This is a genomic window from Flagellimonas sp. 2504JD1-5 (assembly GCF_053618295.1).
The window spans coordinates 690,046-805,388 of sequence record NZ_JBSIOU010000002.1 but is presented as its reverse complement, the minus strand read 5'-3'; the positions used below and the strand labels follow the sequence as shown (position 1 = coordinate 805,388).

Here is a 115,343-nt window from a genome sequence, read left to right as displayed (position 1 = left end):
TGCAGCTGGACAGATTATCGGATGCGCGGGCATAGCACAACTCGATAATTACGAAGGCAATGTTTGCGAACTTCAAAAAATGTATGTGTCTTCCGAAGCTAGGGGAATGGGGCTTGGTACAAAACTTATTACTGTTTGTCTAAAGAAAGCAAAGGAGTTTGGTTTTGAACAATGCTATCTGGAAACCATGCCCTATATGAAAGCCGCTCAAAAACTCTACAACAAAAATGGTTTCGAATATTTGGAAGAAAGAATGGGAGATACCGGTCATTATGCCTGCCCCGTTTGGATGATTAAAAAGCTATAGGGTGCTATTACGGGAAATCAAGGACATATTTCATAAAGAACTGGACAAAATCTACTCGGTAGAAGAAGTAAACACATTTTTTTATTTGACTATAGAACATTATTTAAAGTTGGAGCGGTTTGTTTTGGCAATTCAACCTAATTTCAACCTCACCAAAGAAGAAGAACAACCTCTTTTTGAAGCATTGGCGCAGTTAAAACAAGAAAGACCCATACAATATATATTGGGGAAGACCCATTTTATGGATTTGGAATTTCTAGTAAACGAAAATGTACTTATCCCCCGGCCCGAAACCGAAGAGTTGGTACGGTGGATTTTGGACACTGAGCGTAGCCGAAGTGTCATTTCGACTCCGCTCAATGACCATTCTTTACAAATTCTTGATATTGGAACTGGCAGCGGATGCATTGCCATCGCATTGGCCAAAAACCTTCCGAATGCAAAAGTGTATGCGTTGGATGTTTCGGAAAAAGCCCTCAAGGTCGCCCGACAAAACGCAGCAGTAAATGAGGCAGAGGTTACATTTCTGAAAGGAGACATCCTAGACCCCCAACTTGAACTTGAGTTTGAGTTTGGACTTGAACTTAAGTTTGACATCATCGTATCCAATCCACCCTACGTTCGGGAGCTCGAAAAGAAGGAAATGCAAAAAAATGTTGTGGAACACGAACCCGATTTGGCCCTTTTTGTACCAGATAACGATGCGTTGCTATTTTATAAAAAAATCACCCAGTTTGCCCTAGAGAATTTAAACAATAAGGGTTTTTTGTTTTTTGAAATCAACCAATATCTCGGAAAGCAGACGAAAGCGCTTTTAGAAGCGCATAATTTTTTGGAAATTGAACTGCGAAAAGACCTATTTGGAAACGATAGGATGCTTAAAGGAATGAAACCATGACCATCCAAGAAAAAATCACCTCCCTTCGGGATGAATTAAGACTTCACAACCATAACTATTATGTGTTGGATAAACCAACCATTTCCGATTATGAGTTCGATATAAAATTAAAGGAACTTCAAAAACTGGAAGAAGAGCATCCAGAATATTATGATGCCACTTCACCGACACTAAGGGTTGGGGGAGCTGTCACCAAAAATTTTGAGACCATTCAGCATGAACACCGAATGTATTCGTTGGACAATTCCTACTCCAAAGACGATTTGGAAGATTGGGAAAAACGCATCCAGCGCATTTTGGGAGACGTTCCGGTTGAATTTACCTGTGAACTAAAATATGATGGGGCTTCCATTAGCCTAACCTACGAAGACGGAAAGCTGGTCAGGGCGGTCACTAGGGGCGATGGCTACCAGGGCGATGATGTGACCACAAATATCAAAACCATAAAATCGGTGCCTTTGCAATTGCAAGGGGATTATCCACCAAAATTTGATATTCGGGGAGAAATCATTCTGACCCTTGAAGGATTCGCTAAAATGAACCAAGAACGCATCGCCAATGGCGAAGAAGCCTACATGAACCCACGAAACACAGCTTCCGGTAGTTTAAAACTACAAGATAGCGCTTTGGTTGCCGAGCGTCCGTTGGAATGTTTATTGTACAGTATCGTAGGGAAAAATTTGAATATTAGCTCCCAGTTTGAAGTTTTGGACAAAGCCCGAGCTTGGGGATTCAAGGTGCCTACGGTGGCAAAACTTTGTAAAACTACCGATGAGGTCATGCAGTTTGTGGAGCATTGGGACGTACATCGACACGACTTGCCCTATGAAACGGATGGCGTGGTCATAAAGGTGAATAGTCTCAGATATCAAGAAGAATTGGGCTATACCGCCAAAGCTCCAAGATGGGCAATGGCCTATAAGTTTAAGGCCGAGCAGGTATCCACAGTTTTAAATGAGATTACCTATCAAGTAGGTCGAACCGGAGCCATAACCCCGGTAGCGAATTTGGAACCTGTGCTTTTAGCGGGCACAACTGTCAAAAGAGCTTCGCTCCACAATGCGGACCAAATTGAAAAGTTGGACATTAGGGAGGGAGATACCGTTTTTGTGGAAAAGGGAGGCGAAATCATTCCTAAAATAATCGCGGTCGATTTTACAAAGCGGCCCACAACATCCACCCCAACAAAATATATTGAGCAATGTCCTGAATGTGAAACAGCATTGATTCGCAAAGAAGGCGAAGCACAACATTTTTGTCCAAATGACACCGGTTGCCCTACACAGATAACTGGACGCATCCAACATTTTATTTCTCGAAAAGCCATGGATATTGAAGGGATGGGAAGTGAGACGGTGGAGCTATTGTTTAAAGAGGGTCTTATTGAAAACTATGCCGATTTATACACTTTAACCAAAGAACAGGTAATGCCCTTGGAACGCATGGCTGAAAAATCGGCCGAAAATTTGGTGAATGGGGTAGCCGCTTCCAAGTCTATTCCCTTTGAAAGAGTGCTTTTCGCATTGGGGATTCGATATGTGGGTGAAACTGTGGCCAAAAAGCTGGCCAAGGCCTATAAAAATATTGATGCCTTGAGGGCTACTTCGCAGGAAGCTTTGATAGCTGTTGATGAAATAGGGGAACGAATCGCTGAAAGTGTGGTGCAGTTTTTTGAGGACCCAACCAATGTGGAAATCGTAGAGCGGTTAAAATCATATGGGTTACAATTTTCGCTTTCCGAAGAACAGCTGCAAAATCAATCTGATACATTAAAAGGACAAACGTTCGTAGTTTCAGGAGTATTTGAATCCATCGGAAGGACCGAATTAAAGAAATTGATTGAGGACAATGGAGGAAAGGTGGCTTCGTCCATATCCTCCAAGACCAGTTTTTTGGTGGCAGGTGATAAAATGGGGCCTAGCAAAAAGACCAAAGCTGAGAATTTGGGTGTCCCCATCATATCAGAACAAGAATTTTTGTCCAAATTGGATTTATGATTACCAATACGACCAGACGTTTTTGGTATTTTCTCCTGACCAGCTTTGCTTTTTTGGTACGCTATCGCTATATAAAAAAATGGTTTTGGCTACCCTTACTTATAGTTCTTATTGGATTTTTGTTGCCCCAGTCCATGATTATTCCCGTAGAAGGCGCCAGTACAAATAGTTGGGATAAAAATTCTTTTTGGGCCTATCCCTGGGGAAGTTCTGTCACTCATAAGGGCATCGATATTTTTGCTGACAAAGGTACTCCGGTAATTGCATCAACCTATGGAATTGTGGTATATACACACGAAGGAGGCAAGGGAGGAAAATCTGTTATGGTTTTAGGGCCAAAATGGCGGTTCCACTATTATGCACATCTGGATGAGATAAAGACATTTCCCTTAAAACCGATAAAAAAGGGTTCGGTTTTGGGTACGGTGGGCAATACGGGGAATGCACAAGGGAAACCGGCCCATCTTCATTATGCCATAACCACACCTTTTCCGTATGTACATTTAAAGGATTCGGAAGCCGTTCAAGGTTGGAAAAAAATGTTCTATTTAAGTCCTGATACTTGGCTCCGTCCATAACTTTATAAAATGATTCCAAAGGATTACAGCTCTTTTCAAGAAACTATGGATTTTCCAAAACCAAATGCAGAATGGCCAGAGGCTTTGCAAGCTTTATGGTGGGATGCAAAAGGAAATTGGAACGCTTCACACAACATAGCTCAGGACTTGCACACGGAAATGGGGAGTTGGATTCACGCGTACCTTCATCGGAAGGAAGGTGATAAATGGAATGCGGGGTATTGGTATCGACAGGCTGGCAGATCATTCCCCGCGTGTTCATTGGAGAAGGAATTGGAGCAAATGGTTGAGTATGTATTAAACCAATAAAAAAATGCCGGGCAATTTGCCCGGCATCTTCTTTAACAGCTAGTTTATTTGAGTTACTGCTTATAAATTTTAACTACTTCCGACGTATTGTCGTCATAGGTCAATTGTAAAATATATAGTCCAGATCTTCCCCTGAAATTGGAAAGGTCTATGGTAGCGTCTGTCCCACCTCTAATTTTTCCTGCCGGAACTGCATATTGACTTCCGGAGAAATCGGAGAGAGAAGCTTTTTTAATTGATCTACCTTCTGCCAGTGTTATATTCACGTTTGTGGTAAACGGGTTTGGATATAGTGAAACCACATTTTCAGCTCCAGCCAAAGGGTCATCTCCACCATTTCCATCGTTGCTGCGGTCTTCCATTACCTCTCTGTTTACCTTGCCATTCCAGCCTAGGTCATCAAAAAGGGCTAAGGTAAGTGCGTCAGGACCTGCAAATGAAAGTCCTCGGAACAAAAACGGAACCATTAGACCATTAGGTCCTCCGGCATAGGTTACAAAGTCGAAATGAGAATAACTGGACCCAGGTAACCAAACATCGGTTAGTCCCGGAATATCTCCAAATATCTCTGAGTCAAGAATAGTAAAAAGTTGCGCACCTTTTCCATTGGAGGCGCCCTTTATGTTTGGTCCTTTGGCAGTAAGTGGACCAGAAAGCAATACATCTCCCAATTCTGTGGTAAAGTTGCCGTACCGGTTTTCCTTAAGGATGGACTTTCCATCAGCCGAATTGGCCAAACGATCATAAATGGCCGGGTATATTGGATTTGGAATCCCGAAACCATAGTCGCCAATACCACTTGCATTGTCAACAAACATAGATCCAAAGAAACCGAGACCATGTCCAAGCTCGTGCAAAACAACCGTTTTAAAATCGAAATCGCCGGCAGGGGTATTTCCATCTGTTCCGTAATACCAATTTGGGAAAACAGTGCTGAAATTGGCTACGATATCATAAAGCCCTGGGCCTAAATCTTCTCCGCTTAACTTATCTGCCAATGCATTTCCGTACCAAGTATTTCGTTCCAATCCTGGTGAGTTGGCATAGATGCGCGTAGGACCGGCTGAACCCAAAACACCTGGATCCAATTGTCGAAATACAGCGGCCACAAAAATAGGCTCATCAGAAGATAAACTTGCTGCCCAAGCATCCACTGCGGACTGAAAAGCTGTTGCTGCTATGATAAAATCTGCTTGAGGAAAAGTAGGGTCAAAGTTGTAATAGTCAACAAAAATTGTAGCACCGCTCGGTGCTTTTTTTGATGTAGAAGCAACTTTTTGTGCCCCATTCATCTTCAGTCCCGCTTTGGAACTTCCCATTTGATGGTGGCCAACGGCCACTGCATCATGTGAATGGATATTACATGCAATATCTCCATTTTCGTTCACCGTTAGCTGACTAACGGGCCCAGGCAAGGCATATTCGCTTTGCGCTTGGGAAAATGAAACCAAAAACAGGGTTAGGAAGATGGAGAGTAATATTGGTAATTGTTGGGTTTGTGGGGTAGTAGTCTTTTCTTTCATATAGTTATGTTTATGTTAAGGTTCGCACGTAAAATACAAAAATTGTTAAAAAATTAACAAGTAAATGAAGCAGTTTTTTTCAATCCAAGTGATTTTACCGATGAAATGCACGTAAAAGCGGATTATTGGTTTTTAATAGGTTGGTCAGAACAGCAAAATATTCCTCAGAATATTAACCTTGGTGCCGATGATATGATTTATTGCGATGATGGAGTCGCGGCAAGAGATTCCTTGATCAATGACCATGGTTGGACTATAACGGGAGACTCCGAATGTAATTAATGGATTTTAGAACTTGATGAAGGCGCCAAAAAGGATAGTTTTTGGCGTTTTTTTGTTGGCAGAGAAAGGTTTAAAATGATGCTGAATCTACACCGCAATACTCACCCCATTGGCCGAAGCATTTTTATCCGAGTCAAAATAAAAATCAATCCGACCTAGATTAATTCCATAGGCCCCAACCTGGTTTACCAATACCGAATTTCCTTGTTGATTGGTGCGCACATCGGGTTTGTCCAAAAAGGTATGGGTATGACCACCAATGATTAAATCCGTGAAATGGGTACGTTGGGCCAGTTGCGTGTCAGATGCCCTTTCAGGATTTTGATAATCGTACCCCAGATGGGAAAGACAGATGATAAGGTCGCATTTTTCCTCTTCTTTCAATAAACGTTCGGTGTCCAAAGCAATTTCAAAAGGGTTCAGGTATTCCGTTTCCTTGTAAAGACGTTGGGTAACCAAACCATCTAGTTTGATCCCGATGCCGTACACTCCAATTTTGATTCCATCCAAAAGATAGGTTTTGTAGGGTTTTACAAAACCATTCATTACCGTGTTTTTAAAATCGTAATTGGCGGAAAGCAGCTCAAAGGTAGCATTGGGCACCTGGGCCAGTAAACCATCAATTCCGTTATCAAAATCATGGTTTCCGATGGTGGCCGCATCATATTTGAGCTTGCTCATCAACTTAAATTCCAATTCACCGCCATAAAAGTTGAAGTAGGGGGTGCCTTGAAAAATATCGCCAGCATCAAATAACAGTGTATTCGGGTTTTCATTTCGAATTTGTTCTACCAAGCTGGCCCTTCGGGCCACACCACCCAGGTTTGCGTATTGTGAGTGTGTCGTTGGGAAGGGGTCTATATGACTATGCACATCATTGGTGTGCAAGATGGTAATCTGCTTTGAACCCAATCCTTTGCAGGAATTCAAGCTCAATCCACCCAAACCAACAAAAGTTGAAGTGGCTGCCGTATTTCGTAAAAAATCCCGTCTTTTCATTTACTTGAGTTCAATAAATCTATCATCAACAGTTGCCTTAACCGTATCTATTTTCTTAAAATGGTCAATAATGGCATTGCGCAACAAATAGCCCGTATCGGTCACACTTACCATATCATTAAAAAATCCGATACTCGGGCCTCCCTGAACCAAATAGTCGGAAGTGGCCACATAATAATTTCTGGTTTCGTCAAACGGACTTCCTTGGATATCCACGGATTCCAAATCCCCTTTTTTATCCAAGATAATCTGGGTTCCGGCAATGGGGTGGGCCTTGGTGGCATTTATCAGGTAGTTGATAAGTTTTCTGACTGCGACTCCGTCTAATTCCACCACTGCAATGTAATTTTCAAAAGGCATGATTTCAAAAGCATTTCTTGCGGACACATTTCCTTTGGAAATAATGGTACGGATGCCACCTCTATTTAAAACCACAAAATCCAAATCTTTACCTGTTTGCTTTTTAAAAAGTGGAACGGTCTCGGCAAGAACAATATCGGCCATTAAATTCCCCATGGAAGTATTGTGCTTCGCATCGTCAAGAGGAATCGTCTCGGGAGCATAGGCCAGGGTACTGTCCAATACCTCATTAATTCGATTCTTGAACGGCGCTATATAATCCGAAATAGAATCAACAGCGGTTAAACTCGAATCTATTTTTAGCTGTTTCCCTTGAATTTTTGAAAGCTGTCCTTTCTCTTGCTGACAGGAGAGGAACAAACAAAAAGTTACGAATGCAACAAATTGTTTTAATTTTAAAATATACACGTGCTTATCTTTGTCTTGTAATCTTATGGAATAATTACCTTTGTAAAAATGCATAAAAAATATGTTTTTAAAAGGGTTCCAGGATAAATTTAAGGTTAAATCAGGTCTTAAATATTTAAGGGAGGCATTGGAAAATCCTCCCCAAACGGTCGCTAGGGACCACGGGATTACCAGTATTGGCTGTATTGTTGATGTGGATAACTTCCATAATGCTGAGGTGTTCTACGAGCTTATCGACGACTTTTCGCTAAGACCCAATGCCATAAAAATCATTGGTTACAAGCGTGAATACGATAAGAATTCACCCTACGCCATCCAAATTTTTTCGGATAAGGATTTGGGATGGAAAGGTGTCATAGAAAATGGATATGTGCTGGAGTTTTTGGGAAGAGAATATGATATGTTGATCAATTATTACGAAGAAGATAATTTAATGATGAAATTGTTGTCGGTGAAAACCCCGGCAAGATTGAAAGTCGGATTTGGGGCTTTGGACCCGAAAATAAATGATCTGATCCTAAATACTGACCTAGCCAATTTTAAGATGTTCAAGAGTGAACTAAAAAAGTATTTAAAGGTTTTAAAAGAATTGTAATGGAACAATTTGTTGGTACAGGTGTAGCCTTGGTAACACCTTTCAATAGGGATTTTTCAGTAGATGTTGAGGCCTTGGAGCGCATTGTGGAACATTGTGTGCAAGGTGGAATTGACTATTTGGTGGCACTGGGTACCACCGCCGAATCTGCAACCCTATCAAAAGCAGATAAACAATTGGTCATAGATGTTATTGTACGGGCAAATGCAGGCCGATTACCATTGGTTTTGGGTATAGGAGGAAATAATACTGCAGCTGTAGTGGATGAGGTTTCACAAACCGATTTATCAGATTTTGAGGGCATTCTTTCAGTATCGCCATATTACAATAGACCTACACAAGAAGGAATTTACCAACATTTTAAGGCTGTTGCACTAGCATCTCCAAAACCAATAATTATGTACAACGTACCGGCAAGGACCGGGAGCAATATGTTGCCTGAAACAACTTTGCGTCTTGCCAAGGATTTTGACAATATTGTAGCCATTAAGGAAGCCTGCGGAGACATGATTCAAATTGATAAAATCCTAAAGGATAAACCCGAGGATTTTATGGTGATTTCCGGAGATGATTTTACCGCATTACCAACTGTTCTGGCAGGCGGTTCGGGTGTTATTTCCGTGTTGGGACAGGGTTTGCCAACATCTTTTTCCAAAATGATTCGATTGGGTATTAATAACGACTCCGACGAAGCTTATCAATTGCATCATGCACTGCAACCGCTAATGCAATTGATTTTTGAAGAAGGAAATCCTGCAGGAATCAAATCGATATTTGAAACCTTGGGACTTGGCAACGGAGTGGTCCGATTACCATTAATGGAGGCAACACCCGCATTAAAGAGTAGAATTGCCAATTTTCTGGAGTCGTTCGACAAGGTTTATGCCTGAAGCATGTTAAATGTTCGCTAAATCCTTAGCGGATGCACAACCAAGCCCTTATTTTCGGTGATTATTCCATTTTTTATATCCGGTGATTATCACTAATTTTGCAAAATATTTTTGAGAATGAGGTCCGTATTCCTATTACTTCTAGTTGCTATTGTCTTTTCATCCTGTAATGAGTACCAGAAAGTACTTAAAAATGATGATGTAAAAGCCAAATATGATTTGGCCCAAAAATATTATAATGAAGGGGATTTTAAGAGAGCAAAAAGACTTTACGAACAGATTGCACCACGATATGTTGGCAAACCGCAAGGGGAAAGGGTAATGTTCTTTTTTGCGGACACCTATTTCAAGACCAGGGACTACTATTTGGCTGGATATCAATTTGAACGTTTCATAAAATCCTATCCACGAAGTGATAAGATTCAAGAAGCCACCTTTTTGGGAGCTAAAAGCTATTACGAGCTTTCACCGGCGTATTCTTTGGACCAAACTGATACGGACAAAGCATTGGTAAAGCTACAATCGTTCATTAATACATATCCGGAGTCGGAGTTTTTTGACGAAGCCAACGCAATGGCTAAAGAGCTAACCGCCAAAAAAGAGAAAAAGCAGTTGGAGATTGCGAAGCAATTCAACAAATTAGGTCAGTTTAACTACCCAATTTTGGTTTCCGCTATCACTGCATTGGACAATTTTATCTCTGATAACCCTGGTTCCATTTATAGGGAAGAAGCACTATATTATAAGATAGAGGCAACGACCAATTTGGCAATGAACAGTGTAGAGAGCAAAAGGAAAGAACGTTTGGAAGATGCCCAAACCGCCTACAACAATCTTTTTCGCTATTATCCAGATACAAAATTTAAAAAGAAAGCTGACAACCTGTCAAGCAAAATCCAAAAGGAGTTAGTAACATATGCCAATTCCAAATAAATAGTTTAAACACGCAGTCCATGCAAGATTTGAAAAATACCAAAGCACCTGTTTCCACTGTTACCCATAACAGGAATGAGTTCGATGAAAAAACCGATAATATTTACGAAGCGATATCCATAGCTTCAAAACGAGCTATCCAAATCAATTCGGAAATCAAAAAAGAATTGTTGGAGAAGTTGGAAGAATTCGCCACTTATAGTGATAGTTTGGAAGAGGTTTTTGAAAACAAAGAGCAGATAGAAGTTTCAAAATTCTATGAAAAACTTCCAAAACCACATGCATTGGCCGTGTTGGAGTGGTTGGAAGACAAAATCTATTATAGAAACACAGAGAAAGACGCCTAAGAAATGCTTAGCGGTAAAAACATCCTTTTGGGCATTACCGGAGGAATCGCCGCATATAAGACCACATTTCTAGTTAGGCTTTTGATAAAAGCTGGTGCCCAGGTCAAAGTTGTAATGACCCAGAGTGCCAGCTCTTTTGTTTCCCCACTTACCCTGTCCACGCTTTCGAAAAATCCAGTTGTAATGGATTTTATCAATGAAGAAGATGGAAGCTTGTCTTGGAATAATCATGTGGAACTTGGCTTATGGGCAGATTTAATGATCATTGCTCCGGCCACGGCCAACACGCTTTCCAAAATGGCGCATGGAACATGCGATAATCTGTTAATGGCAACCTATTTGTCCGCAAAATGTCCGGTGTATTTTGCCCCAGCTATGGATTTGGATATGTACAAACATCCATCTACCAAAGCGTCTTTTGATACATTGGAATCTTTTGGCAATATTATGATTCCGGCTGAAACCGGTGAATTGGCCAGTGGGCTCCATGGGGAAGGTCGAATGGCCGAACCCGAAGCGATAATGCAATTTCTTATCAAGGATTTGACCAAGGATCTGCCTTTAAGCGGAAAGCAAGTATTGATTACGGCTGGACCGACTCATGAGGCGATTGATCCTGTTCGATTTTTGGGTAATCGCTCTTCCGGAACCATGGGTTTTGAGTTGGCAAAACAAGCTGCAAGTTTGGGAGCTCATGTGATTTTGGTTTCAGGACCGACCAATTTAATTGTGTCGGAAAACAGCAATATTGATTTGGTCAGGGTAACTTCTGCGCAAGAAATGTTCGATGCGTGCCATCAGTACTATGAAAATGTTGACGTTGCCATCTGTGCTGCGGCGGTGGCCGACTACCGTCCAAAAAATGTAGCTACAGAGAAAATTAAAAAGAAAGATGGGGATTTACAGATTGAACTGGAACGAAATCCGGACATCCTATTTTCTTTGGGCGAGAAAAAAACAAAGCAGTTTTTGGTAGGGTTTGCTCTGGAAACCGAAAATGAACTCGAAAATGCCAAAGGAAAACTAAAACGGAAAAACTTGGATGCCATTATTCTCAATTCCTTAAAGGACGAAGGAGCAGGCTTTGGAGGAAGTACCAATAAAATCACCTTTATTGATAAGAATTTGGATATAAAAACGTTTGGTTTGAAGACGAAGCCCGAGGTGGCTTCCGATATTTGGGAAGAAATCATCACCAGAGTCCATGCGTAACCTTTTGATTGTTGCTTTTTTGTTGTCCTTTTCTCAGGCATTTTTAGCCCAGGAGATGAATTGCGCCATTACGGTGAATTCAGACCAGGTAAGTCAAACCAATCAGCAAATTTTTAGGACCCTTGAGCGTTCATTGAATGATTTTGTGAACAAAAACAAATGGACCAATCGAACCTATAGGGAAAATGAAAGGGTAAATGCCAGAATGTTTATTACGGTAACCCAATATGAATCGGACCGTTTTGAGGCGAATATTCAAATTCAATCCTCAAGGCCGGTTTACAACACTTCCTATGAAAGCCCCATCTTTAATTATAAAGATGATGTCTTTAATTTTCAATATCAAGAATTTCAACCTTTGGCTTACAATGAAAATGCCTTTGAGTCCAATTTGGTCAGTGTTATTTCTTACTACGTATACATAATGTTGGGGCTGGATGCAGATACTTTTTCGTTGGAAGGCGGGGACGATATGTACCGCAGGGCGCAGAACATTGTTACCCAGGCGCAGGGGTCAAATTCTTCAGGTTGGAACCAGGAAACGGGACAAAGAAGCCGTTTTGAACTGGTGGACAATCTTTTGAGCAATTCTTTTAGGGAATATCGTATTGCGATGTACAATTACCATAGAAAAGGATTGGATATATTAGGAGACAACAATAGTACGGGTAAACAAATCATAGCAGGAAGCATGCGTTTGTTCGAGACGCTTATTAAAAGAAGACCCAACGCGTTTTTGATTCAAACGTTCTTTGATGCCAAATCTGAAGAAATAAGAAATATCTTCTCCGATGGGCCCAAAATTGATGTGGTGCAGCTCAAAGAAACACTCAACAAAGTGGCTCCATTCTATTCCAGTACTTGGAACGAAATAAAATACTAGCCCATTTCTCCAAAGAGATTTATATTTACGGGGAAAATCTTCAGCATTGCTTACAAATCTTTCAATTCGGAACTATGCCCTGATTGACGACCTAAACGTTTCGTTCTCTGATGGCTTTACTACCATTACAGGTGAAACTGGAGCAGGTAAGTCCATTCTATTGGGAGGACTTTCCTTGGTTTTGGGAAAGCGTGCAGACCTTTCATCCTTAAAGAACAAGGAACAAAAATGCATTATAGAGGCTGAATTTGAGGTTTCCAAATACAAATTGAATCTTTTTTTTGATGAGCGTGACCTCGATTATGAAGATGTAACCATACTTCGAAGAGAGATTTTACCCAGTGGCAAATCGAGAGCTTTTGTGAATGATTCTCCCGTTATCCTTGATGTTTTAAAACAGCTTGGAAATCAGTTGATAGATGTGCACTCACAACATCAAACCTTGCAATTGACCGAGAACGATTTTCAGCTGAAGGTAGTGGATGCACTGGCGGGCAATAAGGAAAATCTTGAAAAATATACCGGACACTTAAGTCAATATAAAATAGCTTCGAGCCAATTACAGGAATTATTGGATTTTCAATCCAGTTCAACAAAAGAACATGATTATAATAGTTTCCTGTTACAAGAATTGGATGCTGTTACCTTAACTGAAGGAATGCAGGAGGAGTTGGAAACCGAATATGGACAGTTGAGCAATGTGGAGCATATTATGGAACTGCTTGCCCAAGGACATTCATTGCTGAATGATGAACAAATGGGATTGCTTGGTCGATTTTCGGACCTTAAACAAGTTTTTCAAAGCCTATCTGATTACGGACGGGAATATGAAGCCTTGAATCAACGGATACAATCCGTTTTTATCGAAATGGACGATATCTCCTCTGAGTTGGAACATTTAAAAGATGGGGTAGAGGCCGACCCTGAACGTTTGCATATGGTCAATGGCAAATTGCAACAGCTGTATGACCTTCAAAAAAAGCATCAGGTTTCCACAGTTTCTGAGCTCATCGATATAAGAGAAAGTCTTTCCCAAAAAGTAGATACCGTTGCCAATATCGACGCCAACATCAGGGAAAAGGAAAACGAAGTTGCCCAAATTAAGAATCAAGTTGAAAACTGGGCAGCAAAAATCAGAAGTGCACGAAATGCGGTCATCCCCAAACTGAAAAATAGGCTTCAAGAAAGTTTATATGCATTGGGAATGCCTTCAGCAACCTTCAATATTGCAGTTCAACCTTCAGATGCATTCAAATTGAATGGTGCGGATGATCTTACATTTTTGTTTTCAGCAAACAAAGGTTCCGATTATGGAGAATTGAAAAAAGTGGCATCGGGAGGGGAGCTTTCACGAATTATGTTGACCATAAAATCCATTTTGGCCGAGTATGAGCAACTCCCAACAATGATGTTCGATGAAATCGACACGGGAGTTTCAGGCGAGATTTCAAATAGAATGGGAGAAATTATGCAACAAATGGGCAACACCATGCAAGTCTTTTCCATTACCCATTTACCGCAGGTGGCCTCCAAAGGAAAACAACAGTTCAAGGTATACAAGGAAGAGAGTGCTGAAGGAACCACAACACATATGAGAAAATTGAGTTCGGATGAACGTATAAGCGAGCTTGCCGAAATGCTTGGGGGTAAAGCACTATCCGAATCTGCCTTGGCCCATGCCAAGCAATTATTGCAATAACCGACCTCATTTCAATCCATAAAATCAAAAACGAAAAACTCGATAAGAATAAATATCTTTGTCGCCAAAACCAACGATAGATAGACTATGTCATACAATCTTTTAAAAGGTAAAAAAGGAATCATATTTGGAGCTTTGGATGAAAATTCCATTGCTTGGAAAACTGCAGAGCGCGTCCATGAAGAGGGCGGAACATTTGTTTTGACCAATGCGCCCATTGCCATGCGAATGGGGCAAATAAATGAACTGGCCAAGAAAACCGGTTCTGAAATCATTCCGGCCGATGCGACCAGCGAGGAGGATTTGCAAAATTTAGTGGAAAAATCCATGGAAATCCTTGGAGGGAAATTGGATTTTGTGCTGCACTCTATCGGAATGTCTGTGAATGTTAGAAAAGGAAGAGCCTATACGGATGAAAAATATGATTTTACTGCCAAAGGTTGGGATGTCTCGGCGCTTTCGTTCCACAAAGTAATGCAGACCCTTTTTAAGGCAGATGCCATGAATGAATGGGGCAGTATTGTGGCATTGACCTATATGGCAGCGCAGCGTACGTTCCCCGATTATAATGATATGGCCGACAATAAGGCTTATTTGGAGTCGGTGGCCCGTAGCTTTGGATATTTCTTCGGAAAGGAAAAGAAAGTAAGGGTGAACACCATTTCACAATCACCAACTCCAACTACTGCCGGACAAGGAGTCAAAGGATTTGGAGGTTTTATCAATTACGCTGAGAAGATGTCCCCATTGGGCAATGCTTCTGCCGCAGATTGTGCTGATTATACCATTAGCTTGTTCTCGGATTTAACGAGGAAGGTCACCATGCAGAATTTGTTTCATGACGGTGGTTTCTCCAATACAGGTGTAAGTCAAGAAGTTATTGATGAATTCAGTGAATAACAAAAAGATATACTAACAAAAGCCATCCCTTAAGGGATGGCTTTTGTGTTTTTAAATGGAATTGAAAATATCCATAATTGTACCGGTGTATAACAGGCCCGAAGAAATTCGGGAATTGTTAGAGAGTCTCTGTTTGCAAACATTTGAAAAAGATTTTGAGATTGTGATTGTCGAGGACGGTTCCACTGAAAGTTCTGAAAGAGTTGTGGAACAGTTTCAGCAAAAACTACAGATTTCCTATTATTTTAAACCGAATTCAGGCCCTGGAGATTCCAGAAATTTTGGGATGGAAAAGGCCAAAGGCAACTATTTTATCATTTTGGATTCAGATTGCATTCTGCCCAAACAATACCTGTCCGAAGTTGAAAAAGAATTGAGCAGTGACTTTGTGCATTGCTTTGGAGGTCCTGATGCAGCCGACGAATCATTCACAACGGTACAAAAAGCCATCAACTATGCGATGACGTCCTTTTTTACCACGGGGGGAATTCGTGGCGGTGACAAATCCGTGGGTAAGTTTCAACCGCGAAGTTTTAACATGGGAATTTCCAAAGAGACTTTCGAAAAAGTAGGCGGTTTTGGAAGGATTCACCCGGGAGAAGACCCCGACCTCACATTTCGTATTTGGGAAGCTGGTTATAGTTCCAGATTATTTCCAAAAGCCTTTGTTTACCATAAAAGACGAATCGATTGGAACAAATTCTATATTCAGGTGAATAAGTTTGGCATGGTACGACCCATATTGAACAAATGGCATCCAGGAACGGCAAAAGTCACTTACTGGTTCCCAACGGCTTTCATCGTTGGTTTTTTGCTATCCCTATTGTTGTTGATGGCAGATTATAATTTTCCCATACTATTTTATTGTACATACTTTTTTATGTTGTTTGTTGATGCATTGGCCAAGACCAATAAGATGAAAGTTGCTTTGCTTGCAATTTTTGCGGCTATAATTCAGTTTACAGGATATGGGATAGGTTTTTTCAAATCGACAATGTTGCTTACTTTTAGTAAAAAGGAGCCGGAACAGCTATTTCCAAAGTTGTTTTTTAAAAAACGATAAAGTGTTTAAAAAACTTTTGACAAGGGCAAATAATAGAAAAGTAAAAGTGTTTTTGCTTTTTCTGCTATGTTCTTTTTTGGCATGGTTTTTAAGCAATCTATCCGAATCGTATGAATCTAGGGCAAATTTCAATCTCAATTACAAAAACTTGCCAGACACCCTACTTTTGGGCAACAATTCGGCCAAATCTATCGAGGCTAAAATAAGGACTAGTGGGTTTCGTCATTTTTATTTCAACCTGTTCAATAAAAGAATCAGTATAGACCTTTCTCAATCTCTGCATGAAAATGGGCGGTACAAACTGAACGAGGATTCGCTAAAAAAACAAATAGAAAGCCAGCTTTCCCAAAATATATCCTTGGTGGACCTTTATAGGGATGAATTGATTGTTGACATGTACAAGGTTGCAACAAAGGAAGTGCCCATAAAGGTAGTTTTGGATATTCAATTTGAGCAAAACTATATTATGGATGGGGCACCAGAAGTAGCACCGAAAACCGTGCTTGTAAAGGGGCCGCCCAACGAGGTTGATACTTTGAAATATATATCCACCTCCAAAATTGAAATTAGTAATGTTTCGGCTGATTTTTCCAAAGACATTGCGTTGGTATTTCCAAAAGAAATGACCAACAGTATTTTTTCGCTAAGTCGGGTCAATGTTTCAGGTAAAGTGGCCAGGTTTTCCGAAAAAGTATTTGAAGTCCCGGTGCAGGTTACCAACTTTCCAGAGGGATATAGTATTAAAACTTTTCCTGCATCAGTTTCTGTTCTTTGCAAAGCTACGATTGAACAGTTGAAGATTATTGAACAGAATGATTTTGAAGTGGTGGCTGATTATTCACAGCTCACCAATGCAAAAGACAACGTACTCTTTCTGCAGGTCGCCAAAAAACCGGAAAAATCCCACGGAGTACGGCTTTTGGAGAATAAGGTAAACTTTGTTATGGAGCAAAAATGATGATTATTGGGCTAACAGGAGGTATAGGAAGCGGTAAAAGCACGGTGGCAAATATGTTCCGTGAACTTGGGGTCCCTGTTTACGATTCAGATCTGGAAGCAAAGCAATTGATGGTTACATCCAGCAAAATTAAAAAGTCTATAATTGAGCTTCTGGGTAAGAAAGCATATTCCGACGGGGATTTAAACAGAAGTTATATAGCGAGCAAGGTATTTAAAGATCCAGATCTCTTGAATGAGCTGAATAGCATTGTCCATCCGGAAGTTCGCACCCATTTTTTGGCATGGGCGGAGTATCAAACTTCAAATTATGTGATCCAAGAAACAGCATTGATTTTTGAAAACGAAGCGCAAAAAAATTATGATTATGTGCTGTTGATCACAGCTCCAATTGAATTGCGTTTGCAACGTGTAATGGACAGGGATGGAGTTTCCAAACAAGAAGTTTTGGACCGTATGGGCAATCAAATGGAAGAGTCCAAAAAAAGGGAATTGGCGGATTTCTGTATTGAAAACATCAATTTGGACATTACTAAAAAAGAGGTGGAGAAACTACATCACCGACTAGATTGCCTCGAGCTCTAATTCAAAATTTTAACATTTTTGTTAAGGTTAGGTTAAACGGTGAAAGGCCTAAATGTTAAATTTCTAATTTTACCCCAATGAACAAGAAGCTATTCGTTCTTCTCGTCATTCTGATGAGTTTATCGCTCACAGGAATAATCTTTGTTCAGGTTTATTGGATAAGAACATCGGTTGACGATAAAGAGGAGCAATTCTCAAGAACGGTTACGGACATATTGGACAAGGTAGCGAGCAGGGTGGAGAAGAGTGAGATGAACTTGTACCTTGATCGTGTTGCTTCATTGGCGGACAGCATTGGGGAACCCAAGACTTCGCAGTTCAGAAACTTTTTTTTCGTCGATAGAGATGTGAACTCCGATGAAATTCTCTTTTATTCCCATGGGATATTGGAAGAAGATTACAATGTAACATCAACGTTCTTTGATAATTCAAGTGGTGAAGATAGCACCACGATTAAAAATTACACAAGCAAACGAACCCGTGCAGTTTTTAAGGAAGAATATGGTTTGGATGGAAAGAGTTATAGCTTAACTCCCATTCAAAGGGCGGAAAAGATTGGAGGACTGTCCAGCATTGACAAGGCTGCATTGGAAGATGTGTTTACCGAATATGCCAAGAGCCAGCCAATTCATAAAAGGATTTCGAGAAAGGAATTGGAATTGTTGTTGGACCAGGAACTTCGCAATAGAAACATCGATATCGATTTTGAATATGGAGTGTATAGCCAAGGTTATCCTACGAAAATTAAATCCAAAAGATTTAAGTTTTCCGAATCGAAGATGTATGAAGCTCCCATATTTAAGGATAGTGAAGGGAACAGCAATTTTTCATTGTTGCTGACCTTTCCCAAACAGAAGAAGTTCATTTTTGGTTCAATAATGGGAATGGCCTTCCTGTCACTGATTTTTACATTGGTCATATTGGTGGCCTATTCGAGTGCAATCTATCAATTGATAAAGCAAAAGCAGATATCGGAGATAAAAACGGATTTTATCAATAATATGACGCACGAGTTTAAAACACCCATTGCAACGATCAATTTGGCGGTTGAAGCAATTCGGAACCCAAAGTCTTTTGAGGACAAGGATAAGGTTTTACGTTATTTGGGCATGATTCGTGAGGAAAATAAACGAATGCATGCGCAAGTGGAAAACGTTTTACGGATTTCCAAATTGGAGAAAAATCAGTTGGACATTCGGAAAGATAGGGTAGACGCGCATGACATTGTTTTGGACGCTATAACCCATGTGGAACTGATCGTGAAGAACAGGGGAGGCTATATTAATGTCCATTTGGATGCCGAAAGATCAGAGGTTTTGGCCAACGATATGCACTTTACCAATGTAATAGTGAACATGTTGGACAATGCCATAAAGTACTCACCAGAGCCTCCAAAGATTGATGTTTTTACTGAAATGGTGAAAAATAATATAATCATCAAGATCCAAGATCAAGGAGCTGGAATGAGCAAAGCGGTACTTAAGAAGGTGTTCGAAAAGTTTTACAGGGAACACACTGGGGATATTCACAATGTAAAAGGTCATGGATTAGGTTTGGCCTATGTAAAAAGAATTATTGAAGATCATCAAGGCGAAGTTTACGCCGAAAGTGAAAAAGGAAAAGGAAGTACTTTTTATTTAAAACTTCCTTTAATATAGAAAAACAGAATTATGGAAACAGAAAAGAAAAAAATATTGCTGGTTGAGGATGACCCCAATTTTGGGATTGTGCTGAAGGATTATTTGTCTATGAACGACTTTGATGTGGTTCTGGCCAAAAACGGTATGGAAGGCTTTGAAAAGTTCAAAAAAGATAATTATGATGTCTGTATTTTGGATGTCATGATGCCTTACAAGGATGGGTTTACCTTGGCACGGGAAATAAGGGAAAAGAACGAAAATGTTCCGATAATCTTCCTTACCGCCAAGACCATGAAAGAAGATGTGTTGAAGGGGTACAAAGCAGGGGCCGATGATTATTTGAACAAACCTTTTGACTCTGAAGTATTATTGATGAAGCTTAAGGCAATACTTCAAAGAAAGGCATCCAGTACCTTGGCGGACAGCAAGCAGTTTGAATTTCAAGTTGGAAATTTCCACTTAAATTCAAAACTTCGTTTCCTAAAATATATGGATGAAGAGCCCATAAAACTTTCTCCAAAGGAGAATGAATTATTAAGGCTTCTCGCCCTACACGAAAATGATTTAATGCCTCGAGAATTGGCATTGACCAAAATATGGAGAGATGATAATTATTTCACCTCCCGAAGTATGGATGTTTACATTGCCAAACTGAGAAAATATTTGAAGAGGGATGATGTCGTGGAAATCTTGAACATTCATGGAGAAGGATTCAGATTGGTCGTTAAGGCTGAGAACCAATAATAAGTTTTTCTATCAATATAATTTGAAACCACCTTTTATAAGGTGGTTTTTTTATACAAAAACGTATAGAATGGAGACCGTAGCCATTCCGGTTATGGCCAAAATTGTGGTCATCATGGTCCATGACTTAAAAGTTTGCTTTTCGGTTATACCCAAATATTGACCAACCAGCCAAAATCCGCTGTCGTTTACATGGGAAAAGATGCTAGCTCCAGAAGCTATGGCAATAACCATGCAGGCCAATTCAATAGGACTGAGTTCAGCATTCATCAGCAACGGGGATACCAATCCTGCAGCAGTGATCATGGCCACTGTGGACGAGCCTTGTACAATACGCACTATGGCTGCACTAATAAATGCAAAGGCCAAGATTGGAAACCCTGCATTACTCAATGATGTAGCCAACAACTCCCCAGCTCCTGTGTTGGTTAAAACTTGTTTAAAAACACCTCCAGCCCCTGTCAATAAAATTATGGTACCGGCAGGTGCCAGTGATTTGGTCGATATATCAAAAAGCTGTGCTTTGGTGAATCCCCTTCGAAGCCCAAAAAAGTACCATGCCAGTATATTGGCAATGATCAATGCAGAAAAAGGATGTCCGACCAATGCAATTGTTTTCAACACAAAAGGGGAGGAAATCCCTAAAGCCCCTGTTGAAGCAATAGTATTCAATAAAATAAGAACGATGGGAAAGGCAATTATCCATAGTGTTTGACCAATCGGGGGCAATGCCTCAGGAATAGCATGTGCTACTTCATCAGGAGCGGCAACAAATATTCTTTTCGCTATGAATCGTCCAAAAAGAAGCCCAGCAATCAGGGCTGTTGGTATTCCTGCCAAAAAGCCCACTAGTATTACCCACCCAAGGTCTGCACCTATGATATCAGCAACAGCAATGGGTCCTGGAGTAGGGGGAATAAACGCATGGGTTATGGCCAATCCTGCCAAAAGGGGAATGGCGTAAAGCAGCAATGACTTTCCAGTTTTTCGTTGTAGTGCATAGATCATAGGAACCAAAATGATAAAGGCGACATCAAAAAATACGGGAATGGCGATTAAAAATCCTGATATGACCATTGCAGAGGGGGCTTTTTTCAAACCAAACTTAGAAACCATAAAATCGGCAATGGTTTTGGCACCTCCGGAGGCCTCCAAAATGGCTCCGAACATTGCGCCCAATCCTACCACGGTAGCAACAAATCCCAATGTACTACCCATTCCTTCTTGAATCGTGTCAATAATTCCCTTAGCATCCAAACCAGCAATCAAACCAACCGTAATACTCCCAATCAAGAGCGCTAAAAAGGCATGGATTCGCAGTTTTAAAATCAAAAACAGCAGTACGGCGATACCGCCCACAACGGCCATAATTAAATTCGTTTCTATCATGATATTTGGTCTAGAATAAGTTGGACAATTTGTTGAGGACTTTGAGAAATGGAGGCTGTAATGGCATCCGATGGTGGTTCTAGCGTATCAAATTGGGACTTTAGCAATGACAATGGCATAAAATGCCCCTTTCTTTGCTCTAAACGGGATTTTATCAGTTCAAATGAGCCTTCTAGATAGACAAATCGCATGGAATCTTCCATTCCATCGAGAAGTAAATTCCGATATTTCCTTTTGAGCGCTGAACACGCGATGATTGCTCCCGGTGACCTGTGTTTTTTGGCCAGGGTATTCAGAGTTTGAAGCCAACCTTTCCTATCCTCGTCGTTCAATGGTTGCCCCGAACTCATTTTTTTTACATTGGCCTCCGGATGGAAATCATCTCCATCATAAAACGGAACCTGGAGTGTTGCTGAAAGCAATTTCCCTATTGTGGACTTGCCGGTGCCAGAAACTCCCATGACCACCAAAACCTTTGTCATCCTATCCATTCGTAGTATTCAACAGATGTTTTTCCACTTTTTTCGAGATTTCTGCGGGTTTTGCATCATGGTCTACCCACAAAATGGATTCGTTTTTACGTAGCCAAGTAAGCTGTCTTTTTGCAAAGCGACGTGTGTTTTTTTTGATTTCGGAAATAGCGAAATCCAAAGTAATACCTCCATCAAAGTACTCAAAAAGCTCCCGATAACCTACGGTTTGTAATGCATTTAAATTTCTGTGCGGAAAGAGGTCCTTCGCTTCCTCCAACAAACCAGCTTCCATCATAAGGTCGACACGTTGGTTGATACGATCATAGATAGTTTCACGATCAGCATGGATTCCTACATACACCGAGTTAAAGGTTCTTTGTTTTTTTTCCTGTTTTAAGAAGGAAGAATAGGGTTGATTTGCCGAAATGCAGACTTCCAATGCCCGAATCAAACGATGCGGATTTTCAATATCTACAATTTTAAAGTATTCAGGGTCTTTTGACTTCAATTCTTCTTGAAGATATGATAATCCCTTTTCCTTGAACTCTTGGTTTAAAAAGTCCCTTGTCTTTGGATCGACTTTTGGAAATTCATCCAATCCTTTGACAACAGCATCAACATAAAGACCACTACCGCCTACCATTACCACGACATCTTTCTTTTGGAAAAGAGTGTCCAGCAACCCGATGGCCTCCTTCTCAAAATCCCCCACAGAATATGGTTCGAATATGCTTTTATGTTGGATGAAATGATGGGGAACGGCTTTTAACTCCTCCGCTGTTGGAACGGCGGTGCCTATTTTCATTTCTTTGAAAAACTGACGGGAATCTGCCGAGATAATCTCTGTTTGAAAGTGTTTCGCCAAGTCAATTCCCAGCCTTGTTTTGCCAATGGCAGTGGGACCGACAATCGCAACCAAGATTTTGGAACTCATAATAATTCGCCGCATTTATAGCAGTTGGATGCGTCATCCCTATGCCCTTCGGATGCACAACTTGGACAAGCTTGGGTATTGGTATGTACCACACTTTTGGCCTTGCTACCGTTCCTGTGCCGTGAAAATTCCACGGTTACAATACCTGTTGGGACCGCAATGATCCCATAACCCAGAATCATGATAACGGTGGCTAAAAGCTGCCCTAAATTGGTCTGAGGGGCGATATCTCCATAACCGACGGTGGTCAAAGTCACAATGGTCCAATAAATACTTTTGGGAATACTTGTAAAACCAGCTTCGTCATCTTCAATGAGATACATAATGGTGCCCATGATCACCGAAAGAATAAGAACCACGTAAATAAAAACAGCAATTTTGGCCCTGCTCGCCTTTAATGCGGCCTTTAATTGTGAAGCCTCGCCCATAAACTTCACCAATTTCAATATCCTGAAAATCCTAAGCAATCGGAACGCCCTTACCGCCAATAGCACTTGTGACCCGGCAAGAAGATAGGATAGATAAAGTGGAATGGTAGAAACGAAATCAATTATCCCATAAAAACTGAAAACATATTTCCATGGTTTTTTTATACTAATGAGCCTTGCGATATATTCTAGGGTGAAAAAAATGGTGATCACCCATTCCAGGGCAAGCAAAATTTTATGGTAATGTTGGTCTATGTCCTCAATACTTTCCAACATGACCAAAATAACACTGAGAACAATGAGGATGACAAGAATTATATCGAAGAGTTTCCCCAATGGGGTGTCTGCCTCATAAATAATTTCATGTAGCCTGTGTTTCCAACCAGAATGTACTTCTTGTCTTTTCAAAGGGTGGCTGTTATCTCCAAAATCTTGAGCTTACTATTTTTTCTCAAGTAAGATTCAACAATAAAAGTGGTGTTTTCATCACTGGACATAGGGGTAATAATCGATTCTAATATATGAATATTATTTATTTGGTGATTGAGAGCTACATATCCAAAGCCCTGTAAAGTGCCATTTTTTATTAATATTAAACTGTGCTCTCCTAATTCCCGACCTCTGTCCAGCAATGCCACGGTTTTGTTTTTAAGGCTGTATTTATGCAGGGCATTGTTGATTTTTTCATTGTATTCCCGTGTGTTTTCCAAAGCAACACAGTTATTGGGGCACCCATTTTTTGAATGTTCACAAACTGCATCAAGACCAAGAGAGGCAGGGCAAAGTTCAAACTCCTCACTTATTTTTTTTAAAAAACTTTTAGCAGAAGGAACACCGTTAAAACCGATGTTTTGCTTCTTCTGAAACCTACTTTTTACAATTTCCAGTTCAATATGTGGACTTCCGTTCTTCGAAAAATTAATGACATGGGAAAAAAGGTTCCTTTTGGCGATATGGTTGTGCTTGGGTTTTGTTCTTTTAAGCTCTTCATATTCCTTTAAGATGGCGACCAATTCACTTCCGGTACGTTCAAAAGTAACTTTTTTGGTCTCTTTTTGCAGTTTTCTTGCCAACTGCCCGACGTTGGTGAAATGTTGATTGACCCTTCTTTTGGCATCTTTGGTCTTAGCCAGAAATATAATTTCACCATCTTTGTCATGCATGTAGTATACTCCTGTTTCCGAAGGAAGCGCCGAAACAATATCCAATTGGGTGGGGGATAATTCCCCCTGCGACTCCTCCCGAAGCACTTCTTGTACGATGGTTTTTTTAGAATCCTTATCCAATAGCAACTTAAAAAGTTTTAAAGTGGCTATGGCATCTCCGTTGGCACGATGACGGTCACTCATGGGGATACCCAGGGAACGAACCAATTTTCCCAAACTATGCGATTCGGCTTCGGGCAACAATTTTTTGGCTAGATCTACCGTGCAAAGGGTTTTTCTTTGAAAATCATATCCCAAACGGCGGAACTCAGTTCTAAGGATTCGATAATCGAATTGGGCATTATGGGCCACCAATATGGTTCCATCTGTAATTTCTACAATACGCTTGGCCACTTCGTGAAATTTTGGGGCAGTCCGAAGCATTTTGTTGTTTATTCCGGTGAGTTTTGCCACAAAAGGTTGAATCTCCCGTTCAGGATTCACCAAGCTCATAAATTTGTCCACAACCTGATATCCATCAAACTTATGGATTGCAATTTCCATGATACCTTCCTCATTGTATTTTCCTCCGGTGCTTTCAATGTCGAGTATGGCGTACATGAAAATTTAAAATATTGATTACGAATAGTTTCGAGCCCCAAAGATACTACTTCCAATACGTACCATTGTGCTGCCTTCTTCAATGGCTATGGTATAATCCCCACTCATTCCCATGGACAGCACAGAAATTCCAGGAAGTTTTTGTGCTAAATCGTCGTAGATGGTTTTTAAAAAACGGAACTCTTTACGAACCTGATTTTGATTGGAAGTAAAGGTCGCCATGCCCATAAGCCCAACTATTTTGATATTTTCCATAATTTTAAACTCGTCGGAACCTAAAATCTCAGCTAATTCCACTTTGTCCAAACCAAATTTGGTCTCCTCTTCTGCAATGTGCATTTGCAACAGACATGGAATGACCCTATCATGTTTTTTAGCTTGCTTGTCAATCTCCTTCAACAATCGAAAACTATCCACTCCGTGAATGAGCGAAACAAATTCGGCCATGTATTTCACTTTGTTACGTTGAACATGCCCGATCATATGCCATTCGATGTCCTTGGGAAGCGTTTCCCATTTTTGGGTCATTTCTTGAATCTTGTTTTCTCCAAAAACACGATGGCCAGCTACGTAGGCCTCTAAAATGGCTTCATTGGGTTTGGTTTTGGAAACTGCGACCAAAGTCACATGGTCTGGGATTGATTCCTTAACCTGTCTTAAATTCTCTTGTATTGACATAGATTAGAATTCATAAATCGTCAACCCACTTCGGAGTTTGGGTTCAATATAGGTGCTTTTTGGCGGCATCACCAATCCGGCATCGGCAATGGCCTTGATTTCGTTCATATTGATGGGCACCAGGCTGAACCCAACCGCAAAATCTCCTTTATCCACACTATCTTTCATTTTAATAACATTGTGTTTGCCATAGCCGTAAGCAATGCGCTTGTCGTTTCTTAAATCGGAGATTCCTAAAATAGGCTCCAATATGGTTTTATGTAGGATTTGGGTATCCAGTTCGCTCAACGCATCAGTGAATTGATAAACTCGCTTTCTGAGATACAACGAATAGAAATCTCCATCCAAATACATGCTGAAATGGTGCTTTCTCGTAGGTTTGTAAAGGCCATCATCTTTCTTTTCGATTCGAAAATAAGTATCAAGCTGAATCAGGAATTCTTCCTTGGAATATCCGTTTAAATCCTTGACCATTCGGTTGAACTCGTAGATTTTAATATCGGATTCGGGAATCAAATAGGCCATGAAAAAATTGTATGCTTCATCTCCGGTATGTGAAGTGTTGTTTGTCTTCATGTTTTCGGCCAGTAGGCTGGATGAAGCGCTTCGGTGGTGCCCATCGGCAATATACAGGGCATTTATTTTTTCGAAACCACGCTGAAGTCTTTCAATAATTTTCAAATCCCTGACCATCCAAAGTTTGTGCCTTACCTTGTCCGGCGTGGTGAAATCGTAGTCTGGCCGTTTGGCCGATTCTTGCTCCAGAATCAAACCAATACCTTCATCATCCGAATAGGTCATCAATACGGGTTCGGCATTAAAGCCTACCGTATTCAAATAATCCGCAAAAAGTTCTTCCCGATGTTGAATGGTGTCTTCGTGCTTTTTAATGACATCATTTTGATAATCCAAAACACTGCACGCACAGAAAAAGCCTAAGGTTGTAAGGCTACCTTTTGTAATTTCGTATAAATAAAAACTTTCCAGGTCATCTTTCTGAAAGATAGTATCCTCCAAGAATTCCAAATAACGATTGTGCACCAACTTAAAGCGCTCTTTGCCCGAGATATTTTTGTGGAACTTGAAACCTGGGTTAATGATATGCAAAAAGGAAAAGGGATTGTATTTCAACACCGATTTCAGCTCATCTTTTGAATATTTCTCGTACGAACGGGAGGCCACAAAAGCAGCTTTGTCAGGTGCTGGGCGAATGGCCTTAAAAGGTTTGATCAGGGCCATTGGTGCTTAATTAAATTGCGAAGCTACCTTTTCTGCTTTTCTGGATTCGGAATAATCGTAAAAGCCTTCTCCTGATTTTACACCCAATTTTCCTGCCATCACCATGTTTACCAATAGGGGGCAAGGGGCATATTTTGGATTTTTGAACCCCTCATACATCACATTCAAAATGGAAAGGCATACATCCAATCCAATAAAATCAGCCAATTGCAAGGGTCCCATAGGATGTGCCATTCCTAATTTCATCACGGTATCAATTTCCTTGACCCCAGCAACTTGATTATACAAGGTTTCAATGGCTTCATTGATCATGGGCATCAAAATTCTGTTAGCCACAAATCCGGGATAGTCGTTTACTTCTGTTGGGGTTTTGCCCAATTGCCTGGACAGGTCCATAATGGTTTGGGTTACCTCATTCGAAGTGCTGTACCCTCTAATAATCTCCACGAGTTTCATAATGGGAACCGGGTTCATAAAGTGCATGCCAATGACCTTATCTGGGCGCTGCGTTGCCGCTGCAATTTGGGTAATGGAGATGGAAGAGGTATTGGTAGCCAAAATGGTATCTGCATCACAGATTCCATCCAAATCTTTAAAGATTTGAAGTTTGATCTCCAGATTTTCGGTGGCGGCTTCTACGACCAAATCAGTGTTTTGCACACCGTCTTTTAGACCAGTAAATGTTGTGATATTCCCAAGTGTGCTGCTTTTTACATCTGCTTCAATAACGCCTTTGGATACCATTCTATCCAAATTTTTGGAAATGGTAGCAATTCCCTTGTCTAGGGATGCTTGTGAAATATCAACCAGATTTACTTTAAATCCACTTTGCGCAAAAACATGGGCTATTCCGTTGCCCATGGTTCCTGCTCCGATTACGGCTATGTTTTTCATTTAGTTTGAGTTTCTTATGTCTTTTGTTGGCTCAAGTGCAGCGGTCTTTTTTGCTGGAAAGTCATTCTCGACTGCGCTCGAACTGACATCGAATTTATTTTTTAAACGATTCAATAATTTGTAGGGCCACTTGAAGGGCCTTGGAACCTTGTTCCAAAGTCACAACAGGTTCAGTATCATTGTTGATGGCATCCGCAAATGTTTCCAGCTCGTCCAGAATGGCATTATTGGTCTCAATCTCCGGGTTTTCGAAATAGATTTGCTTTTTCTCTCCTTCAGCATTTTGAAGGATCATATCAAAGTCACCAGGCTTTTCAGGAGCATCCTTCATTTTGACCACTTCCACCTTTTTTTCCAAAAAATCGACCGATATGTAGGCATCGCGTTGAAAGAATCTGGACTTACGCATATTTTTCAAAGAAATTCTACTCGAAGTTAAATTGGCCACGCATCCATTTTCAAATTCGATACGTGCGTTTGCAATATCCGGGGATTTGCTGATTACGGAAACTCCACTGGCATTGATTTTCTTTACTTCAGAATTTACCACGCTCAAAATAGCATCAATATCATGAATCATTAAATCCAAAACCACGGGAACGTCAGTTCCTCTTGGATTGAATTCCGCCAGCCGGTGGGTTTCAATGAACATGGGTGTTTCAATTTTGTCCTTGACGGATAAAAAGGCGGGATTAAATCGTTCTACATGCCCAACTTGACCCTTTATATTGTTTTTTTTGGATAGCTCTAGAAGTTCTTCGGCTTCTTCGGCCGTATTGGTAATGGGTTTTTCAATAAAGATATGCTTGCCTTTTTCAATGGCCTTTTTGGCACAATCAAAGTGAGAAAGGGTAGGGGTAACAATGTCGACCACATCCACGGCATCCATAAGGGCATTGATGTTTTCAAAATAGGAATAACCAAATTCGTCCGCTACCTTTTTGGCATTGATCTCATCGGGGTCGTAAAAGCCAACGAGTTCATATTTATTGGATTCATTTAAGAGCCTAAGGTGAATTTTACCCAAATGTCCTGCACCAAGGACACCTACTTTTAACATACTTCCGGTTTTTGTCAAAAATACGGATATGGGATCATTCTTCCATAAAAATAAGAGGGCATCTGACTATAAAATCCTTCGGAACTTTTTAAATTCGTGTACCAGACCAAAAACATGAAGGATACATTGAAGCATCGAGGGATGCGCAATAAATTGGTGGAGGTGTTGTCTGCCAAGGGAATACAGGACAAAGCTGTTTTGGATGCCATTAAAACGGTGCCCAGACATTTGTTCTTGGACAGTGGTTTTGAAGATCATGCCTATCAAGACAAAGCTTTTCCCATTGGTGCAGAGCAGACCATTTCACAACCGTATACGGTAGCATTTCAAACGGAACTCTTGCAAATAAAACCCAACGACAAAATATTGGAAATCGGAACTGGCAGTGGATATCAGACAGCAGTACTTTTACATTTGAAAGCTAAAGTCTACACTATTGAACGACAAAAAGAGCTTTTTAAAAAAACAAAACTCTTTTTCAATAAAATGGGATATAGACCTAAAAAAGTGATTTTTGGTGATGGATATAAAGGATTGCCCGAAGAGGCCCCTTTTGATGGAATCATTGTCACGGCCGGAGCACCCATGGTGCCAAAACCGCTTATGGCACAATTGAAAATCGGGGGAAGACTGGTAATTCCTGTTGGTGTAGATGAGCAGGTAATGACACTCTACATCAGAAAATCAGAAAAAGAATTTGAAAAGCAGGAACTGGGAGCCTTTCGTTTTGTGCCTTTATTGGAAGACAAGAACTAGCGTTTAAAATCTTTCTTGATTCGAGATAGGTTCCGTTTGTTGTCTCTATCCTTGATAGTTTCTCTTTTATCATACAGTTTTTTACCCTTAGCTAGCCCAATTTTTACTTTGGCCAACCCCCTTTCATTAATGAAAAGATTGAGCGGAATAATGGTAAGCCCTGATGTTGTGACTTCTTTACGGAGTTTTTTTAGTTCCCGTTTGTTTAAGAGTAATTTACGCTCCGCTTTCGGTTTGTGGTTGTAATATCCGCCATGGCTGTATTCGTCCACTTGCATATTGATGACATAAAGCTCACCCATTTCATTAAATTCACAAAAACTTTGGGAAATGGAAGCCTTACCCAACCGTATGGATTTGATCTCGGTGCCTCCTAGCACTATTCCGGCGGTATAGGTATCCAGAATCTCGTAGTCGAAACGCGCTCGTTTGTTCTTTATGTTGATATTTTTCTGCATTGTTGGCAAAAATAGAAACTCTTTGCAAAGAAAATTGTAATGTTACGGTGTATTTTACGATTGTAAACAAAAATCAGACCGATGAAAAGAATCTTTTTTGGCGTACTTCTACTTTTGGTTATCTCATGCAAGGAAAAGGCCAAAACAGCGCTTACAGTTCAGGAAATTGTTGACAAATCCATTGCCGTTAGCGGGGGGGACCTCTATGCTACCCATGGTAGCTCCTTTCAATTTCGAAACAGAAAATATATTTCCAAAAAAGTGGATGGAAAGAAAATATTCAAACGGATTTCAGTCCTGGATTCCATAACCATTACAGATGTTAAGACGAATACGACTTTTCAAAGGTTCATAAATGATTCATTTATCAACCTACCAGATTCCATTTCCAATCGATATTCAAATTCAGTCAATTCAGTGCACTATTTTGCCAGATTACCTTATGGGCTGAACGACAAGGCTGTGAATAAAGAATTGTTGGGCAAGGAAAGCATAAAGGGAACATTGTATTATAAAATAAAGGTGACTTTTAACCAAGAAGGCGGTGGGGATGATTTTGATGACACTTATGTCTATTGGTTCAATACAGAAACGTTCAAACCCGATTATTTAGCCTATGACTTTCACGTGAATGGGGGGGGACAGCGTTTTCGGGAAGCCTATAACGAACGCATTGTAGAGGGAATTCGTTTTGTTGATTACAACAATTACAAACCTAAATCGAAGGGAACCCCAATTTTGGAGATAGGGCAACTTTTTGAAAAAGGGGAATTGAATCTACTATCAAAAATTGAGCTCTCGGAAATCGAAGTGACCAAAAATTAGTCCATTTTAAGACGCATATCGGTAGCAACACCATCTATTATCCGAATAATGAAAAGACTGCTGTTATCCGTGTCGTCCATTTGTTCATATTTCTGAATACCGAGCATGTTATTTACAAAAGTCGGAGTTGAGTTGCTATGGCCCACGACCAGCACATTTTTTCCTTCGTTTTCCAATTTAAAGGCTTCAATATCCACATCCCTTGGGTCGTAATACTTTACATTGATATTTTTTTTGACTGAAACCGGGGCCGCCGTCATAGAGGTACGCTCATAATTTGTTGAGTAGATTACATCTATAGCTATGGGGTCGAATACTTCAGCCCATCTAACCGCACGCATCAAACCATCCTGGTTGAGTTCGGGGTCATGATTTTCAGGATTGGTGCGATCCTTTTCGGCATGTCTAATAAAATAAAATGTGGAAACTACAGGGTCGGTAATTTCATTATCTTTATTGGAATTATTGCAGCTGGTTAATCCAACAACTAAAATTGAAATGGCAATGAAAAGTTTGGTTGTTCGCATAATAATTAGACTAAAATCCCCTTTTTTTACAGTATCAGCACCTAAAAGTAACGTTTAATTTTCATTTTCTGGTATGCCCAAACCTCATGTTTCTTTTGTGTTCTTATTGGCAATATCGTTCTGCTTTGCGCAGGAAACCATTTTGCCCGCAGATTTTAGGCAACATAACCTTACCCAATTCAATTCCAGTTTACTTAACCCATCTTATGGAATGGATTGGAACAATCCGAATTCCATTGCTGTTTGGTCACGCTGGCAGTGGCAAACTATAGACGGAGACCCTACCAGTTTGTTTGTGAACTATACGCACGGGATCAATGAAAATTCTGCATTTGGGATTGGATTTTTGCAACATAACACCGGTATCTACCTGAACACCGGAGCCAATTTGAACTATGTTCATTCCATTACTTTGGATAATATAAAACTGCTTTTTGGGGTCAATGTATTTGGATTTCAGCAAGAAGTGGCAGATGATGCGCTAACACCGGACCCTGACCCTTCGGATGCCGCGACCAAGGATTTCATTATTGCTGTTTCCCCTTCGGTTCGATTGCAGGCAGGGAGTTTTGGTCTAGGCCTGGCCTTGGAGAACATTGTGGATTTTAATTTATCCAATAGCACTGAAGAAAATGAGGCCGAAACGAAGGTTTATACCGGAACCATGAGTTATGATCTCCCTCTTGGCGTTTTCAGTAATTGGGGCAATAGTTGGCTAAGACCATTGGCCTATGTTAGGGCAATTGACGAGGCGGATACGCAATTTGGCGGAACCGTATTGTTTTCCACACCAAAGTTTTGGGTTCAAGGTGGGTTCAATAATTTTTATGGTCCTTCTGGAGGAGCGGGTGTAACCTTCGCCAAAAAGCTTTCGATTGGCGGTTTGATGGAATTCGGAACAGAATGGCCACAAAGCGGTGAGGATCCCACACTAGAGATTATCGCGTCCTATCACTTAGGAAAAAGCGATAACAGAAAGAAAGTGGTAGGGTTTGATGTCGAAACAGATGAGGAATTGGCTTTGGAGCGAATGAAAATAGAGGAGGAGCAAAGACAACGTGAGGGCCAAAAATTAGCCGAAGCAAGGGCAGCGGAACAAAGAGAGCGTGAGGAACAACTAAAGTTGGCGGAAGAAAAAAGATTGGAAGCTGAACAACAGCAGCAACTTTTGGCAAAACTAGCTAGGGAAAGAGATTCCATTGCACAGGCTAGGATGGACGCAATAAAACTGCAAGAAGAACAAAGAAAAAAGGATAGCATTGCGAGGCTCCAACGGCAAACAGTTGAGGTAAAGCCAAACGAGAGATACGAGGAGGTAACCAATGCCGAAGGCTTGGAACCTGGCTTTTATCTAATTGCAAATGTATTCGGAACTAAACGTTATTTTGAGAGCTTTATGCTGACTTTGAGGCAAAAGGGTCTGGAGCCAAAATCGTTTTATCGCAGTTTGAACAAATTCAACTACGTGTATTTAGAACGTTATAACACCATGCAAGAGGCCCGTAGGGCAAGGGATAGCCAATTCTTTGGCAAATACACAGACAAGACATGGATTTTTAGGGTGCGAAGCGATTAAATTAGATTCAATCGCTTCGACTTTGTTGGCAACCACTTGAATTAGAACTACCCTACTTAGTACTTTTTCAAGATTTGGGGTATTATATTTCTTATTCAATAACCCTAATTCGCACCGCATTTGGTTGCACTAGTCCACCAGCACCAGAAGTGACCAAATTTTTAATAAAGGTACCGCTGCGGTCGTACAATTTTACTTCGGAAGTTCCTCCGCTGCCAATCAGCATATCGCCATTGGAGAAAAAATCGATACCCTCAGGTTGATTTAAACCGGAAGAGATCACATCTCCTATAAGATTGCCATCAGAATCAAATTTCACCACTTTATTACCTGTCCAATCGTTGGCTAAAAGGTTATCTTGGGCATCGAACCATATGTTTGTGGGACCTTGTAATCCAGAATTAATAAACAATCCAAGGTCATTACCATTGGTGTCAAATTTTCTAACTGATTTATCCTTAAACGAGGACACATAGAGGTTGCCCGCAGAATCCCAGTCCAATCCAATACTTTGGTCAACCGCTACATCAGTAAAATTATCCACAAAAGTTCCATCCAATTGATATCTGCGAACAAGTCCATTACCTCCCCATTGTAGCACGTACAATAAGTTGTCCGCTCCAACCTTCATGCGTGTAGGGCCGCTTATTCCCGTTGCAAAACTTCCAATTAAATTACCGGTCGAAGCATCATACCTGTTTATTTTATTTGAACTTAAATTGGAGATGAGCACTTGTCCTTCATCTTCAAGAAACAGGATATCCTGTGGCCAGGCCAGGTCATCATCGATAAAAGTTGCTGCGTTTTGGCCGTTTTCATCATACCTCAATATTTTCCATGGGCCTGTAGTAAATTCAACAGCATCGCTTACATAAACAAAAGTCCCTGATTGCGGCTCGGAATCCACAATAGTCAAAGAATAAGTTTTTGAAATACTCCCCACGCTTGCGGTAACAACAGAACTTCCCACTTGTAGTCCAGTTACAAGGCCACTGCTATTTACGCTTACATTGGTATTGTTTGCCGACCAGTTAATGCTTCCTGAAATTGCTATGGTTTTGCCAGATTGGTCTTTTCCCGTGGCAGTTAGCGTTGTAGTGTTGGTTCCAAAAAGGTCAAGTTGATTACCGTTTGAAGAACTGATGGTAATACTTGTAAGTACAGGATTTTCATTAGGAACTTCGCCTCCGGGACCATCACTTGAACTACAGGAATAAATAAGCGCAATCACCAGCAAACAGAATATCTTTTTCATATGGGAATAAATTTGAAATTTCATCTTGAGATTTGTTAAGTTATTTTCTGAGCGTTTTACAAAACCATGATTTAGCCATCCTGCAGAACCATGACTATGTAAAGCAAATCAATACATTAAAAGTATAGGGGGTATTAGTTCTTATAAAGATTTACAACAATTTGAAGTGAGAATTACCCGGTTAAGAAAGACTTTGTTTATTAAGCTGTTTCTTTCCCATCGGAATTAAGGAACAGTTTAGGAGTGGTTCCCGTAAATTTTTTGAAGGCATTGTAGAAAGAGACCCGATTATTAAAACCACAGGCGTACATCACATCCGTAACGCTGAGTTTTTCATCTTCTCGAAGCATTTTCTTGGCTTCTTCAATTCTATACGAGTTGATGAAATTAAAAAAGTTGGAATCAAAGTGTTCATTGATAACTTGTGAACAATGGTGCCGTGAAATGTTTAATGTATCCGCAAGATCATCCAATCTAAATTCGTTGTTCAAAAAAGGTTTCTCGTTGTCCATATACTTTTCCATGTCTTCTTTTAATTCCAAGGAAAAATCGGGCGTGAGTCCGGTGGTTTTGTATTTGATTACAGGAACAATCTTTTTCATGGGCAGCCCATCAAACACCTCAGGTTGAACAAAACCAAAATAAGCGAGCATGGATATAAAAAATAGCATGGACGCTCCTATAAGATAATCGCCGCTTGTGGTCAGAACTCCCAAACCATTGAACACGAAAAATGATGAAAATGAAACCACATAGCCCAGATAGGAAAAAGATATCCATTTGAGCCAAACTTTCTTATTTCGACTCACCACTCCTTTCATCAATTGCCAAAAAATCAAACCAAAATATAAGAGCATAAGTGCAATAATGACCTTGGTCTGGTGCGGGTTAAAGTAATGGATAGAAAAGACAATTCTGCCACTCCGAAACAATTCCACCTTGGTTTCAGGATTCATTAGGTACACACGGGAATAGTTCAATAATATTATTAAAAAAGGTAAAAAGTGAACGGTATCCTTCCATTTGAATCTGGTTCCGTAAACAACCCTTCTGATGTAAAAGAATAAAATTGGACCATAAAGCACCCATACCAACATGTTGGTAAAGAGAATACTTATAAAACGTTGTGTAAACAACTCGCCGGACCAATACAACGCATTGTAGAAAACGTTGTATCCGAAAAGAAGTACATAAAAACCTAACAAGCGGTTGGCCACTTTGTCACCTCTTTTCTTTAGAAATAAGAGGATGGCCAAAATAAAAGCCAGAAAGGAAAAGAGTGAAAATAAATATTCGTACGTGTTCATTTATCCCAAATAAAAGGAAATTTTATGACTTCGGTCTGGTAAGGTATGGTCAGAGCGATAAAGAAGGGAAGAATCTGGTATCTGTCTACTTTTTAATCTCCTTTTGCACCAAATGTTCCAAGTAGGCAATGGTATTGATCAAGTATTTACGATCTCTGGTCATGGTGCTCATGGACACGGCACCCTGTATCATGGTAAAAAGTTGTTTGGCGAATTGAAGGGGAGGAACAGGCAAATGAATCTCATTTTGGTTGACCCCATTTTCCAAAACCAAAGCAATTTTCCCTTCAATGGTTTTTATGGTCTCCTTTACAGCAGCAGCAAGCAATTTGTTGTTGTTCTGCGCATCAACACCTACATTAAGGATGGGGCATCCACCAAATGGAAGGGTGAAAACATCATACTGGCGGTAAAAACGTAACAGGGAATGTATTTTATCCATTGCGTTGCCCTCAATCTCCAACTTCCCATCTATTACGGCGAGCAAATGGTTCTGATTGTGTTCAAAAGCTGATAGGGCCAGTGCTTCTTTGTTTTCAAAATTCCCATAAATAGCTCCTTTGGTTAACCCAGTAGCTTCGGTTAGGTCACTCATGCTTGTGCCCACATAACCGAATTTGTTAAAAATGGGAGCTACAGTTTCAATGATGTATGCAGTGGTGCGCTCTGCTTTTTTGGTCATAGTGGCTCGGGTTGGTTTTAAGTCGGCTGGCTCTAGCTAATATATAAAAAACAGATACTGTATGGTATATTAAAAATGCAAAAGCCCTTATTTTAACATAATAAGGGCTTTCTTTTTTATATTACGTGTCAGGTTGAGCATAGGAGAGACCTATAATAGGCATTCAGTTGTTAAGACTTCTCGACTGCGCTCGAAATGACATGGCACACTATTCCACCAGCTCATTTTGGTTTCTGAAGACCAATTCATCATCAAAAGAGTCTAACAATATGATACTTTCCGCTTTAATTTTTCCAGCTAAAAGCTCTTTGGATAAATTGTTCAATACCTCTTTTTGGATCAATCGTTTAACCGGTCTTGCTCCAAATTGTGGATCATACCCCTTTTCAGCCAAGTAGGCTATGGCTTCTTCGGTGGCATCAAGGGTAATGTGTTGTCTGGAGACCATTTTTTTGAGCTGATCCAATTGCAAGCGTACAATTTCCGTGATGTTGGACTTGTCCAGTGGGGTGAACATGATGATATCATCTATCCTGTTCAAGAACTCGGGTCTTATTGTTTTGCGCAATAAACCCATCACCTCCGTCCGAGCTACCTCTGCTGCACTTTCCAGATCAGGGGCATCCTCAAACTTTTCTTGAATGATTTGGCTGCCCATATTGCTGGTCATGATGATGATGGCGTTTTTGAAATCGGCCACACGTCCTTTGTTATCAGTCAACCTACCTTCATCCAAGACCTGAAGCAGTATGTTGAAGGTGTCGGGGTGCGCCTTTTCAATCTCATCCAATAGCACTACAGAGTATGGCCTTCTGCGGACTGCTTCGGTCAATTGCCCGCCTTCATCGTACCCCACATATCCGGGAGGTGCACCGACCAACCTACTGACCGAATGACGTTCTTGATACTCACTCATATCTATGCGTGTAATGGCATTTTCATCATCAAAAAGGTATGCCGCCAAGGTTTTGGCCAACTCGGTTTTTCCCACACCTGTATTACCGAGGAACAAGAACGATCCAATCGGTTTTTTGGCATCTTGTAAACCAGCTCTACTTCTTCTAATGGCATCAGATACGGCAACAATGGCCTCCTCTTGCCCTACTACGCGTTTATGAAGTACATCTTCCAATTTAAGTAATTTTTCGCGCTCACTTTGCATCATTTTGGTCACGGGAATACCTGTCCACTTGGCAACAACTTCGGCAATATCCTCATTGGTGACTTCTTCTTTGATAAGGGTTCCAGAACTTTGTTGTTCTGCCAGTTCCTCCTGAAGTTTTTCAAGTCGTTCATGGGATTCCTTGATTTTTCCATATCGCAGCTCGGCCACTTTGCCGTAATCCCCGTTGCGCTCTGCACGCTCGGCCTCAAGTTTGAAGTTTTCAATATCCTGTTTTGTTTTTTGGATATTGTCCACCACGCTTTTTTCACTTTCCCATTGCGCAAAAATTTCATTGCGTTCTTCTTTGAGATTGGCCAACTCCAGATTTAAACCCTGCAACTTTGCCTTGTCATTTTCCCTTTTAATGGCTTCGATTTCAATTTCGAGCTGCATTATTTTTCGGTCCAGTACGTCCAACTCTTCGGGTTTGGAATTGATTTCCATACGAAGTTTCGAAGCTGCTTCATCCATAAGGTCAATCGCCTTGTCCGGTAAAAATCGGTTGGTGATGTAGCGTTGGGATAATTCCACAGCAGAAATCACAGCTTCATCCTTGATGCGTACTTTGTGATGCGCTTCATATTTTTCTTTGATTCCCCTTAAAATTGAGATGGCGCTTTCCGTATCCGGTTCGTCAATCACTACCTTTTGGAACCTACGCTCCAATGCTTTGTCCTTTTCAAAATACTTTTGATATTCATCAAGCGTTGTGGCCCCGATTGCTCTAAGTTCACCACGAGCAAGTGCAGGTTTAAGAATATTGGCGGCATCCATAGCACCTTGACCACCTCCGGCCCCGACCAAAGTGTGGATCTCATCAATAAAAAGTACAATGTTGCCGTCAGAGGAGGTAACCTCTTTGATGACAGCTTTTAAACGTTCTTCAAATTCGCCTTTATATTTAGCTCCTGCAATTAGGGCTCCCATATCTAATGAATAAATGGTCTTTTCTTTTAGATTTTCAGGGATATCGCCTTGAACTATCCGGTGTGCCAATCCTTCTGCAATGGCCGTTTTACCAACACCGGGTTCTCCCACTAACATGGGATTGTTTTTGGTTCTTCTGGAAAGGATTTGAAGCACGCGTCTGATTTCTTCATCGCGCCCGATCACAGGGTCCAGTTTACCACTATCTGCCAGTTGGTTCAGATTTTTGGCGTATTTATCTAAAGAATTATAGGTATCCTCAGCACTTTGAGAGGTAACTTTGCCTCCCTTTCTAAGTTCTTGGATTGCGGCCGTGAGGTCTTTTTCCGTGACACCTTGATCCTTAAGAATTTGGGCAATCTTACTTTTTGATTTGAATATTGCCAATAGCAAATGTTCGATAGAGACGAATTCATCACCTTGTTTTTTGGCAATGATACTAGCTTCGTTCAATGCTTTTCCGGCTTCCCTTGAAAGCATGATCTCTCCACCGGAAACTTTGGAAAAACTTTCCAGCTCTTTTTCCAAAATTTGATGTATCAAGGCAATATTGACGTTCAACTTTTTAAGAATAAAGGGCAATACGTTTTCATCTACCTCCGAGATGGCCTTGAAAATGTGCTCGTTTTCTATTTGCTGGTGTCCTAGGCCTTGTGCAAGCTGTTGTGCTTGCTGAATGGCCTCTTGTGATTTTATAGTGAAATTATTAAAGTTCATTTTCAATGTTTTATTTGCTTAATGTCAACAACCTTACCATTGGTGAAGTACCGTCAAAATGTCGGTAAAACCCTGAAAACAAAGGACATTTCGTCAGTTTGTAAGCTTTTTGTCCAAGCTCGACAGAACTAATGTAAGTTCGACATAAGAGGTGATTGTTTTTCCAATACAAATCTTGACAATTGTGGAATCTGTCACTTCGAGTGCAGTCAAGAAATTTTAAAAGCGGATTTTTTAAGTAGGTCTCGACTACGCTCGACCTGACACTATCACAAATTATGATTTGTCAATTCAATAAACATAATTTAATAGGCGAACTTATTTTAAATAATAAATTTGCAACATGGGAATATTCAATAACTTATTTGGAAATAAAGAACAGTCAACAAAGGAAGAAAAACAGGTTCCATGGATACCGTTGGTAGCTATGGATCAGTTGAATGAAATCAAGGAAAAATCCAAGGAACGGACGCAGCTTATTTTCAAGCATTCGACCACATGTGGTATCAGCCGAATGGTGTTGAATATGTTTACTTCATCGTATGCCTTGGGCGAAGATATAGACGTCTATTTTTTGGATTTACATGCCCACAGGGACGTTTCAAACGCAGTGGCATCTACTTTTCAAGTGATGCATCAATCCCCGCAATTATTGATCATTAAAAATGGAGAGGCAACCTACCATACTTCACATGGGGCCATTACGGATATTAACTTTGAGGAATATGTATAAAAAAACCCCGATTTATGTCGGGGCTTTTGTTGTGTTCAAATAATGTTTTCAAGATTCACATTTGACAATCTATTTAATCGTTGAACTGATTCCCTGCAACAAACCGGTTCTGGGTAATAATGGACTTTAATCTTAACTTCAAGTCCTCGCCCGCATCATAAACCATTTGTTCGTTGGTTGGGAACGGAACAGCCCTCACTTGCAAGAGCGAGATCAAATCGGTTTCCAATGCTCTTTTGTCACCTCTATAATTGGCATAAACGTGTTCGAAGACAAATTCACTGCTCAAGGGATAAGAATTGATTTCCTGACCACTTTGCAGATCGGTAAAGCTAACTTTAGCGCCAATTTGTGCAGCTTTGAATTGCGTAAACTGATAAAAATTGCACGTCACCTTTTTAAACTTGTCTACTTTTATATCATTACCAAGACTATCTTTGGCCACATTTCCATTATCGTCCAAAACGTATTCAAAACCGTCTTTGACCAGCTTTTCTTTAATGATCTCCTTCTCATTTACCTGCTCTGGGGAGATATTGATCTCTCTAAAATTCAGGTTGAGGGCATAATCATATTTGATATCGGCCAGGGGATTGGCATGATATTCCAGCCAAAAGTTATCCAATCCGTAACCGTTGAAATCCAACAGCTCTTCTTCCAGTCTTTCAGGAATGATCTGTTGTGTGTCATTTCCGATTTCCACCATTACATATTCAAGCCCTTTAGCATAGGCATCATTCATTTTGGCAATGGTTTCCTTATAACCTGGATTGATTTCCTGTAAATATTTCAACTCACCGTAGGCAGCCCTATAATCGGCTTTCTCTTTGGCTGTGGTCAATAGATTTGAAGCATTGCTATATAAGTATTCAGAAAGATTGTTCTTGGTAGAGACTATCCTTGAATCATAGTTTACAAAGTCGAAAGAGGCGTTCCTGTTTTCATCATAAATAGGAATCGGCATTAATGGTCTGATTCTTTCTTGGATTTGCTTCAACTGCAAATACTTGTTGTAAATGGTTTCCAGATTTGCTGGGTTACCATCATTTTTCAAAAAAGTAATCTGCTCCATTTCGCGTTGTGCATTTTTGGCGAAGGCATCCTCCAGTAACAAAACATAGTTTTGATGACCTTTTTTGGTCTTGTTATCGGTCAAATTCTTGATGGCCCTGTTCATGGCCGAAACATAGTTACCGCTGTTTAGGGCTTCCTGGGTTTTTTTAACCCCTCCGCAGGCAGCGAGAACGATCAAAAAACTAAAGAGTATAATTTTTTTCATGGCATTTTGATTTTATTGGTTTCTAGTTGGTTTCCAACAGCCGTGCCAAAAACCTACACATTAGTAACGAAAAAGGATTATCGGTAGTATAATATCGATGAAATACATAAAAATCGTTTAAATTTTAGCAATTCTGAAGTAAAGCATGGTTGTTAATTGTCATTTGATAAAATCACAATTGCTGGGTATTTTTTTAGGTCTGGTTTACCATTCTATTTGTAATTTTGGGACTTCTTAATTTAAAGGCAAATGCAAAGAGACCACCAGATTTTTGAACTCATTGAGAATGAAAGAGCAAGACAGCTAGAAGGGATAGAACTAATAGCATCGGAAAATTTTACCAGTCCGCAGGTTATGGAAGCGGCAGGATCGGTACTGACCAACAAATATGCTGAAGGATATCCGGGAAAACGCTATTATGGAGGCTGTGAAGTGGTGGATCAAGTGGAGCAACTGGCCATTGACAGGGCCAAAGCGTTGTTTGGTGCCGAATATGCCAATGTACAGCCCCACTCGGGTTCGCAGGCAAACGCAGCGGTGTATCATGCATGTCTTAAACCGGGGGATACCATTTTGGGCTTTGACCTTTCCCATGGCGGACACCTGACCCACGGATCACCCGTGAATTTCTCAGGAAAATTGTACAACCCTGTTTTTTATGGTGTTGATGAAGAAACGGGAACCATAAATTATGACAAGGTCCAGGAAATTGCGACCAAGGAGCAGCCAAAGTTGATCATTGCGGGAGCGTCAGCTTATTCTCGAGATATGGACTTTAAAAGGTTCCGGGAAATTGCCGATAGCGTAAATGCCATTTTACTGGCCGATATTTCGCATCCTGCAGGTCTTATTGCAAAAGGGATAATGAACGATCCAATTCCCCATTGCCATATTGTTACCACCACAACCCACAAAACCTTAAGAGGTCCTCGAGGGGGATTGATATTGATGGGCAAGAACTTTGAAAATCCCTTCGGGATACGTTTGAAGAACGGAAACCTTAGAAAAATGTCGGCCTTGTTGGACTTGGCAGTTTTCCCTGGAAACCAAGGCGGACCGTTGGAGCATATTATTGCAGCCAAAGCGGTTGCATTTGGGGAGGCACTTACCGATGACTTTTTACATTATATGCTGCAAGTAAAGAAAAATGCCGATGCCATGGCAAAAGCATTCATGAAACGCGATTACAAAGTAATCTCTGGAGGCACCGACAACCACATGATGTTGATTGACCTGAGAAACAAGAACATCACAGGGAAGGATGCAGAAAAAGCTTTGGAGCTTGCCGCCATCACTGCAAACAAGAACATGGTGCCTTTTGATGACCAATCTCCATTCATTACTTCAGGTATTCGATTTGGTACACCTGCCATTACCACCAGAGGATTGAAAGAGGATGACATGGAAACCATTGTAGATTTTATTGATGCTGTGATCATGGATCCAGAAAACTTGGATCATATAGCCCAAATAAAAACAAAGGTCAATGAGCTTATGCAGTCAAGACCTTTGTTCAATAACTAAAACTAACTAAGGGTGTTCTTAGGCCAATGCCTAAGGAAATCAAAATTGTTCAGTCTAGAAGAAAAAAATCTTCTTTGAACAGCTTTTTGGTTTTAAGATTGTATACCATGGCATCATGGTTTACCTCATCGTCAAAATAGAGGCCCCAATGGCCATAATAGGTAATGTCGGTATTTTCTTTTTCCATTAATGGGAGGGGAGCTTCTTCAAAAACGGGCACAAACATTTCATAGGGCATTTCGGTCAACCCTTTGGTAAGATATACAAAGTCTTCACTGATTTTGAATATGATCGCACCGAGTTGCTCTGGAATACTTTGATCGTAAATGCGGGTAACAATTACCGAGGTATCATTAAAATGCAAGGTAATTTCGGCGATATCAACGGCACCTTTGTTCACCGAGTACAACTTTTCATAGGACTCCCCAAACGGGGTAATGGGCAAATTGATACCATCATTTTGTACAAATCCACCCCAGTTTCCCTTGTTGTAGTAATGTAGACTTTCTGCAAGCGCATAGTTGCATCTAAGTTCAACAATTAGATCTGCCCTAAACTTTTCAATGTTGTACCGACACCGAACGGTAGCCTCTGCAAAAAAGTCTTTTTCCAGCGCTCTTTTAAATTCTTCAAGCCCTCTAGCAAGAATAAAACTCTTGATTCCGTCGAGGGGAAAATTATAATCTGATTTCTTTTGGAATGGCATATTTGGTAGATTGGTATAATGTTCTCTACCAAAGTTAAAACGAATCTTTTTTTCGGGATTGAAGGAAAACCTTAAAAATTCTGGGGGTTTCCTCGTGTTTTGGCCTTTTTTTAAAGAAAAAGAGATAAAAACGAAGAAATTTCTCCAATTCCGCTAATTGGCGGTTAAAATCCGATTTATATAAATCCCCTGTTTTTTGCGGCCAAAATCAAGGCTAGATCATTCTCATTTTCGGTGCCAAAAAGTGACTTTAAATGACGTTTTCTATTCTCGATGGAAGAGGGGGAAAGCCGAATAAATTTTTCCAAATCTTTGTTTTTGGTTCCAATGGACAAATGGTAAAGAATCTTTTTGTCCTTTTCATCTAAATTAATGTCGTTGGACAACTTTTTACGAATTGCTGCCAAGGCTTTGGAAGAATAATAAGGAGGATTTAGGGTAACCACCTTCACGGCTTCCTCCAAGGTTTTGGGATCTATATCGGTCTTTACCAAATAGCCATCTGGGTCAACGGATGTAAGAATACTGTTGATCCGGAAGTTATCTCCGAAAGAGGACATAAAGACAATCTTGGTTTCGGGCACCAACTGACGGGCCAAAATTCCCAACTCTTCGCCCGAATGGGGCTGGTCTTCATTGGGCGGGTACATTTGTACGTCCAAGAACAGAATGTCATATTTAAAGGAATCGACCGATTCTTCGATCATTCTTTTTCCCAGTTCAAAGGTATTTGCGGTATCTACGATTATACTATATCCGTCAAAAACAATGCGCTCCAAGATAAACTTGTACCCAAGCATTGTCATTTCATGGTCATCAATGGCTAAAATTCGCAGTGTCTTCATTTTAATTGTTTTCACGTTGTTGGTTTATACGTTCAACACCTGTCTGTATTCTTCAATTTTGGCGGGGCTGTCCAAATTCACAAATTGGGCCGGTAACGTCACCGAAACAGTGGTGCCCTGCCCTTTTTTACTATCAAAACTTAACGTTCCGTTCAATTTCTCCACTCTCGAAATCACATTTCTATGTCCAATACCTTTTTTGCCCTTGCCGGTATCAAAACCGACACCGTCATCTGCAACCACCAATTTTAGCATATTTTCATCAACACTAAAATTAACGTCCACATTATTGCAATGGGCGTGCTTAACACAATTTTGGAGGGATTCTTGAACAATCCGGTAGGCATTAATTTTAATATCGCCATCCAAACTGTCCCAAGCCACCTCTTCATCATATTCAAAAGAACATGCAATACCTGCAGATTTACTTGTGGTATTGATCAACTCCTCGATGGATACAATAAAGTTATGAATTTTTTGGTAAGATGCATTGCTCAGCTCATGCGAAATGGTTCGTATTTCCTCTTCCACTTCGCGTAGTTTTTCAATGAGTTCTGCCCGTTGTTGAATGGAAGTTTCATCTTCCTGGTCGTTTAAGGTGGTCAGGATCAAGCGAATGCCCAACATTTCGCCCAGGATGCCATCGTGAAGTTCTTCGGAGATGCGTTTTTTCTCCAATTGTTTGCCCTCTTCAAATTTACCTTGTTGCGAAAGCATGAGATTGTAGATCTCTTGGTTTGACTCTTGCTGTTTTTGTTGGAATTTTAACCTGTTGTTGCTGATACGTTGGGACACAATTATAAAAAATGCGACACCTAGCGCTACCAGGCCCAGCGCAGCACCAAACCAAATCTGTTTTTGGCGGGTTAACACTACATTTTGTTCAATGACCTCGTCGGTTTCCAAGCGGATACGGGCAAATTTATCCCGGATTATACGTTCCTCTTCTCTAATTTGTTCATTTAGATTATAGTATTCATTGGAATACGACGTTGCATTACCACTATCCAAGTTGGTAAGCAGTTTTAAAATCAATAAATGGTGGTCGTTGTTGGTGGTTTCTTTGGCCAAGGATAATGCCTCTTTAGCTACTTCAATTGCGTTGGTTGTGTCCTTCTGTGCCAATAAAATCTCAGCGTAATACTGTTTGGCACGGGCCTGGTCAATAGTTAACCCTGTACTGTCATTCAGAGCAATAGCTTTCGAAATCAAGCTTTTAGCCTCTTCATGCTGTTTTTTGCCATTTGAAATAGCATGCGCAAGACTCACTAAAGCCTTACCATAAAGTTGTGGGTTTTCTACTTTGAAATCTTTACTTTTTAATAAATCCTTGTAAAATTTCTCTGCTTTGGCATATTGGCCACTTTCTAAATATATAACAGCTATGTTATTTTGATTTTCACGTATAAAGTTTTTTTGCCTTGCCCCGTCTAGCTTTTCCAAATCATACCTAGCTTTTTCATAATACTCTAAAGCTTTGGGATAATTCTTCATATCGCTAGCAATAGTACCTAAAAGATTATCACAATAATATATCCTTAGGTAATCGTCTAAATCGTTAAAGACCCTAAGTGCTTCAATGGTGTTTATCTCTGCTCCCAAATAATCTTTAAAATGCTTCTGGATTCCACCCATGCCTAATTGCATCCTACTTTTTAGAGAAAGGGAGGTTGAATCAACAGGTAACTGATTAAAACTGTTAAGAGCTTTATTATAGTGAAAATAAGCACTGTCAACCACTCCGTGGGAATTAAAGAAATGCGCCAAATCCCAATGGGATTCACCCAAAGCCTTATATATACCATCTTCTTCGGAAAGGTGCTGAACCTTAAGGTTCATTTGTCGGAACCCCAAAGAATCTTCCAATCTTTTATAGGCCAAGGAAATTCGCGATAAATGGTCCAAACGAATGGTATCATTGGAAATTGTATGGGCTTTTGCCTCTGCATCAAGCAAATACTTTTTTCTGCCCTCCATGGACAATTGCATGCTGTCGCGGGCAATATTGATCCATTTGTTAACCAGGGCCGACTCAGGAGTGGTATCAGCATCATGGTCTTGGGGTCGCTGCCCACAGCTAGTCAAAAGAATAAAAATCAATATTAAACTCTTGTTTTTCAACGTAATAGGTTAAAAGTAAGCGGTTATTTGTTTTCTTTTACTACAAGGTAAAAAAAAAGCCCCAAATCAAACGAGATTAGGGGCTATGTTTTATGTTTACTAATGACTACAATTTCCTCTCGTCATCGTTTATTGATTCTATAGTTGAATAATGACCATAGGAAACAAAATTGATTGTCTTGTTTTGACCAATGTCTGATGCATCCACTTTTGATAATTGAGTGGTCTCAGCAACCGAAGAGCTTGACCCTATATTCTTCTCTGAACAAGCCAAAATGTAAAGACCAAATATTAATAAAACGATAATAGAGGTTATTTTCTTCATTCCTAGAGATTTTATTAAGAATTAGTTTCTTCCATCATCCTCACCACTGTTATTGCTGCCAGTAGTAGAATCTTGATCTCCAATACTTTCAAATAAATTTTCGGTTTCAGCTACATCTGTTTCTGCTTCGCAAGAAAAGAATCCCAAGGTCATAACTGCTAGTGCTAAAATGCTTAATGTCTTTTTCATAATATATGTTTTTGATTAGAAATTTTGGTTAACGCCGACAAGATATTTAGAGCACAAAAAGGGACGGGTGCGCGCACAAACATTTTAGTGTTTGTACCTATTGTATTAGAATTTTAAGAGAATCTGTAAGAATTGACCTAATTAAGGGTCTTTAAGGCATTTTTGGAGAGCATATCCTTTAAAACATCCACTTTTTCCTTGTAGGTTTTGGTAAAGGGAAGTTCCTCATTTTTGTTGTTACGCAAAGTGCAGGTTGACTTTCCGTAGTTGATGCCCGACACGTAACGACTGTTAATAATGTAACTCTGGTGCACACGGATAAAGGATCCTGGAAGCGTTGCCTCAAAAGATTTTAAGGTCTTGAAAGCACTGACCACGGTGCCATTGGTCATAAAAAAATCGGTGGCGTTGTTGTCCGATTTTAGATAAAGAATATCGTTGGTGTCCAAATACCGATAGTCGCTGTACGATTTTAGGCAGATGGTAGAGGGCATGTTTTGTTTGTTGTACAGTTTTCGCAAGCGCATAATGCTCTTGCGGATGTCAAACTCGTTGTGCGGTGTGATCCAATAATCGAAAAAACCACTTTTAATGGCGTTGTAGGCATATTTTTTAGAGCTGGAGTACCCTATGATCAACGGAAGCGTGGGCATAAACTGGTTGAGCTCCGTGACCATCTGAAAATGTTCCATGCCATTTTCGTTCAGGTTGATCAATACCAAATCGGGGGTGAACTTTAAAATGGTGTTCAGGCCCTCACGGGAATCCCTGGCATTGCCAACACAGCTAAAATCTCCATACTCTTGCATATGAAGTTGCAACTGAAGCTTTGAGGCAGCACAGGAATCGATTATGGCATAGGTATAATCCATAGCTAACGTACTGGGTGCAAGATACTAACGAGTTAAAAAAACCTATTGCAGTTTTCCCTTAAAAAAACTATGGATTTCCCTCAAAATCAGGCATTTCATGTGATTTTTCCCATAAACTTTGGAGAAAAACTAATTTTCCATAACATTTTCGTAGGCACCGATGTCGGGATTTGCTCCTCGGTCCGTTCCTAAAATATCGACCGGAAGGGGTGGGGTTATGGCAAAATTTGCAGCATCGATGGCAGCTGAATTTTCCCCAATCCAAAATTGATCTTTAAAAGGATTGGCAAAATCTGCATCTGCATTCAACAAAAGATTCTGGTATATATCGGTATCCAAAAAATTGTACAATGGGTTGTTTTCAAATTGATTGTCGGAATCATTGAACTTTAAAAGGCAATTTTCAAAGCCGAAATTAAAATCGGTATCCACATCTTTTAGAAGGGAAAGTTCGAGCCGCATATTACCATCGACGATACAATTTACAAAATTGGCTTCTTCCAAAGCAATGGAAGAATTGGAGGTGAAGTTATCCAAAGCCAATGTGGGCCAATTGCGGATGCCTTTGTTCCAATAATTGGCCAAAGTGCAATGTACAAAGCTGTATTTTCCTCCATTGTTACCATAAAATGAACTGGCACCTGCACTTCCCAACACGCTATTTTCGGCCACGATACTGGATGAAATGGCCCAAAGATTATGGCTTATACTATTATATATCTGTGAGTTTTTTAGGGTAAGTGTAGGACTCAATAATTGACCATCGCCCTCCACACGTAATCCAAGGGTGGCATTTTTAAGGGTCAAATGGGTTATTTGGCTGTCCACACTACCTTCTCTAAGCCATACGGTGCCCCATTGCCCGGGTACATCGGCATAAGTGGGTTCCAACCGGTCACCTTCAAAGATGACCTCATTCTCCAATACCTCTTGATCTTCGCTTAAGAGCCCGTTGATGTGCAATGAAGCTCCGGTATTGACCAAAAGCCCTGAATTATTATGGAAATGCACCCTGGCCCCGGCATCCACCGTTAAAGTGTTCCCTTCGGGAACGGCCGCATAGCCATAGATCACATAGGGCTTTTCATTGGTGAACTGTAATTCATCAGGTTCTAGAAAAAAACCTTCCACTCGGATTTCATTGCCGTTTTCATCAAGACCCAGCACCAAGGTCTCTTTGGTTCCATTGGAAAGCGTGGCAGGATATAAAAAAACAGCATCTTTGACCAGGGTGACCAGTTCCACCATTTGCTGATTTGTGTTATTGCCAAACAGGAGACTTTCAGTATATAAAAATTCGTTTTCAGGAATTTGTGAAGCATCAAAAGTGGTTTCGATAAAAACAAAGAGACTGTCTTTGGCCAACAAAGGAACATCATTGAATTCTTTTCCGGCCTGTCCATCTACATTCAGACGATAACTGCTGGTTTGGCCGGTTTCAAGCCCTACAAACGGAATCAAGATGTCTTCGTTACTTCTGTTATATACCTTTAAGGTATAGGTGGCGCTGCCAATGTTGGTGAAAATGGTATCGAGAAAAACGGTATCCTTGGAAAATTCCAAATTTCCGGTGCTGGGCACATAATCAAAATCCTTTCTGCACGAGCTCCATGAAATGGCGAGTACCAGCATGGCAAGCAGGGCTATGGATTTGATCAGGGGACGGTTCATGTTTTGTTAAATAATTGTTGAACGACTTCGGGAACCCGTTTGGGTCTAAACGTGATGGCGTCCAACAAGCACCACTCCGTTATACCTTTAACTAGTAGTGCATTGGTTTTATTGTTTTTGATGGCCACCACTCTTTTTGAAATGGCTCCCTTGGTTTCTTCAATATAGGTTTGCACTTGGATGGTGTCTCCTAGTTTGGCGGATAGATGGTATGCAATGTGGTGATTTTTCACCACCCATATTAGACCTTTCCGAGTAGCCTCATCAGTTACCTGGAGCCAATGTTTTTTAGAGATATCCTGTATCCATTCCACATATCGGATGTTGTTCACATGGTTCAGTTCATCCAGATCGTCTTTGGTAACCGCGAAGACTTCGGTATAGGACTGCATTAATCTTTCTTACGGATTTTAACCTCAAAAAGCTTATTCCAGTTTTTGCCGGTGACAAAAAAAGTTTTCCGCTCAGGATGGTATGCCACTCCGTTCAATACCGAATTGGTGTCGTCCCATTCCGGTCCTTTTTTCACCTTGCCCTTTAATCCTCCAAAGTTGATGACACCTTCGATGGCCCCGGAAGTAGCATCGATGATCATCATGCTTTCTTTTTGGTAGACGTTGGCATATATTTTTCCATCTACATACTCCAGCTCATTGGCCTTGTTGAAAATGGACTTGTTGGTAACCGTTTCAATATAGCCCTGCTCCTCAAGAGTGGTTGGGTCTAAAAACCATATTTTCTCAGTACCATCACTTTTGAACAGTTTGTTGCCATCGTTGCAAAGGCCCCAGCCTTCACGGCTTTCACCATAGCTAAAGTTTTTGATTTTTTCCAGATTGGATGGATCATACACATATCCAAGTCCACTCTGCCAGGTGAGGTGGTACAACTGATTGTTTAAAAGGGTAATACCTTCACCAAAAACACTGTTGTCCATGTCTATTTTTTGAAGGATTTCGCCCGTTTCAAAATTTACTTTGCGTACTGTGGAAGCTCCTTTTTTACCTGTACTTTCATATAAAATACCCTCGCTGAACTCCAGACCTTGGGTATAGGCGGTTGGATCGTGAGGGTAGGTGTTAATAATATCGTAGGTATAAATTTTCGGGGCATTGGCAGCCAGAAGTTTGATTTTTTTGTTGATTTCCACTGATTCTTCCCCAAGACTAATTTTGGCCACCAAATTTTTGCTTCCCAGGGTGGGTAGGTCAAATTTTATTTTTCCGTTGGATAAGGGTAATGGTTTCCCATCTATGGAATAACTAATATTGGAGATTTCAATGTCCTTCCTATTTTTAATGGTAACCCCAACTTCTTGGTTTTGTTGAAACTTGTTCTGCTTCCCTTCCAGTTGGATTGAAAAAAGTTTTGATGGATCCGTTTCACCTCCGCATCCCAAAAAAAAGAGCAAAAAGCCAAAAATAGAAAGTAGCTTGACCATGGTTCTAAGTTTGTGTTTCATGATTTATCGCATTGCATCGAAATTAAGAATGAAATGGGATTGCAGCAAATTTAAAAGGTCGTATATTTGTCCTTGGCAAGTCCTACACGACCAGCTCCTGCAAAATCCCCCAGGGCGGGAACGCAGCAAGGGTATGTGGTCGTAGCGGTGCGATGTAGGTAGCTTGCCTTTTTTTGTGCCCTAAATTCTGATAATCACGTATCTTTCAATCTCTTAAAGTAAGCTGCGCACATGGATAAAAAAGTTGTTTTGATCACCGGTGGATCTTCTGGCTTGGGCAAGGCCATTGGCACCCATCTTTCCTCCAAAGGTTTTAAAGTTTACGGAACTGCAAGAAAACCAGAGAATTATCCAGATTTTGACGCTTTTGATTTGGTGCAGTTGGATGTAAAGCAACCTGAGAGTGTTCAAAATGCGGTTGCCCATGTTATTTCGAAAGAGGGTAGACTGGATGTATTGATCAATAATGCCGGCGTGGGCATAACCGGTCCGGTCGAGGAGACTCCTCATGAGGAAATTTTGAATGTTTTCGATATCAACTTTAATGGACCCGTGCACATGATGAAGGCTGTATTGCCGCAGATGCGCAAACAGGGTGGAGGTTTGATCATCAACGTAACGTCGATAGCCGGTTTTATGGGATTGCCGTTTAGGGGCTATTATTCTGCATCCAAAGGAGCTTTGGGATTGATCACGGAAGCTTTGCGGATGGAAACAAAAAGCTTCGGAATTGAGATAACCAATTTGGCTCCAGGCGATTTCGCCACCAATATTGCAGCTGGCCGTTACCATTCGCTAGTGGTAAAAGGTTCGGCATATGAAGAAACATACCAAAAAAGCTTGGATCTTATGAATGAGCATGTTGATGCAGGAGGAAATCCTATGGATGTAGCAAAAAAAGTCCATGCAATAATTCGAACTAAAAATCCAAAGATACATCAGCCCGTGGGCGAATTTATGCAAAAGCTTTCACTGTTCTTAAAGCGCATTTTACCGGGTAAGCTGTATGAGAAACTTTTACGCAATCACTATAAGCTGTAGCGCGATGGCATGTTTTTTGATTCATTGGAAAACATGGAGAAAAGAAAAAGATTATTTAGGGTTTTTGTAGCAGCTTCGTTCGCGATTATTTTCTACGGCTGCGACGAGATTTACGAGTGTGTTTTTAATATCAACCCAGAGATCCATCAAAAGCAATTGCTTGTGGGCGTGGTTGGTGAAAGGTACCAAGACTTTATAACCGCTGAGGTCAGCAATGAGGTCAACGACAACGATTACGATTATTTCTTTGACGTAATTGGAGAACTACCTCCGGGAATTTTCTATGATACCAATAGAAGATCTATTGATTTTTTCGGTATACCAGAGGAAACGGGCGTCTACCGATTTCGGGTGGAACTCTTTGTGGAAGGATATGATTATCATGGATACGATCGTAGCCCAACGTGTAGGGAATCTACTGTGAGGGAATTCACAATTCAGGTTTTGGACTAAGCCCACCAGATTATTTTACTCTATTTTAGATGTATAGGCTTCTTATTGTTGTAAATTCGCAACGAATTGTATTACAACTTAAAACAGCACAAGAAGCATGAAATTTTTTATTGATACGGCCAATCTCGACCAAATTGCGGAGGCACAACAACTCGGTGTTTTGGATGGGGTGACCACCAATCCCTCGTTGATGGCCAAAGAGGGCATTACTGGAAAAGAAAACATTTTAAAGCATTATGTTGACATCTGCAATATTGTAGAAGGCGATGTTTCTGCCGAAGTGGTTGCAACCGAGTTCGATGCCATGGTAAAAGAAGGGGAGGAGTTGGCCAAACTTCATGATCAGATCGTGGTTAAGGTACCTATGATCAAAGATGGTGTAAAGGCCTTGAAATATTTCTCGGACAATGGAATCAAGACCAATTGCACTTTGGTATTCTCTGCCGGGCAAGCACTTTTGGCCGCAAAAGCTGGAGCCACTTATGTTTCTCCATTTTTAGGGAGATTGGATGATATTTCTACAGATGGGCTGAATCTTATAGCTGAAATCCGTCAGATTTATGACAACTACGCTTTTGAGACCCAAATATTGGCCGCTTCCATTAGACACACCATGCATGTGATCGATTGTGCCAAACTTGGTTCGGATGTTATGACAGGGCCGTTGTCATCTATAATGGGATTGTTAAAGCACCCATTGACCGATATTGGTCTGGAGAAATTCTTGGCAGATTATCGCAAAGGTAATTCCTAAAAAAATAAAGTTATTGAAACTGAAAAGGCCCTGAAGTTATTTCGGGGCTTTTTTTATAATGAGGTGTAGAGGTTGGCAAAGGCGTCCACCACGATAGTGTCTTTGGAAATGACACATTTGTTTAAGTTGTCTATGATCATGGCCATTTGTATTTCTTCCAAATTGCCGCCATGAAATTGATTGGACTTATCCATACCATGTTCTTGCACCATCCCATGCCATTGGTTGTAGCCGGTTTTTAAGTTGATGCCCACAAAATTATGGTCTGGATATTTCTCTTTTAACTTGGCTATACGTTTGTGTACATTTTTAAAGTGCCCTTTCTGCGAAGCCGACCAAAAGTAAAACACGGTTTTCTTGTTGCTACTGATTTCCTTTATGGAAATTTCATTGTTATCCATATCGGTCACCAACAAATCGGGTAGTGCACTGTTGGGCTGTAACCTTTGAATTCCTTTGTAAAGCTTGTCAATTTCCTCTTCATGTTTATCGTTGGTAGAGAGTGACCTATACTTGTCGATAAAAGATTCACAATCGTCACTTGGACTATGTTCTTTTAATAAATAGGCCATGGCCACATTCCTAAAGAGTATGTTTCTTAACTCATCTTGCTGTACAAGACTATCCACCAATTTTAATGTATGCCTATTAAAATGAAGGTAATCATAGGTGGGTTTATCCTTTACATTGCAGTATTTCATGCAGGTAACATAGGCAACATTTCCAAAATGATACTTCAAATAATCCAGATAAGGCCTAAAATAGACAAGATCCCCATTATTCAGGTTCACCGTTTTTCTATAATCGTAGAAGGTGTCGGGCAGGTCGGGAATACTTTCCGTGCCCTTTTTCCATTTATGTTTAAAAGGATACTTCTCTTTATGGGAGTAGTTGTTAAAGTCTATAGAGGCCAAGGCAACCGAAGTTATCTTTTCCGAAAGCGGAAGATGCTCTTCCAATTCTTTTAAATGGGTGATTTTTTCCAACCGTAGCGAATCCATTTTTTTTGAAAAGGCGTCTGGCTCCAAAGCATAGTATTCATAGATCATTGGCTCTTCATCTTCGTGGGCCAGGAACATCTCAATTAAAAAATTGTTGATTTCACTTCCACGGCCTGAAAAAACCAAAGATTCATCAAATTCCTTGGTATTCAGGCGAACAATGATGCTGTCGCCTTCCTGTAAGTACAAATATTGAAGTTCTGGATCGTGGTCAAAATGATAAAGACCTTCCTCGATTCCTTGAAGATTGAAGGCAAAACGGTTTCCCTGGTCCAACTTTACAGAATCGATATAACTATCGTTCTTGTAAAGCACGACATAATCACTCGTGGGATTGACAATCTCACCACCGAAAAAAACAGAAGGGCACTCACGCGACTTCGTGGAGCATGCCAAAACTGAAAGAAGTGAGAGGCTGAGTAAAAGTCTTGTCATATAAAGGGAACCATCATGTTCGACCAACAAAATTAAGCATACCTAAAAACCTTCCTTGTTAATACCGAGTTAAATGTTGCAAAAGCTTGTTTTCGTGTAGTTTAATAATGTGCGTTTAAATTGGAAATACGCCTTGGTTTTGACTATTTTTGCGCAAAAATTAAAAGCTGCATGTTATCAGTATCAAATTTATCGGTCCAATTTGGAAAAAGAGTCTTGTTCGATGAGGTAAATGTAACCTTTACGCAAGGCAATTGTTATGGAATAATTGGAGCGAACGGAGCAGGAAAATCAACCTTTCTAAAAATATTGTCGGGTCAGAATGAAGCTACTTCTGGAGCAGTTCATCTTGAACCTGGAAAGCGGATGTCTATCTTGGAACAGAACCATAATGCGTATGATGAATTTCCGGTTTTGGAAACTGTGGTGATGGGAAACAAGCCCTTGTTCAAAATAAAGAAGGATATAGATGCCCTATACGCTGATTATACCGACGAGAATGCAGAAAAGATTGGGGAGCTGCAAGTACAGTTCGAAGAAATGAACGGATGGAACGCGGATAGTGATGCCGCCGCCATGTTATCCAATCTTGGAATTACAGAGGAATTGCACTATACCAATATGGGAGATTTAGATTCCAAATTAAAGGTAAGGGTGCTATTGGCACAGGCACTTTTTGGTAATCCCGATGTATTGGTGATGGATGAGCCTACCAACGATTTGGATTATGAAACCATTAATTGGTTGGAGAACTTTTTGGCCAATTATGACAACACAGTAATCGTAGTTTCGCACGATAGGCACTTCTTGGATGCGGTATGTACCAGCATTGCTGATATCGATTTTGGAAAAATCAACCTTTTCTCCGGTAACTACACCTTCTGGTACCAAAGTAGCCAATTGGCTGCCCGCCAACGTGCACAACAAAATAAAAAGGCCGAGGACAAGGCCAAGGAACTTCAAGAATTCATTCAACGTTTTAGCGCTAATGTCGCAAAAAGTAAGCAGGCAACATCTAGAAAGAAGATGTTGGAGAAATTAAAGGTCGAGGACATTAAACCGTCCAGCAGAAGATATCCCGCTATCATTTTTGACCGGGAACGTGAGGCAGGAGACCAAATTTTGAATGTGGAAAAACTTTCGGCCACTTCGGAAGATGGCGATTTGCTGTTTCAAGAAGTAAATATCAACCTAGCAAAAGGTGATAAGGTGGCCATTATTTCGAAAGATTCAAGGGCTACCACGGCATTTTATGATATTATCAATGGAAAGGTCAAAGCCGATTCAGGATCATACCAATGGGGTGTAACCACAACACAATCGTATTTGCCAGCGGACAATGCTTCCTATTTTCAGGAGGATATCAATCTTGTGGATTGGCTTAGACAATGGGCCAAAACTGAAGAGGAAAGAGAAGAAGTCTACATTCGCGGATTCTTGGGTAAAATGCTGTTCAGTGGTGAAGAGGCCCTTAAAAAATGTACCGTGCTTTCCGGAGGTGAAAAAGTGCGCTGCATGTTAAGTAGAATGATGATGCTTCGCGCCAATGTTTTGCAATTGGATGAACCAACAAATCACTTGGATTTGGAAAGTATTACAGCCTTCAACAATTCACTCAAAAATTTTAAAGGCACCGTATTGTTAACTACCCATGACCATGAATTTGTGCATACCGTGGCAAACAGAATCATTGAAATTACACCCAAAGGGTGTATCGACCGTTACTTGACCTTTGACGACTATATGTCGGACAAGGCCATAAAAGAGCAGCGGGAGAAAATGTATGCTGTGCCCGTGAGTTAGTTAATACAGCGTGACTGTTTAGGCGGGTAATAGCAATATTTATGGTGCCAAAAGAACTAGTAAGATAAAAAAATGCCGCGGAGTAAAATTCGCGGCTTTTTTTCCTTTATTGAATGTATGACTCTTATTGGCAATCTTGATCAGGGCCTAAATCTTGAAAAGTCCATCCATTGGCTTCGAGTGTTTCTTTAGCATCACTTGCAGTACAGTTGTGGTGATTGTACATAGCGCCAAGTGGAACATTGGGCTGAACATTTTGAGCTGCCCAGCCTATCAAAGTATTGGAATAATTTTCGACTGATATGGACGACAGATTGAACATACTGTCCATGCTGGTGGCAGAGGTAATGTCCCAAGACGCCAAGTTCCTATTGAACTTGGATAAAACAAACATAGATCTAAAATTAGAGACATTGCCCACATTCCAACCACTAATATCTTGGTTAAATTGGGTTTTATAGTTGGAATCCCAACTTGCAAACATACCTTCCATGGTTGTAACATTGGAAGTATCCCAGTCACCTATATCTTGATTAAATAAGAACGCAAATGAAAACATATTATCCATGTTAGTGATGTTAGATGTATCCCAATCTCCAATATCCCCATTGAAATTTGTTGCGTAAAACATAGACTCCATATTGGTAACATTGCCAAGGTCTGGCTGGTCATTGGCACTATATTCTGAAAGGTCAGTGTTATAGAAGGCATATTCAAAAGTTTCCCATTCGATAGCTCCCCATTGGATAATTCCTATAAACGCTTTTTGTGATTCCAAGTCGGAAGCAGATTCCAATTCATTGATAAGATTATACATGGAAATTGCTGGAAAACTTCCATTAATGGCTACCAAGTAAGTGCCTGGTTTTGCATAGGTATGCGTTGGATTTTCATTTAAGTTCGAAAGGTTCTCTACGGTACCATCACCCCAATCTATGACAAATTGGTAACTAAGTTCGGTAAGTATACCGATAGTAAGTTCAAAATTGTGAGACGGGATTTCCCATTTGGTTATAAAAGAAGCCGGATCCTCTTGCAAGTCTACTTCTAAATTTGTGCTGTTTTTAGGAGTGTTAGTTCCTTCTCCAACATCGCAAGAGACCAAAGCAACGGCCAAAAGTGTAAGAAAACCTAAGTTTTTGAGTTTCATAAGCATGTGTTTTTGTTTAATGACTTAAAAATGAAAAACATATCCCGATTTTTTCTCTGTCGATATATCAATGCCTTGTTTGAGTTGATAAATGGTGGAGCGAAGAAGGGCATCGCCCAAAAATTATGGGAAACTACCAATAGAAAAGTAAGAATGAACCTGATTGAACAGATTAAGTCTAATATGGTGAGTCATTAAGGAGTTGCAGGAGAAAATTTATGCTGTTTCAGTCTCGTAGCACTAGGCATTAAAATACTTGCTGTTCCAAATTGCTGGATTGAAGTTTTTACCCAGGGCAAATCCGTAAAAAATCACCACGGATGCAATGCACTTGAACATAAAGAAAAACATAATCCAGAATTCTGCAGCGGAATTATTTTTTGAAAAGAGCCCGTTTGGAACTAACAGGGTGACCAAATAACTTAGCAGTAGCACAAAAAGGGCAAGATTCACAATATTTCTAAAAGGCCAAACCAGCAACTTTCGCAAGGGGTGAAGGTCATTTCCCCATTTGTGGATAAGATAAAAGTAATTGTTGCCCATGGGAACAAAGAGTAGGGGGTCGTCCTTGTCCTGTAGTTTGAAAAGTTTGGAGGGAGCCATAATTTTGAAACCGTCAAGCTTGGTCTGGTGAGTATTTTCTAACCGCTTTATTTTTGAAATAGCAGCTTTCGGAATTTCCCCTTTAAAATAATGGCTGTCCAAGAACCGGAGTCTATAATCAATGCAGATGTGCTTTATTTGGTCCAAATGAAAAATATTGCCGGTCTCGAGCAAATCAAAATCAAAATGATTGACCTGTTCCGCTTTACGCTCCCCAATTGTATCTAAAATGCGTTTTTCGTGTAGAACATCGTGTTCTAGAATTTGTCTGACTTCTTCTAGAATCCCAAACTCCCTATCCTGTTCAGACTTTAGCTTTTGAAGTTTTATTTCAATATTGGTCCTATCCCAAAACATACGGTTCAATCCAGGTTAACTGTCTCAAATTTAAGCAATTGAAAATGTATTTTTTTTGGGTTTTAAAAATGGATATGTTAACATAATGTTAAATAAATCGTCAAACCCCTATTCTGGCTGCTTTTCTGCAAAAAAAGTGTATCTTATCGAAGTTTTTGGCATTTGAACGTATAAAGCAGTAAAACCAGACCCTAACCAACAGAAAGTCCCAAAGATAAGAACACCATGAAAGCCCCATTCAAAAGTACCTTACTTGGCCTCTGCTTTGTCCTAACCCTAACGGTTTCTGCTCAAGAATTATCCGAAGTTTCTGCTGTCAAAACATCGTCTAAATCCAATGTCGATTCAGACCGTTATAAAGTTCTTTTTGCTGCAGTTAAGGCTAGTGAATTGGAGGACATTCTTGACAAATCGGGACCGTTCACCATTTTCGCGCCTACGGATGCCGCTTTTGAACGTTTTTCCAACAATAAAATGGAGGAGTTGATCAATTCCAAGGATAAAAGCGAATTGAAATCCCTGTTAGGCTATCATATTGTTGCTGGGCATTTATCGGCATCCAAAATATTGAGGGCATTGTGTCAAGGAAATGGCAAGGCCAGTTTCACCACCATTCAGGGAAAAAAATTAAGGGCCCATATGGATGGAATCGATATTGTGCTCACAGATCCCACAGGAAACACGGCCAAAATCACTGTGGCTGATGTGAACCAAGAAAATGGCATAATCCACGAAATAGATAGTGTGATTCAGCCTTCCCAGATGTAATTATCGAAGTTCTGCTCCAAGCTCTTTTTTAAATCGGGATGTTAGCTTGGTCATTATCTTATCAATCTGTTTATCGGTCAATGTTTTTTTACTATCCAGTAGGGTGAAACTAACGGCATAGGATTTTTTCCCTTTGGGAAGGTTTTTACCGGTATACACATCAAACAGATTTACTTTTTTGAGCAATTGTTTTTCCGTATTCCAGGCCAAATCGTAAACTTGTTTAAAAGTAACGCCGTCATCAATCAGAAGCGCCAGATCTCTCGTTACTTCCGGGAATTTGGCAATTTCTGTATAAACAATGTTCTGGGTACTGATACTTTCCAGAATGGCGTCCCAATCAAAATCGGCATAAAAAATATCTTGTTTGATATCATACGATTTCAATAGCGATTTGGCAACAAGGCCGAAGGAGACCAAAGTCCTTTTGTTCTTGCTTAAACTTAAGCCTTCAGAAAAAATAGTGCCCTCATACGGTTCAATAGCTGCTTCCTGCAAGCCCAACCGTTGAAGAATGTGGTTTACCATTCCTTTTAAATAGAAGAAATCGGAAGTAGCAGCATTGCTGGTCCATCCCGGATCAGTTCGATTTCCTGAAATGAAAAGGGACAAATGCTGTTTTTCAATATTTTTTGAACCCTCCTTATGATACGTTTTTCCGAATTCGAAGAGTTTTAAATCGGTTTTCTGCCGATTATGGTTATGGCTAACGGATTGTAATCCTGAAAACAACATTGATGTTCTCAACACGGACAAATCAGCACTTAAGGGATTCATCATCCCTACCATATTCTTTTCTGACTCCAAAACATTTTGGGTACCGGCGGCGACCAAACTATTGGTCATAATTTCGTAAAATCCTTGCGACACCAACAAATCTCCCACCACATTTTGGATGTTGTGATTTTCAAATCGCGAAGAGGTCGCTATTGATGCGGTCAATTTTTCTTTGTAATCAATATTGTTATAACCGAAGACTCTGAGTATTTCCTCAATAACGTCAACCTCGCGCTCCACATCCACACGATAATTTGGAATGGTAAGTCCCAAACCTGATTCGGTAACATTGTTCACTTTAATTTCCAAAGAAGCCAAAATACGTTTGATGGTGTCCCTTGGAATTTCTTGTCCAATTAGCGAGTTGATTTTATCAAAGGTGAGAAATACATGGCGCTCCTCAAACTTTTTGGGGTAGAGATCCACAACTTCGGAACTGATGTCGCCCCCGGCAATTTCCCGAATTAATGCCGCAGCTCTTTTTAGGGCATATTCGGTCATTTCGATATCAATACCTCTTTCAAAACGGAAGGAAGCATCGGTATTCAATCCATGTCTTTTGGCCGTTTTTCGGACTGTAACTGGATTGAAGTAGGCACTTTCCAGAAAAATGGAGGTTGTATTCTCCGTAACCCCAGAAAAACTTCCACCAAAAACCCCAGCAATACACATGGGTTTTTCCGAATCGCATATCATTAGGTCGTCCTCGTGCAATTCACGTTCCACATCGTCCAATGTGGTAAACTTGGTGCCCGATGGCAAGGTTTTTACCTCAATTTTGTTGCCTTTTATTTTGTTGGCATCAAAGGCGTGCAGAGGCTGCCCCAGTTCGTGCAGCACGTAATTGGTTGCATCCACAATATTATTTATTGGGGATAGACCAATGGACTTTAATCTATTTTTTAACCAATCTGGAGACTCTTGAACAATAAGGTTGCTTATGGTAACCCCACAGTATCTTGGGGCAAGTTGACTGTCTTTTACTTCAACATCTATTTTTAAAGATCTACTATCAATGGAAAAATTACTGGTCGATGGAGTGACCAAACCTTTTTGAATCTCTAGTTGTTCAAGGCCGGCCTTTAAATCCCTTGCTACACCAAAATGACTCATTGCATCCGCACGATTGGGGGTAAGGCCAATTTCAAAGATTTCGTCATTTTCAATTTCGAAGACCTCAGAACAAGATGTTCCCGGTTTTAGGGTTTCGCTTAAGACCATAATGCCGTCATGGCTTTCACCAATGCCCAATTCGTCCTCGGCGCAGATCATTCCGTGACTTTCCTCACCACGTATCTTACCTTTTTTTATTTGCCAAGATTCACCTTCAGCGGTATATAAAGTAGTTCCGATTGTGGCAACGGGTACCTTTTGACCAGCTTCAACATTTGGCGCCCCACATACAATTTGCACGGGAGATTCATCGCCAATGTCCACGGTGGTCAATTTTAATCTATCTGCATTTGGGTGCTTTTCACAAGTCAACACATGTCCTACAACCACACCTTTCAATCCTCCTTTAACTGATTCGAACTGGGAAATACCTTCAACCTCCAACCCTAAATCCGTCAACAATTCACCGGTTTTCTGGGAGTCCCAATCCATCTGCAAAAATTGCTTTAACCAGTTGTAAGAAATCTTCATACCCCAAATTTAAAGTGGACAAATATATAACAATAGGGAAAGAGATTCAATGTAAATATTCTGTACAACCACTAATAGTATAAGTTTTACGTTGTATTTTTATCAAACTTGATAAATCTCTTCAAACTATGAAAAGAATCTGGCTTTTGACATTTTCGATGTCGTTGTTTCTGATTTCCTGTAAAAAGGAAGAAAAAGCGGAGCTGGCAATAGGAGATTGGTGGGCCAAAATGGACGTATCGGCAACAGATGCATTGCCAGTGACCTTTTATTTATCCAAAGATTCGGTGGGGGATTATCAAATAGAGATGTACAATGCTGAGGAAGTTATTCTGATAGATGAGATTGAACTTAAAGGTGATTCCATCCGTTTTAATATGCCCGTTTTTGAAGGTTATGTTACCGGAACTTTTACCGAAACGGAAATCCAAGGAAGTTTTGTGAAAGAGAGTTTGGATCGCGTAGTGCCTTTTAGCGCACTATATGGCAAAAGAGATCGGTTTGAAATTGGAGCTGAACCTAAAGTAAACATATCAGGGATTTGGGAAACGCATTTTGATATCGATACGGATGAAGATTACCCGGGAATGGGAATTTTTATGCAAAATGGTAATCTGATCAAGGGTACGTTCAGAACCTTAACTGGAGATTACAGATTTTTAGAAGGAGTTGTCAATGGAGATAGCCTAAAGCTCTCGACTTTTGACGGGACCCATGTGTTTTTGTTTACGGCCAAGGTTACAGACAGTACCTTAAATGGAATCTTCTATTCGGGTAATCACTCCGTGGAAAAGTTTGTGGCCAAACGAAACGAAGCCTATCAATTGCCGGACCCAAACACCTTGACCTATTTAAAAGAGGGCTACGACCGCTTCGACTTTTCTTTTCCCGATACCAATGGCAATATGGTCAGTATGTCCGATGAGCGTTTCAAAAACAAACCGGTCTTAGTGCAGATTATGGGAACCTGGTGTCCCAATTGTTTGGATGAAACCCGTTTTTATGTTGATTATTTCAAGAAAAACCCGGATTTGGACGTAGAAATTGTTGCGTTGGCTTTTGAGTACGCCAAAACCAAGGAAAAGGCAGAACAGGGTATAGATAGACTTGTTAAAAGGGAAAAATTGACCTATCCGGTGCTTTTGGCACAGTATGAAACTTCAAACAAGCGCATGGCCAATGAAAAGTTGCCCATGCTAAATCATGTATTATCGTATCCTACCACCATTTACATTGATAGAAATGGAGAGGTGAAGAAAATCCATACAGGTTTTAATGGCCCGGCTACGGGAGATAGGTATGAGGCTTTTACAAAGGAGTTTGATACGACCATCCGTGAACTTACAGCGGCTGGGGAAGATGAGGCCGTTAAATAATGGTAGATTTACCTAGGTCGATATTCTCATCATTCATATTGAAATCATCCTCACTATCCACAATATTTTCTGCAATAAAATCACCTACTTGATTGGTGCCATACTGACTGGTGCCATCCAAATCTTGGGTAACTATCCCTTTTTTTAGTGATTTGTCCACAGCTTCGCGTACAGCCATGGCTTCCTCAAAAAGGCCAAAATGTTCCAACAACATAGCTGCGGATAATATCGAGGCTATGGGATTGGCAATATCTTTTCCCTTTGCTTGCGGATACGAACCGTGTATGGGTTCAAACATGGCGTTTTCATCACCCACTGATGCAGAGGCCAACAATCCGATTGACCCACCAATAACACTTCCTTCATCCGAAATAATGTCACCGAACATGTTTTCGGTTAGGATAACATCAAACTGACTCGGATTTAGGATTATTTGCATGGCCGCGTTGTCCACAAATAAGTATTCCAAGGTAACATCGGGGTAACTTTCACCAATTCGGGTAACAACTCTTCGCCACAATCGCGACGATTCCAGAACATTGGCTTTGTCAACCAGAGTCAATTTTTTTCTTCTGTTTTTTGCAGCCTTAAAAGCCAAATGTGCAATTCGGGAAATCTCCTTCTCCGAATATTCACAAAGATCGGAAGCGATAGTACCCTCTTGGTTTAAATGCTTTTTACCAAAATAAATTCCTCCCGTCAACTCACGATAAATGGTAAAGTCGGTGCCGGCGATGATTTCCTTTTTTAAGGGAGAGTTTTTTATCAAGGAAGGAAAAACCTTTACAGGTCTAATATTGGTATAAAGTCCAAGTTCTTTCCTAAGTTTTAACAATCCTTGTTCAGGTCTAACTTCCGCATTGGGATCGTTATCATATTTAGGGTCTCCAATAGCTCCGAAAAGAACCGCATCCGCCTCTTTGCAAAGTTTCAGGGTATTGGCTGGAAGTGGGTCACCTTTTCTATCAATTGCAATAGCTCCAACAAGTGCTTCCTTGTAATTAAAATTATGGTTGAAAGTTTCTTCTACCGCTTCCAGGCACTTTACTGCCTGTGCCAAAACCTCTGGTCCAACACCATCTCCGGGCAGTAAGGCTATGTTAAGATTCATCTATAGGAGGATTTAGTACAGTATGTCTTGATTAAGCCAAACTTTGGATTGAAATGTCACTGGTTTCAATAATTTCATGAATATCGTTGTCCACAATTTCCTTTTTACGGTCGGCATATCTCAGGAAATTCTGGTAAACCACATCCAATTGTAGTTTGGTGAGTTCATAGCCAACATTTTTGGCCCTGTATGCCAAAGCGGCACGACCGCTCCTGGCGGTCAACACGATGGAAGATTCGTTTACACCTACATCTTTTGGATCCATAATTTCATAAGTCTCCCGTTGTTTGATCACTCCGTCTTGATGGATTCCAGAACTGTGGGCAAAAGCGTTGGATCCCACAATGGCCTTATTGGGCTGTACGGGCATCCCCATTTTTTGGGAAACCATTTGACTGGTATCATAAAGCAATTTGCTGTTGATTCCGGTATCAAGATTCAGGTAAGGATGTTGCCTCATGATCATCACCACTTCTTCCAAAGAAGTATTTCCAGCGCGCTCACCAATTCCGTTTATGGTACATTCAATTTGTCTTGCTCCATTGATAACGCCAGAAATAGAGTTGGCCGTTGCAAGTCCAAGATCATTATGGCAATGGCAGGATAAAATGGCCTTATCAATTCCGGTTACATTCTCCTTTAGGTATTTCATTTTGGCCCCATATTCTTCTGGCAAACAATATCCGGTAGTGTCCGGAATATTCAGTACGGTTGCCCCGGCCTTAATGACCGCTTCGCAAACCTGTGCTAAGTAATCATTGTCCGTTCTACCCGCGTCTTCGGCATAGAACTCTACATCCTCAACAAACGTTTTGGCATAAGCCACAGCGTCAACAGCTCTTTCGATGATTTTTTCCCTTGTGGAATTAAATTTGTGCTTAATATGTGAATCCGAAGTGCCAATTCCTGTGTGTATTCGAGGTCTTTTTGCAATTTTTATAGCATCGGCTGCAACTTCTATATCTTTTTTAACAGCTCTGGTCAATCCACAGACAGTAGCGTTCTTTACCAATTTGGCTATCTCGTGGACAGATTTGAAATCACCTGGACTTGAAATGGGAAAACCTGCTTCGATGATATCCACACCAAGTACGTCCAAACGTTCGGCGATGATCAACTTTTGCTCGGTGTCCAATTTACAACCTGGGACCTGCTCTCCATCTCGCAGTGTTGTATCAAAAATTTGTACCTTATCTTTAGCCATTATTCTAGTCTGTTTTGTCTAAGCTATACGAAGATAAAGTAGGAGTTTGCACGAACCGGATGGCCCCTAAACCCATTACAACGTTAAATTGTATTTCAAGTAGTTTAAATAATTGGAATTCAAATAGTTAAATTATATTTTTTACGATGACAAATGCCCATAAGGATACTTTGTTTGTATTGATCAAATCACTTTCCAAATCTGAAAAGCGACAGTTTAAGCTATATGTGGGTCGACTTGGGGTGAATACCGATGCCAAATTTTTGGCCTTGTTCAATTTGCTCGATAAGTTGAAAAGGTATGATGAAAAACAAATTTTGGACAGTGGAATCGTAAAAAAATCCCAATTATCCAATCTTAAAGCACATCTGTACAAACAGATTTTGGTCAGCTTAAGACTAAATCCGGTCAACCAAAATATTAGGGTTCAAATTAGGGAACAGTTGGATTTTGCAACCATCCTATATCAAAAAGGATTGTACAAACAGAGTTTGAAAATTTTGGACAAAGCCAAAAACTTTGCCATAGAACATGAGGAGAAGAACGTTGCTTATGAGATTGTGGAGCTCGAAAAGATTATTGAGACGCAATATATCACCCGGAGTATTCCTGATAGGGCAGAAGAATTAACCGGTCAGGCCAAGGAGCTTTCAGAGCATAATGTAATGACCAGCAAGCTCTCCAATCTGTCATTGCAATTGTATGGAATGATGCTCAAGGTGGGGTATGTGCGCAGCGATGAGGATTTACAAGAAGTAAAAAGTTACTTTGAGACTCATCTTCCGGACTACAAGCTTGAAGATTTGGGGTTTCGCGAAAAACTCTGGTTGTACAAAGCCCATTTGTGGTATAGTTTGTTGATTCAGGACTTTTTGTCTTCGTACAAATACGCGAGTAAATGGGTGGACCTTTTCTATGATAATGAAGAGATGATCAACCTTAACCCTGTATTTTTCTTAAAGGGAAACCATTATTTGTTAGAGTCCTTATTTTTTGTGAAGTACAGCTCTCAGTTTAAAGAAACACTTGAAAAACTTGAGGCGCAGGTAAATAGTTCCAACTTTCCCCAAAACGACAACATCGCTTCTTTGGCATTTTTGTATATCAATTCAAATAAACTTAATCTTCATTTTTTGGAAGGGGCTTTTGATCGCGGATTATATCTCGTCAACATAATCGAATATGGTATTAAAAAACATAAGGATAGGATAGATGAGCACCATATTATGTTGCTCTACTATAAAATAGCGTGTTTGTATTTTGGAAATGGTGACCATAAAAACTGTATTGTTTATTTAAAAAGAATCATTTCCAACAAGAACCTTAAAATGCGCGAGGATTTGATGTGCTTTGCACGGGTGTTGAGTCTTGTGGCACATTATGAGGCAGGTATGGATTATCATTTGGAAGTCCAGCTTAAGAGCACCTACAAATTTTTATTGAAAATGAACGACCTGCATGCGGTGCAAAAAGAGATGATCAAATTCTTGCGAAGCCTTGGTGATATCTACCCAAGCGAATTGAAGAACGAATTTCAAAAGCTCTATACCGAACTTAAGAAATATGAGCACCACCCTTATGAGAAAAGAGCTTTTCTCTATTTGGACATTCTTTCATGGCTCGAGAGTCATTTGCACAATAAGCCTGTTGGGCAGATTATTCGCGAGAAAGCACTGGCTATCACACGCTAGCATACATCCCAAATCGGATCTTGGGGAGGAGGAGCGTTAAATGTTATAATTTCCTTTTTCACCGGATGTTCCAGTTCCAATCTTCGCGCATGTAAATGGATTCCACCATTTTTATTGCTCCTTGCAGCACCATATTTTAAATCTCCTTTGATATAACAACCTATTGCGGCCAGTTGAGCCCTGATCTGGTGATGGCGACCGGTTTTTAAATCAATCTCAAGTAAGAAATACGAATCCAGTTTTTTACGAACAGCATAACTCAGAATTGCCTTTTTACTATTTGGGACTTCTTTGGAATGTGCATATGATTTGTTCTGTTTTGGATTCCGAACAAGCCAATGTTCTAAAGTTCCCTTTTCATCCTTGGGTGCATTCTTGACCACGGCCCAATAGATTTTCTTGGTTTTTCCTTCGGAAAACAATTTGTTCAATCGGGGAAGGGCCTTGGACGTTTTGGCAAATAATACAATTCCAGAAGTGGGCCTATCCAATCTATGAACAACTCCTAAATAAACATTGCCCGGTTTATTGTATTTCTTTTTTAAGTATTGCTTTGCAACATCACTTAATGGGGAATCTCCTGTTTTATCCCCTTGCACAATATCCCCACAACGCTTGTTGATAGCGATTAAATGGTTGTCTTCATAAATTACTTGAAGATTAGAGTAATTGGATTTTTGGATTTTTGGATTTTTGGAAAAATCAGATTTCACTTCAAAGTAGATTTAAATTTGACGGTCATTTTAACAATGGCGCTTAAATCGGATAAAAGAGAATCCAATCTGGTTTTAGGCAAAAAACCCAAATCATAGGAAATCAATAATTGAGTTTCAATTTCATAGACAGAACCTACTGCTATTTCCAAAAACCTTGAAAAATCTTTGTTTGATTTTCTCGATGAACCTTCGACTATATTAGACGGAATTGATATGGAAGCTCTTCCTAATTGATTGGTTATGCCAAATTTTTCTGTTTCCGGAAAAGAAGAGGTAATCTTATAGATTTTAGAGCAAAACGCCCTACTCATTTTCCATATTTCCAAATTCTTAAATCGATGCATAAATTAATTTTGTAATGGTTTAAAGACTAATTTATGAGGTTGAAAATGGTCAAAATTGAAAAAGGGCAATCCGAAAATCCAAAAATCCAGTTATCCAAATATCAATAGGATTCCTCAGAGTTTGGAAAATCCCGACTCTTTACGTCGTCGACATATTGTGAAATGGCATTGCTCATATCTTCGTACAGATTCATATATCTTCGAAGAAATCGGGGATTAAACTCGTGTGTCATGCCCAGAAGGTCGTGCACTACCAAGACTTGACCATCCACTCCATTTCCTGCACCGATTCCTATAATGGGAATGGAAACACTTGAGGCTACCTCTTTTGCCAACTTTGCTGGAATTTTTTCCAAAACTATACCGAAACAGCCCAATTCTTCCAGCATTTTGGCATCTTCTTTTAACTTTATGGCCTCTTCTTCTTCCTTCGCACGGACGGTATAAGTCCCAAATTTGTAAATGGATTGGGGAGTTAGCCCCAGGTGCCCCATAACCGGAATTCCTGCTTCAAGAATACGGGTAACCGATTGTTTTATTTCGGAACCTCCTTCAACTTTTACGGCATGGGCACCACTTTCCTTCATAATCCGAATAGCGGATCGCAGTGCCTCCTTGGAATCACTTTGATAGCTCCCAAAAGGGATATCAACCACAACCAATGCCCTTTTGGCTGCCCTGACCACCGAACCGGCATGGTAGATCATTTGATCCAAAGTAATCGGAAGTGTCGTTTCATGCCCTGCAATGACATTACTGGCAGAGTCTCCTACCAAAATGACATCCACATTGGCGGCATCTACAATTTTGGCCATGGAATAATCATAGGAAGTAAGCATGGAAATCTTCTCTCCATGTTGTTTCATTTCTATCAATGATTTTACCGTGACCCGCTTATATTCTTTTTTTGCAACTGACATTATGTTCGGTTTTACCCGCTAAATGTAAGCAGATTTGTTTAAATTGAACGGCAATCAAAAAACAATAAAAATGAAAACATCCGTATCCTTTGTTCTTGCTTTATTTTCCTTGGCAATTTCTTATGCGCAAGGACCAAATCCACCAGAAATTGATGACAAACAAGCCGTCAAAGAGGTTATAAAGACTTTTTTCAATGGATTTCATAAACAGGATTCGGTTATCATGAAAAGTACATTGGCCGACCATGTTGTGCTCCAGACTACTGGAAGAAACAAGGAAGGCAAAACCATGTTCCGAACCGAAGAATTTTCAAAATTGATAACGTCCATTACCAGTATTCCGGATAGTATCAACTTTCAAGAAAAATTGACATCTTTTTCCATTCAGGTAGATCGGACTATGGCGAATGCTTGGGTGGGATATGAATTTTGGATCAATGATAATTTTAGCCATTGTGGTATCAATTCATTCCAACTGATCAATTTTGATGGTGAATGGAAAATCATCTATTTGATTGATACCAGAGGCAGGGCAGGTTGTCTTGAAGATTGATTGTATGCTTATCTGGATGAAAGCGTTTTAATATCTTCCTTCAAGCGGAGTATATCGTCATCATCCGTTCCGTTATAGACTCCACGGATTTGCTTTTTCTTATCGACCAGCACAAAGTTCGGGGTATGTATAAAATCTTGTAGCCCTCCATCGCCTTGGTCCACAGCTGCAAAATAACTTTTGCGGGCTAAATTGTAGATATGTTTTTTATCTCCTGTTGTGATATTCCATTTGGAATCTATGGCTCCATGTCTATCGGCATATTTCTTTAAAATGGGAACATTATCCATATCTGGAGTAACGGACATGGATAGGAACATAACATCATCTTTTGTTCGGAATGCCTCCTGTAACTTTTCCATATTATTTGACATAATAGGGCAGATGCTGGGGCAGCGGGTGAAAAAGAAATCAGCTACATAAATCTTATTCTCATAATCCGCTTGTGTTATAATTTCTCCATTTTGATTTATCAATTCAAAATCAGCCACTGAATGCGATTCGATGGTTTGTTGGAGACTAATGTCAACCAACTCCGGGTTGAAATCTTTTGGTCCTAAAACCGGAAGTTGGGTGCCACTTTGGGAAAGAGCATAAAAAGCGGCCAAAAGGCCAACGGTAAAAATAACCATTAGCCCTTTGGTCCGTTTGTATTTTTTCAATTCTGCCGAGGTCATTTTAGAGTACAGATGTTGTAATGGTCAAATCGGAATGTTCCCAAGCTTTGTCAAATTCAGCTTTAATGGTTTTTGCTTCATCCATTTTGCCCTGCGCTTTTAAACTGTTGTGCAAGCCCATTAATGACCACCCATTTTGCCGAAGCACATCCAAATCTTCGCGATAAACTTTTTCCGCTTCCTCGTATTTTTTGGCATCCATTAAAACTGCTCCTAAATTTTGCCGTGTTGGAATGTGCCATGCAGCAGGTTCGGTATAAGTGAGGCCATCCTCAAATTCCACTGCTTTCTTAAGGTGTTCAATCGCTTTGGAAGTGTTCCCATTAAGTGCAGCCAACTCTCCCGCAATTACTTCATAAGCAATATTTGCAGAATGAATCGACGCATTGTTTGCAGTAGCAACCAAATCTTCCAATTCTGGATCTTTTCTCAAATCTTCGATAGCATCTAATTCTTCTTGAGCTTCTTTGCTATTTCCTTTTCTAATGAATGCCATTCCCCTGGCATAATGACGTATCAGATTAAGATGCTTTATATCTTTATTAGGTGCAGGAATAGTTAAAATTTCATTCCATTTTCCAAAGCGGGTATAGGCCAACATGGGAGTGGATGCAAAATCCTGAAGAAATGGCATGGTTGTGAATTCACCCACAGGCACTTTTTCTGCAGTTTTCTTTGCTGCATCTATGGCAACATCACTATTGCCCAACAAACTAGCCGCGGACCATAGAAAATGGATGTTATGTGGATAGTATCCTAAAGGATACAGACCTTGTGAGTAGCATTGGGAAATGTAGTCTTCATCCGCTAAGATTGCCTTTTGGTTAGCCGTTACGGCATCCAAATAGCGACCCACCCGAATGTAAATATGGGAAGGCATGTGAACCAAGTGTCCTGCTGCAGGCATAAGTCCTCCCAATTTATCAGCACTGGCAACACCTAGATCAGGCTTGGGCAGTTCTACCATATGGATATAATAGTGATGTGCTCCCGGGTTATTTGGATTGAGTTCCATAGCCTTTTCCAAAGCTGCCTTGGCCTCTGGAATATTAGGGGAGGGGTCTCCATTTTCATTCCAATAATTCCACGGCACGGTATTCATTACCGAAGCGGCATAAAGCACTTGAATATCGGCATCATTTGGATATTGCTGTAATACTTTGTCCATCGCATGCATATAGTCCATGTTTAGTTCGGCAACATCTTTGGTCAGGTCTTCGCTATACCTTGCTGTTAATGCCTGAATTAAAGCTTTTTCCTTTGGGGTTGCGGTGACCGAAAGAGTTTTGGCTTTGGCCAAAGCTTCATTGGTTTTAATTTTACGCTCTTCGGGAGGAAGGGGGTCGTTAATATTTGGACCCAAAGCATAGGCTTGCCCCCAAAACGTCATTGCCGAGGTAGGGTCTAAACGGGAGGCTTCCATAAAAGAACGATGGGCTTCAGCATGGTTAAACGCATAGGTGAGGCGTAAACCTTGGTTAAAAAATGTTTGTGCGTTCTCATTTTTGGTGGTGATGGTATAATTCAAATCCCCTAAGTTTTCAAATAGCGGGGCGATTTGCTGTGTGGAATCCACTACCTCTAATAAATAGGTGGTCGGTGTACACTTGATAAAGCTGAATGAGGCTTTTTGCTGATTCTTAAATGTATTGTTCGTAGTGTCTTTTGTCAAAAAGTGAACGGCAGTCAATAATGCCAGAACCAATATGGCCAAGCTTAATTTTGTTTTCATAATGTTCAATTGTCAGTTTTCTTATTAATGTTCAATTGGACGAACCAGTGAGGGAAAGCTGTTCGTCTCTCAAGGTTATTGTACCTTCAGAGGGTGTTTTTAGGTCAAAAAATGGCCCTATATGTTTTTTATAATTTACTGTTAATCAGTGGCCAAAGTAATAAATTTAGCAGTTTTGGATTGAAATATTGTATATAGTGATTGTTTTATTGTGTTTTAGGTGACTTTTTATTTTCGGCCTGTCATTAATTCAAGGTACAGTGCTTCCACCTTAGCTCTGGCCCAGGGCGTTCTTCTTAAAAATTTAAGACTGGATTTGATTGAGGGGTCTTTTTTAAAACAATTGATGTTGACCCTTCTCGCCATTTCTTCCCAACCATAATGTTCTTCCAAGAGTTCCAATATGTCAACCAACTTTACACCATGTAATGGATTATTGGGTTGGGGTTGTTTCGGATTTCTTTGCCTGTCCATGGAAGACGTCTTGGTTTTTTGATTAACAATCACTTAAAAAGACACCCACGGCTAGACCTCCTTCTGAAGTTTCCTTGTATTTGCTGTTCATGTCCTTGGCAGTTTCCCACATGGTATTCACCACTTTGTCCAGTGGAACTTTGGCTTCTCTCGGGTCTGAGTCCATAGCCAGCTCGGCTGCGTTGATAGCTTTTATGGCTCCCATGGCATTTCTTTCTATACACGGAACCTGAACCAAGCCACCAATAGGGTCGCAGGTAAGTCCTAAATGATGTTCCATGGCAATTTCGGCAGCCATCAACACTTGTTCCGGTGTACCACCCATTAATTCTGTAAGTGCACCAGCCGCCATAGCAGAAGACACCCCTATTTCTGCCTGACACCCCCCCATGGCTGCAGAAATTGTCGCTCCTTTTTTAAAGATGCTTCCTATTTCGCCAGCCACCAGTAAGAATTTTTTAATATCCTCAAAATCCCCATCGTGATTCTCAATGACCAGATAATACATAAGAACAGCAGGAATTACCCCTGCACTTCCATTGGTAGGTGCAGTAACCACTCTTCCCAAGGCTGCATTAACTTCGTTAACGGATAATGCAAAACAACTTACCCATTTTATGATTTGACGAAATTTCACTTCAGTCTCCCGAATACTTTCTAGCCATTCTTCCGGATTGGAATAGGCCTGTACACCCTTCAATTTTTCATGCATGTCAAAAGCTCGACGCTTAACGTGCAACCCACCAGGTAACATTCCCTGGGTATGGCAGCCCGTATACATGCATTCCAGCATGGTGTTCCATATGCGTTTTAGTTCAGTGTCAATTTGCACATCCGAACGTAAAGACCGTTCATTTTGTAGAACAATATCTGAAATGGACTTCTTTTTTTTCTTACAATAAAAAAGAAGTTCCTCTCCAGTTTTAATGGGACAAGGAAAGGTCTTGAACGTTGCTTTGTTCTCCTTGGAGTGTGATAATTCTTCCTTCACCACAAAACCGCCCCCAATGGAATAATAGGTTTCAGTTTGTGAACTTCCATTTTCAAAACTGGCTGTGAATTGCATACCATTGGAATGAAAAGGAAGAAACTCTCTTTTAAAAGAAATGCTTTCATCCATATGAAAAGGAATGGCACGGATTCCGCCAAAAACCAAGGTTTTAGTGGATTTGATATTTTCTATTACGGCATCTATGTTTTCCGTAGGAACGGTTTCTGGATCTGTGCCCAATAAGCCCATTACCACGGCAATGTCCGTGGCGTGCCCTTTTCCGGTCAAGGATAGCGAGCCATATAAACTCACTTTGATTTCACAGACCTCTTCGAAAAGCCCCCGTTTTTTTAATTCCCCAATCCAGCGTTCAGCCGCTCTCCAGGGCCCTAAAGTATGGGAGCTTGAGGGGCCGACGCCTATTTTGAGCATATCAAAAACACTAATGCATTCCATTGATTAGATTTTGCATTTCAATTTGGAAAGCCAAAATAGATAAAATTGGCAATGTAGCTCATGAAAACATGACCAAACTGAAGCAATCTTTTGATTGCATTTGGCTGACACCTTGTCATATTCTTTGTCATGGCATAATCATTGACATTGGTAGAGCGACACTAATAATAGAATTTTCAACAGATATAACTTTAAATACGATGAGCAAAATTATAGGCATAGACTTGGGTACGACCAACTCCTGCGTCTCCGTTATGGAGGGTAACGAGCCCGTAGTAATCCCAAATGCAGAGGGTAAACGCACAACACCTTCGGTAATTGCATTTGTGGAAGGTGGTGAGATAAAGGTAGGGGACCCCGCCAAAAGACAGGCGGTCACCAATCCAAATAAGACCATTTACTCTATCAAAAGATTCATGGGGAACAAATTCTCTGAATCTAAAAAAGAAGCAGACCGCGTTCCCTATAAAGTAGAGAAAGGAGATAATGATACACCAAGAGTTGATATAGACGGGCGTTTATATACACCTCAAGAACTTTCAGCCATGATTCTTCAAAAAATGAAGAAAACCGCTGAGGATTACTTGGGTCAAGATGTAACTAGAGCCGTTATTACCGTTCCAGCATACTTTAATGATTCACAACGACAAGCTACAAAAGAGGCAGGAGAGATTGCCGGATTGACCGTTGAAAGAATCATTAACGAGCCAACTGCAGCTTCTTTGGCCTATGGAATGGACAAAAAAGATACAGATCAAAAAATTGTAGTTTTTGATTTTGGAGGTGGTACACATGATGTTTCCATCTTGGAATTGGGTGACGGTGTTTTTGAAGTATTGGCAACAGATGGCGATACACACTTAGGTGGTGATGATGTAGACCAAAAAATTATTGATTGGTTGGCCGAGGAGTTCAAAAGTGAAGAACAAATGGACCTAAGGGAAGATGCAATGGCGTTGCAAAGACTTCGTGAAGCTGCTGAAAAAGCAAAGATTGAATTGTCTTCTTCCGCACAAACAGAAATTAACTTACCATATGTTACTGCTACCGCTTCTGGTCCAAAACACTTGGTAAGAACATTGAGCCGTGCCAAGTTTGAGCAATTGATCGATGATTTGGTAAAAAGAACAATCGAGCCGTGTGAAACAGCTTTAAAAAGTGCGGGTCTTTCAAAAAGTGACATTGATGAAATCATTTTAGTAGGTGGTTCTACACGTATTCCGGCGGTACAGGAGGCTGTGGAGAAATTCTTCGGAAAGAAACCTTCTAAAGGAGTAAATCCAGATGAGGTAGTGGCTGTTGGAGCTGCCATTCAAGGGGGTGTATTGACAGGTGATGTAAAAGATGTATTGCTTTTGGATGTTACTCCACTTTCATTGGGTATCGAAACCATGGGAAGTGTGTTCACTAAATTGATTGAGGCGAATACCACAATTCCTACTAAAAAATCACAAGTGTTTTCTACCGCTGCAGATAATCAGCCTTCGGTTGAAATCCATGTATTGCAAGGAGAACGTCCTATGGCTGCGGATAACAAAACTATTGGTAGGTTCCATTTAGATGGTATTCCACCCGCGCCAAGAGGTACGCCTCAAATTGAAGTGACCTTTGATATTGATGCAAATGGTATCATCAAGGTATCTGCCACCGACAAGGCTACAAACAAGACACAGGATATTCGAATTGAGGCTTCATCAGGTTTGACAGAGGAGGAAATCCAAAAAATGAAAGCTGAAGCTGAAGCAAATGCCGAATCTGACAAAAAGGCCAAGGAAACGGCTGATAAGTTGAATGAGGCCGATGGAATGATCTTCCAAACAGAAAAACAGCTGAAGGAGTTTGGCGATAAGCTGTCCGATGACAAGAAAAAGCCAATCGAAGAAGCTTTGGAAGAGTTGAAGAAAGCTTACGAAACCAAAGATGTGGTTGTAATTGAGCCTGCTTTGGAGAAAATCAACGAAGCTTGGAAAGTAGCCTCGGAAGAAATGTACAAGGCTCAAGCTGAATCAGCTCAGGCCAATGGCGCAGATGCTGCTGGAGCAGAAGGTGCAGCTGGCGGAAGTGATGCTGCAGAAGGAGACAATGTTGAAGACGTAGACTTCGAAGAAGTCAAGTAGCCCGTCCTGAGCAAGGTCGAAGGATAGACTTCGAAGAGGTTAAGTAATTCAGATTTATTTGTCACCCTGAGCCTGTCGAAGGGTGGAAAAAGTAAAATAAGTATAAGTGTTCAAATAAAGAAAGCCCGCAATTTGCGGGCTTTTTTTTGTTCCATATGTGGGTTATCATCTTTTCCGTGCCATAAAGTTCTGCATAAATTTTTCGGCATTGGTTCCAGACGCTCCACGACCAATCAATTTTAGTTCGTTAAGATGGGCAGTGGCTTTGTTAAAGTCATTAAGAATGGAATAGGTTAAAACACAGTTCCAATGGATTCCAGCCGCTACTTTTTTATTGATTCTTGCCTTTTTATCCTTTAAATCCTTTTCAAGGAGCACATTTTCCCATATTTGAACGGTTTCTTTCAATCCATCCAGCGAACTTTGACTCATGCCATCACCAAAACTGATTAATGCTCTTCGCATGATTTCTATTGTCTGGTCTAGTTTGGGATATGTGTGTTTTTTGCCTTTTGCCGTATTGATTTGTATGGTTTCAGATTTTTCTTGATATCCCAAAGCATCATTTATAAAGTTCGCACCTTTGACGAGTGCTGCATTGTAAGATGTTTTTTCCAATTCTTGTATAAATGCCGATTCATTGGTTTTCCAATACGCTTTTAATTCTCCGGAGGAATCTTTCTTTGGGGTTTCTTTGTGCAAGGTTGTATTTTCAACCACTTCATTTAGATAGGCCTTCCCGTCTTTATCATATATGTTTACCGATACTGGGTTTTTGTACATCACATCATAAAAGAATACGGCATTTTCCTTGTTTTTTTCAAACTTGGATTCCATTTGAAATCCACTGAGTACTATTTCGGCCGTGAAATCAGCATTGTCCATGACCTTTTTAAATCCATCAATTTTTATGTGTTCATTGGCGACCACAGCTTCATCCAGGATCAAACTTTCATAAATGAGCCCGGGGAGCATAGGTTTTCGGGGTTTGCCCGCAATAAGTTTTTCGGCGGCAGTATAATTTTCATAAGCTTCAACCTCTGCCAAATACTCATCTTTAATTCTTTCCAGGTTTTGCAAATAGGCTTCCTGTTCTTCCAAAATAGCGCCTTTGTTTTGCTGCACAACTTTAGGGATGTAGGTCCAAGTGAGATTCATTTTAACTGTTGGGTATTGAATATAGTTGAATTCAATTTTTTCGCTTTTTGACCTCTGTCCATGGGCAAGAAGACAAAGTGTGAGTGCAAGAAATAGAGTGATTTTTTTCATAATGTATGGACTGTTGGATTTTTTTGAACGATATATTGACATCCAAAGTTTTTGAAGGCAAACATTCAACACCGAATTTAAAACAGGCATTATGGGTTTATGGGTGCTGGTTGATAGCAGGGGCCTATGGATTTGTGAAAGTGTATTTCGAATTGATAGAATTTTTTTGAAAGCGTTGGTTTTTCCTTTTATTGATGGGAAAGGAAATAAAAAAGCCCGCAATTTGCGGGCTTTTTTATTATTTAAAAATGGATAAATCTACGCAGCGTTCAACTGTCTAATTTCCAACTCTTGCAGTTTCTTTAAAGCTTCGGACTTTGAGTTCACATTGAGTTTGACATAAATATTTTGAATGTGAAAATTTATGGCACTTGGTGTTACACAAAGTCTATCAGCAATCATTTTATAGGTGAATCCTTGGGTAAAAAGTTCAATAATTTGATTCTCCTTTTTAGAGAATCTTTCAAACGTTTTTATTTGGAAGGAATGTATGATTTTCTTTGCTACATCGTGCTCCAAAGCTACTCCATGTTGATGCAATTCCTCTATGGCGCTGAAGAACCTGCTTTTGCTCAAAGGTTTGGTCAAAAAGCCATTCGCTCCCTTTTTAAATGATTCTTTAATGGTTTCAAAATTGCATTGCTGGCTTATCATCAGGACTTTGGAAGGGATATTTTGTTCTTTGAAGTATTGTATCCCGTCAATTCCTGAAATTCCGGTCAAATTAACTTCGGAAACAATAATATCAGGTCTTGTTCGCATAGCGTTTGATGCAAATTTGTTTACCGAGGTGTATATTTCCACCAATTCATACGATGGTACATCACTAAAATAGAGTTGATAAAGAGGGTGTAGTTTTTCATCATTGTCAATGATCACGATTTTTAATGGGTCAGTTTTCATAATTACTGATTTTGGATTATCTGATTTTGTCATAGTCATCTTCATCTTAGTTCGATTAAACCAAAATGCATCCTGTCCGCGATGTCCGGGTTTAACTGACAGAGGAAAACTTGGGTGTTTCAAATTATGAACCTGAAACAATGCTAAGCTTCACCAGTGTCGCAATCGGACATGCTGATAACAATCCTGAATAGGATTAAATCAATAGCGTTTAGAAAAGGTGTCGAGCGTGTTAGAGGAGCTCCCTGTTGTAGTTGGGGGGACTTGATCTAGCACTGAGAATTGTAGCTTTTTTCATGAGTATAAGATTTGGGTTTATGTTATTTCAAGAATTAAATTAAGTTTTTTTTCCCTACATGGAAATTTTTTGTAGTTTTTTTCGTTCAAATGCACTTTGCTTTTTTTGCAACGAAAAATGACCCAGCTTCAAGAGTTTACCAGATACAACAAAATAGGATGCCCTTTTGGAGCATCCTATTCGTGGTAAATCAGTCCTGATGAAATAACACAACCCGCTTCTATGATAACATTCAGTTCCCCCTGTTTAATTTATCATAGTACAATAATATTCAGTATTTGACAAAATCAGATAATCTTCAGGTAGTGGACCAATTTATGCTGTATTCTTAATCCTCAAAAGACGCACTGGTATACTTGTGGGAAGCCTCAGCAGTCAAAGCGGCATCAAGATTCCTATCGTTGTAAGCTACCACGGAACCATCCATAGGTTGTCTTCTGTATGAGATTGTTACTTGCTCAATGGTGTGGTTTAGACCTCGGTTGGATACCACATAGCTTTCGCCTTTTTCTATATCCAGTTGTATGGCATAATCATCCCTGCTACTGTTGATGTGACTTCCAAGGTTTACGGCAGGGGTAAGCTTGTTTTGCACAACTTGTGTAGCATAAAGATCTAGGCCGCCAAATCCATCGCGTCCTTCAGAAGCAAAGAACAAAAGTGTACTGTTGTATATATTCGGATATAATTCATCCTCTTTGGTGTTAACCTTTGGACCCAGGTTTTTGGAGATACCCATACTTCCGTCCGTATTGATATCGGCTACATAGATATCATATTTTCCATAGCTTCCTTTCATGTTTGACGCAAAGAAAAGTCGGGAACCATCTTCTGAAACCGTGGGATGTTTGGCCGATGCATATTTTGGGCATACGTCCAGTTTCGTAATATTGGTCCATTTGCCGTTGATTTTTTCGGCGCGATAAACCTCATGAACACGCTCTTTCTTTGAAAACAACCCATACAATGGTTTTTGCTCACTTGTTTTGCTGAAATATGCTGTTTTGCCATCTTGGGTAACCGACATTGAAGGAATGTAGCCCTCCAGAGTGGATAAATGTCCATTGGTATTGGCATCCTCTGCAACCGCTATGGTATTTTCAAATTTCATTGGATTTTGGGCCGCAATGTTAATTACGTAAAACAAGCCAATCATTATGGTCGAAATGTAGGTTAACGAACGTGTCATGATGTATAGATTTGGGGGTTAATACATCACAAATTTGAAGAAAGTTTTTTGAGAATTACCTATGAATTTCTCATAGTTTTTAAATTATAACGATTAAAATACGTATTTCATCGAATATTTTTTATTCTGTTAACATTTAAAAAGAGCAAAAATGTCGATTAACGATGTTTTTTGCATTTTGACCGTAAATCTTTAAGCTTAATCATGTGTCTTTGAGGATTTTGATACTAAGTGGTCGATTTCTTTAAGCTCAGGACTGGTCAAATGACGCCATTTACCTACAGGAACATCCAGCATGACATTCATGATTCGGACGCGCTTTAGTTTTTTTACCCTGTAATCTAGATATTCGCACATTCTTCGAATTTGACGATTCAAACCTTGGGTCAATATAATTTTAAATTGATTCGACCCAATTTGCTCCACCTCACATTTTCTGGTTACTGTGTCTAAAATTGGGACGCCGTTCCGCATTTTTTTAAGAAAATCCTGGGTGATGGGTTTATTTACAGTTACAATGTATTCCTTTTCGTGATGATTTCGAGCCCTAAGAATCTTGTTTACGATATCGCCATCGTTGGTCATAAAAATGAGTCCTTCACTGGGTTTGTCCAGACGCCCGATAGGAAAAATACGCTTTGGATAGTTGATGAAATCAATAATATTGTCCTTTTCCACTCGGGTATCCGTGGTGCAGACTATGCCAACGGGTTTATTGAATGCCAAATAAACAGGTTTGTCCTTGGGTTCGGAAATCAACTCCCCATCAACCCGAACTTCATCGTTGGCAGTAACCTTGGTTCCCATTTCCGGAACTTTACCATTAATGGTGATCCTTCCTTGGTCAATTAGTTTATCTGCGGCCCGTCGGGAACAATAGCCTACTTCGCTCAAATATTTGTTGATTCTGGTCTCCTTCATGGAAAGTCGATTACGCATAATTTCCGGTTGCGAAGGTCGTACAATTCCTATTACCTTGTCAAGCTTTGAACAAATTAATAGAAACTGTGGCGAGATCAGAATTGGGGAATTTTAAAGATTTGTCTTTGTCAGGTTTTAACCCCACCTCTTTCATCACCCTTAAAAACTCATCGATTTCCAGAATATATTGGTCTGAATATCCATGTGTTGCATCATAGGCAGTGGCAGCGGTCTTTCCTATGTTTTTTGATATTAAGGCGGGAGGTACGGTATGTAGTTCAATCAGTAACAAGCCAAATCGTTTCACATAGGGCATCCACTTCTTAAAATGTTGTTTCAAGGATTCCGAAACCAGATTGTTGTTGAGTCTTTTACCTTCAAAAGCATATGCTCCGGTTGAAGAACTTGTTCTAAGTTTGTCGGTTTGTTTGGGCGTTTCCCATATACGGTTGTGATCTAAAAAGGTCCTTACATTCAATAAGTCTTCTAAGGCGATACCATACTTTTCTTGGAGGTCGCCAGCCAATATTTGCGGGTTTCCGATATCACCCCAAATTATTTTGGCCCAAATTTCGGCTTGAATCAGATTTTCTTTGGAAGCCTTAAGTGCCGCTTCATTATAATCGGCCCCAATAAGCATTAATGGATGTTCATCTAAAATTGTTCCGCGATGGGTTCGGTTCTCGATTACAGTGTATACATGCTTTAGAAATGCCCCGTTACCGCATCCCATGTCCAATATACCTTTAGGCTGCTCGTTAATTGGTCTATTGAAAATTTCGATGAGGATATCGTCTATCACCTTAAAGTAAGATGCATGAGCACCTCCACTTCCCCAAACATTCATTTCGCGATCTACATGTTTTTCTTCTTCGTCCGGGCCACTGTTTTTCAACAACACAGGATTGCCAAATATAATTTGGTCCAGTTTTCTAAGGGTTGGAATATAAGAAACTGTCACTCCGTAAGCACTTGCCCTCTTAGCATAAAAGAGGCCATCTTCGGTAAATCGGTAAAAATCCCCTTCTTTTTCAAACCAATTAAGCTGCGTAAGTATATTGAGCAAACGCTCAAACCCTTCTGGGTCTCTATGGAATTCTTCGGCTTTGAAACGGGTTTCCATAAAGTATTTATGGAACATGCCGCTCATTCCAAGTCGAACCAGGGTAGGCCCGATCATCATACCTTCAATATGGGTAAGAATTTGATCTTGAATATGTCTTGTTGCGGTGTCTCCGGAAAGTGAAACTCCAAAACGATTTATATAACTTTCAAAGGTTTTTTCCAATTTCAAGAAAGGCTTCATTTCAAATTTCCTGGGATGGAAGTTTTCCGACATCTGCAGCAATTCTATAGGTTCTTGGTACATGTGGAAATGTTTGAACGCCTCTTCTGACAAATCATTCGTCTTGTAAGTAATGCGATTTTGATTATTGTCAATATGTTGTTCCAACCATCCCTGTGAGCACAACGATCGTAATGCCACATTCAAATATCCGCTATTGGCACCAAGGATGGAGGCCATGTCGTCCACATCGACCGAGCTGTTGGATAAAAGATAGTCAGTTGCTTTGTTCTCTTTAAGGGTAAACGCTGCAGGTCCTACTACAATCCCGTCCAAATGCCGGAATAATCTGTTTCTCAACTCGGATTGTCTTTGTTTGGAAATCATATTTTGTGCATTTCGGATACCTTCTAAATTTAACAAATTTGTTGTGATTGTTTGGTTTAATTCCAATCCACATTAAATCTTGGGCATTCATTTTAAGATTCAACCAGAATGTCATAACTTTTGTTGTTACTAAAAAGCCAAATATGTCAAAATACAATGTAGCCGTTCTTGGACCGATACCCAGGGATCACATCACAACGCATCATGGTGAGGAGATTGAAAAGTATGGCTGCGCAACGCATACCGCTATTGGTTTGGCCAAGTTGTTAGGTAAAGAAGGTACGGTTCATTTGGTTTCACATGTTAGAAAAAGGGATGAAGGGCCAATAAAAGAGTTGCTTTCGGAATACGATAATATAAACATAGCTCACATTACTTCGGATGCTGATCAAGGTGATGTAATAAGTCTAAAATTTATTGATCAGAACAATCGACTGGAAAAGCAAACGGGATTTATGAATCCTATTGTACCGAACGATCTAAAAAGTGTTTTGCATTGTGATGTGTTTGTTTGTGTACCCATCACGGATTATGAAGTTCCTTTGGAAACATTGAAGTTTATCAAAGAAAATAGCAAAGGCCTTGTCATTTTTGATGCTCACGGACCTACAAATACCATTACCATTTCTGGCGATAGAAAGATTCGATTTTGGATTGACCGTGATCAGTGGTTACCCTATATTGATATTTTAAAAATGAATCTCGAAGAATCCAAATGCAGTTGGTTCCAAAAGGAATATAAGCTTCAAGATTTGGGTCATTTTGATGAAGAAGATACTTCGCACCTCGAACCGTTTGGAATACATTGTATTCAAAATGGATTAAAATCGCTCATTGTCACCTTGGATTCCAGTGGTAGTGCAGTGTTCTATAGCAAAGCGGGAGAAGTGTGCCAAGAAATGGTAAAATCGGTGAAGGTAGAACATGTAATTGATACTACCGGCTGCGGTGATTCTTTTGCCGGAGGTCTGGGATTTGGATTATTGGGAAATCCGGACAATTACATTAGAGCAGCCAAGTATGCCAATGCCCTTGGAGCCTTACGAACCCAGGGAAGAACTTTTGAAGTTTTTAAGGGTAAAGAGGAGACTGACCAGATTCTTATAAATAATTATGGGAGTATTTAAGTTATTTAAAAAGAACACCCGCCAACATTTAATAACCAACTAAACCACATGAACATTGCATCACAACCTGCAAGAGGTTGGCGGGTGTTCCTATTATTAGATGGTTTTTTTGGCTAAAGGATGCTTTTTAGACCATGTTTTATGAAAATTTTGGGATTCTGAGCAATTTTACCCAACTAAAATTTTATCTGCTCTCCAAGACCTGCAAAAATGTAGTCTTCTTTATAGCTGCTCTTCAATGTTTTGAATGCCAAATGACCAGTGCAGTGAGCTGGGGCGACTTTATCCACACCAAGTTCGGTTTTAAGACGATTTGAAAGGTTGGTCAATGTTTTTTCATCATACGGCAGCAAATGATAGCCGCCATATACCATGGAAATATTGTTTGCCGTATAAGATTTGGTTTCGGCCACAATTTTTTCAACGGTACTGTGGGAACAACCTACCACGACCACTTCTCCATTTTCGGTTGTAAGGGAGAGGGACAGCTCTTTTAATCCCATTAACTTGGCATTGCTTGCATCATCGTTTTGCATCTCGTCCACCTCAACTTTGGGATATTTACTGAAATAACCCATGTACGGGGAAGTTGTGAAAATCAGTTTCATGCCAGATGAAATTTCCAGACTTTCTTTTACAAATTGTATATCAGCATTCCAGAATCGACCGGTTTGATTAAAGGTGTATGACTTGAAATCACCTCCAAAGTATTGCATTTTCTTCTCTAGCGAGTGAACCGCCGTCGAATCTTGTCCAGAAAGATTGAATGTTGAATTCGCACCCCAAAAGAGATCAAACGGGAAATAAATTTTCACATCTGGATTAACTTGCAGTAAATGGTCAAAACCATTGATATGATCAAAGTGTGGGTGTGATGCAATGGCTATATCAATTTGTTTTAGGTCGATACCCAGGGCCTCTGTATTTTTTTTGAAGATATCGGCATTGGACCCAGCATCAAAAAGGATGGTTTTTCCATTGTAATTGATTATACATGAGAATCCAAAATCTTTTTGCAGCTCTGGATTATCCTCTCCAAAAGCATCATAAAGATTGGTTATGGTGTTCCTCTCCAATGGCTTGAATTCAGTCTGCTTTTGGACATTTTGTGGTTCTTCTTTTGGGGTGGTGTTGCAACTAGTAAGCGCTAAAATCACTAACCCTAAATTGACAATCTTATGCATTTGGTTATATTTTGGTTGTTTTATAGTATTAATGTTGAGATTTCCCGATTAAACATCTTCCACAATAAAGATCGCATTGTTATTTAGGTCGTAAAATCCGAATTCGTTGGTTCCCCAAGGAGTGTTCAAACGCATTTTTTCTGGTGAAACTGTTCCTCTTTCAATAAACTCTTGAAAAAGGGGTGTAATGTTCTCAACAAAAATTTTAATGACCGAACCGCCAAGTAAGGGGTCATCCGGAGTATCGGCATGCCATTGTAAATGAATGCACAAGTTTTTCCTTCGCAATACCGCATACATTTGGTCTTTATGCAAAAGTCGAAGGCCTAAATGTTTTTCATACCAAGCCACATCTCTATCAATATCTTGACTTGGCATGACTGGGGATATTTCCAATAATTTAGTGTTGGAAGACATAAATGCTCATAATTAGGGTGACTTTTTGTGATGTAATTTTTTATAAAGCTTATGCTTCAGTTCTTCGACCAAGTCAGGATTGAAATTAGCCAAATTTTTGGTTTCCTTTTGTTGGGAGGTATGATCATACAGTTCAACATCTCCGTTTTCATGAAGCACCAATCGGTGTGTTTTGGTACGAATGGTCTTTGCGTCATCGGTATACGCCAAAGCAGAATTTTTGAAGTCCCCGTCGGTTTCAAGTAAATTTTTTAATGATACCCCTTGAACAAAGTTTGGAGTTTCAATTCCGGTAAGCTCGCATAAAGTAGGAAATATATCCAAGGTTTCTACAATGCTCTTGACCTTGTTTCCTTTGTTTTTTATACCCGGATGATGGATGATCAAAGGAGATAGCAATGATTCTTCAAATAAACTATGCTTTCCCCAAATGGCATGCTCTCCTAAATGCCAACCATGATCTCCCCATAAGATTACAATTGTATTTTTATCAGCACCTGTTCGCTTTAGTTCTTGCAGTATTTTTCCAATCTGTGCATCCACATAACTCACACAAGCGGCATAATGTTTACGGACTTGTTCTGCAAAAGCTTCATCTTCATTGGGATCCTTTCCCCACCGATTGTACTTCATAAACTCATTGGAGTTGTGCCAGGTGGTCTTTCCTTCCGGTTTTTTTGCATTGAGAATAGGAGGGAAGACAACCTCATTATAATTGTCCAAATATTTTTTGGGAGCTCCAAAAGGAAGATGAGGTTTGATCAAGCCAACAGCAAGAAAAAAGGGTTTTTTGTTTTCGGCAGAAAGTGAACTAAGCTGTTTCAATGCTTCCTTGGTAATACTGCCATCGGGGTAGATTTCATCGGTTCCAGGCTCACTTTGAAAAACGTCCATATCGGAAGCGGCATGCCTTATTTCACCATGGGCAAGTCCATGCATCGCACCACGGGGATGTTCCCATTTTTCGGTTGGCATTAGCTGTTTATCCCAGGCATGTGGCATTTCCAAAATCAAACTATCATTCCAATCTGTTCCGCCTCTTCCTCCGGGATGGTGAGATACCTTACCAACGGATATCGTGGTGTATCCATGACTTCTAAACCACGAAGGCATACTAGGATTAACCTGCATGGAGTCGTTTGCAATCTGTTTGGCCCTTTGAAAAAGTGCATTATTTTGCGGAGGCCCATAGAGTCCAGTAAGTAAGGTATAACGGGATGGTCCACAGCTTGGGGCATTCACATAGTGTCGTAAAAACGAGGTGCCACTAGCCGCCAACCCATCAATGTTTGGGCTTATCACATGATCTGCACCAAAACTTTTCAATTCGGGGCGTAGGTCATCTACGCAAATGAGCAGAATATTTGGCTTTGGTTCCCGACATCCTATCAAGACTAGGGAAACCCAAAAAATGCAGCCAATAAACCTGGATTTTCTTTTATTGGTTTGCATGTTGAACATATTAGCCTTGGTACTTGTGAAACCCATTTTAATTGCCGTAGTCTTCAATTTTACGCTCTATATTAATTTCACCAATATGGTAATAAGCAAAAATTTCTTCTATGAGACCATCTTTGATATAGTACCATTCGCTAACATCCAAATTAAAGTCATTTCCTTGCTTGGCACTATACCTAACACAGGCTTTGCTGGATGCGTAAATTGCGTCGTGAATTTCAAATTTGTAACCCAAAAACTTATCCCGATTTTCTTGCACTAGTTTAATGTAGGTTTCTTTTCCGTTGATTGTACCAAAAGGGCTTGTGTGTTTAAAATTGTCGGTAATGGGTAAATTTAGAAAATCACCCTTTTCCCATTGGGCAAACCATTGCTGGATCAATTTATTAATCTCCAAGGGTTTCTGAAATTTTTAGGGCATAGCAATGTTTAAGATTCTTCATCAAGGTTGTATTCTGGATGAAATTAATAATCATTGATGCTTGATTCTTTCTAAAAGTAATGAATCAAGTTATTGGTTTCAAGGAATGCAGTACGGAAAATGTATAAACTAATATCTATACGAGTGGAGAATGGATTAAATCTGTGCAGAAAACTCATTTGTTCAACAACACTTATAAAGTCAATTTTGGGATAGATATTTTTCGCGTATCATAATCGATATGGCCGTCTTTGCGCAGGTTGCTTAAAACGTTGTTCACTGTTTGCCTAGAAGTATTGGTGAGATTTGCAATGTCCTTGTGTGATAGCAGGTTTTTGGCTTCCACACGATCTTGTTTGTCTTCGCCAAACTCTTTTATGTAGCTATAGATAAAGTCTTTAATTCTGGTTTTACTGTCCTTATATAAAAGATCTTCGAGTCTTCTTTCCAATTTTTTGATCCGAAGCCCATACACTTTGAAAACTCCATTTTTCAAGGATTTATGCTTCTCCATCAAGGCTTCCATCATATCGGATTCTATGTAACAAATAACGGAATCTTCGAGGGTTACTGCTTGTTCCTCATTGGCAGTTTCTTGGTCATAGAGTGAAAGTTCGCCAAAAATATTCCCTTTTTTTACAATGTATTTTGCTGTGTTGTTTGTGGAATTAACAATTTTTACCGCCCCACTTTTAAGAAAAAAAATGCTCTTTTTATCTCGATTCCCAATAGCTATAATTTTTCCCTTGTCAACATGTTCCATTTCCAAAAGCTCACACATTTTCATCATCGTGGGCATTCCAAGTTTTTTGAAAAGGCTAAACCCTTCCAAAAACCAGTATTTGGTAAGTGTTTTCAAAGTTGACGTCAAAAATTATATCACCTAATATAGTTAATACCGTTACGTTTCTGCTGCATTTTTTCAGTGAACTTACTTAATCTGACTTTTCACTATGAATTTCGAGTTTTGATTATACCCCCTTTATCCTATTTCCAGACCGAAATTTTTAAAAGTGTCGTTTGAAGTACAAAATTTGTTTTTTGCTATTGTTTTCCCTCAGGGTTATAGATAGTTTAGATTGGAAAATGAGGTTTTTACGAATAATGATGAACAACTACCTTAACCGAGTATGAAGAAAATGGAAAGTTTAACTTATGAAAGTACCTCGAATTCCTGATAACGAGGAAGAACGTCTTGCAGATTTAATTTCACTTAATTTATCTACCTCCGACAGAAAAGAACAATTTGATGGGGTGATCATGATACTATCCAAATGTATTGACGTTCCTATAGCCTATATTTCTTCTATTGAAAGCGAAAAACAAAACATACATTCTTCTTGTGGATTGAACTTTGATACTTCTGAGAGGGCTACATCTTTTTGCGGACATACCATTTTACAAGATGATCTGCTGATTGTTGAGGACACATTAAAAGATGACAGGTTTTATGACAACCCCATGGTGGTCAATGAACCACATATTCGTTTTTATGCAGGTCATCCGTTATCCAGTGTAGCCGGGAATAATATTGGCTCACTATGCATAGCGGACAGGGTTCCAAGAAAACTTAAGAAGTCAGATGTATCAATTTTTAGAATGATGGGCAAGCTGTTGAATGAGAGAATTAGAATGAATAAACTTGTTGACCTTCAAAAGCAAATAAAGGAATCTAAAAAACATTTGGAAGAACTGAATAATGAATTAATGCAGTCCAATCAATTCTATAAGCAACTATTTGGACAGTACATGAGTGAATCACTATTGGAAAAAGTGATAAAAAACAAGCAAGAAACCCAATTGGGAGGTGAAGAAAGAGATGTAACAGTTCTAGTAAGTGATATAAGAGGATTTTCACCCATTTCGGAGAAACACAACGCCAAAACCGTAATTGAAGTGTTGAACATCTATTTTGAGGAAATGATTGATATCATCCATAAATATGAAGGGTATATCAACGAGATTCTCGGTGATGGTATTCTGGTGATTTTTGGAGCACCGAATAACATAAACAATATGGCGCTCAATGCAATTCAGTGTGCCCGGGCAATGCAGAAAGGAATGAAAAATGTTAATGCCAAACTTAGAATTCGTGGACTTCCTGCTTTGCAAATGGGGATTGGCATTAATAGTGGCAATCTTATTGTGGGCAATATTGGGTCCAAACGAAGGATGAAATATGGAGTTGTGGGTGAAAATATAAATATCGCATCCAGAATTGAAGCTTTGACAATTCCCAATCAAATTTTGATTTCGGAGGCGCTATACGAAAAAGTTTCAGGTTGTATTGAGCCTATCGGAAGTATAAGAACCAAAATTAAAGGGTTTAATAAATCCATAAAAATATATGACGTATCAGAATTGCATTAATAGCAATGTGATTGGCCAAACTATAATAACTCCAAACAAAAAACCCTGACTTTTTAGTCAGGGTTTCTCTCAGCGGAGGAAGAGGGTCTTTTTTGAATTGGTGAAATCCACTATTTTTAGGACTTCTCAAGGTGTGAAATTTTTACTGACACCGAAAGGGACACTTGTTTAACTAAACTTTAACAATTGTGCTCTTTTTGCTTGTTCTTTGATTGTAAATCAAAACAATACAGTCTAAGCCTAATTGAAGAGTTCTAAAAATCGTTGGTTTGATGGGAACAAACACTAAACCTTTACTGGAAAAGAATTAAGGTAGTATCGATCATTAACGAGGCCTTACAATTTTCCAGCTATTCTTAAAATTTCATCTATTACCCTATTTGGTTCGTTACGATGAATATAGTGACCACTTCCCGCAACGACCTGATGACTGCTATTATCTGATAAACTTGATAATTCCTCTTGAAATTCCAGCCATTTCTTTCTAAGTTCTTTGTTTTCTATTGGAGAGGATTTCCCCGCTGTTAGGACCGCTATAGGTATATTGGGAAATTCTGGTACATTTTTGAACTCATCTAAGGCAGTGGTTACTATATCATACTCATACTTTCTAGTGCCCTTGCGGGTGGACATTATCAACATGTTGTAAAGGAACTTTTGGTCAGTCCGGAAATATTCAAACTGTTGTGGATGCGAGGCATCTATAAAAACAGCACCAATTGTCTCATCTGGATACAACCGGGCGAACATGTTTACATATAGCCCTCCTGCCGAATGACCTACCAACACATAGGGGGGCTCTATATTTTGTTGTACTAAGTTATCGTGCAAACTCCGTGCTACATCGCTAACGCTCAGTGGAGGATTTTCCAAACTACTCTTACCATAACCAGGTCTATTGTAGGCATAAACCTTGGTGTGCTTGGAAAGGGAATCCAAAATTTTGTCCCAGGTCTCTATGGAAGGCCCCATTCCTGTTTCGAAAACCAAGGTTGGAGATCCATTTCCTAATAGGGTATATTCCACACCGCTGGAATCAACAGTTTTTTGAATGACACTTTTTGTAGCTGTACAACTAACAAAATAAACACACAACGGTAATGCCAAAAATCCAAACACCTTTTTCATATTAATCAATTCAAAGAGAATTTTCATATAGCTTTCCCTTAGCCCCGACGATTGCTCCATTTCTCTTAACCGATATGTTAAGAGCTAAACTGTCCGAATCATTGAAAGGCCCCTTCTTAAGTTTATCCCATAGCCGATGTTATTTTTCAAGTACGACGGTAATCATTGCTTGACTGGCGATAGAATAAATCGATTACTTAATACTTTTACTTTTAAATAGCAGTGAAAGCGGCAACAAAATCTCTAGAATTTGGGATAGAAATGGACCCATACAACCATTGGCATTTCAATAATATTAGCTTGGAGATTGGAAACAAAAGTAGTGGCCTGTCCAAATTCAAAGAATGATATTTATCATTCTTCCCTACAAACTGTCAGCCTTACATTGCAATTTTTATAAAGAAGAAGTTCTCTATATATATTATTAATAAGATTGTTAACTTTCAAATCGCAATGAGTTCACTAATACGCAGGATATCTAAGACCAAATAGACTGAAAAGGGTCATTTCCCAAAAATTTAGTTTTTTGAAATGCATCCTTTTAATTGCACTATGGGCAAAGTTCGGTTTGGATGGGTAAGATATTCCCCTTGTGAAGGGAATACTTGTCATATTGCTTTTGCTGATTTCAATTTGAAAAATTTCAATATCGTGATAGGATGGACATGATTTTCACCATAGGGATATTTACCTCCTTGTTTTTCTTTGTTTTGTTGCTCGGCAAGAAGAACAAGTCCCTACCTGATACCATTCTTGCTTTTTGGATGCTGATGGTGGGGATACATCTGGCCAGCACTTATTTGTATACCTTGGGCTATTGGGATATCTATCCACATTTAATTGGAATTACCGCTCCTTTTCCACTTTTGTACGGACCTTTGTTATATACCTATGTGGTCTATTCCATAAAAGGGGGAGATAAACTGGAAAAAAAGGATTACTGGCATTTTGTTCCCTTTGTTCTTGCCTATTTGTACATGTCCAGATTTTACTTTTTATATTCCCCTCATGAAAAAAGACTCGTAGACAGAGGTGAAGTTGACGATTTTGGCCTGTTTGGTCTTATTTTGGTAGTGGTGATTATAGCTTCAGCAATTCTATACGCTATATATGCTTACCGGTTGTTGAAAAGACATAAGAGACTTATTGATGATAACTTTTCCAATGACGAAAAAATAAATCTCAACTGGCTAAGAAGCTTCATTTTGGGGGTTGGCCTCATATTCATTACCGTGGCACTTGTCCTTATATCGAGGGACATTATGGGAGTTGAATATCCCTTTAATCCTGAGTTTATTTTTTATTCAATGATTGTCTTTTGTGTGCTATGTCTCGGTTATTTTGGAATCAAACATCAAAATATTTTTGCAGACAACAAAGTCTTGAAAGATAGGAATAGGCACAAATCGACCTACAAAAATTCTGGCCTTAACGAAAATTTAGCACTTGCAAAGCACAACGAGCTCATGCGATTGATGGTTGAGGACAAACCCTATTTAGAACCAAACCTTACGCTAAACACCATGGCTGACAGATTGGATTTGTCGCTTCACCATCTCTCCCAAATAATCAATCAATTTGAAAAACAGAACTTCAATGATTTTGTAAACAAATACCGTGTAGAAGAATTTATTGAACGGGCCTCCAAGGATACACAATTTAGTTTTTTGGCATTGGCCCTGGATTCAGGTTTCAATTCCAAATCCACGTTCAATTCAGTCTTTAAAAAACACAAAGGTGTCACACCCTCTAAGTACATGGCACACCATTCTTCCAAGGCCTAAATTGGGTAAATTGTTTTATCGTAACATTCTGACAAACAATCGGTAAAGGTCCAATCCTATAATGCTGCACCTATAAATAGTGCGACATCATAATGTCGGGCGATTCGTGCATAAAAACCTCGTCCATTTGCTTTATAAAACTAAAAGTTATGTCAAGCAAAATAAAAATCGGACGTTACCGACACGCTGGTTTATTTTACTTCCTATCCATACTTATCCCTTGGATTATTTGGTTTACCGTGGCATACATAAGCCATGCATTTCCAAATGAATATATCCTTTGGACCAGTTTGGGAGGCTTGCTGGGTCTGTTAGCGCCATTGTTTATTGCCCTAGCGTTGATTCTTCCGGACGAGAAGCTAAGAAAGGACCTGTTTGGAAGAGTTCTTAATCTCAAAAGGGTAAGGCAGAAATACCTAATTGTTGTGTTTCTCTTGATGCCGTTTAGCATTTTGACGGCACAACTGCTCTCGCTTCTATTTGGATACAGTCCGGAACAGTTTCAATTTAGGGAAGGATTTACATTCTCCTCCGGAATTTTCCCAGTTTGGTTTATGCTAATAATGGCTCCAACCATTGAAGAGCTCGCATGGCATTCTTACGGAACTGACTCGCTTATGAACAAATTCAGTTTACTTAAAACGTCTTTGTTGTTCGCTTTGTTTTGGGGCTTGTGGCATTTACCGTTATCGTTCATTAAAGATTACTATCACAGCAATTTGGTGGAAACAGGTCTTGTTTACTCCATCAATTTCTTTGTGAGCCTGTTTCCTTTTGTCCTGATAATGAACTGGCTTTACTACAAGTGCAATAGGAGCATCTTGGCAACCATAGTCTTTCATATTTCAGCGGGATTATTTAATGAAATCTTCGCTACCGAACCCATGAGCAAGGTAATACAAACGGGCCTTCTCATCGCATTCTCCATTTTCTTGGTCAAGAGCGACAGCACCTATTTTCTGCAATCAGGAAAGCAGTGGAAATACCTAAAAAATAACAGTCAATAAATATAAATATCATGAAAACAAAAGCAAGCGTATCTACAACGAATTATGTGTATCAAAAAGAAAACCAGGTTTTCCTTTTAGATAGGGAAAACACAGTAAAAAAGTTCTACTACCCGGTTGGTTTTAATTGGATTCCATTTAAGAACTACAACAAAATCAACCTTTGGTTCTCCTTGCTACTTTTTTGCGGACTTTCCCTTTTCACATCATGTGACAAGGATGACGATATCAATATAGGATCCCAAAACATAGCAACCGAAACAAGAGAGGTCGGAGCGTTTACCAAATTAAGCAGTACAGGAGTTTTTGAGGTGAACATTGCACAAGGAGATTCCCAATCTGTGGAAATCACGGCAGATGACAATATTATTGGACGTGTGCGGACCAATGTTGTAAATGGTGAATTAAGATTGGAATTGTCCGACGGAAATTATGAAAACATCACGCTAAGGGCACGGATAATCGTAGAACAACTAAACGGTATCAACAACTCCGGTATTGGGAACATTGTTGCCAGCAATGTCGATTCAAACAACTTTTTCCTTACAAATTCTGGCGATGCTGACATCACTATTTCGGGAAGCTCAAACAATCTTGACTGCTTTAATGAGGGTGTCGGAGATATCAAGGGTTTTGACTTCCTAGTCAATAATGCTGACTTGGAGATCCGGGGGTCAGGCTCCATAGAAATCAGTTGTACAGATACACTGGATGCGGAAATCAATGGAAGTGGGGATGTGTTGTACAGAGGAAATCCAGCGGTCAACTCTGCCATAAGAGGTTCTGGAGAGGTAAGAAAGGTCGGGGACTAACCCTAATGCAATTTTTAATGAATCCTAAAAACAATACAATGAAAAATCTAATACCAATCGCATTGTCTTTGATCGGTTTTGCCAACTGGTCCAGTGCGCAAACAATAACACAGACTGTAAAAGGGGTCGTTACCGATGAAAACACCCACGAAGTATTGGTTGGAGCTACCATAACCCTTGTAGAGTCCAACCCAATTTTGGGGACAATTACCGACTTGGATGGTGCTTTTGTGCTGAGCCAAGTTCCTGTCGGGAGGCAAGATTTTGAAGTAAGGATGGTTGGATATGAGAGCTTTCTGGTTTCAGAGATATTGGTTGGTTCCGGAAAGGAGGTCATCTTGGATATCGCACTTAGCGAATCCACCACCAATCTAGAAGAGGTGGTGGTAGCCTATAGGCGGAATAAGGAAAAAGCAATAAATACAATGGCAGGGGTAAGCGGTCGGCAGTTTACGGTTGAGGAGACCCAGCGCTATGCTGGTGGATTGAACGACCCTGGAAGATTGGTATCTTCCTTTGCGGGTGTGGCCGCTCCCTCGGTAAGCAGCAATGGAATTTCGGTTCGAGGGAATAGCCCATCAGGCCTACTGTGGCGGATAGAGGGAGTGGAAGTCCCAAGTCCTAACCATTTTGCCGATTTGACCATAGCCGGTGCCGGGGCACTGACAGTGTTAAGCAGCCAGGTGATGGACAACAGCGATTTTTATACTGGTGCATTTCCCTCAGAATATGGCAATGCCATGTCCGGAGTTTTTGATATCAATTTGAGAAAAGGCAATACCACAAATAGGGAGTATACCTTTCAAGCCAGTATTTTGGGTTTGGACTTTGCTACCGAAGGACCATTCAAAGAGGGTGGGAATGCAACTTATTTGTTCAATTATCGTTATTCCACCCTTGGGCTGATAGGTTCCTTTTTACCAAGCGATGCCGGAGTGTTGAAGTATCAGGATTTAGCATTCAAGATGGATATGCCGACAAAGAGATTGGGCACTTTTTCCCTATGGGGGGTGGGCGCTTATGATGCCGTTGATACCGAGGTGGAGGATATGGAGGAATGGGAATCCAGGGACGACCGTGAAAATTCCCAGACCTCATTATATATGTTTGCTTCTGGTCTGAATCATAAACAAATTATAAGCTCCAGAACAGTAATCAACTCGACCTTGTCCATTTCCGGGAACGGTACTTCATTTAAGGAACAATATGTGGATGATAACCTTGAGGCACTTCCTCAGTCGGATGCGAGAAAGAATAATTTTAAGCTGACTTTACAGTCAAATCTCACCTCCTATTTCGGTAAAGGGCACACAAACAGAACTGGGTTCTATCTTAACGGATTGGCCTACGATTTGAAAGTTGATGATTCAGAAACGGTCCAAGAGGCACCGCGGACCATCGTTGAAGAGAATGGAAGCTCTTACTTGTTTCAATTTTTCAGTCAATCCAAGTTTGATCTTTCCCCAAAATGGACGCTCAATGCAGGATTCCATTCCCAATATTTTGGTTTGACCAAGGAACTCACCTTGGAGCCACGAGCATCTCTGAACTATAAATTGGGTCTCAAAAGTAATTTGGCCCTTGGTTATGGTTTCCATAGCAGAATTGAACCATTGTCCATATACTTTGTAGAAGATGACCAGGGATTTCAACCAAATGAAAATTTGGAACTGATGAAATCCAATCATTTTGTGCTGTCATTCAATACCATAATCAATGACAAAACAAGATTGAGTGTGGAACCGTATTACCAAGCCTTGTACGATGTTCCTGTTGCGCTCAATGGATATATAACAACCCTGAACATTGAAGACAATCTTTTTTTTGGCAAAGCCTTGGTCAGTAACGGGACTGGAAGAAATATTGGGGTTGATCTGACACTTGAACGCTATCTCAATAATGGATTTTACTATCTATTTACCACTTCTATATTTGATTCCAAGTATACCGCAAACGATGGGATTGAGCGCAACACCAGATACAATAAGAACTATGTTTTAAATGCGGTGTTCGGAAAGGAATGGCAGGTGGGTAAAAATGGGAACAACACCCTTGGAGCCAATTTCCGGTTGAACTATTTGGGCGGAAACAGGATAGAGGCCATTGATTCCGAAGCTTCCATAATGAATCAGGACGTGGTTTATGGTGAAACGGGAAATCAAATCTCCTTTTCGGAAAAGTACAAGGACCTGCCCATTGGTTCCTTTACGCTGACCTACCGAAAGAACAAACCCAAGCATTCTTCAGTCTGGAGCTTGCAGGTCTTAAATGCTGGAGCGACAGAGGAATTTCAAAGGGATGTTTTCAATACCAATACCCAAAGTATTGAACGAAAGTTTACGGGAATAGTAATTCCCAACATCAGCTATAAAATAGAATTCTAAATAAGCAAAGTATATAGTATTAACACTAAAAATAAATATCATGGGAACAAGTCAATTAAGAATGTCAAAATTAATGAGCATGATAATGGCACTAATGTTGTCAGTTACTGTCAGCGCACAGAAAGGCGGTTGGAATCCACAATTGGAAAACGATGCAAAAAAAGCGTTGGATACCATTCTGGTAAAAATGCCCAAACTGGAATCTTATAAGGATGAGGCCCATGGTTATGCCGTATTCCCAAGTATTACCAAAGCGGCCGCCACAGTGGGTGTAGATTTGGGCAATGGGATTGTCTATAAGGATCATCAAGCTATTGGTATGGCACGTTTGAAGCAATTAAACGTAGGGTACCAACTTGGTGGTCAGCAATACATCGAGATCATCTTTTTTGAAAACGAAGAAGTTTTTGAAAAATTCAAAAATGGAAAGCTGAAATTAGATGCCCAAGCCTCGGTTGTTGCATTAAAGGGAGGAGCTTCATTTGATGTTGCCTACCAAGATGGGGTTGCGGTCTTTACCATGACCAAAGGTGGATTGATGTATGAAGCCTCTATTGGTGGTCAGCGGTTCAAATATGTTGCAAAATGAAGTAAGTGATGGAGACCGCACAAACCTTGCAAATCTTATTTTTGCAAGGTTTGTTGTTTGGAATTCCCTCTCAGTACGCAATATGGCCTTCCAAAAGATAACTCTTTGTTTGCGGTATGGGCAACAGCTTGGTGGATTCAAAAAAGAATTTTTACTAAAATAAAAGGTTCGGTCAATCAGCCATTTTTATTGACTAAATCGCAAAATCAAATTCCATTTTATTGATGAGTGGGTTTAATTACTTCACAGTAAATTGGTTGTCCCAAGAAACGTTGGTTTTATAGAATTCGATTCATACACTTTTAATTACTGTCAAAGCCATTCCATTAATCATTCAATCCGAGTTTGAGCTTTACCATTTTTAAACACGCTATTTATTTTTAAGGTATTGCTGATTGATACTAGAGGATTCCCATCTAATAGTACCATATCTGCTATTTTACCTTCTTCAATAGACCCAAGTCGGTCCTCAACTTCCAGCATTTTAGCGGCATTTAAGGTGCCCATTTTAATGATATCCAATGCGGGCATACCACCGAGTTCCAATAGTTGCATTTCTTCATGTAAACTGTACCCAGGTAAAATGAAATCATTCCCAGTATCCGTTCCAAGAACCATATTCACTCCATTCTTAGTTAGTTCAATAAAATCTTCAACTTGAAAACCTACCACTTGCTTCAGTGTTGGATTGTCGAAACCGTAATATTCTCGAAAGTACTTGACAAATTCCTCGGCCCTGAAAATATAATCAGGATCATTCATTTTTTCGAATTCCTCGGCAGGATACATCTCTTTTAGACCTTCCACCTCAAACCATTCAGGGTTTTTAGGATACATCATGCTTTTGTCCAACATTAGGGTGGTCACCCATGAAATACTATCACGATATATTCTTTGAATAAGCTCTTTGTCCTTCTCGAAATCCAAATCCACGCCGGTATAATGCAGCAAGTTCTTGACTCCCGCGTCAATGGCCATTTTAAGTTCAATATTATCACTTACATGGGCGAACACCCTAGTGCCATTCTTTATAGCCTCTTTGTTGACATGATCCACAAACTCTTGTGGCATACGTTCCACGTAGGGAGGGTAGGGTCCATCTTCGATCGTCAACTTAATTCCTGAGATAGGATATTCGGAGACCTGCTTCACCAATTGGGAAATTTGCGCAGTATCTTTCATAATGAAGAAAGACTCTCCCTCTATCCATTCGCTACTGCTATAAGTCTTCACTGGGTGGCTACCTTCAACTATCAAGTGCTGACTTGTGTGGAACACTCTTGGAGCCGGAATTGAATCCTGTGCACCCATATCCCGCATTTGACGAAAGTATTCATTCGTGCAGGTGCCTCCCCCAGTAATGAATACCGAAGTCACCCCATAATGCATGAATCTGGGAAAGTCGCCCTGATAATCTCCGGTATGTGCATGAGAATCGAACAGGCCGGGAATCAGGTACTTTCCCTCTCCATCGATAATTTCAGAAACCGTTTCATCGCCGAGCTGTGCGTCATCTATCTTCACAATTAGGGAGTCTTTTATGAATACGGTCACATTCTCCTGTATTGCATTTTCCGTTCCATCGATCAGATTGACGTTCGAAATGATTAGGTCGAAGACTTCTCTACTTTCGTTTTGACAAGAAATCAAGGTAGAAACAACAAGGAAAAAGTATAAAGGCTTTTTCATTTTTTAGGTGTTTTGTAGACTTTCCCATCCTTCATTACAAAGTCAACTTTTTCCAATACAGTAATGTCATTTAACGGGTTACCCTTCACGGCAATGATATCAGCCCATTTGCCTTCTTCAATGCTCCCGGTAGTCTTTTCAATACCAATGAGTTCGGCGGCCACAGTGGTAGCAGACCGTATCGCATCCACTTCGTTCATTCCCGCTTTGACCATCAGATAAAACTGTTCGGCATTTCTTCCATGCTCGAAAATGGAAGCATCAGTACCAAAGGTCATTTTGACTCCCTTTTGGTAAGCCTCATTAAAATTTATTGCATAATCGTCGTATACCTTTTGATTCCCCTTGTCGATTGCCTTTTTGCTGATATCATCTTTGTTCTCGAGAAGGCTGACATGGGCGGCGAGTAGATCCATGACCAAATACACTTCATTTTCTATCATTAAATCTATGGACTCTTGATCTAGAAATGTTCCATGTTCAATAGAGTTCACTCCGGCCCTAACGGCATTTTTTATACCGTCTGCTCCATGTGCGTGCGCGGCAATCCTGATACCGCGCTTCCTTGCCTCGTTCACGGCCGCCTTCATTTCATCAATAGTGAACGAAGCGGCACCGGGTATGGAATTTGCCGTTCCAAAACCCCCGGTTGCGTTGATTTTCAAAAGGTCGACTCTATTTTTAATCAATGTTCTGGCCAATTTTCGGACCTCGACCTCGCCGTCGACCGGATTCCCTGGATTGGGTTCAAGTTCAAGATGCGGTGCCATCCAATTTCCCCATGCCCCATGCCCTCCTGTCATGGTAATCGCCTTGCCGCTCACGTACATTCTCGGTCCCGCGACCCAATCATTATTGATGGCATCCCTGAGGGCAACATCGCTATAAAGATAGCCTCCCACATCCCTTACCGTTGTGAAACCGGCCAGAAGTGTTTGCTTGGCGTAAACGGTTCCCAATATGCCATAAGAAGCAATAGGCAATTCGTAAACATCTATGGTGCCATCAAAGTAGGGATTGGTCAAATGCGTGTGGCAATCTATCAGCCCTGGCAAAATAGTGTAATCTGACAGGTCAATGATATCTTCACCTTTGTATCGATTTTTTTGGGAAGCACTGTCAATTTTTATAATTGTTCCATTCTCAACTACTACGAATACGTCAGTGATTATACTACCTTTCGTTACATCCAACATCGAACCTGCCCAAATGATTTTGCCGTCATTCTGTCTTGGTTTGAGGGCAACATTTTGTGAATGGCCAATTGTGCCGTAAAAAAGAAAGAGAGCTAGGAAAATTCGAGTCATTCGATTGGTTTTGTCTTACAGTTGGAAATACCTCTATTGAACTTCCTAAAAATAAATGATTCAATTTATTGAAATACAAAGAAATATATGGAATGCCGCTCAAAATGTGTGGATGGCAGTTTGGTCAACTTTAACTACCGTTTTAAAGAAAGATTGGAAAGAATTTGGAACATTCCAGTAGTTGTAGGGTGGTATGAGACCGTTTTATAAATAGGCCGTTTTATAAGACGTTTTTGCCATAGGCAAGAACTTTGGATAATGGAGTACCAATTCTGGTCTTTTTTAGTATTCTCGTTAATACACCTTTTATGGGACAGTTCGATGCCCATATTCAGTTTCTTATAGCAGTTTGATTTCAATTAATGCTAAACAGATTTATATTTTATTTTTAACTATCTGATTTTCATTAATTTTTGGAGTTAGTGAAATTTGGAGTGTTTTGGTTAATTATGATTGAGGCGAAAGGCACTAAGTGTTTACATTTTTTGTCCTGCCAGCAGGACGAGGAATGTAAAGCAAGAGGGTAACACGCTAACGCGATGTTACGTTTTTTAGTTGATTGATTTTCAATCAATTATGTGAAGATAAAATTTCATCAAAAAAAGTTTTTACTGTAAAAACCTCGGTAGGCCCAATAAACACAATAATTTTTTACAGTAAAAAATATTTGTTGCCTCAGTTTGTTTCCGTTTGGCAGACTATTTTCGTTAAATCAAATTTGACATTGTTTGGGGTAGTTTGAAGGTTCCTTTTTTTGATGGGAAAAGGATATTTGAGATATGGCAGGTGCGCCCTATTTCAATTTTACTTAACGCTTATCTTTCCAAACACTATAAAATCGAAACAGGATCCCAGCGCAAAGTTTAAGGGTAAGAAATGGGACATTTCTGATTAGACTGTTATTTAGCTTTATTTCTATTGAGAATGCTCACGATCAGATTTTTAACTGTTTCCATTTCATCGGGCTTGCTTGCTGCTACAAATAGGGTAAGACTGGCTAGGGCCTCATTGCTTATGATTGGCATTCCATTATTCATTAACATACCATTCATTTCAAGAAACATAAGAAAACATGCTGCTGCGATTCTCTTATTACCGTCTGTAAAAGCATGGTTCTTGGTAATCAAATACAGTAAAGCAGCCCCCTTTTCCTCTATACTGGGATAAAAGTCCTGATTCCCGAATCCTTTTGATATTTGGGAAATTGCACTTTCAAATCCTTTATCCTTTTCTAGTCCAAAAACATCGGAATCAAATTCCTTTTTCATTTGGTCTATTAGGGATTGGTATTCCTCTTTAGTTGGATATGTTGTTTTTGCTACGGTGAGTCCTTTTGAATCTAGTCTTTCATGGTCATAGTCGTCCAGTAACGCAAGTCCCTTTGTAAACTGACCAAGCCATTCGTGACCCTGCTCTTGCGCTTTATCTTCAATAGCTCTACCAAGTATCTGAATTCCTGATCGAAGCACTTGGATTTCCTGATTCGTTTGTTGCAATCTCTTTTGATTGAGGGCATACCCTTTGATTAAGTAATCTTTTAATCTTTTGCTTGCCCATTGCCGAAATTGGGTGCCTCTAATGGATTTAATTCGGTACCCCACTGAAATAATAACATCTAAATTATAGTACTTTGTTGTTTTAGTCTGTGTCTTCCCTTGTATAGCACCATGTTGAGTGGTATGTGCAAAATTTGCACATACCACTTTTTCTTCCAATTCACCTTCCTTGAAAATATTTTTTATATGTCTGCCTACAACCGTTCTGTCTCGTTCAAAAAGTAGACCTAATTGCTCTTGGCTTAGCCAAACGGTTTCATCATCAAAAGTTACTTCGACTTTAGTTTGACCATCAGAACTTTGGTAAATCTCTATGTTGCTATTATTGCTCATGCTGTATTATTAGTACTGTTCGGTAGGTGTATATGGAATATACCTTTCAAATGTAGTTGATTAAAAGCGTTACTTACCTTGAATTATTTCTAACAATTCAAGGTTGATTAGATTTATGTATTTTATCCTTTACCCGCAATTTCTCCTTGAGCAACTGCATATCCTCGCTAACCTTCCGATTTAAGATTTTGGCATAGTGCTGCGTTGTCCGAAGTGATTTATGCCCTAACATCTTACTTACCGATTCAATGGAGACGCCATTAGAAAGGGTTACGGTGGTCGCAAAAGTATGTCTGGCCAAATGGGTTGTCAAATGTTTTTTAATGCCGCTGAGGTCAGCTATTTCTTTGAGATAGGCATTCATCTTTTGGTTGGTCAAAACAGGAAGAACCCTACCGTTCATCAGGAAGGGACTATCCTCATATTTCTCCAAAATCATCATAGCAGTTGGTAAGACTGGGATATTGCTTTTTGTCTTAGTCTTTGTACGTTTGGTGTTGATCCAAAGCTCCCCATCAATACCTGTAACAAAATCATCATGGGTCAATTTTTTCACATCGGCATAGGCCAGACCAGTAAAACAGCAAAACACAAATACATCCCTAACGTGTTCCAAACGTTCGGCCATAAAAGGTGTATTCATCAGTTGTTGCAGTTCTTCCGAGGTTAAAAATTCACGTTCAACAATTTTCAATCTTACTTTCCAATTGGAAAAAGGGTCTTTGGTTATCCATCCATTGGCATAAGCGATTCGTATAATTTTTTTAAAGTTGACGACATATTTTATAGCGGTATTGTGGCTACATTTTCTTTGGGTCTTTAAATAGTACTCAAAGCCAGAAATGAAAGCATGGTCTACCTGTTTAACTGGAATATCCTTTTTACGAAGTTCTTTTTGAAGATATTCGGCTAAATGACTTTTGGCTGTTTTATAGCGTTCGGCAGTGCCTTCTGCAAAATCCTTGCCCACCAAACTTTCTACCTGGTCATTGTGTTCCTGAAATATCTCCAGCAACATTTTATGTTTCTGATCTTTTCCCAGGTAGGCATCACGTAAAGATTCAGATGTAAGTGGTAGGTCGTTTTCTTTTATCCTTTCAGCATGCTTATAGATTTCAGTTCGCATTTTGTTCAGATAAATATTTAGTTGGCGTATATCAGGTGAAAAACCCTGTACCACACTAGTGGCAGCATTCCATTTATGTGGATATGTCTTGCGGCCAGTGCTGAGTTCGGAACGTTTACCATCTACTGTAATTCTGAGATAAATCATAGCCCTACCTTCACTATCGGCCTTGCTTTTTTTGAGGTAAAATAGAAGAGAAACCATAAAGTGACACCTATTTAAACGAATATTCCCTTCAAATTAGGAAAAAAATATTAAAGTGTCATCCTTGCAAGATATTGAATTACAGTAAATTATATGTAGATAGGTGTCAGTTGGTCCAAGAATTCTGACTGACCCCGAAACGGGCACTTTTTAACATGATTTCAAATGGTGTCATTTAAAACCATAAAAAATGAAAACCCTGTAAATCAATAATTTACAGGGTTTCTTGTTTTGAGATGGTATCTCTCAGCGGAGGAAGAGGGATTCGAACCCCCGGAGGTGTGACCCTCAACAGTTTTCAAGACTGCCGCATTCGACCACTCTGCCATTCCTCCAATGCGGGTGCAAATATACTAACCTTTTTTATTTCTATAAAGGCTAAATACTTTATTTTTTTAAGTGTCTAGATTCCAATTTTACCTGCTACTTTTGCCATTATGGATCAATGGTATCACTATGTTTTATTGGTTGTTGTGGGCTTTGTTGTTGGCTTTATTAACACTATAGCTGGAGGGGGCTCATTACTTGCATTGCCAACCCTTATTTTTTTGGGACTTCCGCCCAGCGTTGCCAATGGCACCAATAGAGTTGCCATTATTATTCAGACATCCTTGGCCACGGCAGGATTTAAAAGTAAAGGAGTTTCAACTTTTCCCTTTAATGTGTATTTGGGGATCTCAGCCTTGATTGGCGCCATCATTGGCGCTCAAATAGCAGTGGATATCAAAGGTGAAACGTTTAACCGAATTTTGGCCATAGTGATGTTGGCGGTGGTGTTGATCATTATTTTTAAACCAAAGATAAATGTGGAGGACCTTGCAGAGCGAACAACCGGAAAACATCTTTGGATAGGAATTATAGCGTTCTTTTTTATCGGAATCTACGGCGGTTTCATCAACGCGGGAATAGGTTTTGTTATTATTTTGTTTTTACATTATGTAAACCGAATGAATTTGGTCAGAGTCAATGCCACCAAGGTCTCAGTAGTACTAGCTTATACCCTGTCCGCTTTGGTTGTTTTTATTATCAACGACAAGATAGATTGGCTGGCTGGATTCACCTTGGCCATTGGTACCGGAGCAGGAGGATGGGTCTCCAGCCGGGTTTCTGTCAACAAGGGAGATGGATTTATAAAAACATTTTTAATCATCATGGTCATTGCTATGGCAATCAAATTATGGTTTGGAGAAACATTGACGAATTTTTTATGTGAAAATATGTTTGAGAGTTTGTGTAATTAAAGCAATGGCTAAAACTTCATTGATTTCATAATTTCCATTAACCATTAACCATTAACCATTAACCATTAACCATTAACCACAGAAATATGCCTGGATTTGAACTTTTTGGAAATAAAGAACGGGAACAAGTACAAGATGTACTTGACTCAGGAGTGCTGATGCGTTATGGTTTTGATGGTATGCGCAACGGACATTGGAAGGCCAAGGAACTGGAAGCTGCCCTTTGCCAAAAAATGGAAGTGGAACATACCCATTTGGTAAGTAGCGGAACGGCTGCCCTAACAGTAGCGTTGGCCAGCGCAGGAATTGGGGCTGGTGATGAGGTAATTATGCCCACTTTTACCTTTGTAGCCAGTTTTGAATCTATTTTGGCCTTGGGAGCTGTTCCTATATTGGTAGATGTAGACCATACCCTCACACTTGACCCTAAAGCGGTGGAATCTGCCATCACAAACAGAACTAAGGTGATAATGCCAGTGCATATGTGCGGTTCCATGGCCGATATGGGGTCTTTGAAATCTATTTGCGAAAAGCATAACCTTTTGCTGCTCGAAGATGCATGTCAGGCCATAGGTGGAAGTTACCAAGGAAAACCTTTGGGAAGCATTGGCGATTTAGGCTGTTTTTCTTTTGATTATGTAAAAACAATCACCTGTGGGGAAGGCGGGGCTATAATTACCAATAACGAGAGCTTTTATGAAAACGCCCATAAATATTCCGATCATGGCCATGACCACATTGGAAGTGATAGGGGAGCGGAGAAACATCCATTTTTGGGGTATAATTTCAGAATATCGGAACTTAACGCCGCGGTGGGATTGGCACAAATCGAACGATTGGATGAATTCATAGCCATTCAGAAAAGACACTATAGCATTTTACGAGATGCGTTATCCCAAATTTCAGAAGTGGTGTTTAGAGGAGTTCCAGATGGGGGAAAGGAAAATTATTCTTTTTTGAGTTTTTTCCTTCCTTCGGAAGAAATGGCTAGAAACGCTCAAAAAGCTTTGGGTAAAGAAGGAGTGGACGGCTGTTTTTACTGGTACGATAATAATTGGCATTATTACCGCAAATGGGAGCACCTCACCGAACTTAAATCACTGGGCAAGCTGCCACAGGATGTACTTGACTTACTTCCGGATTATTCCAAAATCGATTTTTCGGCTTCAGACCATTGGGTGGGTCGAAATATTTCCTGTTTGATTAAATTAGGTTGGACGGAGGAAGAAGTACATGCCCGGGCAAAAAAAATGGTAAAAGCGCTTCAAGAGGTTACTAATACTTAACCATATTTTCATTTCCGAATACTTGCCTTTGAAAGAAAGTTAATCCCTTTTTAAGTTTTTATGTCATAATTTGAGATTGTCTGTAACTAAAAGAATATAGACAAGGTAATCTTTATGAAAGAAGATTTAGAAAGTGTTTTCCTAAATGCGTTGGAAGGTTCGAAAGAAAAAATATTTCGTATCTGCGTTTCATATACAAAAGATACCGAGGAGGCCAAGGACCTTTTTCAGGAAGTATTGGTAAATATTTGGAAGTCGTTGCCAAATTTCAAAGGAAATTCGGCACTTTCTACATGGATTTATCGAATTACCATCAATGTAAGTCTTAGGCATAAAGCCAATCTGATAAAAAATAATATCCGATTTCCACATTTGGATGCCATTACAATTGAAAGGGTAGAATCCTATTCTGAGGAAAATCAAAATGAAAAACAGCTTCATTGGCTTAGGGACTGCGTCAGAAAACTCAATGAGGTGGACAAAGCCATTATTTCACTTTTTTTAGAAGAACTGCCATATAAAGAGATTTCCAAAATTACCGGATTGAAGGAGAATACTGTGGCTGTAAGGGTTAAACGAATCAAAGAAAAATTGTTGAACTGTTTAAATGAAAAGCTATGATAGAGAATGAACTGATTGCCATTTGGCAATCCTCACCCAAACATGAGCAGATAAAATTTGAAAAGTCCAAATTGATGTTGGATGTGCAGGCAAGGTTGGACAGCTTTGATAGCGGTGTAAAGCGACGTGATTTCATAGAAATCAGTGCAGCGGTTCTTATGATACCATTTTTTCTTTATCAAGCCTATAGGTTACCTAATGTGTTGGCAAAAGTTGGGGCATTTTGGATAGTTATTTACTGTGGATTTGTAATCTACAAACTTTTGAAGGTTAAAAAAGAAAAGCCTAATGAGGCTAGTTCCTATCTCGAATATTTAAGGCAGAGCAAGAATTACTTGGAAAAACAAAAGAAATTGCTTGAAAATGTATTGTATTGGTACATTCTTCCTGGTTTAATGGGTTGCGTTGTTATGATGGCCGGCATATTGGATTTGCTCAACAAACCTTTCCAAGAAATCATCAAAATAAAAAAGGTATGGATTAGCTTGTCACTATTCACTGCTATTGGTGTGTTTACCTATTGGTTGAATAAAAGAGCAGTTAAAAAAGAACTTTTTCCCAGATTGAAAAAGGTTAACGAGTTAATTGACTTAATGGAAGGCGACCAAACCAGAACCTGAAACTCAATACTCAATACTCAATACTCATATCTAGTAAGTAACATACTCCACAATCTCCAAACCATAACCAACCATTCCAACCCTTCGGGTTTGTCTAGAATTGGTCAACAATTTCATTTTAGAGATATTGAGGTCATGTAGAATCTGCGCACCAATCCCAAAATCGCGGGTATCCATGTCAATTTTGGGCGCTTTGTGAATTCCTTGGCCCTGTAACTTCTTGAGTTCGGCCAATCGACCCAAAAGGTTCATGGATTGATTTCCTTGGTTGATAAATATCATGGCACCCTTTTCCTCCGCATTAAGTACATCGAACATTCTTCGCAAGGATTCATCAGGATTGTTGGTCAAAGTGCCCAAAATGTCGTTATTGATGAGCGTGGAATTGATACGTGTCAAAACGGGCTCACCCACTTTCCATGTTCCTTTGACCAATGCAATATGAACCTGGTCGTTGGTGGTTTGTTTGTAGGCGCGCAAACGAAAATCCCCAAAACGGGTTTTGATATCGAAGGCTTCTTTGCGTTCAATCAAACTGTCATGTTCCATGCGATAGGCTATCAAATCCTCAATGGAAACAATCTTTAAATCAAACTTTTTTGCTACTTCGACCAGTTGTGGAAGCCGTGCCATGGTGCCATCCTCATTCATGATCTCCACAATGACCCCGGCAGGTTTTAAATCTGCCAATCTTGCAAAATCAATAGCTGCTTCAGTATGTCCGGTTCGTCTTAAAACTCCACCTTCTTTTGCTATCAATGGAAAAATATGACCAGGTCGTCCCAGATCATGAGGTTTGGTATTCGGCTCTGTGAGTGCGATAACCGTTTTGGCCCGGTCGGAAGCAGAAATTCCGGTTGTGACACCATTGCCTCGTAAATCCACCGAAACCGTAAAAGCCGTTTCCAAGGGGTCGGAGTTATGAGTGACCATTTTATGGAGTCCCAAATCCTCACAACGCCCTTCGGTAAGAGGTGCACATATGAGACCACGCCCATGTTTGGCCATAAAGTTGATGGTTTCTGGGGTAATCAACTCTGCCGCCGCCACAAAATCTCCTTCGTTCTCCCGATTTTCATCATCAACAACTATGATAACCTTTCCTTGACGTATGTCCTCAATGGCATCTTCAATGGCATTGAGCTTTATTTTTCCTTCTTTATTGGTGGTCATTGATCTTCTGTGTTCTTATCTTTCTTTTTAAAGAGGTTTTTAATGCCGTCAAATATATGCCCAAATCCAATCAATCCTTTATCGGCAGTTGCTCTTCGGGTCAATGAAATACCTAACGGAAGCATGATCAAAGTTGGAAGCCATGCTCCTAACATTTCATCAATATTTCCTTCTTTGGCATAATTACTGGCAAACACTCCAATAAAATAATAGGTTAAAAATAGGATTATCGCAACCACCATGGGCAGCCCCAATCCACCTTTTCTAATTATGGCACCCAAAGGTGCACCCACGAAAAATAGGATAATACATGAAAAGGCAAGGGCGTACTTTTTGTGCAATGATAGGATATGGCTTCGATAGAACTTGAATCGCTTTTGTAACTCATCTTTCTTGGCAATCACACTGTTTTTGATTCCGGAAACAGAATTTTTGGCATTTTTCACCACCTGTGTCCGTTGCCATTCGGGAAGGCTTTCAAGCAGATCGCCCACAGTTTTGATAGTATCCCTTTTTTTAAGTTTTCCTTGCAACAACCTGTTTGATGGTGGAATGTTGGAGGCGGTTTCCTTTAAACTATCTTTTTTCACCGCAACGGGAAAGGCTCCCATTCGATTGGTAATGTTTTTGGAAAAGGCCTCTACTTTTTCCAAATTGTTCTTGCCCAAGGAATCAATGTCCTTGATCAAACGAACCACATTCTTCATTTTGTCAGTGGTGATATTCCCATCTTCTTCCAGGTCTTGGTTATTGAGCTCAGAAATATCAATGTTAATGGTATAGGTCTCAAATTTGGATTTGGCAAATGGGTGTTTGCGTTTCTCTTTGGTGCTCTTTGGTTTTAGTTCCTCGTAATAATTGCCATCTTTTAGCACCAGTTGAATGATATCGGAATCCTCGCTACTGATCAATTCACCAGATTTTGCCTTGATCACGGTATTGTTTACACTCTGTTTGGTTTTTTTATGGATGATGACATTGTCCAAAAAGCGATCTTGTTCGCCATATTTTTTATCCACTTTAATGTTCATGCCTTCACCTGTGCCTTCGAAATCGCTAAATACGCCTTCGGTAATTGCAGCGGCGGGCTTTACTTTGGCAATATTTCTACGTAGGTTGAACATTTTTTGTTCAGACTTCGGAATCACATTGTTCGCAAAGAAAAAAGTGACCCCTCCCAAAAAAATGACATAAATGATCAAGCTACGCATTCCTCTTTGGAGTGATATGCCCGAAGCTTTCATAGCTGCAAACTCATAATTTTCGGCAAAGGTCCCAAAAGTGAGGATGGAAGAAAGCAAAACCGTTAGCGGCAATACCTTGTCCACCAATGTGGGAATAAAATAGAAAATGAATTTTCCAATGATGACAATACCCAGACCTTTTCCCGCCAAATCATCAATAAAGAGCCAAATGCCCTGAAAGATGAAGATAACGATCAGGATAAAAAAGGCGCTGAAGAAGTTGTACAGAAATCGGGATAATATATACCGGTCTAGTATTTTCAATGCATTAGTTTCTTATGATGTAGTACCCTTTGTCCTCGTACTTTTTCTCGTTAAAGGTAAAAAGTGTACTCGAGAGCTGCTGATTGGTTTTAAAAGAATTAACAGTTAACGTGGTTTTTGTGCCATTTTCCCCGGTTTGAATGAGTTTATAGATGTGCTTGGTCTGCATATCGATACCCAAAAGAATGGACTTGATCTCTGCATTGGAATCAATGGGGATTAATTTCACATATTGAATTTTTCTTCCTCCAACATTCTGCAGAATATCCCATTGATAATTATGTCCAGACCTATAAAAGGTCAACATTTTGGACGGAGTAACAGTATTGTCGTCTTCGGTAACGTCTTCTATGGTCACTTCTTCGTTCTCCGGAACAATAGTATATACTTTTTTACCATCGTTAAGTTGTTGGGCACCCAAATAGTCAAGCAAATATTTGTCTCCGGCCAGTGTTACATTGCCATTGGTATCTTGTTTAATATTGGCCTCAGTATTTTCCAAAGAGGATTTAAAGTCAATATAAATATTGTCATAACTTGTAGCTTTTGCATATACTTCATCCAATAATACTTTGGCTTTGGAGGAGTTTTGCGCATATGTAAAAGCGCTGATGGCAAACAGTCCGATTAAAAGGGAATATTTTTTGAGCATTATCTTATTTTATTTCGTTTTCTAATAGTTGATCCAGGGCTATCATATCTGGAACCAAAACCTGACGTGCCTTGCTTCCTTCAAAGGGGCCGACAATTCCGGCAGCTTCCAATTGATCAATAATCCGACCTGCGCGATTATAGCCCAATTTTAATTTTCTTTGAATCAAAGAAGCCGAACCCTGCTGCGCTGTCACAATGACTTCTGCAGCTTGTCGGAACATGCTATCTCTGTCCGCAATGTCATAATCAATACCCGTGCCAGATTCTTCTCCCACATATTCTGGCAGGAGGTGGGCATCGGGATAAGCCCGTTGTGAACCTATATATTCAGTTATTTTACCTACTTCGGGAGTATCCACAAAAGCACATTGCAAGCGGGTAACATCGTTTCCTTGGGTGAAGAGCATGTCACCACGACCGATAAGCTGATCTGCACCTTGCGTATCCAAAATGGTTCTGGAATCTATTTTGGAAGTTACCCTAAAAGCAATTCTAGCCGGAAAGTTGGCTTTGATAATACCTGTAATTACATTTACCGAAGGTCTTTGTGTAGCAATGATCAAATGGATTCCGATGGCCCTGGCCAGTTGTGCCAATCGGGCGATAGGGGTTTCAACCTCTTTTCCAGCTGTCATAATCAAATCAGCAAACTCATCGATAACCAATACGATATAAGGCAAGAATTTATGCCCATCATTCGGATTAAGTTTTCTTGCCTTGAATTTGACATTATATTCCTTAATGTTCCTGACCATGGCCAATTTCAACAACTCATATCTGTTGTCCATTTCAATACACAAAGAATTCAATGTGTGAATTACCTTGGTATTGTCTGTTATAATGGCGTCCTCGGAATCGGGTAGTTTAGCCAGAAAATGACGTTCAATTTTATTGTATAGTGTCAATTCCACCTTTTTGGGGTCTACCAAAATAAACTTGACCTCCGCCGGATGCTTTTTATATAGGAGGGAGGTAAGCACGGCATTCAACCCCACAGACTTTCCTTGACCGGTTGCACCCGCCATGAGCATATGGGGCATTTTGGCCAAATCCACCACAAAGGTTTCGTTGCTAATGGTCTTTCCAAAAGCAATAGGAAGTTCCATTTCAGCATTTTGAAACTTTTTGGAAGCGATTACGGAGCGCATGGAAACAATGGTGGCATTTTTGTTGGGCACCTCTATACCGATGGTTCCCTTGCCGGGAATTGGCGCTATAATACGAATACCCAACGCAGCCAAGGAAAGAGCGATATCATCTTCCAGGTTTTTAATTTTGGAGATTCGGATACCGGCTTCGGGAACAATTTCATAAAGCGTAACGGTTGGGCCAATGGTGGCTTTGATTTGTGCGATACCAATTTTGTAATTTTTGAGTGTGCTTACAATCCGGTTTTTGTTTTCTTCGAGCTCCTCTTGGTTTATGGTTATGCCGCCAGTTGCGCCATGTTGATCTAAAAGATCAAGAGGCGGGAATTTATAATTCCCCAACTCCAGTTTTGGGTCGAATTCACCAAAATCCTTGACCAATTTGGCAGCTTTTACATCTTTTTCTTCCTTTTCCTCCGTGATTTTTTCAACCTTTAGGTCAATATCTGGAACTTCTTCTTGGGGCAGGTTAACATCCAATCCGGCTTCTTGTTGTAGTGGTGGGATGTCATTTTTATGGGTATATGTATCCACCTTAACAGGAATGTTGTCTTCGGTGCTAAGTTCAATGCTTCCATCTACGGAAAGAATCTCTGGAGTGGGTTCTTTTTTAACTAAGTCAGATGTTAACTGTTTTTTTTGGGAACGGAAAAATTGGGCAATCCCTTCAGGGGTAAAATTGAAAAGCCTAACAAGAATAACCATCAAAACAAAAACAAGCAAGAGGAAAACGCCTATTTTGCCTGTATAATCCTGAAGGAAATCATTCATTTCATAGCCAATCAACCCACCTAGCAATGGTTGTTCAATAGCAAAAAAACCTAAGGTTATGGAAGTCCATATAATTCCAAGCAATCCCCATATCCACTTGCTAATAAGTCCTTTGGAGTGTAATCCCAAAAAGAGATAAAGGCCTGTTATTGCCAACAAGATGGGAAATACAAATGAGGCTAAACCAAAACCTTTGTACATGAAAAAGTGACTGATGCTGGCCCCAAACTTGTTAAGTAAGTTGCTTGCCTGAATATTTCTATTGTTGAAGTCTGACAGAATGCTCTGATCTTCCTGCCAAGTAAAATAATAAGACATAAAAGAGAAAAACAAAGCAATGCTGAGTACAATCAACAGACTACCAAAAATAATCTTGTTTTGCTTAGAGCGTTTCGGTGAAACTCTTTTTTTGGCGGGTGTAGGTTTTTTGGATTTAGTCCTTTTTTTTGCCATTCATCTGTTAATATGGGGCTAATTTACAAATTTACGATGCTTGGGACACAGGTGGATGTTACTTATGCGAATTTTGGGACATAAATGATAAGGCCAACGATACTGGCAATAATGGAAACAATCATTACAGCGCCGGCCGAAACATCTTTTATAAAACCAATTTTAGGATCGTTTTCGGGTTGCACATAATCTGCGATTTTCTCAATGGCGGTGTTGAGCCCTTCAATGCCCATGACCATACCAATGGCCAAAAGCTGGGCAATCCATTCCGATTTTGAAATTTCAAAATAGAATCCAGCTCCTGTCATCAGCAATGCAATTACAAATTGAATTTTGATGCTGGCTTCGGTGCGCAACAAGAGGAACAATCCTTTTAAAGCGTAACCGATACCACGTATTCTATTTATGAGAAAAGATTCCTTAGGCATCCATCAATGCTTCCAAAGCGGCTTTATAATTTGGCTCATCTCCAGTTTCCGAAACTTGTTCGGTATACAATACTTTGCCTGCTTCATCGATTACCACTACGGATCTTGACAGCAGGGTTTCAAAAGCGCTATCCAATAAAGTAACTCCGTAGGATTCCCCAAAAGCACCGGTTTTATAATCGGAAAGCATTTCCACATTTTCAATTCCTTCTGCTCCACAAAAACTTTTTTGGGCAAATGGTAGGTCCTTGGATATGCAGAGTACTTTGACCCCGTCCAATTCCGCGGCCTCTTGATTAAATTGCCTCACAGATTGGGCACAAACTCCTGTGCCAATGCTCGGAAAAACATTCAAGATCAACTTCTTACCTTGATAATCCGATAAGGAAGCTTGGGTAAGGTCAAGTTTTGTCAAGTTAAAATCAGGAGCATGGGTGTTTATAGCGGGGAGATTGCCAACCGTATTTGCAGGTGCTCCACCAAAAGTTATTGATGCCATTTTAGTCTAGATTAATTTAACTGTGAAGGTAAAAATATTAATGCTGAATGAAATACATTCCACCAAATATTTAACCAGAATTTAAGGGAGACCTTAAGCAGTTGACAGTGCGGTCAATTGTTTGATTTTTATTCTGAAAGCTGCAAAAAGCAAGGTCATAAATGGACTTAACCAATTGAAAATTGCATAAACGAAGTATTCCGCAACACTTACGCCCAAAACTCCGCTATGGTATGCTCCACAAGTATTCCAAGGTACCAAGACGGAAGTCACGGTTCCAGAATCCTCAAGGGTTCGACTCAAATTTTCAGGAGCAAGCCCCCGGTCTTTATATGCTTTTGAAAACATTTTACCTGGAACAACCAGGGCTAGATACTGATCGGATGCGGTAACATTCAACGCCAAACAACTTCCAACGGTACTTGCGAAAAGCCCAAAAGTGGTTTTTGCCATTTTTAATAAAGATTCAGTAATGCGTTCCAATGCTCCGATACCATCCATAATTCCGCCGAACACCATAGCACAAACAATAAGCCAGATGGTGCCGAGCATTCCTGCCATCCCACCTGAAGAGAATAAATCGTTCAAAGCTGGATCAGGTGTGGCGATGGAAGTATCTACTGTTATTGCATTTAAAATTCCTTTATAAGCTGATTCGAAAGTAAGCGAACTGCCACCACCTAAGGTGGTGACCACGTCAGGTTGAAAAATTAAGGCGAAAATCCCACCCAAAAGGGTACCTATCAGCAAAGCCAAAAGGGGAGGAGCTTTCTTTACGATCATAAAAATCACGGCCAAAGGAACTATAAAGAGCCAGCCGTTAATATTGAAAGCGCCACTAATATTTTTTAGTATGGATTCTGTATCTGCCACCCCAGAGGTGTCCAAGGTAAACCCAAGAATGATGAAAACAACAAGGGTGACCGATATAGTTGGAATGGTGGTGAACGCCATATATCGGATATGGGAAAATAATTCTCCCCCAGCCATAGCTGGCGCAAGATTTGTAGTGTCACTTAAAGGAGACATTTTATCACCAAAATAGGCTCCAGAAAGTACGGCTCCAGCTGTCATTCCCAAGGAAACCCCAAGTGCTTCCCCAATACCTATGAGCGCAATTCCTACGGTAGCGGCTGTGGTCCAGCTGCTGCCAGTGGCAATCGATATTATGGCGCAAATTATTACACAAGCGGGTAAAAAGATGGTTGGATTCAATATTTGAAGCCCATAGTATATCATGGCCGGAATGATTCCGCTGATCAACCAAGTCCCCGCCAAAGCACCTACCATTAAAAGAATAAGCAAAGCTCCGGTGGTTGACCGTACATTCTCGGCAACTTCAGCAATCATTTGTTTATAGGATACCTTATTGAAGAAGCCAACAATTGCAGCGACAGCACCTCCGAGCAATAAAATAAATTGGTTGGAACCACTTAGGGCATCATCCCCAAAAACATAGACATTATAGGCGAGCATCGCTACCAAGGCAAAAACAGGAATCAGTGCCTCCCAAATACTTAACTCTTTATTCTCTACAATATGCTCATCTTGTCTGTACTTGGGCTTTTCCTCTTTTTTTGGCATGAAATCTGGTTTTGTTTGAAGGTAATATTACAACTTTGACACTTGTTCTCCAAACCAATATTTAAGTCACTTTATACCAAAGCTGTCTTGGTTTCCAAGATTCCCAATTGTTCCATACAAGAACGCATTGCCAAATAGGTTTTGTAAATATCGTTGTCCAAACCAATGG

The 115,343-nt window shown here is 40.0% G+C and carries 109 protein-coding genes, 1 tRNA gene and 1 other RNA gene (2 of these 111 only partly in view); 47 read left to right on the top strand and 64 right to left on the bottom strand.

The annotated features are described in order from the left end of the window. The 5 genes in view from ACULLG_RS13080 to ACULLG_RS13060 are tightly spaced (at most 9 nt apart) and all read left to right on the top strand, a layout consistent with a single transcriptional unit that may run on beyond the window. Positions 1-307 carry the 3' portion of a GNAT family N-acetyltransferase gene (locus ACULLG_RS13080; RefSeq protein WP_452127244.1) on the top strand. Its footprint begins 179 nt before the window's first position, so only the last 307 of its 486 coding nucleotides appear in the window; the start codon falls outside the window, past its left edge; its stop codon occupies positions 305-307. 1 nt (position 308) lies between these two features. Further along, positions 309-1,205 carry a peptide chain release factor N(5)-glutamine methyltransferase gene (prmC, locus tag ACULLG_RS13075; protein WP_452127243.1) on the top strand — a complete coding sequence of 299 codons (897 nt, stop codon included), beginning with the start codon at positions 309-311 and terminating at the stop codon, positions 1,203-1,205. Continuing rightward, positions 1,202-3,202, top strand: a complete 2,001-nt coding sequence (ligA, locus tag ACULLG_RS13070) for an NAD-dependent DNA ligase LigA (protein ID WP_452127242.1) — start codon at positions 1,202-1,204, stop codon at positions 3,200-3,202. Before prmC ends, ligA begins: the two co-directional genes overlap by 4 nt. Beyond that, positions 3,199-3,780 carry a M23 family metallopeptidase gene (locus ACULLG_RS13065; RefSeq protein ID WP_452127241.1) on the top strand — a complete coding sequence of 194 codons (582 nt, stop codon included), beginning with the start codon at positions 3,199-3,201 and terminating at the stop codon, positions 3,778-3,780. Before ligA ends, ACULLG_RS13065 begins: the two co-directional genes overlap by 4 nt. A 9-nt stretch (positions 3,781-3,789) precedes the next feature. Next, complete coding sequence (locus ACULLG_RS13060) at positions 3,790-4,089, top strand: hypothetical protein (RefSeq protein WP_452127240.1); 300 nt, start codon at positions 3,790-3,792, stop codon at positions 4,087-4,089. A gap of 53 nt (positions 4,090-4,142) precedes the next feature. Here ACULLG_RS13060 and ACULLG_RS13055 read toward each other — a convergent pair whose 3' ends face one another. Continuing rightward, on the bottom strand, positions 4,143-5,612 hold the full coding sequence (locus tag ACULLG_RS13055; RefSeq protein ID WP_452127239.1) for a T9SS type A sorting domain-containing protein: 1,470 nt from the start codon (positions 5,610-5,612) through the stop codon (positions 4,143-4,145). Positions 5,613-5,717: 105 nt separating this feature from the next. On the opposite strand from ACULLG_RS13055, the gene ACULLG_RS13050 reads away from it, so the two are divergent. Then, entirely contained in the window at positions 5,718-5,894 is a 177-nt protein-coding gene (locus ACULLG_RS13050) for a hypothetical protein (protein ID WP_452127238.1), read from the top strand. An 87-nt stretch (positions 5,895-5,981) separates the two neighbouring features. Here the strand turns inward: ACULLG_RS13050 and ACULLG_RS13045 are convergent, their stop codons facing one another. Next, a complete protein-coding gene (locus ACULLG_RS13045) occupies positions 5,982-6,893 on the bottom strand; it encodes a metallophosphatase (RefSeq protein ID WP_452127237.1) in 912 nt (303 codons plus the stop codon). Continuing rightward, on the bottom strand, positions 6,894-7,715 hold the full coding sequence (locus ACULLG_RS13040; protein ID WP_452127236.1) for a 5'-nucleotidase C-terminal domain-containing protein: 822 nt from the start codon (positions 7,713-7,715) through the stop codon (positions 6,894-6,896). Between the two features lie 7 nt (positions 7,716-7,722). Between ACULLG_RS13040 and ACULLG_RS13035 the strand changes: the two genes are divergently transcribed. The 13 genes from ACULLG_RS13035 to ACULLG_RS12975 all read left to right on the top strand — a co-directional run bounded on the left by ACULLG_RS13035 (position 7,723) and on the right by ACULLG_RS12975 (position 20,109). After that, positions 7,723-8,256, top strand: a complete 534-nt coding sequence (locus ACULLG_RS13035; protein ID WP_452127235.1) for a DUF6913 domain-containing protein — start codon at positions 7,723-7,725, stop codon at positions 8,254-8,256. Continuing rightward, positions 8,256-9,146, top strand: a complete 891-nt coding sequence (gene dapA, locus ACULLG_RS13030) for a 4-hydroxy-tetrahydrodipicolinate synthase (RefSeq protein ID WP_452127234.1) — start codon at positions 8,256-8,258, stop codon at positions 9,144-9,146. The genes ACULLG_RS13035 and dapA overlap by 1 nt, the downstream gene beginning before the upstream one ends. Positions 9,147-9,263: 117 nt before the next feature. Beyond that, complete coding sequence (locus ACULLG_RS13025; RefSeq protein WP_452127233.1) at positions 9,264-10,079, top strand: outer membrane protein assembly factor BamD; 816 nt, start codon at positions 9,264-9,266, stop codon at positions 10,077-10,079. Between the two features lie 20 nt (positions 10,080-10,099). After that, positions 10,100-10,426, top strand: a complete 327-nt coding sequence (locus ACULLG_RS13020; protein WP_116183203.1) for a DNA-directed RNA polymerase subunit omega — start codon at positions 10,100-10,102, stop codon at positions 10,424-10,426. A 3-nt stretch (positions 10,427-10,429) separates the two neighbouring features. After that, a complete protein-coding gene (gene coaBC / locus ACULLG_RS13015; protein ID WP_452127232.1) occupies positions 10,430-11,638 on the top strand; it encodes a bifunctional phosphopantothenoylcysteine decarboxylase/phosphopantothenate--cysteine ligase CoaBC in 1,209 nt (402 codons plus the stop codon). Continuing rightward, on the top strand, positions 11,631-12,521 hold the full coding sequence (porD, locus tag ACULLG_RS13010; RefSeq protein WP_452127231.1) for a type IX secretion system protein PorD: 891 nt from the start codon (positions 11,631-11,633) through the stop codon (positions 12,519-12,521). The genes coaBC and porD overlap by 8 nt, the downstream gene beginning before the upstream one ends. A 46-nt stretch (positions 12,522-12,567) precedes the next feature. Further along, positions 12,568-14,220, top strand: a complete 1,653-nt coding sequence (gene recN / locus ACULLG_RS13005; RefSeq protein ID WP_452127230.1) for a DNA repair protein RecN — start codon at positions 12,568-12,570, stop codon at positions 14,218-14,220. Positions 14,221-14,307: 87 nt separating this feature from the next. Next, the gene (locus tag ACULLG_RS13000; RefSeq protein ID WP_452127229.1) at positions 14,308-15,120 is read left to right on the top strand and encodes an enoyl-ACP reductase FabI; all 813 of its coding nucleotides are present in this window, start codon (positions 14,308-14,310) and stop codon (positions 15,118-15,120) included. A 55-nt stretch (positions 15,121-15,175) separates the two neighbouring features. Beyond that, positions 15,176-16,183: a glycosyltransferase gene (locus ACULLG_RS12995; protein WP_452127228.1), complete on the top strand. Its 1,008-nt coding sequence runs from the start codon at positions 15,176-15,178 to the stop codon at positions 16,181-16,183. 1 nt (position 16,184) lies between these two features. Further along, a complete protein-coding gene (locus ACULLG_RS12990; protein ID WP_452127226.1) occupies positions 16,185-17,141 on the top strand; it encodes a CdaR family protein in 957 nt (318 codons plus the stop codon). After that, positions 17,138-17,725, top strand: a complete 588-nt coding sequence (coaE, locus tag ACULLG_RS12985) for a dephospho-CoA kinase (RefSeq protein ID WP_452127225.1) — start codon at positions 17,138-17,140, stop codon at positions 17,723-17,725. Before ACULLG_RS12990 ends, coaE begins: the two co-directional genes overlap by 4 nt. 77 nt (positions 17,726-17,802) lie before the next feature. After that, positions 17,803-19,383 carry a sensor histidine kinase gene (locus ACULLG_RS12980; protein WP_452127224.1) on the top strand — a complete coding sequence of 527 codons (1,581 nt, stop codon included), beginning with the start codon at positions 17,803-17,805 and terminating at the stop codon, positions 19,381-19,383. A 12-nt stretch (positions 19,384-19,395) separates the two neighbouring features. Beyond that, positions 19,396-20,109: a response regulator transcription factor gene (locus tag ACULLG_RS12975; RefSeq protein ID WP_452127223.1), complete on the top strand. Its 714-nt coding sequence runs from the start codon at positions 19,396-19,398 to the stop codon at positions 20,107-20,109. Between the two features lie 51 nt (positions 20,110-20,160). On the opposite strand, the gene ACULLG_RS12970 is transcribed toward ACULLG_RS12975, so the two are convergent. The 9 genes from ACULLG_RS12970 to ACULLG_RS12930 all read right to left on the bottom strand — a co-directional run bounded on the left by ACULLG_RS12970 (position 20,161) and on the right by ACULLG_RS12930 (position 28,970). Further along, complete coding sequence (locus ACULLG_RS12970) at positions 20,161-21,498, bottom strand: GntP family permease (RefSeq protein ID WP_452127222.1); 1,338 nt, start codon at positions 21,496-21,498, stop codon at positions 20,161-20,163. Then, complete coding sequence (locus ACULLG_RS12965; RefSeq protein ID WP_452127221.1) at positions 21,495-21,989, bottom strand: gluconokinase; 495 nt, start codon at positions 21,987-21,989, stop codon at positions 21,495-21,497. The genes ACULLG_RS12970 and ACULLG_RS12965 overlap by 4 nt, the downstream gene beginning before the upstream one ends. Further along, complete coding sequence (miaA, locus tag ACULLG_RS12960) at positions 21,982-22,905, bottom strand: tRNA (adenosine(37)-N6)-dimethylallyltransferase MiaA (protein ID WP_452127975.1); 924 nt, start codon at positions 22,903-22,905, stop codon at positions 21,982-21,984. The genes ACULLG_RS12965 and miaA overlap by 8 nt, the downstream gene beginning before the upstream one ends. Next, complete coding sequence (locus tag ACULLG_RS12955) at positions 22,902-23,741, bottom strand: ion transporter (protein WP_452127220.1); 840 nt, start codon at positions 23,739-23,741, stop codon at positions 22,902-22,904. Before ACULLG_RS12955 ends, miaA begins: the two co-directional genes overlap by 4 nt. Next, the gene (locus ACULLG_RS12950; protein WP_452127219.1) at positions 23,738-25,099 is read right to left on the bottom strand and encodes an exonuclease domain-containing protein; all 1,362 of its coding nucleotides are present in this window, start codon (positions 25,097-25,099) and stop codon (positions 23,738-23,740) included. Before ACULLG_RS12950 ends, ACULLG_RS12955 begins: the two co-directional genes overlap by 4 nt. Before the next feature lie 18 nt (positions 25,100-25,117). Further along, positions 25,118-25,777, bottom strand: a complete 660-nt coding sequence (locus ACULLG_RS12945; protein ID WP_452127218.1) for a YggS family pyridoxal phosphate-dependent enzyme — start codon at positions 25,775-25,777, stop codon at positions 25,118-25,120. Positions 25,778-25,780: 3 nt separating this feature from the next. Continuing rightward, the gene (locus ACULLG_RS12940; protein ID WP_452127217.1) at positions 25,781-27,016 is read right to left on the bottom strand and encodes a DUF1015 domain-containing protein; all 1,236 of its coding nucleotides are present in this window, start codon (positions 27,014-27,016) and stop codon (positions 25,781-25,783) included. A gap of 6 nt (positions 27,017-27,022) precedes the next feature. Beyond that, entirely contained in the window at positions 27,023-27,910 is an 888-nt protein-coding gene (locus ACULLG_RS12935; RefSeq protein WP_452127216.1) for a 3-hydroxyacyl-CoA dehydrogenase family protein, read from the bottom strand. A 94-nt stretch (positions 27,911-28,004) separates the two neighbouring features. Continuing rightward, positions 28,005-28,970, bottom strand: coding sequence for a Gfo/Idh/MocA family protein (locus tag ACULLG_RS12930; protein ID WP_452127215.1), 966 nt, complete (start codon positions 28,968-28,970; stop codon positions 28,005-28,007). 114 nt (positions 28,971-29,084) lie between these two features. On the opposite strand from ACULLG_RS12930, the gene ACULLG_RS12925 reads away from it, so the two are divergent. Then, positions 29,085-29,726 carry a protein-L-isoaspartate(D-aspartate) O-methyltransferase gene (locus ACULLG_RS12925; protein ID WP_452127214.1) on the top strand — a complete coding sequence of 214 codons (642 nt, stop codon included), beginning with the start codon at positions 29,085-29,087 and terminating at the stop codon, positions 29,724-29,726. Here ACULLG_RS12925 and smpB read toward each other — a convergent pair. Further along, positions 29,723-30,184 carry an SsrA-binding protein SmpB gene (smpB, locus tag ACULLG_RS12920; protein WP_452127213.1) on the bottom strand — a complete coding sequence of 154 codons (462 nt, stop codon included), beginning with the start codon at positions 30,182-30,184 and terminating at the stop codon, positions 29,723-29,725. The genes ACULLG_RS12925 and smpB overlap by 4 nt on opposite strands. An 81-nt stretch (positions 30,185-30,265) precedes the next feature. Here smpB and ACULLG_RS12915 point away from each other — a divergent pair, with 81 nt between their 5' ends. Beyond that, positions 30,266-31,009, top strand: coding sequence for a DUF6503 family protein (locus ACULLG_RS12915; protein ID WP_452127212.1), 744 nt, complete (start codon positions 30,266-30,268; stop codon positions 31,007-31,009). On the opposite strand, the gene ACULLG_RS12910 is transcribed toward ACULLG_RS12915, so the two are convergent. After that, positions 31,006-31,536: a histidine phosphatase family protein gene (locus ACULLG_RS12910; RefSeq protein WP_452127211.1), complete on the bottom strand. Its 531-nt coding sequence runs from the start codon at positions 31,534-31,536 to the stop codon at positions 31,006-31,008. The two genes, ACULLG_RS12915 and ACULLG_RS12910, sit on opposite strands and share 4 nt — an antisense overlap. Before the next feature lie 73 nt (positions 31,537-31,609). Here ACULLG_RS12910 and ACULLG_RS12905 point away from each other — a divergent pair, with 73 nt between their 5' ends. Next, entirely contained in the window at positions 31,610-33,112 is a 1,503-nt protein-coding gene (locus tag ACULLG_RS12905; RefSeq protein WP_452127210.1) for a PorP/SprF family type IX secretion system membrane protein, read from the top strand. Positions 33,113-33,203: 91 nt separating this feature from the next. Here ACULLG_RS12905 and ACULLG_RS12900 read toward each other — a convergent pair whose 3' ends face one another. From ACULLG_RS12900 to clpB, 4 genes are all read right to left on the bottom strand, one after another. Then, positions 33,204-34,367 carry a hypothetical protein gene (locus ACULLG_RS12900; protein WP_452127209.1) on the bottom strand — a complete coding sequence of 388 codons (1,164 nt, stop codon included), beginning with the start codon at positions 34,365-34,367 and terminating at the stop codon, positions 33,204-33,206. Positions 34,368-34,567: 200 nt separating this feature from the next. Then, entirely contained in the window at positions 34,568-35,674 is a 1,107-nt protein-coding gene (locus tag ACULLG_RS12895) for a helix-turn-helix domain-containing protein (protein WP_452127208.1), read from the bottom strand. Between the two features lie 85 nt (positions 35,675-35,759). Further along, positions 35,760-36,356, bottom strand: coding sequence for a TetR/AcrR family transcriptional regulator (locus ACULLG_RS12890; protein ID WP_452127207.1), 597 nt, complete (start codon positions 36,354-36,356; stop codon positions 35,760-35,762). Between the two features lie 208 nt (positions 36,357-36,564). After that, positions 36,565-39,165 carry an ATP-dependent chaperone ClpB gene (gene clpB, locus ACULLG_RS12885; RefSeq protein WP_452127206.1) on the bottom strand — a complete coding sequence of 867 codons (2,601 nt, stop codon included), beginning with the start codon at positions 39,163-39,165 and terminating at the stop codon, positions 36,565-36,567. A 343-nt stretch (positions 39,166-39,508) separates the two neighbouring features. Here clpB and ytxJ point away from each other — a divergent pair, with 343 nt between their 5' ends. Next, complete coding sequence (gene ytxJ / locus ACULLG_RS12880) at positions 39,509-39,898, top strand: bacillithiol system redox-active protein YtxJ (RefSeq protein ID WP_452127205.1); 390 nt, start codon at positions 39,509-39,511, stop codon at positions 39,896-39,898. Positions 39,899-39,971: 73 nt separating this feature from the next. On the opposite strand, the gene ACULLG_RS12875 is transcribed toward ytxJ, so the two are convergent. Next, positions 39,972-41,177, bottom strand: a complete 1,206-nt coding sequence (locus ACULLG_RS12875; protein WP_452127204.1) for a hypothetical protein — start codon at positions 41,175-41,177, stop codon at positions 39,972-39,974. A 249-nt stretch (positions 41,178-41,426) separates the two neighbouring features. Here ACULLG_RS12875 and glyA point away from each other — a divergent pair, with 249 nt between their 5' ends. Then, positions 41,427-42,701 carry a serine hydroxymethyltransferase gene (gene glyA / locus ACULLG_RS12870; RefSeq protein WP_452127203.1) on the top strand — a complete coding sequence of 425 codons (1,275 nt, stop codon included), beginning with the start codon at positions 41,427-41,429 and terminating at the stop codon, positions 42,699-42,701. A 49-nt stretch (positions 42,702-42,750) separates the two neighbouring features. On the opposite strand, the gene ACULLG_RS12865 is transcribed toward glyA, so the two are convergent. From ACULLG_RS12865 to ACULLG_RS12830, 8 genes are all read right to left on the bottom strand, one after another. After that, positions 42,751-43,407: a hypothetical protein gene (locus ACULLG_RS12865; RefSeq protein WP_452127202.1), complete on the bottom strand. Its 657-nt coding sequence runs from the start codon at positions 43,405-43,407 to the stop codon at positions 42,751-42,753. A 176-nt stretch (positions 43,408-43,583) separates the two neighbouring features. Continuing rightward, positions 43,584-44,252 carry a response regulator gene (locus ACULLG_RS12860; RefSeq protein WP_420322784.1) on the bottom strand — a complete coding sequence of 223 codons (669 nt, stop codon included), beginning with the start codon at positions 44,250-44,252 and terminating at the stop codon, positions 43,584-43,586. A 24-nt stretch (positions 44,253-44,276) separates the two neighbouring features. Then, positions 44,277-46,373: a tetratricopeptide repeat-containing sensor histidine kinase gene (locus ACULLG_RS12855; RefSeq protein WP_452127201.1), complete on the bottom strand. Its 2,097-nt coding sequence runs from the start codon at positions 46,371-46,373 to the stop codon at positions 44,277-44,279. A gap of 346 nt (positions 46,374-46,719) precedes the next feature. After that, complete coding sequence (locus ACULLG_RS12850) at positions 46,720-46,887, bottom strand: hypothetical protein (RefSeq protein ID WP_452127200.1); 168 nt, start codon at positions 46,885-46,887, stop codon at positions 46,720-46,722. 137 nt (positions 46,888-47,024) lie between these two features. Next, positions 47,025-47,759 carry a LytR/AlgR family response regulator transcription factor gene (locus ACULLG_RS12845; protein ID WP_452127199.1) on the bottom strand — a complete coding sequence of 245 codons (735 nt, stop codon included), beginning with the start codon at positions 47,757-47,759 and terminating at the stop codon, positions 47,025-47,027. Positions 47,760-47,888: 129 nt separating this feature from the next. Beyond that, a complete protein-coding gene (locus ACULLG_RS12840; RefSeq protein ID WP_452127198.1) occupies positions 47,889-49,430 on the bottom strand; it encodes a hypothetical protein in 1,542 nt (513 codons plus the stop codon). Continuing rightward, positions 49,427-49,822, bottom strand: coding sequence for an acyl-CoA thioesterase (locus tag ACULLG_RS12835; RefSeq protein WP_452127197.1), 396 nt, complete (start codon positions 49,820-49,822; stop codon positions 49,427-49,429). Before ACULLG_RS12835 ends, ACULLG_RS12840 begins: the two co-directional genes overlap by 4 nt. Beyond that, a complete protein-coding gene (locus tag ACULLG_RS12830) occupies positions 49,822-50,892 on the bottom strand; it encodes a glutaminyl-peptide cyclotransferase (protein ID WP_452127196.1) in 1,071 nt (356 codons plus the stop codon). Before ACULLG_RS12830 ends, ACULLG_RS12835 begins: the two co-directional genes overlap by 1 nt. Before the next feature lie 73 nt (positions 50,893-50,965). On the opposite strand from ACULLG_RS12830, the gene ffs reads away from it, so the two are divergent. From ffs to fsa, 4 genes are all read left to right on the top strand, one after another. After that, an RNA gene (gene ffs, locus ACULLG_RS12825) (signal recognition particle sRNA small type) lies at positions 50,966-51,064 on the top strand. A gap of 59 nt (positions 51,065-51,123) precedes the next feature. Next, a complete protein-coding gene (locus ACULLG_RS12820) occupies positions 51,124-51,933 on the top strand; it encodes an SDR family oxidoreductase (protein ID WP_452127195.1) in 810 nt (269 codons plus the stop codon). Positions 51,934-51,966: 33 nt separating this feature from the next. After that, on the top strand, positions 51,967-52,386 hold the full coding sequence (locus ACULLG_RS12815) for a hypothetical protein (protein ID WP_452127193.1): 420 nt from the start codon (positions 51,967-51,969) through the stop codon (positions 52,384-52,386). A gap of 97 nt (positions 52,387-52,483) precedes the next feature. Then, a complete protein-coding gene (fsa, locus tag ACULLG_RS12810) occupies positions 52,484-53,140 on the top strand; it encodes a fructose-6-phosphate aldolase (protein ID WP_452127192.1) in 657 nt (218 codons plus the stop codon). A 53-nt stretch (positions 53,141-53,193) separates the two neighbouring features. Here fsa and ACULLG_RS12805 read toward each other — a convergent pair whose 3' ends face one another. After that, positions 53,194-54,576 (bottom strand): TlpA family protein disulfide reductase, encoded by a 1,383-nt coding sequence (locus tag ACULLG_RS12805; protein ID WP_452127191.1) that lies wholly within the window; start codon positions 54,574-54,576, stop codon positions 53,194-53,196. A 171-nt stretch (positions 54,577-54,747) separates the two neighbouring features. On the opposite strand from ACULLG_RS12805, the gene ACULLG_RS12800 reads away from it, so the two are divergent. Further along, positions 54,748-56,379 (top strand): ABC-F family ATP-binding cassette domain-containing protein, encoded by a 1,632-nt coding sequence (locus ACULLG_RS12800; RefSeq protein WP_452127190.1) that lies wholly within the window; start codon positions 54,748-54,750, stop codon positions 56,377-56,379. A 124-nt stretch (positions 56,380-56,503) separates the two neighbouring features. Here ACULLG_RS12800 and ACULLG_RS12795 read toward each other — a convergent pair whose 3' ends face one another. Further along, complete coding sequence (locus ACULLG_RS12795) at positions 56,504-57,529, bottom strand: BspA family leucine-rich repeat surface protein (protein WP_452127189.1); 1,026 nt, start codon at positions 57,527-57,529, stop codon at positions 56,504-56,506. A gap of 30 nt (positions 57,530-57,559) precedes the next feature. Here ACULLG_RS12795 and ACULLG_RS12790 point away from each other — a divergent pair, with 30 nt between their 5' ends. Further along, the gene (locus ACULLG_RS12790) at positions 57,560-57,727 is read left to right on the top strand and encodes a hypothetical protein (RefSeq protein ID WP_452127188.1); all 168 of its coding nucleotides are present in this window, start codon (positions 57,560-57,562) and stop codon (positions 57,725-57,727) included. Between the two features lie 42 nt (positions 57,728-57,769). Here the strand turns inward: ACULLG_RS12790 and ACULLG_RS12785 are convergent, their stop codons facing one another. Then, positions 57,770-58,489, bottom strand: coding sequence for a hypothetical protein (locus ACULLG_RS12785; protein ID WP_452127187.1), 720 nt, complete (start codon positions 58,487-58,489; stop codon positions 57,770-57,772). Positions 58,490-58,714: 225 nt separating this feature from the next. Between ACULLG_RS12785 and ACULLG_RS12780 the strand changes: the two genes are divergently transcribed. Further along, the gene (locus tag ACULLG_RS12780; RefSeq protein ID WP_452127186.1) at positions 58,715-59,257 is read left to right on the top strand and encodes a fasciclin domain-containing protein; all 543 of its coding nucleotides are present in this window, start codon (positions 58,715-58,717) and stop codon (positions 59,255-59,257) included. On the opposite strand, the gene pheT is transcribed toward ACULLG_RS12780, so the two are convergent. Further along, on the bottom strand, positions 59,258-61,678 hold the full coding sequence (gene pheT / locus ACULLG_RS12775) for a phenylalanine--tRNA ligase subunit beta (RefSeq protein WP_452127185.1): 2,421 nt from the start codon (positions 61,676-61,678) through the stop codon (positions 59,258-59,260). 128 nt (positions 61,679-61,806) lie between these two features. Here pheT and ACULLG_RS12770 point away from each other — a divergent pair, with 128 nt between their 5' ends. After that, positions 61,807-63,054 carry a peroxiredoxin family protein gene (locus ACULLG_RS12770; protein ID WP_452127184.1) on the top strand — a complete coding sequence of 416 codons (1,248 nt, stop codon included), beginning with the start codon at positions 61,807-61,809 and terminating at the stop codon, positions 63,052-63,054. Here the strand turns inward: ACULLG_RS12770 and leuB are convergent. Both leuB and ACULLG_RS12760 read right to left on the bottom strand, forming a co-directional pair. Continuing rightward, entirely contained in the window at positions 63,047-64,165 is a 1,119-nt protein-coding gene (leuB, locus tag ACULLG_RS12765; RefSeq protein WP_452127183.1) for a 3-isopropylmalate dehydrogenase, read from the bottom strand. The two genes, ACULLG_RS12770 and leuB, sit on opposite strands and share 8 nt — an antisense overlap. A gap of 31 nt (positions 64,166-64,196) precedes the next feature. Beyond that, a complete protein-coding gene (locus ACULLG_RS12760) occupies positions 64,197-65,369 on the bottom strand; it encodes a 2-isopropylmalate synthase (protein WP_452127182.1) in 1,173 nt (390 codons plus the stop codon). A gap of 146 nt (positions 65,370-65,515) precedes the next feature. Between ACULLG_RS12760 and ACULLG_RS12755 the strand changes: the two genes are divergently transcribed. Then, positions 65,516-67,060 (top strand): hypothetical protein, encoded by a 1,545-nt coding sequence (locus ACULLG_RS12755; RefSeq protein WP_452127181.1) that lies wholly within the window; start codon positions 65,516-65,518, stop codon positions 67,058-67,060. On the opposite strand, the gene ACULLG_RS12750 is transcribed toward ACULLG_RS12755, so the two are convergent. The 3 genes from ACULLG_RS12750 to panB all read right to left on the bottom strand — a co-directional run bounded on the left by ACULLG_RS12750 (position 67,057) and on the right by panB (position 69,040). Beyond that, the gene (locus ACULLG_RS12750; RefSeq protein ID WP_452127180.1) at positions 67,057-67,773 is read right to left on the bottom strand and encodes an RluA family pseudouridine synthase; all 717 of its coding nucleotides are present in this window, start codon (positions 67,771-67,773) and stop codon (positions 67,057-67,059) included. The two genes, ACULLG_RS12755 and ACULLG_RS12750, sit on opposite strands and share 4 nt — an antisense overlap. Continuing rightward, positions 67,770-68,120 carry a four helix bundle protein gene (locus ACULLG_RS12745; RefSeq protein ID WP_452127179.1) on the bottom strand — a complete coding sequence of 117 codons (351 nt, stop codon included), beginning with the start codon at positions 68,118-68,120 and terminating at the stop codon, positions 67,770-67,772. Before ACULLG_RS12745 ends, ACULLG_RS12750 begins: the two co-directional genes overlap by 4 nt. Before the next feature lie 101 nt (positions 68,121-68,221). Then, positions 68,222-69,040, bottom strand: coding sequence for a 3-methyl-2-oxobutanoate hydroxymethyltransferase (panB, locus tag ACULLG_RS12740; RefSeq protein WP_452127178.1), 819 nt, complete (start codon positions 69,038-69,040; stop codon positions 68,222-68,224). A gap of 70 nt (positions 69,041-69,110) precedes the next feature. On the opposite strand from panB, the gene ACULLG_RS12735 reads away from it, so the two are divergent. Further along, positions 69,111-69,593 (top strand): nuclear transport factor 2 family protein, encoded by a 483-nt coding sequence (locus ACULLG_RS12735; protein WP_452127177.1) that lies wholly within the window; start codon positions 69,111-69,113, stop codon positions 69,591-69,593. Positions 69,594-69,601: 8 nt separating this feature from the next. On the opposite strand, the gene ACULLG_RS12730 is transcribed toward ACULLG_RS12735, so the two are convergent. The 4 genes from ACULLG_RS12730 to ACULLG_RS12715 all read right to left on the bottom strand — a co-directional run bounded on the left by ACULLG_RS12730 (position 69,602) and on the right by ACULLG_RS12715 (position 73,923). Further along, the gene (locus tag ACULLG_RS12730) at positions 69,602-70,270 is read right to left on the bottom strand and encodes an SCO family protein (protein ID WP_452127176.1); all 669 of its coding nucleotides are present in this window, start codon (positions 70,268-70,270) and stop codon (positions 69,602-69,604) included. 1 nt (position 70,271) lies between these two features. Continuing rightward, positions 70,272-72,002: a tetratricopeptide repeat protein gene (locus ACULLG_RS12725; RefSeq protein ID WP_452127175.1), complete on the bottom strand. Its 1,731-nt coding sequence runs from the start codon at positions 72,000-72,002 to the stop codon at positions 70,272-70,274. Positions 72,003-72,230: 228 nt separating this feature from the next. Further along, complete coding sequence (locus ACULLG_RS12720; RefSeq protein WP_452127174.1) at positions 72,231-72,476, bottom strand: VF530 family protein; 246 nt, start codon at positions 72,474-72,476, stop codon at positions 72,231-72,233. 22 nt (positions 72,477-72,498) lie between these two features. Next, positions 72,499-73,923, bottom strand: a complete 1,425-nt coding sequence (locus ACULLG_RS12715) for an L-serine ammonia-lyase (RefSeq protein ID WP_452127173.1) — start codon at positions 73,921-73,923, stop codon at positions 72,499-72,501. A gap of 200 nt (positions 73,924-74,123) precedes the next feature. Here ACULLG_RS12715 and dnaK point away from each other — a divergent pair, with 200 nt between their 5' ends. Beyond that, positions 74,124-76,040, top strand: a complete 1,917-nt coding sequence (gene dnaK / locus ACULLG_RS12710) for a molecular chaperone DnaK (RefSeq protein ID WP_452127172.1) — start codon at positions 74,124-74,126, stop codon at positions 76,038-76,040. Positions 76,041-76,205: 165 nt separating this feature from the next. Here dnaK and ACULLG_RS12705 read toward each other — a convergent pair whose 3' ends face one another. The 5 genes from ACULLG_RS12705 to ACULLG_RS12685 form a co-directional block, all read right to left on the bottom strand. Continuing rightward, complete coding sequence (locus ACULLG_RS12705; RefSeq protein ID WP_452127171.1) at positions 76,206-77,309, bottom strand: hypothetical protein; 1,104 nt, start codon at positions 77,307-77,309, stop codon at positions 76,206-76,208. A gap of 258 nt (positions 77,310-77,567) precedes the next feature. Further along, the gene (locus ACULLG_RS12700; RefSeq protein ID WP_452127170.1) at positions 77,568-78,212 is read right to left on the bottom strand and encodes a response regulator transcription factor; all 645 of its coding nucleotides are present in this window, start codon (positions 78,210-78,212) and stop codon (positions 77,568-77,570) included. A 626-nt stretch (positions 78,213-78,838) separates the two neighbouring features. Next, complete coding sequence (locus ACULLG_RS12695) at positions 78,839-79,699, bottom strand: hypothetical protein (protein ID WP_452127169.1); 861 nt, start codon at positions 79,697-79,699, stop codon at positions 78,839-78,841. A 198-nt stretch (positions 79,700-79,897) separates the two neighbouring features. Then, positions 79,898-80,620 carry a 23S rRNA pseudouridine(2604) synthase RluF gene (rluF, locus tag ACULLG_RS12690; protein WP_452127974.1) on the bottom strand — a complete coding sequence of 241 codons (723 nt, stop codon included), beginning with the start codon at positions 80,618-80,620 and terminating at the stop codon, positions 79,898-79,900. A gap of 58 nt (positions 80,621-80,678) precedes the next feature. Beyond that, a complete protein-coding gene (locus ACULLG_RS12685; RefSeq protein WP_452127168.1) occupies positions 80,679-82,292 on the bottom strand; it encodes a class I SAM-dependent methyltransferase in 1,614 nt (537 codons plus the stop codon). Between the two features lie 143 nt (positions 82,293-82,435). On the opposite strand from ACULLG_RS12685, the gene ACULLG_RS12680 reads away from it, so the two are divergent. Continuing rightward, positions 82,436-83,419 carry a carbohydrate kinase family protein gene (locus ACULLG_RS12680; RefSeq protein WP_452127167.1) on the top strand — a complete coding sequence of 328 codons (984 nt, stop codon included), beginning with the start codon at positions 82,436-82,438 and terminating at the stop codon, positions 83,417-83,419. Positions 83,420-83,595: 176 nt separating this feature from the next. Here ACULLG_RS12680 and ACULLG_RS12675 read toward each other — a convergent pair whose 3' ends face one another. The 5 genes from ACULLG_RS12675 to ACULLG_RS12655 form a co-directional block, all read right to left on the bottom strand. Next, positions 83,596-84,603, bottom strand: a complete 1,008-nt coding sequence (locus tag ACULLG_RS12675; RefSeq protein WP_452127166.1) for an MBL fold metallo-hydrolase — start codon at positions 84,601-84,603, stop codon at positions 83,596-83,598. A 48-nt stretch (positions 84,604-84,651) separates the two neighbouring features. Beyond that, a complete protein-coding gene (locus ACULLG_RS12670; protein WP_452127165.1) occupies positions 84,652-85,020 on the bottom strand; it encodes a VOC family protein in 369 nt (122 codons plus the stop codon). Between the two features lie 12 nt (positions 85,021-85,032). Next, on the bottom strand, positions 85,033-86,472 hold the full coding sequence (locus tag ACULLG_RS12665) for a sulfatase (protein ID WP_452127164.1): 1,440 nt from the start codon (positions 86,470-86,472) through the stop codon (positions 85,033-85,035). 37 nt (positions 86,473-86,509) lie between these two features. Next, a complete protein-coding gene (locus ACULLG_RS12660; protein WP_452127163.1) occupies positions 86,510-86,875 on the bottom strand; it encodes a nuclear transport factor 2 family protein in 366 nt (121 codons plus the stop codon). Between the two features lie 217 nt (positions 86,876-87,092). Next, positions 87,093-87,758 carry a Crp/Fnr family transcriptional regulator gene (locus ACULLG_RS12655; protein WP_452127162.1) on the bottom strand — a complete coding sequence of 222 codons (666 nt, stop codon included), beginning with the start codon at positions 87,756-87,758 and terminating at the stop codon, positions 87,093-87,095. A gap of 296 nt (positions 87,759-88,054) precedes the next feature. On the opposite strand from ACULLG_RS12655, the gene ACULLG_RS12650 reads away from it, so the two are divergent. Further along, positions 88,055-89,269, top strand: coding sequence for an adenylate/guanylate cyclase domain-containing protein (locus ACULLG_RS12650; RefSeq protein WP_452127161.1), 1,215 nt, complete (start codon positions 88,055-88,057; stop codon positions 89,267-89,269). 336 nt (positions 89,270-89,605) lie between these two features. On the opposite strand, the gene ACULLG_RS12645 is transcribed toward ACULLG_RS12650, so the two are convergent. Further along, complete coding sequence (locus ACULLG_RS12645) at positions 89,606-90,397, bottom strand: alpha/beta fold hydrolase (protein WP_452127160.1); 792 nt, start codon at positions 90,395-90,397, stop codon at positions 89,606-89,608. 659 nt (positions 90,398-91,056) lie between these two features. Here ACULLG_RS12645 and ACULLG_RS12640 point away from each other — a divergent pair. From ACULLG_RS12640 to ACULLG_RS12620, 5 genes are all read left to right on the top strand, one after another. After that, a complete protein-coding gene (locus ACULLG_RS12640) occupies positions 91,057-92,181 on the top strand; it encodes a helix-turn-helix domain-containing protein (RefSeq protein WP_452127159.1) in 1,125 nt (374 codons plus the stop codon). A gap of 149 nt (positions 92,182-92,330) precedes the next feature. Next, a complete protein-coding gene (locus ACULLG_RS12635) occupies positions 92,331-93,188 on the top strand; it encodes a CPBP family intramembrane glutamic endopeptidase (protein WP_452127158.1) in 858 nt (285 codons plus the stop codon). A gap of 11 nt (positions 93,189-93,199) precedes the next feature. Beyond that, a complete protein-coding gene (locus tag ACULLG_RS12630; RefSeq protein ID WP_452127157.1) occupies positions 93,200-94,000 on the top strand; it encodes a head GIN domain-containing protein in 801 nt (266 codons plus the stop codon). A 38-nt stretch (positions 94,001-94,038) separates the two neighbouring features. Next, a complete protein-coding gene (locus ACULLG_RS12625; RefSeq protein WP_452127156.1) occupies positions 94,039-96,384 on the top strand; it encodes a TonB-dependent receptor in 2,346 nt (781 codons plus the stop codon). A 40-nt stretch (positions 96,385-96,424) separates the two neighbouring features. After that, positions 96,425-96,973, top strand: coding sequence for a lipid-binding SYLF domain-containing protein (locus ACULLG_RS12620; protein ID WP_452127155.1), 549 nt, complete (start codon positions 96,425-96,427; stop codon positions 96,971-96,973). A gap of 330 nt (positions 96,974-97,303) precedes the next feature. Here ACULLG_RS12620 and ACULLG_RS12615 read toward each other — a convergent pair whose 3' ends face one another. Beyond that, positions 97,304-98,662, bottom strand: a complete 1,359-nt coding sequence (locus ACULLG_RS12615; RefSeq protein WP_452127154.1) for an amidohydrolase family protein — start codon at positions 98,660-98,662, stop codon at positions 97,304-97,306. After that, a complete protein-coding gene (locus tag ACULLG_RS12610) occupies positions 98,659-99,969 on the bottom strand; it encodes an amidohydrolase family protein (protein ID WP_452127153.1) in 1,311 nt (436 codons plus the stop codon). Before ACULLG_RS12610 ends, ACULLG_RS12615 begins: the two co-directional genes overlap by 4 nt. A gap of 87 nt (positions 99,970-100,056) precedes the next feature. Here ACULLG_RS12610 and ACULLG_RS12605 point away from each other — a divergent pair, with 87 nt between their 5' ends. After that, positions 100,057-100,179 carry a hypothetical protein gene (locus ACULLG_RS12605; protein ID WP_452127152.1) on the top strand — a complete coding sequence of 41 codons (123 nt, stop codon included), beginning with the start codon at positions 100,057-100,059 and terminating at the stop codon, positions 100,177-100,179. A gap of 689 nt (positions 100,180-100,868) precedes the next feature. On the opposite strand, the gene rhuM is transcribed toward ACULLG_RS12605, so the two are convergent. From rhuM to ACULLG_RS12590, 3 genes are all read right to left on the bottom strand, one after another. Next, positions 100,869-101,858, bottom strand: a complete 990-nt coding sequence (gene rhuM / locus ACULLG_RS12600; RefSeq protein WP_452127151.1) for a RhuM family protein — start codon at positions 101,856-101,858, stop codon at positions 100,869-100,871. Between the two features lie 97 nt (positions 101,859-101,955). Continuing rightward, positions 101,956-103,188, bottom strand: a complete 1,233-nt coding sequence (locus ACULLG_RS12595; protein ID WP_452127150.1) for a site-specific integrase — start codon at positions 103,186-103,188, stop codon at positions 101,956-101,958. A gap of 250 nt (positions 103,189-103,438) precedes the next feature. After that, a tRNA-Ser gene (locus tag ACULLG_RS12590) sits at positions 103,439-103,523 on the bottom strand. Positions 103,524-103,625: 102 nt separating this feature from the next. On the opposite strand from ACULLG_RS12590, the gene ACULLG_RS12585 reads away from it, so the two are divergent. The 4 genes from ACULLG_RS12585 to ACULLG_RS12570 all read left to right on the top strand — a co-directional run bounded on the left by ACULLG_RS12585 (position 103,626) and on the right by ACULLG_RS12570 (position 106,956). Beyond that, a complete protein-coding gene (locus tag ACULLG_RS12585; protein ID WP_452127149.1) occupies positions 103,626-104,429 on the top strand; it encodes a sulfite exporter TauE/SafE family protein in 804 nt (267 codons plus the stop codon). 86 nt (positions 104,430-104,515) lie between these two features. Beyond that, positions 104,516-105,715 (top strand): DegT/DnrJ/EryC1/StrS family aminotransferase, encoded by a 1,200-nt coding sequence (locus ACULLG_RS12580; RefSeq protein WP_452127148.1) that lies wholly within the window; start codon positions 104,516-104,518, stop codon positions 105,713-105,715. A 114-nt stretch (positions 105,716-105,829) separates the two neighbouring features. Further along, entirely contained in the window at positions 105,830-106,336 is a 507-nt protein-coding gene (locus ACULLG_RS12575; protein ID WP_452127147.1) for an RNA polymerase sigma factor, read from the top strand. Further along, the gene (locus tag ACULLG_RS12570) at positions 106,333-106,956 is read left to right on the top strand and encodes a hypothetical protein (protein ID WP_452127146.1); all 624 of its coding nucleotides are present in this window, start codon (positions 106,333-106,335) and stop codon (positions 106,954-106,956) included. Before ACULLG_RS12575 ends, ACULLG_RS12570 begins: the two co-directional genes overlap by 4 nt. 30 nt (positions 106,957-106,986) lie before the next feature. On the opposite strand, the gene ribB is transcribed toward ACULLG_RS12570, so the two are convergent. The 8 genes from ribB to ACULLG_RS12530 form a co-directional block, all read right to left on the bottom strand. Beyond that, a complete protein-coding gene (gene ribB, locus ACULLG_RS12565; RefSeq protein WP_452127145.1) occupies positions 106,987-108,129 on the bottom strand; it encodes a 3,4-dihydroxy-2-butanone-4-phosphate synthase in 1,143 nt (380 codons plus the stop codon). Then, positions 108,126-109,637 carry an LptF/LptG family permease gene (locus tag ACULLG_RS12560; RefSeq protein ID WP_452127144.1) on the bottom strand — a complete coding sequence of 504 codons (1,512 nt, stop codon included), beginning with the start codon at positions 109,635-109,637 and terminating at the stop codon, positions 108,126-108,128. The genes ribB and ACULLG_RS12560 overlap by 4 nt, the downstream gene beginning before the upstream one ends. A gap of 4 nt (positions 109,638-109,641) precedes the next feature. Continuing rightward, on the bottom strand, positions 109,642-110,289 hold the full coding sequence (locus ACULLG_RS12555; protein ID WP_452127143.1) for a LolA family protein: 648 nt from the start codon (positions 110,287-110,289) through the stop codon (positions 109,642-109,644). A gap of 4 nt (positions 110,290-110,293) precedes the next feature. Beyond that, a complete protein-coding gene (locus ACULLG_RS12550; protein WP_452127142.1) occupies positions 110,294-112,663 on the bottom strand; it encodes a DNA translocase FtsK in 2,370 nt (789 codons plus the stop codon). 62 nt (positions 112,664-112,725) lie between these two features. Further along, a complete protein-coding gene (locus tag ACULLG_RS12545) occupies positions 112,726-113,091 on the bottom strand; it encodes a diacylglycerol kinase family protein (RefSeq protein WP_452127141.1) in 366 nt (121 codons plus the stop codon). Beyond that, positions 113,084-113,590 carry a thiol peroxidase gene (tpx, locus tag ACULLG_RS12540; RefSeq protein ID WP_452127140.1) on the bottom strand — a complete coding sequence of 169 codons (507 nt, stop codon included), beginning with the start codon at positions 113,588-113,590 and terminating at the stop codon, positions 113,084-113,086. The genes ACULLG_RS12545 and tpx overlap by 8 nt, the downstream gene beginning before the upstream one ends. A gap of 93 nt (positions 113,591-113,683) precedes the next feature. Continuing rightward, positions 113,684-115,174: a Na+/H+ antiporter NhaC gene (gene nhaC / locus ACULLG_RS12535; RefSeq protein WP_452127139.1), complete on the bottom strand. Its 1,491-nt coding sequence runs from the start codon at positions 115,172-115,174 to the stop codon at positions 113,684-113,686. Between the two features lie 71 nt (positions 115,175-115,245). Beyond that, a protein-coding gene (locus ACULLG_RS12530; protein WP_452127138.1) for an aminotransferase class I/II-fold pyridoxal phosphate-dependent enzyme crosses the window boundary here: on the bottom strand, positions 115,246-115,343 show its final stretch. The gene runs 1,123 nt beyond the window's last position; the window shows 98 of its 1,221 coding nt (coding positions 1,124-1,221); its start codon lies off the right edge, out of view; its stop codon occupies positions 115,246-115,248.

Bases quoted from the DNA above. Each gene is read 5' to 3' on its own strand.
- ACULLG_RS12685 (WP_452127168.1), bottom strand. From the start codon at position 82,292: ATGATTTCCAAACAAAGACAATCCGAGTTGAGAAACAGATTATTCCGG.
- ACULLG_RS12915 (WP_452127212.1), top strand. From the start codon at position 30,266: ATGAAAAGAATCTTTTTTGGCGTACTTCTACTTTTGGTTATCTCATGC.
- ACULLG_RS12630 (WP_452127157.1), top strand. From the start codon at position 93,200: ATGAAAACAAAAGCAAGCGTATCTACAACGAATTATGTGTATCAAAAA.
- ACULLG_RS12865 (WP_452127202.1), bottom strand. From the start codon at position 43,407: ATGCCATTCCAAAAGAAATCAGATTATAATTTTCCCCTCGACGGAATC.
- ACULLG_RS12670 (WP_452127165.1), bottom strand. From the start codon at position 85,020: ATGTCTTCCAACACTAAATTATTGGAAATATCCCCAGTCATGCCAAGT.
- ACULLG_RS12695 (WP_452127169.1), bottom strand. From the start codon at position 79,699: ATGACACGTTCGTTAACCTACATTTCGACCATAATGATTGGCTTGTTT.
- dapA (WP_452127234.1), top strand. From the start codon at position 8,256: ATGGAACAATTTGTTGGTACAGGTGTAGCCTTGGTAACACCTTTCAAT.
- ACULLG_RS12625 (WP_452127156.1), top strand. From the start codon at position 94,039: ATGAAAAATCTAATACCAATCGCATTGTCTTTGATCGGTTTTGCCAAC.
- ACULLG_RS12620 (WP_452127155.1), top strand. From the start codon at position 96,425: ATGGGAACAAGTCAATTAAGAATGTCAAAATTAATGAGCATGATAATG.
- ACULLG_RS12785 (WP_452127187.1), bottom strand. From the start codon at position 58,489: ATGTTTTGGGATAGGACCAATATTGAAATAAAACTTCAAAAGCTAAAG.
- ACULLG_RS12965 (WP_452127221.1), bottom strand. From the start codon at position 21,989: ATGGATAGGATGACAAAGGTTTTGGTGGTCATGGGAGTTTCTGGCACC.
- ACULLG_RS12780 (WP_452127186.1), top strand. From the start codon at position 58,715: ATGAAAGCCCCATTCAAAAGTACCTTACTTGGCCTCTGCTTTGTCCTA.
- ACULLG_RS12700 (WP_452127170.1), bottom strand. From the start codon at position 78,212: ATGAAAACTGACCCATTAAAAATCGTGATCATTGACAATGATGAAAAA.
- ACULLG_RS13000 (WP_452127229.1), top strand. From the start codon at position 14,308: ATGTCATACAATCTTTTAAAAGGTAAAAAAGGAATCATATTTGGAGCT.
- ACULLG_RS12800 (WP_452127190.1), top strand. From the start codon at position 54,748: ATGTTATCAGTATCAAATTTATCGGTCCAATTTGGAAAAAGAGTCTTG.
- ACULLG_RS12905 (WP_452127210.1), top strand. From the start codon at position 31,610: ATGCCCAAACCTCATGTTTCTTTTGTGTTCTTATTGGCAATATCGTTC.
- ACULLG_RS12930 (WP_452127215.1), bottom strand. From the start codon at position 28,970: ATGTTAAAAGTAGGTGTCCTTGGTGCAGGACATTTGGGTAAAATTCAC.
- ACULLG_RS12830 (WP_452127196.1), bottom strand. From the start codon at position 50,892: ATGAAACACAAACTTAGAACCATGGTCAAGCTACTTTCTATTTTTGGC.
- ACULLG_RS12970 (WP_452127222.1), bottom strand. From the start codon at position 21,498: ATGATAGAAACGAATTTAATTATGGCCGTTGTGGGCGGTATCGCCGTA.
- smpB (WP_452127213.1), bottom strand. From the start codon at position 30,184: ATGCAGAAAAATATCAACATAAAGAACAAACGAGCGCGTTTCGACTAC.
- ACULLG_RS12720 (WP_452127174.1), bottom strand. From the start codon at position 72,476: ATGGACAGGCAAAGAAATCCGAAACAACCCCAACCCAATAATCCATTA.
- ACULLG_RS12550 (WP_452127142.1), bottom strand. From the start codon at position 112,663: ATGGCAAAAAAAAGGACTAAATCCAAAAAACCTACACCCGCCAAAAAA.
- ACULLG_RS12850 (WP_452127200.1), bottom strand. From the start codon at position 46,887: ATGAAAAAGACATTAAGCATTTTAGCACTAGCAGTTATGACCTTGGGA.
- ACULLG_RS13020 (WP_116183203.1), top strand. From the start codon at position 10,100: ATGCAAGATTTGAAAAATACCAAAGCACCTGTTTCCACTGTTACCCAT.
- ACULLG_RS12770 (WP_452127184.1), top strand. From the start codon at position 61,807: ATGAAAAGAATCTGGCTTTTGACATTTTCGATGTCGTTGTTTCTGATT.
- dnaK (WP_452127172.1), top strand. From the start codon at position 74,124: ATGAGCAAAATTATAGGCATAGACTTGGGTACGACCAACTCCTGCGTC.
- ACULLG_RS12790 (WP_452127188.1), top strand. From the start codon at position 57,560: ATGAAAAACATATCCCGATTTTTTCTCTGTCGATATATCAATGCCTTG.
- nhaC (WP_452127139.1), bottom strand. From the start codon at position 115,174: ATGCCAAAAAAAGAGGAAAAGCCCAAGTACAGACAAGATGAGCATATT.
- rluF (WP_452127974.1), bottom strand. From the start codon at position 80,620: ATGAAGGAGACCAGAATCAACAAATATTTGAGCGAAGTAGGCTATTGT.
- ligA (WP_452127242.1), top strand. From the start codon at position 1,202: ATGACCATCCAAGAAAAAATCACCTCCCTTCGGGATGAATTAAGACTT.
- ACULLG_RS12635 (WP_452127158.1), top strand. From the start codon at position 92,331: ATGTCAAGCAAAATAAAAATCGGACGTTACCGACACGCTGGTTTATTT.
- panB (WP_452127178.1), bottom strand. From the start codon at position 69,040: ATGTCAGTTGCAAAAAAAGAATATAAGCGGGTCACGGTAAAATCATTG.
- ACULLG_RS12935 (WP_452127216.1), bottom strand. From the start codon at position 27,910: ATGAAAAACATAGCCGTAATCGGAGCAGGAACCATGGGCAACGGAATA.
- ACULLG_RS12735 (WP_452127177.1), top strand. From the start codon at position 69,111: ATGAAAACATCCGTATCCTTTGTTCTTGCTTTATTTTCCTTGGCAATT.
- ACULLG_RS12895 (WP_452127208.1), bottom strand. From the start codon at position 35,674: ATGAACACGTACGAATATTTATTTTCACTCTTTTCCTTTCTGGCTTTT.
- ACULLG_RS12945 (WP_452127218.1), bottom strand. From the start codon at position 25,777: ATGTCAATACAAGAGAATTTAAGACAGGTTAAGGAATCAATCCCAGAC.
- ACULLG_RS12875 (WP_452127204.1), bottom strand. From the start codon at position 41,177: ATGAAAAAAATTATACTCTTTAGTTTTTTGATCGTTCTCGCTGCCTGC.
- ACULLG_RS12820 (WP_452127195.1), top strand. From the start codon at position 51,124: ATGGATAAAAAAGTTGTTTTGATCACCGGTGGATCTTCTGGCTTGGGC.
- tpx (WP_452127140.1), bottom strand. From the start codon at position 113,590: ATGGCATCAATAACTTTTGGTGGAGCACCTGCAAATACGGTTGGCAAT.
- ACULLG_RS12860 (WP_420322784.1), bottom strand. From the start codon at position 44,252: ATGAAGACACTGCGAATTTTAGCCATTGATGACCATGAAATGACAATG.
- ACULLG_RS12645 (WP_452127160.1), bottom strand. From the start codon at position 90,397: ATGAAAAAGGTGTTTGGATTTTTGGCATTACCGTTGTGTGTTTATTTT.
- ACULLG_RS12665 (WP_452127164.1), bottom strand. From the start codon at position 86,472: ATGCAAACCAATAAAAGAAAATCCAGGTTTATTGGCTGCATTTTTTGG.
- ribB (WP_452127145.1), bottom strand. From the start codon at position 108,129: ATGACCACCAATAAAGAAGGAAAAATAAAGCTCAATGCCATTGAAGAT.
- rhuM (WP_452127151.1), bottom strand. From the start codon at position 101,858: ATGAGCAATAATAGCAACATAGAGATTTACCAAAGTTCTGATGGTCAA.
- ACULLG_RS12745 (WP_452127179.1), bottom strand. From the start codon at position 68,120: ATGCATCGATTTAAGAATTTGGAAATATGGAAAATGAGTAGGGCGTTT.
- ACULLG_RS12585 (WP_452127149.1), top strand. From the start codon at position 103,626: ATGGATCAATGGTATCACTATGTTTTATTGGTTGTTGTGGGCTTTGTT.
- ACULLG_RS12730 (WP_452127176.1), bottom strand. From the start codon at position 70,270: ATGACCTCGGCAGAATTGAAAAAATACAAACGGACCAAAGGGCTAATG.
- ACULLG_RS12650 (WP_452127161.1), top strand. From the start codon at position 88,055: ATGAAAGTACCTCGAATTCCTGATAACGAGGAAGAACGTCTTGCAGAT.
- ACULLG_RS12755 (WP_452127181.1), top strand. From the start codon at position 65,516: ATGACAAATGCCCATAAGGATACTTTGTTTGTATTGATCAAATCACTT.
- ytxJ (WP_452127205.1), top strand. From the start codon at position 39,509: ATGGGAATATTCAATAACTTATTTGGAAATAAAGAACAGTCAACAAAG.
- ACULLG_RS12760 (WP_452127182.1), bottom strand. From the start codon at position 65,369: ATGGCTAAAGATAAGGTACAAATTTTTGATACAACACTGCGAGATGGA.
- ACULLG_RS13060 (WP_452127240.1), top strand. From the start codon at position 3,790: ATGATTCCAAAGGATTACAGCTCTTTTCAAGAAACTATGGATTTTCCA.
- ACULLG_RS12610 (WP_452127153.1), bottom strand. From the start codon at position 99,969: ATGACTCGAATTTTCCTAGCTCTCTTTCTTTTTTACGGCACAATTGGC.
- ACULLG_RS12925 (WP_452127214.1), top strand. From the start codon at position 29,085: ATGAAGGATACATTGAAGCATCGAGGGATGCGCAATAAATTGGTGGAG.
- ACULLG_RS12615 (WP_452127154.1), bottom strand. From the start codon at position 98,662: ATGAAAAAGCCTTTATACTTTTTCCTTGTTGTTTCTACCTTGATTTCT.
- ACULLG_RS12805 (WP_452127191.1), bottom strand. From the start codon at position 54,576: ATGACAAGACTTTTACTCAGCCTCTCACTTCTTTCAGTTTTGGCATGC.
- ACULLG_RS13065 (WP_452127241.1), top strand. From the start codon at position 3,199: ATGATTACCAATACGACCAGACGTTTTTGGTATTTTCTCCTGACCAGC.
- ACULLG_RS12840 (WP_452127198.1), bottom strand. From the start codon at position 49,430: ATGAACCGTCCCCTGATCAAATCCATAGCCCTGCTTGCCATGCTGGTA.
- miaA (WP_452127975.1), bottom strand. From the start codon at position 22,905: ATGAGTTCCAAAATCTTGGTTGCGATTGTCGGTCCCACTGCCATTGGC.
- coaE (WP_452127225.1), top strand. From the start codon at position 17,138: ATGATGATTATTGGGCTAACAGGAGGTATAGGAAGCGGTAAAAGCACG.
- ACULLG_RS12995 (WP_452127228.1), top strand. From the start codon at position 15,176: ATGGAATTGAAAATATCCATAATTGTACCGGTGTATAACAGGCCCGAA.
- ACULLG_RS13050 (WP_452127238.1), top strand. From the start codon at position 5,718: ATGCACGTAAAAGCGGATTATTGGTTTTTAATAGGTTGGTCAGAACAG.
- ACULLG_RS12795 (WP_452127189.1), bottom strand. From the start codon at position 57,529: ATGAAACTCAAAAACTTAGGTTTTCTTACACTTTTGGCCGTTGCTTTG.
- ACULLG_RS12975 (WP_452127223.1), top strand. From the start codon at position 19,396: ATGGAAACAGAAAAGAAAAAAATATTGCTGGTTGAGGATGACCCCAAT.
- ACULLG_RS12675 (WP_452127166.1), bottom strand. From the start codon at position 84,603: ATGCATAAGATTGTCAATTTAGGGTTAGTGATTTTAGCGCTTACTAGT.
- ACULLG_RS12570 (WP_452127146.1), top strand. From the start codon at position 106,333: ATGATAGAGAATGAACTGATTGCCATTTGGCAATCCTCACCCAAACAT.
- clpB (WP_452127206.1), bottom strand. From the start codon at position 39,165: ATGAACTTTAATAATTTCACTATAAAATCACAAGAGGCCATTCAGCAA.
- pheT (WP_452127185.1), bottom strand. From the start codon at position 61,678: ATGAAGATTTCTTACAACTGGTTAAAGCAATTTTTGCAGATGGATTGG.
- leuB (WP_452127183.1), bottom strand. From the start codon at position 64,165: ATGAATCTTAACATAGCCTTACTGCCCGGAGATGGTGTTGGACCAGAG.
- ACULLG_RS12725 (WP_452127175.1), bottom strand. From the start codon at position 72,002: ATGAAAACAAAATTAAGCTTGGCCATATTGGTTCTGGCATTATTGACT.
- ACULLG_RS12715 (WP_452127173.1), bottom strand. From the start codon at position 73,923: ATGGAATGCATTAGTGTTTTTGATATGCTCAAAATAGGCGTCGGCCCC.
- ACULLG_RS13040 (WP_452127236.1), bottom strand. From the start codon at position 7,715: ATGCATTTTTACAAAGGTAATTATTCCATAAGATTACAAGACAAAGAT.
- fsa (WP_452127192.1), top strand. From the start codon at position 52,484: ATGAAATTTTTTATTGATACGGCCAATCTCGACCAAATTGCGGAGGCA.
- ACULLG_RS12835 (WP_452127197.1), bottom strand. From the start codon at position 49,822: ATGCAGTCCTATACCGAAGTCTTCGCGGTTACCAAAGACGATCTGGAT.
- ACULLG_RS12575 (WP_452127147.1), top strand. From the start codon at position 105,830: ATGAAAGAAGATTTAGAAAGTGTTTTCCTAAATGCGTTGGAAGGTTCG.
- ACULLG_RS12580 (WP_452127148.1), top strand. From the start codon at position 104,516: ATGCCTGGATTTGAACTTTTTGGAAATAAAGAACGGGAACAAGTACAA.
- ACULLG_RS12980 (WP_452127224.1), top strand. From the start codon at position 17,803: ATGAACAAGAAGCTATTCGTTCTTCTCGTCATTCTGATGAGTTTATCG.
- ACULLG_RS13055 (WP_452127239.1), bottom strand. From the start codon at position 5,612: ATGAAAGAAAAGACTACTACCCCACAAACCCAACAATTACCAATATTA.
- ACULLG_RS12910 (WP_452127211.1), bottom strand. From the start codon at position 31,536: ATGCGAACAACCAAACTTTTCATTGCCATTTCAATTTTAGTTGTTGGA.
- ACULLG_RS12815 (WP_452127193.1), top strand. From the start codon at position 51,967: ATGGAGAAAAGAAAAAGATTATTTAGGGTTTTTGTAGCAGCTTCGTTC.
- glyA (WP_452127203.1), top strand. From the start codon at position 41,427: ATGCAAAGAGACCACCAGATTTTTGAACTCATTGAGAATGAAAGAGCA.
- ACULLG_RS12595 (WP_452127150.1), bottom strand. From the start codon at position 103,188: ATGGTTTCTCTTCTATTTTACCTCAAAAAAAGCAAGGCCGATAGTGAA.
- ACULLG_RS12680 (WP_452127167.1), top strand. From the start codon at position 82,436: ATGTCAAAATACAATGTAGCCGTTCTTGGACCGATACCCAGGGATCAC.
- ACULLG_RS13035 (WP_452127235.1), top strand. From the start codon at position 7,723: ATGTTTTTAAAAGGGTTCCAGGATAAATTTAAGGTTAAATCAGGTCTT.
- ACULLG_RS12900 (WP_452127209.1), bottom strand. From the start codon at position 34,367: ATGAAAAAGATATTCTGTTTGCTGGTGATTGCGCTTATTTATTCCTGT.
- ACULLG_RS12545 (WP_452127141.1), bottom strand. From the start codon at position 113,091: ATGCCTAAGGAATCTTTTCTCATAAATAGAATACGTGGTATCGGTTAC.
- ACULLG_RS13025 (WP_452127233.1), top strand. From the start codon at position 9,264: ATGAGGTCCGTATTCCTATTACTTCTAGTTGCTATTGTCTTTTCATCC.
- porD (WP_452127231.1), top strand. From the start codon at position 11,631: ATGCGTAACCTTTTGATTGTTGCTTTTTTGTTGTCCTTTTCTCAGGCA.
- ACULLG_RS12605 (WP_452127152.1), top strand. From the start codon at position 100,057: ATGGAATGCCGCTCAAAATGTGTGGATGGCAGTTTGGTCAACTTTAAC.
- coaBC (WP_452127232.1), top strand. From the start codon at position 10,430: ATGCTTAGCGGTAAAAACATCCTTTTGGGCATTACCGGAGGAATCGCC.
- ACULLG_RS12845 (WP_452127199.1), bottom strand. From the start codon at position 47,759: ATGGATTATACCTATGCCATAATCGATTCCTGTGCTGCCTCAAAGCTT.
- ACULLG_RS12890 (WP_452127207.1), bottom strand. From the start codon at position 36,356: ATGACCAAAAAAGCAGAGCGCACCACTGCATACATCATTGAAACTGTA.
- ACULLG_RS12950 (WP_452127219.1), bottom strand. From the start codon at position 25,099: ATGTACGCCATACTCGACATTGAAAGCACCGGAGGAAAATACAATGAG.
- ACULLG_RS12940 (WP_452127217.1), bottom strand. From the start codon at position 27,016: ATGGCCCTGATCAAACCTTTTAAGGCCATTCGCCCAGCACCTGACAAA.
- ACULLG_RS12555 (WP_452127143.1), bottom strand. From the start codon at position 110,289: ATGCTCAAAAAATATTCCCTTTTAATCGGACTGTTTGCCATCAGCGCT.
- ACULLG_RS12640 (WP_452127159.1), top strand. From the start codon at position 91,057: ATGGACATGATTTTCACCATAGGGATATTTACCTCCTTGTTTTTCTTT.
- ACULLG_RS13045 (WP_452127237.1), bottom strand. From the start codon at position 6,893: ATGAAAAGACGGGATTTTTTACGAAATACGGCAGCCACTTCAACTTTT.
- ACULLG_RS12705 (WP_452127171.1), bottom strand. From the start codon at position 77,309: ATGAAAAAAATCACTCTATTTCTTGCACTCACACTTTGTCTTCTTGCC.